The 115,343-nt window shown below is 33.0% G+C and carries 97 protein-coding genes, 1 tRNA gene and 1 pseudogene (2 of these 99 running past the window's edge); 60 read left to right on the forward strand and 39 right to left on the reverse strand.

Going from position 1 to position 115,343, the window contains the following annotated elements; genetic code table 11:
* From Q4Q40_RS03035 to Q4Q40_RS03090, 12 genes are all read left to right on the forward strand, one after another.
* A protein-coding gene (locus tag Q4Q40_RS03035) for a TonB-dependent receptor (protein WP_303300214.1) crosses the window boundary here: on the forward strand, positions 1 to 1,126 show its end. The gene continues 2,096 nt to the left of window position 1, outside the view; 1,126 of the gene's 3,222 nt are visible here — the last part of the coding sequence; the start codon falls outside the window, past its left edge; the stop codon is at positions 1,124 to 1,126.
* A gap of 129 nt (positions 1,127 to 1,255) precedes the next feature.
* Positions 1,256 to 2,194, forward strand: a complete 939-nt coding sequence (locus Q4Q40_RS03040; RefSeq protein WP_303300215.1) for a class II fructose-bisphosphate aldolase — start codon at positions 1,256 to 1,258, stop codon at positions 2,192 to 2,194.
* Between the two features lie 16 nt (positions 2,195 to 2,210).
* Positions 2,211 to 3,095 (forward strand): myo-inosose-2 dehydratase, encoded by an 885-nt coding sequence (gene iolE, locus Q4Q40_RS03045; RefSeq protein WP_303300216.1) that lies wholly within the window; start codon positions 2,211 to 2,213, stop codon positions 3,093 to 3,095.
* 3 nt (positions 3,096 to 3,098) lie between these two features.
* Complete coding sequence (locus Q4Q40_RS03050; protein WP_303300217.1) at positions 3,099 to 3,950, forward strand: 5-deoxy-glucuronate isomerase; 852 nt, start codon at positions 3,099 to 3,101, stop codon at positions 3,948 to 3,950.
* A 9-nt stretch (positions 3,951 to 3,959) separates the two neighbouring features.
* Complete coding sequence (locus tag Q4Q40_RS03055; RefSeq protein ID WP_303276574.1) at positions 3,960 to 4,997, forward strand: Gfo/Idh/MocA family oxidoreductase; 1,038 nt, start codon at positions 3,960 to 3,962, stop codon at positions 4,995 to 4,997.
* 35 nt (positions 4,998 to 5,032) lie between these two features.
* Positions 5,033 to 5,854 (forward strand): phytanoyl-CoA dioxygenase family protein, encoded by an 822-nt coding sequence (locus Q4Q40_RS03060; RefSeq protein WP_303300218.1) that lies wholly within the window; start codon positions 5,033 to 5,035, stop codon positions 5,852 to 5,854.
* 11 nt (positions 5,855 to 5,865) lie between these two features.
* Entirely contained in the window at positions 5,866 to 6,870 is a 1,005-nt protein-coding gene (gene iolC, locus Q4Q40_RS03065; protein WP_303300219.1) for a 5-dehydro-2-deoxygluconokinase, read from the forward strand.
* Positions 6,871 to 7,887 (forward strand): Gfo/Idh/MocA family oxidoreductase, encoded by a 1,017-nt coding sequence (locus Q4Q40_RS03070; protein WP_303300220.1) that lies wholly within the window; start codon positions 6,871 to 6,873, stop codon positions 7,885 to 7,887.
* An 11-nt stretch (positions 7,888 to 7,898) separates the two neighbouring features.
* On the forward strand, positions 7,899 to 9,776 hold the full coding sequence (gene iolD, locus Q4Q40_RS03075) for a 3D-(3,5/4)-trihydroxycyclohexane-1,2-dione acylhydrolase (decyclizing) (RefSeq protein ID WP_303276570.1): 1,878 nt from the start codon (positions 7,899 to 7,901) through the stop codon (positions 9,774 to 9,776).
* Positions 9,777 to 9,788: 12 nt separating this feature from the next.
* Positions 9,789 to 11,267 (forward strand): CoA-acylating methylmalonate-semialdehyde dehydrogenase, encoded by a 1,479-nt coding sequence (locus tag Q4Q40_RS03080; protein ID WP_303300221.1) that lies wholly within the window; start codon positions 9,789 to 9,791, stop codon positions 11,265 to 11,267.
* A gap of 39 nt (positions 11,268 to 11,306) precedes the next feature.
* Positions 11,307 to 12,290, forward strand: a complete 984-nt coding sequence (gene iolG / locus Q4Q40_RS03085) for an inositol 2-dehydrogenase (RefSeq protein ID WP_303300222.1) — start codon at positions 11,307 to 11,309, stop codon at positions 12,288 to 12,290.
* A 37-nt stretch (positions 12,291 to 12,327) separates the two neighbouring features.
* Positions 12,328 to 13,905, forward strand: coding sequence for a solute:sodium symporter family transporter (locus Q4Q40_RS03090; protein WP_303300223.1), 1,578 nt, complete (start codon positions 12,328 to 12,330; stop codon positions 13,903 to 13,905).
* Between the two features lie 78 nt (positions 13,906 to 13,983).
* Here the strand turns inward: Q4Q40_RS03090 and Q4Q40_RS03095 are convergent, their stop codons facing one another.
* Positions 13,984 to 14,874, reverse strand: a complete 891-nt coding sequence (locus tag Q4Q40_RS03095) for an RNA polymerase sigma factor (RefSeq protein WP_303300224.1) — start codon at positions 14,872 to 14,874, stop codon at positions 13,984 to 13,986.
* The gene (locus tag Q4Q40_RS03100) at positions 14,855 to 15,304 is read right to left on the reverse strand and encodes a winged helix-turn-helix transcriptional regulator (protein WP_303300226.1); all 450 of its coding nucleotides are present in this window, start codon (positions 15,302 to 15,304) and stop codon (positions 14,855 to 14,857) included. Before Q4Q40_RS03100 ends, Q4Q40_RS03095 begins: the two co-directional genes overlap by 20 nt.
* An 80-nt stretch (positions 15,305 to 15,384) precedes the next feature.
* Here Q4Q40_RS03100 and Q4Q40_RS03105 point away from each other — a divergent pair, with 80 nt between their 5' ends.
* Positions 15,385 to 15,729: a nuclear transport factor 2 family protein gene (locus Q4Q40_RS03105; protein ID WP_303300227.1), complete on the forward strand. Its 345-nt coding sequence runs from the start codon at positions 15,385 to 15,387 to the stop codon at positions 15,727 to 15,729.
* 20 nt (positions 15,730 to 15,749) lie between these two features.
* Here Q4Q40_RS03105 and Q4Q40_RS03110 read toward each other — a convergent pair whose 3' ends face one another.
* Positions 15,750 to 16,175 (reverse strand): winged helix-turn-helix transcriptional regulator, encoded by a 426-nt coding sequence (locus Q4Q40_RS03110; RefSeq protein WP_303300228.1) that lies wholly within the window; start codon positions 16,173 to 16,175, stop codon positions 15,750 to 15,752.
* Between the two features lie 104 nt (positions 16,176 to 16,279).
* Between Q4Q40_RS03110 and Q4Q40_RS03115 the strand changes: the two genes are divergently transcribed.
* From Q4Q40_RS03115 to fsa, 9 genes are all read left to right on the forward strand, one after another.
* Entirely contained in the window at positions 16,280 to 16,576 is a 297-nt protein-coding gene (locus Q4Q40_RS03115; protein WP_303300229.1) for a DUF1330 domain-containing protein, read from the forward strand.
* A 17-nt stretch (positions 16,577 to 16,593) separates the two neighbouring features.
* A complete protein-coding gene (locus tag Q4Q40_RS03120; RefSeq protein WP_303300230.1) occupies positions 16,594 to 17,376 on the forward strand; it encodes an SDR family NAD(P)-dependent oxidoreductase in 783 nt (260 codons plus the stop codon).
* Between the two features lie 77 nt (positions 17,377 to 17,453).
* Entirely contained in the window at positions 17,454 to 17,891 is a 438-nt protein-coding gene (locus Q4Q40_RS03125; protein WP_303300231.1) for an SRPBCC family protein, read from the forward strand.
* Positions 17,892 to 18,124: 233 nt separating this feature from the next.
* Complete coding sequence (locus tag Q4Q40_RS03130) at positions 18,125 to 18,619, forward strand: hypothetical protein (RefSeq protein ID WP_303300232.1); 495 nt, start codon at positions 18,125 to 18,127, stop codon at positions 18,617 to 18,619.
* A 92-nt stretch (positions 18,620 to 18,711) separates the two neighbouring features.
* Positions 18,712 to 21,084 (forward strand): efflux RND transporter permease subunit, encoded by a 2,373-nt coding sequence (locus Q4Q40_RS03135; protein WP_303300233.1) that lies wholly within the window; start codon positions 18,712 to 18,714, stop codon positions 21,082 to 21,084.
* A 23-nt stretch (positions 21,085 to 21,107) separates the two neighbouring features.
* A complete protein-coding gene (locus tag Q4Q40_RS03140; protein ID WP_303300234.1) occupies positions 21,108 to 21,911 on the forward strand; it encodes an outer membrane lipoprotein-sorting protein in 804 nt (267 codons plus the stop codon).
* A 9-nt stretch (positions 21,912 to 21,920) separates the two neighbouring features.
* Positions 21,921 to 23,267, forward strand: coding sequence for a DUF1302 family protein (locus Q4Q40_RS03145; protein ID WP_303300235.1), 1,347 nt, complete (start codon positions 21,921 to 21,923; stop codon positions 23,265 to 23,267).
* A gap of 546 nt (positions 23,268 to 23,813) precedes the next feature.
* The gene (locus tag Q4Q40_RS03150; RefSeq protein ID WP_303300236.1) at positions 23,814 to 25,865 is read left to right on the forward strand and encodes a transketolase family protein; all 2,052 of its coding nucleotides are present in this window, start codon (positions 23,814 to 23,816) and stop codon (positions 25,863 to 25,865) included.
* A 101-nt stretch (positions 25,866 to 25,966) separates the two neighbouring features.
* The gene (gene fsa, locus Q4Q40_RS03155) at positions 25,967 to 26,623 is read left to right on the forward strand and encodes a fructose-6-phosphate aldolase (protein WP_303300237.1); all 657 of its coding nucleotides are present in this window, start codon (positions 25,967 to 25,969) and stop codon (positions 26,621 to 26,623) included.
* 75 nt (positions 26,624 to 26,698) lie between these two features.
* Here the strand turns inward: fsa and Q4Q40_RS03160 are convergent, their stop codons facing one another.
* On the reverse strand, positions 26,699 to 27,121 hold the full coding sequence (locus Q4Q40_RS03160) for a hypothetical protein (protein ID WP_303300238.1): 423 nt from the start codon (positions 27,119 to 27,121) through the stop codon (positions 26,699 to 26,701).
* 374 nt (positions 27,122 to 27,495) lie between these two features.
* On the opposite strand from Q4Q40_RS03160, the gene Q4Q40_RS03165 reads away from it, so the two are divergent.
* The gene (locus tag Q4Q40_RS03165) at positions 27,496 to 29,868 is read left to right on the forward strand and encodes a GAF domain-containing protein (protein WP_303300239.1); all 2,373 of its coding nucleotides are present in this window, start codon (positions 27,496 to 27,498) and stop codon (positions 29,866 to 29,868) included.
* Positions 29,869 to 29,874: 6 nt separating this feature from the next.
* On the opposite strand, the gene Q4Q40_RS03170 is transcribed toward Q4Q40_RS03165, so the two are convergent.
* From Q4Q40_RS03170 to Q4Q40_RS03185, 4 genes are all read right to left on the reverse strand, one after another.
* Positions 29,875 to 30,996 carry a PepSY-associated TM helix domain-containing protein gene (locus tag Q4Q40_RS03170; RefSeq protein ID WP_303300240.1) on the reverse strand — a complete coding sequence of 374 codons (1,122 nt, stop codon included), beginning with the start codon at positions 30,994 to 30,996 and terminating at the stop codon, positions 29,875 to 29,877.
* A 71-nt stretch (positions 30,997 to 31,067) separates the two neighbouring features.
* Entirely contained in the window at positions 31,068 to 33,491 is a 2,424-nt protein-coding gene (locus Q4Q40_RS03175) for a TonB-dependent receptor (protein ID WP_303300241.1), read from the reverse strand.
* A 443-nt stretch (positions 33,492 to 33,934) separates the two neighbouring features.
* Positions 33,935 to 34,498 carry a pentapeptide repeat-containing protein gene (locus tag Q4Q40_RS03180; RefSeq protein WP_303300242.1) on the reverse strand — a complete coding sequence of 188 codons (564 nt, stop codon included), beginning with the start codon at positions 34,496 to 34,498 and terminating at the stop codon, positions 33,935 to 33,937.
* A gap of 29 nt (positions 34,499 to 34,527) precedes the next feature.
* Positions 34,528 to 35,730 (reverse strand): Pycsar system effector family protein, encoded by a 1,203-nt coding sequence (locus Q4Q40_RS03185; RefSeq protein WP_303300243.1) that lies wholly within the window; start codon positions 35,728 to 35,730, stop codon positions 34,528 to 34,530.
* 192 nt (positions 35,731 to 35,922) lie between these two features.
* On the opposite strand from Q4Q40_RS03185, the gene msrB reads away from it, so the two are divergent.
* From msrB to Q4Q40_RS03210, 5 genes are all read left to right on the forward strand, one after another.
* Complete coding sequence (gene msrB / locus Q4Q40_RS03190) at positions 35,923 to 36,369, forward strand: peptide-methionine (R)-S-oxide reductase MsrB (RefSeq protein ID WP_303300244.1); 447 nt, start codon at positions 35,923 to 35,925, stop codon at positions 36,367 to 36,369.
* Positions 36,370 to 36,448: 79 nt separating this feature from the next.
* A complete protein-coding gene (msrA, locus tag Q4Q40_RS03195; protein WP_303300245.1) occupies positions 36,449 to 36,988 on the forward strand; it encodes a peptide-methionine (S)-S-oxide reductase MsrA in 540 nt (179 codons plus the stop codon).
* Positions 36,989 to 37,036: 48 nt separating this feature from the next.
* A complete protein-coding gene (locus Q4Q40_RS03200; RefSeq protein WP_303300246.1) occupies positions 37,037 to 37,546 on the forward strand; it encodes a peptide-methionine (S)-S-oxide reductase in 510 nt (169 codons plus the stop codon).
* Between the two features lie 27 nt (positions 37,547 to 37,573).
* Positions 37,574 to 38,797, forward strand: a complete 1,224-nt coding sequence (locus Q4Q40_RS03205) for a bifunctional alpha/beta hydrolase/OsmC family protein (protein ID WP_303300247.1) — start codon at positions 37,574 to 37,576, stop codon at positions 38,795 to 38,797.
* A gap of 33 nt (positions 38,798 to 38,830) precedes the next feature.
* On the forward strand, positions 38,831 to 42,538 hold the full coding sequence (locus tag Q4Q40_RS03210; protein ID WP_303300248.1) for a metallophosphoesterase: 3,708 nt from the start codon (positions 38,831 to 38,833) through the stop codon (positions 42,536 to 42,538).
* Between the two features lie 144 nt (positions 42,539 to 42,682).
* On the opposite strand, the gene Q4Q40_RS03215 is transcribed toward Q4Q40_RS03210, so the two are convergent.
* Positions 42,683 to 43,525 carry a hypothetical protein gene (locus tag Q4Q40_RS03215; protein WP_303300250.1) on the reverse strand — a complete coding sequence of 281 codons (843 nt, stop codon included), beginning with the start codon at positions 43,523 to 43,525 and terminating at the stop codon, positions 42,683 to 42,685.
* A gap of 48 nt (positions 43,526 to 43,573) precedes the next feature.
* Here Q4Q40_RS03215 and Q4Q40_RS03220 point away from each other — a divergent pair, with 48 nt between their 5' ends.
* From Q4Q40_RS03220 to Q4Q40_RS03265, 10 genes are all read left to right on the forward strand, one after another.
* Positions 43,574 to 44,785 carry a BaiN/RdsA family NAD(P)/FAD-dependent oxidoreductase gene (locus Q4Q40_RS03220; protein ID WP_303300251.1) on the forward strand — a complete coding sequence of 404 codons (1,212 nt, stop codon included), beginning with the start codon at positions 43,574 to 43,576 and terminating at the stop codon, positions 44,783 to 44,785.
* A 204-nt stretch (positions 44,786 to 44,989) separates the two neighbouring features.
* Positions 44,990 to 45,160, forward strand: a complete 171-nt coding sequence (locus tag Q4Q40_RS03225; RefSeq protein ID WP_303300252.1) for a hypothetical protein — start codon at positions 44,990 to 44,992, stop codon at positions 45,158 to 45,160.
* A gap of 190 nt (positions 45,161 to 45,350) precedes the next feature.
* Positions 45,351 to 45,893 carry a DUF1697 domain-containing protein gene (locus Q4Q40_RS03230; RefSeq protein ID WP_303300253.1) on the forward strand — a complete coding sequence of 181 codons (543 nt, stop codon included), beginning with the start codon at positions 45,351 to 45,353 and terminating at the stop codon, positions 45,891 to 45,893.
* Positions 45,894 to 45,917: 24 nt separating this feature from the next.
* A complete protein-coding gene (locus Q4Q40_RS03235) occupies positions 45,918 to 47,027 on the forward strand; it encodes a diphosphomevalonate decarboxylase (RefSeq protein WP_303300254.1) in 1,110 nt (369 codons plus the stop codon).
* Positions 47,028 to 47,056: 29 nt separating this feature from the next.
* Positions 47,057 to 47,986, forward strand: a complete 930-nt coding sequence (locus Q4Q40_RS03240; RefSeq protein WP_303300255.1) for a mevalonate kinase family protein — start codon at positions 47,057 to 47,059, stop codon at positions 47,984 to 47,986.
* 79 nt (positions 47,987 to 48,065) lie between these two features.
* Positions 48,066 to 48,968 (forward strand): geranylgeranylglycerol-phosphate geranylgeranyltransferase, encoded by a 903-nt coding sequence (locus Q4Q40_RS03245; protein ID WP_303300256.1) that lies wholly within the window; start codon positions 48,066 to 48,068, stop codon positions 48,966 to 48,968.
* A complete protein-coding gene (locus Q4Q40_RS03250; protein ID WP_303300257.1) occupies positions 48,968 to 49,918 on the forward strand; it encodes a carbon-nitrogen hydrolase family protein in 951 nt (316 codons plus the stop codon). Before Q4Q40_RS03245 ends, Q4Q40_RS03250 begins: the two co-directional genes overlap by 1 nt.
* Before the next feature lie 65 nt (positions 49,919 to 49,983).
* Positions 49,984 to 50,829, forward strand: coding sequence for a pseudouridine synthase (locus Q4Q40_RS03255; RefSeq protein WP_303300258.1), 846 nt, complete (start codon positions 49,984 to 49,986; stop codon positions 50,827 to 50,829).
* 617 nt (positions 50,830 to 51,446) lie between these two features.
* Positions 51,447 to 51,725, forward strand: coding sequence for a hypothetical protein (locus Q4Q40_RS03260; protein ID WP_303300259.1), 279 nt, complete (start codon positions 51,447 to 51,449; stop codon positions 51,723 to 51,725).
* 33 nt (positions 51,726 to 51,758) lie between these two features.
* Entirely contained in the window at positions 51,759 to 51,983 is a 225-nt protein-coding gene (locus Q4Q40_RS03265) for a hypothetical protein (protein ID WP_303300260.1), read from the forward strand.
* On the opposite strand, the gene Q4Q40_RS03270 is transcribed toward Q4Q40_RS03265, so the two are convergent.
* Positions 51,969 to 53,387, reverse strand: coding sequence for an MptA/MptB family glycosyltransferase (locus Q4Q40_RS03270; protein ID WP_303300261.1), 1,419 nt, complete (start codon positions 53,385 to 53,387; stop codon positions 51,969 to 51,971). The genes Q4Q40_RS03265 and Q4Q40_RS03270 overlap by 15 nt on opposite strands.
* Positions 53,388 to 53,633: 246 nt before the next feature.
* On the opposite strand from Q4Q40_RS03270, the gene Q4Q40_RS03275 reads away from it, so the two are divergent.
* On the forward strand, positions 53,634 to 54,158 hold the full coding sequence (locus tag Q4Q40_RS03275; protein WP_303300262.1) for a hypothetical protein: 525 nt from the start codon (positions 53,634 to 53,636) through the stop codon (positions 54,156 to 54,158).
* Positions 54,159 to 54,314: 156 nt separating this feature from the next.
* A complete protein-coding gene (locus Q4Q40_RS03280; RefSeq protein ID WP_303300263.1) occupies positions 54,315 to 55,022 on the forward strand; it encodes a PmeII family type II restriction endonuclease in 708 nt (235 codons plus the stop codon).
* Position 55,023: 1 nt separating this feature from the next.
* Here the strand turns inward: Q4Q40_RS03280 and dcm are convergent, their stop codons facing one another.
* From dcm to Q4Q40_RS03315, 7 genes are all read right to left on the reverse strand, one after another.
* Positions 55,024 to 56,262 carry a DNA (cytosine-5-)-methyltransferase gene (gene dcm / locus Q4Q40_RS03285; protein ID WP_303300264.1) on the reverse strand — a complete coding sequence of 413 codons (1,239 nt, stop codon included), beginning with the start codon at positions 56,260 to 56,262 and terminating at the stop codon, positions 55,024 to 55,026.
* A gap of 243 nt (positions 56,263 to 56,505) precedes the next feature.
* Positions 56,506 to 57,996 (reverse strand): cellulose synthase family protein, encoded by a 1,491-nt coding sequence (locus Q4Q40_RS03290; protein ID WP_303300265.1) that lies wholly within the window; start codon positions 57,994 to 57,996, stop codon positions 56,506 to 56,508.
* Complete coding sequence (locus Q4Q40_RS03295; RefSeq protein ID WP_303300267.1) at positions 57,993 to 58,685, reverse strand: glycosyltransferase family 2 protein; 693 nt, start codon at positions 58,683 to 58,685, stop codon at positions 57,993 to 57,995. Before Q4Q40_RS03295 ends, Q4Q40_RS03290 begins: the two co-directional genes overlap by 4 nt.
* Entirely contained in the window at positions 58,682 to 59,239 is a 558-nt protein-coding gene (locus Q4Q40_RS03300; protein WP_303300268.1) for a toxin-antitoxin system YwqK family antitoxin, read from the reverse strand. Before Q4Q40_RS03300 ends, Q4Q40_RS03295 begins: the two co-directional genes overlap by 4 nt.
* Positions 59,240 to 59,339: 100 nt before the next feature.
* Positions 59,340 to 59,471, reverse strand: a complete 132-nt coding sequence (locus Q4Q40_RS03305) for a hypothetical protein (protein WP_303300269.1) — start codon at positions 59,469 to 59,471, stop codon at positions 59,340 to 59,342.
* Between the two features lie 155 nt (positions 59,472 to 59,626).
* Positions 59,627 to 61,210, reverse strand: coding sequence for a 4Fe-4S binding protein (locus Q4Q40_RS03310; protein ID WP_303300271.1), 1,584 nt, complete (start codon positions 61,208 to 61,210; stop codon positions 59,627 to 59,629).
* Positions 61,211 to 61,261: 51 nt separating this feature from the next.
* Positions 61,262 to 62,560: an NAD(P)/FAD-dependent oxidoreductase gene (locus Q4Q40_RS03315; RefSeq protein ID WP_303300272.1), complete on the reverse strand. Its 1,299-nt coding sequence runs from the start codon at positions 62,558 to 62,560 to the stop codon at positions 61,262 to 61,264.
* A 206-nt stretch (positions 62,561 to 62,766) separates the two neighbouring features.
* Here Q4Q40_RS03315 and Q4Q40_RS03320 point away from each other — a divergent pair, with 206 nt between their 5' ends.
* The 6 genes from Q4Q40_RS03320 to Q4Q40_RS03345 are packed head-to-tail and all read left to right on the forward strand — an operon-like array spanning position 62,767 to position 68,769.
* Positions 62,767 to 63,477, forward strand: a complete 711-nt coding sequence (locus Q4Q40_RS03320; protein WP_303300274.1) for a DUF547 domain-containing protein — start codon at positions 62,767 to 62,769, stop codon at positions 63,475 to 63,477.
* Between the two features lie 29 nt (positions 63,478 to 63,506).
* Positions 63,507 to 64,424, forward strand: a complete 918-nt coding sequence (locus Q4Q40_RS03325) for a hypothetical protein (RefSeq protein WP_303300275.1) — start codon at positions 63,507 to 63,509, stop codon at positions 64,422 to 64,424.
* 39 nt (positions 64,425 to 64,463) lie between these two features.
* Positions 64,464 to 65,468 (forward strand): glycoside hydrolase family 113, encoded by a 1,005-nt coding sequence (locus tag Q4Q40_RS03330; protein WP_303300276.1) that lies wholly within the window; start codon positions 64,464 to 64,466, stop codon positions 65,466 to 65,468.
* Positions 65,465 to 66,196 (forward strand): hypothetical protein, encoded by a 732-nt coding sequence (locus Q4Q40_RS03335; RefSeq protein ID WP_303300277.1) that lies wholly within the window; start codon positions 65,465 to 65,467, stop codon positions 66,194 to 66,196. The genes Q4Q40_RS03330 and Q4Q40_RS03335 overlap by 4 nt, the downstream gene beginning before the upstream one ends.
* The gene (locus Q4Q40_RS03340; protein WP_303300278.1) at positions 66,193 to 67,470 is read left to right on the forward strand and encodes a POTRA domain-containing protein; all 1,278 of its coding nucleotides are present in this window, start codon (positions 66,193 to 66,195) and stop codon (positions 67,468 to 67,470) included. Before Q4Q40_RS03335 ends, Q4Q40_RS03340 begins: the two co-directional genes overlap by 4 nt.
* Positions 67,471 to 67,512: 42 nt before the next feature.
* On the forward strand, positions 67,513 to 68,769 hold the full coding sequence (locus tag Q4Q40_RS03345; RefSeq protein WP_303300280.1) for a POTRA domain-containing protein: 1,257 nt from the start codon (positions 67,513 to 67,515) through the stop codon (positions 68,767 to 68,769).
* Positions 68,770 to 69,338: 569 nt separating this feature from the next.
* On the opposite strand, the gene Q4Q40_RS03350 is transcribed toward Q4Q40_RS03345, so the two are convergent.
* Complete coding sequence (locus Q4Q40_RS03350; protein ID WP_303300282.1) at positions 69,339 to 72,791, reverse strand: pyruvate carboxylase; 3,453 nt, start codon at positions 72,789 to 72,791, stop codon at positions 69,339 to 69,341.
* Between the two features lie 360 nt (positions 72,792 to 73,151).
* On the opposite strand from Q4Q40_RS03350, the gene Q4Q40_RS03355 reads away from it, so the two are divergent.
* Entirely contained in the window at positions 73,152 to 73,883 is a 732-nt protein-coding gene (locus Q4Q40_RS03355) for a metallophosphoesterase family protein (RefSeq protein WP_303300283.1), read from the forward strand.
* Positions 73,884 to 74,053: 170 nt separating this feature from the next.
* Here Q4Q40_RS03355 and Q4Q40_RS03360 read toward each other — a convergent pair whose 3' ends face one another.
* The 16 genes and pseudogenes from Q4Q40_RS03360 to Q4Q40_RS03435 all read right to left on the reverse strand — a co-directional run bounded on the left by Q4Q40_RS03360 (position 74,054) and on the right by Q4Q40_RS03435 (position 93,264).
* On the reverse strand, positions 74,054 to 74,746 hold the full coding sequence (locus tag Q4Q40_RS03360) for a TIGR04283 family arsenosugar biosynthesis glycosyltransferase (protein WP_303300284.1): 693 nt from the start codon (positions 74,744 to 74,746) through the stop codon (positions 74,054 to 74,056).
* On the reverse strand, positions 74,739 to 75,578 hold the full coding sequence (locus Q4Q40_RS03365; RefSeq protein ID WP_303300285.1) for a DUF547 domain-containing protein: 840 nt from the start codon (positions 75,576 to 75,578) through the stop codon (positions 74,739 to 74,741). The genes Q4Q40_RS03360 and Q4Q40_RS03365 overlap by 8 nt, the downstream gene beginning before the upstream one ends.
* Before the next feature lie 472 nt (positions 75,579 to 76,050).
* On the reverse strand, positions 76,051 to 78,012 hold the full coding sequence (locus Q4Q40_RS03370; protein ID WP_303300286.1) for a M12 family metallopeptidase: 1,962 nt from the start codon (positions 78,010 to 78,012) through the stop codon (positions 76,051 to 76,053).
* A gap of 594 nt (positions 78,013 to 78,606) precedes the next feature.
* Positions 78,607 to 79,223: pseudogene (locus Q4Q40_RS03375) on the reverse strand (methyltransferase domain-containing protein); the annotation flags it as partial.
* A gap of 837 nt (positions 79,224 to 80,060) precedes the next feature.
* A complete protein-coding gene (gene arsM, locus Q4Q40_RS03380) occupies positions 80,061 to 81,032 on the reverse strand; it encodes an arsenosugar biosynthesis arsenite methyltransferase ArsM (RefSeq protein ID WP_303300288.1) in 972 nt (323 codons plus the stop codon).
* A 67-nt stretch (positions 81,033 to 81,099) separates the two neighbouring features.
* On the reverse strand, positions 81,100 to 81,912 hold the full coding sequence (locus Q4Q40_RS03385) for a purine-nucleoside phosphorylase (RefSeq protein ID WP_303300289.1): 813 nt from the start codon (positions 81,910 to 81,912) through the stop codon (positions 81,100 to 81,102).
* 76 nt (positions 81,913 to 81,988) lie between these two features.
* Positions 81,989 to 82,699, reverse strand: a complete 711-nt coding sequence (locus tag Q4Q40_RS03390) for a T9SS type A sorting domain-containing protein (RefSeq protein ID WP_303300290.1) — start codon at positions 82,697 to 82,699, stop codon at positions 81,989 to 81,991.
* Between the two features lie 108 nt (positions 82,700 to 82,807).
* Positions 82,808 to 83,440, reverse strand: a complete 633-nt coding sequence (locus Q4Q40_RS03395) for a TIGR04282 family arsenosugar biosynthesis glycosyltransferase (protein WP_303300291.1) — start codon at positions 83,438 to 83,440, stop codon at positions 82,808 to 82,810.
* Positions 83,433 to 83,927 (reverse strand): rhodanese-like domain-containing protein, encoded by a 495-nt coding sequence (locus Q4Q40_RS03400; RefSeq protein WP_303300292.1) that lies wholly within the window; start codon positions 83,925 to 83,927, stop codon positions 83,433 to 83,435. Before Q4Q40_RS03400 ends, Q4Q40_RS03395 begins: the two co-directional genes overlap by 8 nt.
* A 29-nt stretch (positions 83,928 to 83,956) precedes the next feature.
* Complete coding sequence (locus Q4Q40_RS03405) at positions 83,957 to 84,784, reverse strand: metallophosphoesterase family protein (RefSeq protein ID WP_303300294.1); 828 nt, start codon at positions 84,782 to 84,784, stop codon at positions 83,957 to 83,959.
* Positions 84,769 to 86,103 carry a sodium:solute symporter family transporter gene (locus Q4Q40_RS03410; RefSeq protein ID WP_303300295.1) on the reverse strand — a complete coding sequence of 445 codons (1,335 nt, stop codon included), beginning with the start codon at positions 86,101 to 86,103 and terminating at the stop codon, positions 84,769 to 84,771. The genes Q4Q40_RS03405 and Q4Q40_RS03410 overlap by 16 nt, the downstream gene beginning before the upstream one ends.
* Before the next feature lie 138 nt (positions 86,104 to 86,241).
* Positions 86,242 to 87,681, reverse strand: a complete 1,440-nt coding sequence (locus tag Q4Q40_RS03415; protein ID WP_425555891.1) for a SusD/RagB family nutrient-binding outer membrane lipoprotein — start codon at positions 87,679 to 87,681, stop codon at positions 86,242 to 86,244.
* A 46-nt stretch (positions 87,682 to 87,727) separates the two neighbouring features.
* Entirely contained in the window at positions 87,728 to 90,919 is a 3,192-nt protein-coding gene (locus Q4Q40_RS03420) for a SusC/RagA family TonB-linked outer membrane protein (RefSeq protein WP_303300297.1), read from the reverse strand.
* A 105-nt stretch (positions 90,920 to 91,024) separates the two neighbouring features.
* The gene (locus tag Q4Q40_RS03425) at positions 91,025 to 91,711 is read right to left on the reverse strand and encodes a TIGR04282 family arsenosugar biosynthesis glycosyltransferase (RefSeq protein WP_303300299.1); all 687 of its coding nucleotides are present in this window, start codon (positions 91,709 to 91,711) and stop codon (positions 91,025 to 91,027) included.
* A 76-nt stretch (positions 91,712 to 91,787) separates the two neighbouring features.
* Positions 91,788 to 92,852 (reverse strand): arsenosugar biosynthesis radical SAM (seleno)protein ArsS, encoded by a 1,065-nt coding sequence (arsS, locus tag Q4Q40_RS03430; protein ID WP_303300300.1) that lies wholly within the window; start codon positions 92,850 to 92,852, stop codon positions 91,788 to 91,790.
* A 76-nt stretch (positions 92,853 to 92,928) separates the two neighbouring features.
* Positions 92,929 to 93,264 (reverse strand): arsenosugar biosynthesis-associated peroxidase-like protein, encoded by a 336-nt coding sequence (locus Q4Q40_RS03435; protein WP_303300301.1) that lies wholly within the window; start codon positions 93,262 to 93,264, stop codon positions 92,929 to 92,931.
* Between the two features lie 288 nt (positions 93,265 to 93,552).
* Here Q4Q40_RS03435 and Q4Q40_RS03440 point away from each other — a divergent pair, with 288 nt between their 5' ends.
* The 3 genes from Q4Q40_RS03440 to Q4Q40_RS03450 all read left to right on the forward strand — a co-directional run bounded on the left by Q4Q40_RS03440 (position 93,553) and on the right by Q4Q40_RS03450 (position 99,998).
* Positions 93,553 to 96,597, forward strand: a complete 3,045-nt coding sequence (locus tag Q4Q40_RS03440) for a WGR domain-containing protein (RefSeq protein WP_303300303.1) — start codon at positions 93,553 to 93,555, stop codon at positions 96,595 to 96,597.
* Positions 96,598 to 96,606: 9 nt separating this feature from the next.
* Positions 96,607 to 98,235 carry an SWIM zinc finger family protein gene (locus tag Q4Q40_RS03445; protein WP_303300304.1) on the forward strand — a complete coding sequence of 543 codons (1,629 nt, stop codon included), beginning with the start codon at positions 96,607 to 96,609 and terminating at the stop codon, positions 98,233 to 98,235.
* Positions 98,236 to 98,495: 260 nt separating this feature from the next.
* Positions 98,496 to 99,998 (forward strand): reverse transcriptase family protein, encoded by a 1,503-nt coding sequence (locus tag Q4Q40_RS03450; protein ID WP_303300305.1) that lies wholly within the window; start codon positions 98,496 to 98,498, stop codon positions 99,996 to 99,998.
* A 300-nt stretch (positions 99,999 to 100,298) separates the two neighbouring features.
* Here Q4Q40_RS03450 and Q4Q40_RS03455 read toward each other — a convergent pair whose 3' ends face one another.
* Positions 100,299 to 101,441, reverse strand: coding sequence for an acyl-CoA dehydrogenase (locus Q4Q40_RS03455; protein WP_303300306.1), 1,143 nt, complete (start codon positions 101,439 to 101,441; stop codon positions 100,299 to 100,301).
* 94 nt (positions 101,442 to 101,535) lie between these two features.
* On the opposite strand from Q4Q40_RS03455, the gene Q4Q40_RS03460 reads away from it, so the two are divergent.
* From Q4Q40_RS03460 to Q4Q40_RS03495, 8 genes are all read left to right on the forward strand, one after another.
* Positions 101,536 to 102,600, forward strand: a complete 1,065-nt coding sequence (locus tag Q4Q40_RS03460) for an anhydro-N-acetylmuramic acid kinase (protein ID WP_303300307.1) — start codon at positions 101,536 to 101,538, stop codon at positions 102,598 to 102,600.
* Positions 102,601 to 102,755: 155 nt separating this feature from the next.
* Positions 102,756 to 103,982 (forward strand): Glu/Leu/Phe/Val dehydrogenase dimerization domain-containing protein, encoded by a 1,227-nt coding sequence (locus Q4Q40_RS03465; protein ID WP_303300308.1) that lies wholly within the window; start codon positions 102,756 to 102,758, stop codon positions 103,980 to 103,982.
* A 10-nt stretch (positions 103,983 to 103,992) separates the two neighbouring features.
* Positions 103,993 to 105,384, forward strand: coding sequence for a sodium:proton antiporter NhaD (gene nhaD / locus Q4Q40_RS03470; protein ID WP_303300309.1), 1,392 nt, complete (start codon positions 103,993 to 103,995; stop codon positions 105,382 to 105,384).
* Positions 105,385 to 105,435: 51 nt separating this feature from the next.
* Positions 105,436 to 106,137: a MotA/TolQ/ExbB proton channel family protein gene (locus Q4Q40_RS03475; protein ID WP_303300310.1), complete on the forward strand. Its 702-nt coding sequence runs from the start codon at positions 105,436 to 105,438 to the stop codon at positions 106,135 to 106,137.
* Position 106,138: 1 nt separating this feature from the next.
* On the forward strand, positions 106,139 to 106,531 hold the full coding sequence (locus Q4Q40_RS03480; protein WP_303300311.1) for an ExbD/TolR family protein: 393 nt from the start codon (positions 106,139 to 106,141) through the stop codon (positions 106,529 to 106,531).
* Positions 106,532 to 106,537: 6 nt separating this feature from the next.
* Positions 106,538 to 107,389, forward strand: a complete 852-nt coding sequence (locus Q4Q40_RS03485; protein WP_303300312.1) for an energy transducer TonB — start codon at positions 106,538 to 106,540, stop codon at positions 107,387 to 107,389.
* A gap of 3 nt (positions 107,390 to 107,392) precedes the next feature.
* Complete coding sequence (locus Q4Q40_RS03490) at positions 107,393 to 108,610, forward strand: bifunctional folylpolyglutamate synthase/dihydrofolate synthase (protein ID WP_303300313.1); 1,218 nt, start codon at positions 107,393 to 107,395, stop codon at positions 108,608 to 108,610.
* A gap of 62 nt (positions 108,611 to 108,672) precedes the next feature.
* Positions 108,673 to 108,747, forward strand: a tRNA-Val gene (locus Q4Q40_RS03495).
* A 168-nt stretch (positions 108,748 to 108,915) separates the two neighbouring features.
* Here the strand turns inward: Q4Q40_RS03495 and Q4Q40_RS03500 are convergent.
* The 3 genes from Q4Q40_RS03500 to Q4Q40_RS03510 are packed head-to-tail and all read right to left on the reverse strand — an operon-like array spanning position 108,916 to position 111,522.
* Positions 108,916 to 109,968, reverse strand: coding sequence for a bile acid:sodium symporter family protein (locus Q4Q40_RS03500; protein WP_303300314.1), 1,053 nt, complete (start codon positions 109,966 to 109,968; stop codon positions 108,916 to 108,918).
* A 49-nt stretch (positions 109,969 to 110,017) separates the two neighbouring features.
* Complete coding sequence (locus Q4Q40_RS03505; RefSeq protein ID WP_303300315.1) at positions 110,018 to 110,785, reverse strand: ABC transporter ATP-binding protein; 768 nt, start codon at positions 110,783 to 110,785, stop codon at positions 110,018 to 110,020.
* Positions 110,782 to 111,522 (reverse strand): MlaE family ABC transporter permease, encoded by a 741-nt coding sequence (locus tag Q4Q40_RS03510; protein WP_303300316.1) that lies wholly within the window; start codon positions 111,520 to 111,522, stop codon positions 110,782 to 110,784. Before Q4Q40_RS03510 ends, Q4Q40_RS03505 begins: the two co-directional genes overlap by 4 nt.
* Positions 111,523 to 111,631: 109 nt before the next feature.
* Between Q4Q40_RS03510 and pafA the strand changes: the two genes are divergently transcribed.
* Together pafA and Q4Q40_RS03520 are read left to right on the forward strand one after the other, a co-directional pair.
* The gene (gene pafA, locus Q4Q40_RS03515; RefSeq protein ID WP_303300317.1) at positions 111,632 to 113,278 is read left to right on the forward strand and encodes an alkaline phosphatase PafA; all 1,647 of its coding nucleotides are present in this window, start codon (positions 111,632 to 111,634) and stop codon (positions 113,276 to 113,278) included.
* A gap of 4 nt (positions 113,279 to 113,282) precedes the next feature.
* Positions 113,283 to 114,092: a DNA/RNA non-specific endonuclease gene (locus Q4Q40_RS03520; RefSeq protein ID WP_303300318.1), complete on the forward strand. Its 810-nt coding sequence runs from the start codon at positions 113,283 to 113,285 to the stop codon at positions 114,090 to 114,092.
* A gap of 175 nt (positions 114,093 to 114,267) precedes the next feature.
* Here Q4Q40_RS03520 and Q4Q40_RS03525 read toward each other — a convergent pair whose 3' ends face one another.
* Positions 114,268 to 115,343, reverse strand: partial view of a leucine-rich repeat domain-containing protein gene (locus Q4Q40_RS03525; RefSeq protein WP_303300319.1) — the 3' portion only. 682 nt of this gene lie beyond the right edge of the window; 1,076 of the gene's 1,758 nt are visible here — the last part of the coding sequence; its start codon lies off the right edge, out of view; the stop codon is at positions 114,268 to 114,270.

Below are 115,343 nucleotides of genomic sequence, written 5' to 3' on the forward strand. Positions count from 1 at the left end.
TGTTAACAACGGAGGTTTTAGCGATTTAGATAGCCAGATAACGGCTGAGGAATATGCAGCAGCAACAGGAGTAGACTTTGATGATATTGCCCCCGACGTGGTGATATTAGATCCAGATTTTGACATGCCAGTAACATTTAAGGCTAATCTAAGTTACCATCGTTTTTTTAATAATTGGTTTCGCTTAGGAGGTAGTTTGTACTATAACAATACTAAAAACGTACCTTATTACAACAACATAAACCTTCAAGAAAATGGTACTAACCCTTTAGATGGCAGGGTTGCATATACAAATGGGGCGTCTCCTAATTTCGGAAATATACATGTATTTCAGAATTCAGATTGGAAAGCTACATTTTTTGCAGCTTCACTCGAAGCCTATGCAAGGTTACCAAAAGGTGGTAATGTAAGTGTATCATATACAAAATCAGCATCAAAAGGATTCTCTTATTATAATGCTGGCGGCGGCATAGAAGATGGTAAACCAATAAGTTATGCTTATAATAGTTACCCTACAGAAGCTCAAAATTGGCACGATGGAAACTCTATTCCAAATAAATTAGTCTTTAGCTTTGTAACTCCAGAAATACATGGGTTTACATTAAGTGGCTCATTGGTGGCAGGTCAATTTGGTAGGTTTACCGCAACAACAACCCCTAACGCTAATGGAAATGTTATAGGTGGTTTAAATCTAGCATATATTCCTACTGAGGCAGAGGTTGAAAACACGGAATTAATTGACCCTAATACAAACACATCGTATAATCCTTACGAAGGGTTTAATTTATTATTAGCGTCTACAAGTCCAGAGTTTAGAGAATACATAAACAAAAACAGAGGTGAATTTGCAGACTTTAACGGAGGCATTCAACCATGGGCATATACTACAAATATGAGTTTGATTAAAAGCTTCACTTTTGCCGAAAAGCATAAAATAAGCCTGAGAATGGACATTTTCAATGTACTAAACTTATTCGACTATAAAGATGGATCATTTGACGTTGTTAGTAATACCAACTTATTTAATGAATCTGATGGTGTCTATTCGGTAAACCCGATTGCAGGTAAATATAATACTGGCGGTGATCAATTTAGAATGCAATTTGGGTTGAAATATGAATTCTAATAAAGAAGCGACACTAGCAGGCACATTGATGGCATGTATTGGTTCTTTTTCTTCGGAAAAATATTTAAAATCTATAATATCGTGTTCGAACACGTAAATTAATTAAGTATTTAAACGCACATATTGCAAATGAAAGTTAATGCAAACAAATTATTTGAAAAGGCTTACGGCAGCTTTTGTATTCCTGCAATAAACATCTCAAACCCAGAGCAAGTACATGGTTTATTTGCGACGGCACAGAAAATGGAAGCGCCTATTATCGTGCAAACCACGCCAGCAGCACGAGAATATGCGCATCCTCTTATGTTATTAAGTTATATCAATGCCGCAGCACAACTCTATCCTGATGTTGTTTATGCAGTACATGTAGATCATGGTTATGAAGCGCATATTTACGACGCCATAAATAGCAATGAATATACCTCGGTAATGATTGATGCTTCACACGATACATTAGAGAAAAACATTGAACGTACAAAAGCAATTGTCTCATTAGCACATTCAAAAGATATTTCTGTTGAAGCAGAATTAGGGGTGCTAAGCGGGAAAGAGGATGATATTGATATTAATGATGAAAATGCATTATATACAGATCCAGCAGAGGTAGAATATTTTGTTAAACAAACCCATTGCGATTGCTTAGCAGTGGCCGTAGGAACAAGTCACGGAGTCTATAAGTTTTCAGGCGGTAGAGGTTTGCGTTTTGATTTACTGGAAGACATTCAGCGAAGAGTTCCAAACTTTCCAATTGTATTGCATGGAGCATCCACCATTGATCAGAACGAAGTTTCCCGGATTAATGCAGCAGGAGGTGGGCTTCAAGACAATGCAAAAGGTATAACAGAAGCAGAAATAAAAAAAGCAATCACGCATGGTGTCTGTAAACTCAACATTGCTACAGATTTACGATTGCTATGGACCCGAATTTTTCGGGAATACTTTCGCGATCATAACGGTGAATGGGATCATTTAATCCCTGGAAAACAATATATGGAGGAGCTAGAAGTGCTTCTCGCTAAAAAATTCGAATTGCTAGGTAATGCCGGAAAGGCACATTTATATAAATAAACATAATAAAATTAAAATGATAAAACTTGGAATAGCTCCTATAGGGTGGACCAATGATGACATGCCCGAACTAGGTGGTGAAATCACTTTCGAACAATGCATAAGCGAAATGGCTTTAGCAGGTTACGCGGGTTGTGAAGTTGGCACAAAATATCCCGTGCACGACAAACAATTGTTAAAACACATGTTAGATATTCGTGGGATTACAATTTGCAATCAATGGTTTAGCTATGAGTTCTCAACAAAACCATTTCAAGAAGTAAAAGAAAATTTTATCAATCATATCGATTTTCTTAATTACTTCAATGCAAAAGTAGTTGGAGGTGCAGAATGTGGAAATACATTACACGGACAATATCACACGCCACTTTCTTATAGAAAAGAAGCCAGTAAAGAAGACTGGAAAAAACTAACATCAGGCTTGAATGAATTAGGGCGTATTTCATTAGAAGAATATGGAATAAAATTAGCGTACCATCATCATATGGCAACAATGGTTGAAACCCAAAGTGAAGCAGATAGATTGCTTAATGAAACGGACGATAAATACGTGACACTAAATTATGATTGTGGCCATTTTTATTTTGCTGGTGAAGATCCAGTAGCAATGCTACAAAAATATATTTCCAGGACGTCTCATATTCACTTTAAAGATGTTAGGCATAGTGTAAGAGAGCGCGTTCGTAAAGATGACCTCAGCTTTTTAAAAGCTGTTAAATTAGGTATATATACAGTACCAGGTGATGGAGATTTAGATATGCATGCCTTGGCAGATATAGTACATAAAAGCAATTACGAAGGTTGGCTTGTAGTAGAAGCCGAACAAGACCCTTCTGTTGCTAATCCATATGAATATTCTAAAAAAGGATACGAGTTTTTAACGAATCAATTAAAATTTTAAAGTATGATAAATCATCATATAGAACCATATGATAATAAAAATAAACCTATAGTAGATGTAGATAACACATCTGTTCCCTTAGTTTATTTTAATCATGTGAAGCTAAATAAAGGAGAATCACATAGCTATCAATTAGAAAATCATGAAAGTGTGATGTCTGTTGTACAAGGCACCATTGATGTCACTGTAGATAGCGAAGCATTTAATAGCGTAGGGAAAAGAAAATCGCTATGGGAAGGCAAACCAGAAGGTGTTTATGCTGGTAAAGGAGCAGAAGTAAAATTTACTGCAGTTTCTGAAAATGGAGCTGAAATCTATGTAGCAGGAGGAAAAATAGAAACAAAATATCCTCCATTTTATGTAGATCAAGATGAAGTGGATAAAGTACAGTACGGAAGTGATGACACCAAAACACATCGTAAAATCTTTCATATTCTAGGTCAGAATGCCAATGGTAGAGCAGGTCGCTTATTGGTAAGCGAACTTTTTACGGTAGGTGCTGGTGGCTGGTCTGGTTTTCCGCCACATAAACACGATGAAGACCGTCACCCTGTCGAAACAAGATTTGAAGAAGTATATCAGTTTCGATTTAATCCGCCACATGGTTTTGGCGCACAATTTATGTACCCAGAAGACGATAGTTACGGACCTGTTTATCATGTAAAAGATCAAAGTAATATCATGATAGATAAAGGGTATCACCCATCAGTAGCTGCACCTGGTTACGAAATGTATTATTTCACAATTATTGTTGGAGAAACCCATCGTTCATTAATACAATATTTCCATCCCGATCACGCCTATCAATTAGAAACAATTCCGGGAATAAAAGATATGATAAGCCATTTTAAATAGATATAACAAATGATAAAATTAAATATAGGCATAGTAGGCCTAGGAAGACTTGGTAAAGAATATGCTAATAACATAGCATACTTAGTACATAACGCAAACCTTATTGCAGCTTGTAGTTTAGTTCAGGAAGAATTAGATTTTGCAAGAGATACTTGTGGCGTTAAGAATTTGTATAGTTCTTACGAGGACATGTTAACCAATAAAGAAATAGATGCTGTAGCGATTATTACTTCTACAGATCAACATGCAGATCAAATAATTATGGCTGTTGAGGCAGGTTTTCATGTGTTTTGTGAAAAACCTTTGGCCATTAATATTGAAGACTGTTATAAGGTTGAGAAAGTGGTAGAAAAATACCCAGACCAAATTACAATGTTAGGTTTTGTGCGTAGGTATGATCCGAGTTATGCAGATGCAAAAACAAAATTAGATGAAGGTTTGGTGGGCAGTCCATTCTTTGTACGCTCACAAACTGTAGATAAAGATGTTTTTGCGCCTTTTCAAATAGAATATTGTACAGCTAGTGGCGGTATGTTTCATGATTTTAGTGTTCATGATATAGACCTTGCACATTGGTTTTTAGGTAGCGATATTAAAAAAGTATGGTCGTTGGGTGGTGCCTATCGATTTAAGGAATTTGGTGAAGCAGGAGATGCCGACAACGTTTTTGCTATGTGTGAATTAGAAAATGGAACAACAGCTGTAATCGCAGCCTCTAGAGTGTCTCCTTTTGGTCACAATACGTTTACAGAGATAATGGCAACCGAAGGTAATTTAAAAGTGGGGGATCCACCGCGAAAAAATATGCTGGAAATAGCAGATGTACATGGTGTTCGTTATGAGTGCTTAGAGACTTTTTTCGAACGTTTTAAAGGCGCCTTTTTAGTGCAAATTCAAGATTTTGTAGACTGCGTTTTAGAAGGAAAACAACCCGCATTAACCATGCAAAACGCTACCAAAGCAACTTTAGTAGCAAACGCGTTAACCTTATCTTTTAAAGAAAAACGATTAATTAATGTTGATGATTTGGTTTTGCAAGCGAAATAAATCAAAAAGGATCATAATAATAGCTTGATAATTATATGAGTATTATACGAACTTATTCCGACGAACTCCTCTATGGCAAAGGCTATATAGTGTTGCCTGGAATTTTTTCAAAAGCAGAAATAAAAGAGGCAAATAATCGTATTCAAGACTGTATCGCTCAAGAAAAACAAAAAGTAACCCATTTTCAAGGTGCTAATAAAGATACTATGCACTTGCAAAAAAGAGTATGGAATCTTTTAAATAAAGGAGATATTTTTATAAAAATGGTACAACACCCTAAGATCATGGAGATTGTAGGCGATTTTCTTGGGAGTGAATTCTGTTTAGGTTCTATAGCAGCAAATTGTATTCTCCCCGGTGGACCTGGGCAAGAACCCCATGTAGACTATCCTTATTGGGATATGTACAAGAAAAAAACATTTCCTCAGAATATCAATGCTTCATTTCCTTTAAACTGTCAGGTAACCATATTATTAGATGATTTTACAAAAGAGAATGGTGCTACAGGAGTACTTCCTTATTCACAGAAATTATGCAGATATCCAAATGAAAAAGATGCCAAACTTTACTATAAGGAGTCAGAACGAATGACTGGTAATGCAGGAGATATTGCTATTTTTTATGGGCTTACATGGCATAGTTCAATGCCAAATAAAACGAAAGATCAAATGCGTAGCGCCATTTTGATACAGTATTTGCCAAAGTTTGTAAAACCTTTAGAAGATCAAAAACAAGGAGTTAAAAAAAATATTATTGAAAATGCTTCACCAATGCTAAAACAATTATTGGGCTTTGATTATCCCTATCCAAAAATATTAGATAGCGTAGAAGCTTCAAATGCAGAAGGAAGAAACTAAATAGAAAAAAAATGAATTTTGACGTATTAACATTTGGTAGAGTATCTATCGATTTATATTCTAAAAATATTGGAGCAGAGTTCAACGATATAAAAGAATTAACGACCTCAATTGGCGGTTCACCTACCAATATCGCCGTTGGGTCACAACGATTAGGCTTAAAAACAGGATTGTTTTCTGCCGTAGGTCCAGACCCAACAGGTGGATTTATAATCAATACTTTAAAGAATGAAGGTGTAGATATAACACATGTGCAAACTATAAATAATACAACGAGTACAGCGGTAATTTGTGGTATCATACCACCAGACCGTTTTCCTTTAATTTTTTATAGAGATAATGCTCCTGATGAAAAAATCACCATAGATCATACCGAAAAAATAAATTTTTCAAGATACAGATCTTTTCTTATGAGTGGTACGGCACTTGCCGTAGAACCTGCAAGAAGCGCCGCTTTATATGCTACAGAAAAAGCAAAAGAAGCTGCTATTCCTGTGATTTTAGATATCGATTTTAGAGCTATTTCTTGGAAAGATATTCGAACACATGGCATTGTATTGCGACAATATCTAACACAATGTAATATAGTTATAGGTACAGAAGAAGAATTATTATCTGTTTTTTTAGAAGACTCTAACCAAGTCTCAATAAAAGAAAGCGCCATTACAGACCCCACTATTAGCGGTAATGTAAATGAAGCTATTGCCAAAGTGATGAAATTTGGTGTAGACTTACTCTTAGTAAAAACAGGAGCCGAAGGTGTGGTTGCCTATCATAAAGACGGTACTGTAGAAAAAGTACCAGGTTTTAAGGTAGATCCCGTTAATATTCTTGGGGCTGGTGATTCGTTTGCTGCAGGCTTTTTATATGGATACCTCAACGGATGGGATACCTATAAATCATGTCGTTTGGCAAATGCATGCGGTGCTTGGATGGTAACCAAACAGGGGTGCTGCAATTTTGCACCTTACTATGAAGAAATTATACAATTTATAGAAAATAAAGGAGGGTTTTAAATGGATAAAATTAAAATTGGAGCCGTAGGGATTGGACGCTTAGGCGCCACCCATGCTAGAAATATAGCCTATCAGATTCCACAAGCCAATTTGTTTGCTGTCTGTTCACGTACCCTTTCTTCTGCTCAAGCCTTACAACAAGAACTAGAAGTGCCTTATGCGTATGATAGTTTTGATGAAATGCTGGAGAATAAAGAATTGGATGCCATTTGCATTACAACATATACGCGGTTTCATCCAGAACAAATACTAAAAGCCTTAGAAGCAGGACTGGCAGTATTTTGTGATAAACCGATCGCAGAGAACTATGAAGCATCTAAAAAAGTTGTTGAGCAAATAGAGAAGTATCATGCAGATAAAATTTGCATGATTGGATATATGAAACGTTACGACCCATCCTATGCCTTTGTAAAAAAAGAAATAGAAGCAGGTAAATTAGGTAAGCCTATATTGTTTAGGGGCTATGCCGTTGATAGCAAAAAAATATCAAAACAAACCATCGATTTTTTAAGTGAAAGCGAAGGGATATTTTATGACTTCTTTGTGCATGATTTTGATTTGTCCCGTTGGTTAGTAGGCAGCGATTGGATTGATGATAGCGTTTCTGCTATGGGATCTAACTACCTATTCAAAGAATTTGAAAAATATAATGACCTTGACAATGCAACCTGTCATGCACAGTTCAAAAACGGCGCTATGGGGTTATATTACTGTGGAAGAACAGCCCCTCATGGGTATCTTATGGAAACAGAAATTATTGGCACCAAGGCCATTTATCGTATCGGATCTTCACCATCAAAAAACTTAGTAGAAGTTATAGATGGCACAGGAAAAGTGGTGGAAGAGCATTTAATGTTTCTAGACCGTTTCAAAGATGCCTACGTTGAAGAAATGAAAGCGTTTGTTGACTGTGTAGTCAATAATCGGCAACCAGATATTACAATAAAAGATGCTTTGGAATCGAACCGAATGGCATATTTAGCCACAACATCCTTCAAAAAAAGAATAAGTATTTAAAAAATTAAGTTATGACAAGACGATTGACAGTAGCGCAGGCAACAGTTGAATTCTTAAAAAAGCAATACGTAAAAAGAGACGGAGTAGAAACGCCATTTTTTGCAGGTTGCTTTGGAATTTTTGGACATGGAAATGTAGTAGGAATGGGAGAAGCTTTAAAACAACATCCCGATTTTAGATATTATCAAACACGGAACGAACAAGCCATGGTGCATACCGCAGCAGCATACGCCAAGATGAAAAACCGTTTACAAACCTTTGTTTGTACAACGTCTATAGGCCCTGGTGCAACAAATATGATTACGGCTGCTGCAACAGCTACAATTAATAGAATTCCAGTGTTACTTTTACCAGGAGACTTTTTTTCAACAAGAACTGCCTTACCTCTTTTACAGCAGCCAGAATATAGTTTTACACAAGATATGTCTGCGAACGATTGCTTTAAACCTATTTCTAAATATTGGGATAGAATCAATCGTCCAGAGCAATTAACATCTTCTTTATTAGATGCTATGCGGGTATTAACCTCACCAGCAGATACAGGAGCAGTGACCATAGCCTTGCCACATGATGTACAGGCAGAAGCCTATGATTTTCCTGAGGAATTATTTGAAAAACGAATCTGGTATATTCCAAGAGCAACTCCAGATGTGTATTTAATAGAGCAAGCCATAGAGACTATAAAGAAAGCCAAAAAACCAATGATTATTGCTGGTGGTGGCGTGCTGTATTCTGAAGCCGAAGACGTATTAAAAACCTTTATCGAAAAAACAGGAATACCAGTTGCCGAAACCTATGCAGGGAAAGGGTCATTACACTTTCAACATCCATTAAATTTAGGAGCAGCTGGTGCCACAGGTACCAAAGGTGCTAACGAAATTGCTGCAGAAGCAGATGTGGTTATTGGTATAGGAACACGTTATGGCGATTTTATGTCGGCTTCCAAATCTGCATGGCAAAACCCAGATGTTACTTTTATTAACATCAATGTTGCCGAAATAGATGCTTTTAAACATAGCGCCATACCGTTACAAGGAGATGCTAGAGAAACCTTGAAGAAATTAGAAGAAGGACTCAGAGATTACCACACAGGCGAAGCATATGTTCGAAGAGCCAAAACATATAATCAAGAATGGGACACCATAGTCGATAAGGCTTATGCGCCAGTAGATGAAGCACATCCTGTACAATCTGAATATTTGGGAGCCTTGAATAATTTTATGAAAGATAACGATGTCGTATTATGTGCTGCTGGTAGCGCTCCTGGTGATTTACACAAATTGTGGCGTACCAAAAACTCAAAAGGATTTCACTTAGAATACGGTAATTCCTGTATGGGGTATGAAATACCCGGTGGCTTAGGGGTAAAAATGGCAGACCCTTCTCGAGAAGTATATGTAATCTGTGGGGATGCTACCTATTTAATGCTACCATCCGATTTAATTACAACCATACAAGAAGGGTATAAAATTACGATGATACTCATTAACAATAACGGTTATGCTAGTATTGGCGGACTTTCTAATGAAGTAGGAGGCAATGGTTTTGGTACACATTTTAAATACAGAGACGAAGAAACAGGGCAATTAGATGGCGATTACCTCCCTGTTGATTTAGCTAAAAATGCGGAGAGTCTAGGAGCTATTGTTTATAAACCAAAAGGCATGCAAGAATATAAAGAGGCCTTAGCAAAAGCAAAGAAAAATACAAGAACTACAGTTATTTATGTAGAAACCATTCGTGATAGAAAATTAGCAGGATATGGGCATTCTTGGTGGGAAGTTCCTATTCCTGAGGTATCCGAATTTGAAGATGTTCGTAAGGCAAGAAAAAAATATGAAGAAGAAAGGAAAATCCAAAAACAATATATAAAACCTAATAAATACTAAAAACACCTTTTTATGAAAGTATTACCTAATTATATAAATGGTGCATGGGTTTCTAGTAAAAGCAAAGAATCTTTAGATGTGCACAATCCAGCAACACAAGAAGTTATTGCTAAAGTGCCTTTTGGTTCTGGAGCAGCTATAGATGTGAACAATGCCATAGAACTTGCACACGAAGCTTATTTAGAATGGAAAGATGTGCCGACGATGCAACGTATCCAACCGCTGTTTAAGTTGAAGACTCTTTTAGAAAATCATAAAGAAGGGATAGCAACGCTCATAACTAATGAGTGTGGTAAGACGTTTGGCGAATCTATGGGAGAAATACAAAGAGCTATTGAAAATGTTGAAGTGGCATGCGGTACTCATGTTCTGAGTCAATCGGAATTTTCGGAGAATGTCGCAACTGGTATTGATGAATTTATGATTCGACAACCCTTAGGAGTTTCTGCCTGTATTACGCCTTTTAATTTCCCAGGAATGATTCCTTTTTGGTTTTTACCCTATGCCATTGCTACAGGTAATGCCTTTATATTAAAAACGTCGGAAAAAGTACCGATGACCATGCAATACGTCTTCGAACTTATCGATAAACATATCGATCTTCCAAAAGGTTTATTAAATATGGTACATGGTGGTAAAGAATCCGTAGATGCCCTATTGCAACACCCCAAGGTAAAAACCATAAGTTTTGTTGGTTCTACAGCAGTCGCGCGATATATTTATTCAGAAGGCACAAAATATGGCAAACGCGTACAAGCGCAAGGAGGGGCTAAAAACCCAGTTGTTATTATGCCCGATGCAGATATAGAGATGACCACTAAAATTATTACCGATTCTGTTTACGGTTGTGCAGGACAACGTTGTTTAGCAGCTTCAATTATTATACCTGTTGGTGATGATAAAGGTATATTCCAAGAAGCCTTGGTAGAAGCCGCAAAAACAAGAACCGTTGGCTATGGGATGGATAAAAGTACCGAGATGGGGCCAGTAATTAATTCAGACAGTAAAGTTCGCGTTGAAAGACTCATAGAAAAAGGTATTCAAGAAGGAGGAAATCTTTTGGTAGATGGAAGAAACCCGAAAGTTTCAGGTTTTGAAAAAGGTAATTTCATTGCGCCAAGTATTATAGAAGGACTTCCGTTAGATGGTGAACTTATTAGCACCGAGATTTTTGGTCCAGTAATGAGTTTAGCCAACTTTAAACAGTTAGACGATACCATTGATTTTATTAATAAAGGACTTTATGGCAATATGGCCTGTATTTTTACTCGTGATGGTTTAGCTGCTAGAAAGTTTAGAAGTGAAGTAATGGCAGGTAATATAGGTATCAATATAGGCGTTGCAGCTCCTGTGGCGCAATTTCCTTTTTCAGGATGGAAAGAATCCTTTTTCGGTGATTTACACGGTCAAGGTAGACATGCTATAGAGTTTTTTACACAAACCAAAGTGGTTATCGAAAGGTGGCCAAAAAATTGGTCAAGAAAATTTTAGGAAAACTCTTGATTAATAGTATTCAAAAACAAAAAGTATATGAAAATAGGAATTATAGGATTGGGAAGAATTGGGAAAACCCATCTTAAAGCAATACAGAAAATAGATGGTTTGAAAGTGATAGCTGTTTCTGATATTGATGAAAAACAATGCAATCAAATAGCCGAAGAAAATAAGATCCCTTATTCCTATATTGATTATAACAAGCTTATAGCTAATAAAGAAGTAGAGGCTATATGGATCTGTTCTCCTTCTAAATTGCATTATGAACAAGTTTCAGCAGCGCTTGAACATAAAAAGTTTGTGTTTTGTGAAAAACCATTAGAAATTGAAATTGATAAAATAACCGCTCTTCTCAATAGTTTTTCAGATATTGATAAACGATTAATGATTGGTTTTAATAAAAGGTTTGATTCAGAATTTATCGAGGCTAAGAAAAATATAGCTAAAATAGGGGTTCCTACAATTGTAAAGATTACCAGTAGAGACCCTGCGCCACCAACTTTAGCATATCTAAAAACCTCTGGAGGCCTATTTAAAGATATGACCATTCATGATTTTGATATGTCACGTTTTATTGTAGAAGATGATGTAGTTGAAGTATATGCAACAGGAAGTATTAATTATATAGAAGGGATTGATGGCCTTGATATAGATACTGCCATGGTCACTTTAAAATTCAAAAACGGAATAATATGTACAATAGATAATAGCAGACAGAGTCCATATGGGTATGACCAACGTTTAGAAATACTCGGCACTTTAGGAATGCTACAAGTAAATAATAAAAAGGTGAACCACAACAGTTTTTACACGACCCAAGGGAAGCAATCAAGTGTCTATCAGAATTTTTTTCTTGAAAGATATGCAGATGCTTATGAGCAGGAAGCTCGCGCTTTTCTAGATTGTGTAGTTGCTAAACGCGAATTTCCAGCTACTGCATACGATGCTTTAAAGGCTTTGGAATTGGCTGAAGCTTGTAAAAAATCTTTACTTGAAAATAGAGCGGTTAGAATATCCTAAAATTAAATTATAAAGACAAAATTTAAAATAACAAATTATGCAAACTTTCCTTACTTTTATTGGCTTTACGGCTTTCGTTGCTATTTATTCATGGCTAAAACTTAGAAAAGAAAAACTAAGTTCTGAAGAAGGCTATTTCCTTGGAGGTAGAAGTTTAACAGGTGTGGTGATAGCCGGATCTATGTTATTGACCAATATTTCAACTGAACATCTTATTGGTATGAATGGGTCTTCATACAAAAACGGATTCATCATTATATCATGGGAAGTCACTTCGGCATTAGCGCTTGTGGCTGCGGCTATTTATTTTGTGCCCAGGTATTTAAAAATGGGATTGACTACTATTCCAGAGTTTTTGGAAAAGCGCTTTGATAAAACGACCAGAACCATAGTCGCTTTCTTTTTAATTATTTCATTTGTGGTAACACTTTTACCTGTTGTATTATATACAGGAGCAATCAATCTGGAAAGTATTTTTAATATTTCGGAAGTCTTAGATGTTACTAAAGAAAAAGGGCTTTGGATAACCGTTGTTGCTATAGGTGCTTTAGGGTCGTTATATGCTATTTTGGGAGGTTTAAAAGCTGTTGCTATTTCAGATACCATTAACGGTTATGGTCTATTGATTGGAGGTTTAGCAGTTCCTTTAATTGCCTTAATAAGTATTGGGGATGGAAATTTTTTAACAGGTATAGCTAAGGTTTATGAGAACAGTCCCGAAAAATTTAATGTCATGGGCGCCAAAGATTCTGTGTTGCCATTTGAGGTTCTCTTTACAGGGCTTATTATTAACCAACTTTATTTTTGGGCCATGAACCAGACTATTATACAGAGGGCATTGGGAGCAAAAAATTTAATAGAAGCTCAAAAGGGATTATTATTTACTGGAGTTCTTAAAATTTTAATTCCTATCGTAATTATTCTACCAGGGGTTATTGGGTACTATTATTATGGTGATTCACTTTATGACAATCAAGATATGATTTACCCAGAACTTATTAAAAAAGTACTGCCTTTAAGCTTGGTTGGTATTTTCGCAGCTGTAGTTATGGGTGCCGTATTAAGTACTTTCAATAGTGTATTAAACAGTGCAGCGACTATTTTTAGTATTGATATCTATAAGCAGCATTTTGGAAAAAATACTAGTGACCTAAAACTGGTAAGGATTGGTAAAACGGTCTCTACAATTTTAGCAGTCTTTGCAATTATGGCAGCACCTATGGTAGCCAATGCGCCAGATGGTCTCTTCCAGTTATTACAACAATTAAATGGCATCTTTTTTATTCCTATAGGGTCTATTATGATTGCTGGTTTTTTCTTAAAAAGAATATCTGCCATGGGCGCAAAGGTGTCATTATTTGTGGGGCTTGCCTTCTATATCTTATCTACGTTTATTTTAAAATTGGATATTCACTTCGTTCATATTTGGGGTATAGAATTTTTATTGAATGTAGCAACCATGTTCGCGGTATCTTATTTTTACCCAGCAGACAAGTCTTTTACTTTACAAGATTTACATGTCGTGGATATGCATGAATGGAAATATACCAAGCATCTGTCTATATTCTTATGCGTGGCAACCTTATTGATTTATATATTACTTGGAAGGAACTAAAAAAACGGGCTAGGTTTTAAGTTTAAGATTTTAGGATCTCAATTGTCTGGTTGAGGTTCAGGAAATTCTTTATTGCCCTTATGATTCTCGAATTTTGCAATCTGAAACAATGGCATCAGTATTTTTCCCTAATACATGTTTCTTTTTACCTTCCTCAACCCAGTTTTCATTATTTTCAAGCATATAAGTATTCAATATAGAGTTCTTTGCATGTAAGGGGTTTATTCCTTGTACTAATTCTAATCTTAAATCAAATAAATAGTCAGAATTTTGACGATCTTTTTCCTTTATTAATTTTAATTCTTGCGCTTTAACATGGGCATCTTGTTTCGGGTTTAAAACTCCTTTTAAAGTAGTACATTGATGACAGATTCCTTTTTTGTTAACGAAAGCACATCGGTTATCAAAAATACGAATCATATTTTTTCGGGCATCAGCCAATGAATGTTTTACAATACCTTCTGTAAAGCCAGTAATTTCGATAATTTCAGAAACCTTAAAGTGATAGACCTCTTTTAATAATATGCATACTTGTTGTTTTAAAAGTAAGGTCTTGTTAATACAATTAAAACAATATGAAATGTGTTCTTTTATTTCATAATCCCGTTCAGGTGTCGTTTCAAAAATCATTCGCATTTTATCTATTAATTCAGGAGATTTCGAATGTAAAGCTGCTCCGTAATCTTGAGAATTTTCAACCCAGCGTTTTTTACCTTTCAATTGATTTTTAGCTGAATTTAAAGCAATACTAAAAACCCATGTTTTAAGCGAGGATTTTCCTTGAAATTTTTTAATATTATCTAGACCTTTAATATAGGTGTCGTGTACAATATCTTCTGTGTCCTGACGATTAGTAAGCAGTCTGAAAATAAAGGAAGATAATTCATCTTTAAATCCTATAAATTCTGATTCATATTGTTGTTTCATCATTGATTTAACCGAATTATATTTAGCAATAATTTTTAGCATCAAAGCTTTTTACAGAAGCAACTATTTCCCGAAGAAATTCGTCTTTGTCTGTTTTAACTCTTTTAATTATTTCATTCATCATCTCGGCTTTTTGATTTGGAATAATTAAAGAATCATCAAAATTAAATCCCCAAATGAGCATCTCTAATAAAATAGGAATCAGTCCAATCCCGTTTTCGGTAAGAGTATAAACTTTTCTGGTTTTTTGCAGTTCATATTTTTTACTCACTAAAAAACCATTAGACTCTAATATTTTTAACCTGTCTGATAAAATATTAGTTGCAATACCTTCTCCGCCTTCTAGAAATTCATTGTAAAAACGAAATCCCCGAAACACAATATCCCTTACTATTAGCAATGTCCATTTATCTCCTAGTATGTCTAAAGCCCTACTTATAGGGCATTCGGATCTTTTTACATTTTTTTTCACTAATCACTTGTTTTTTGCAAGTTAATATTTATATTTGCATAGCTTGTTTTTTGCAAGTAACAAATATAACTAAAAGAATTATGAGAAATTCATTAGAAGTAGTGGAAGGTTTTTTTAAAGCGATAAATGCTGGAGATTTCAATCAAGCAAAAAAGTTTATGGCAGATAATCATGAGTATCACGGGCCAATGTTTTCAACAAATACACCAGATGCTTATTTTGAAGAATTAAAAGCTTTTGAAATGGAGTTTGCGGTAGAAACTCAAGACATGATAGTTGCTAAAGATGCCGTAACACATGTGGCAATTTTAAAAATTTTAAAGCCACAAGTGTCAATCCCTACCTGTGAGGTTTTTAAAATTAAAAAAGGAAAAATTGCAAGGCAGTCATTCTATTTTGATACGGCATTGTTCCCCAAGGTCTAGTAAACTATAAAAATAACATGTTACTTTTTAGAAATTTTTTTGAACTCTTTTAGAAGTGTAGAGCTTATTTTTTCTTGTAAAGGTTTCCCACCGTCAACTAATTCTTTGACATGCATTTTATCTTTATCGTTTACTTGCCTATGCTTAACACTCCAATGGGCAATTTCAATCATTATTGGCATTAAATCAATACCCATTTTTGTAAGAGTGTACACGTTTTTCTGTTTGTGATGAAGATCTTTGCTCTTAATAATAACTTTCAATTCTTCTAATTTATTCAACCGATCGGTTAAGATATTACTAGCAATCTTCTCATCCGATTCACGCATTTCATTGAAATAACGCTTACCCTCAAACATAATATCCCTTATAATTAATAAGGTCCATTTATCTCCAAAAACTTCCAGGGCTTGATTTACAGGGCATTCTGATTTAGATTCTTTCATTTTTATAGTTTTATTTTAAAACTAGTTGTATTTTAAAATTGGTTTTATATATTTGTATAGTTGTTTTTTACAACTGGTCAAAGATACTAATAAAACATTGTTTAATGAGAAAAGGATACATTATTGAAAGTTATGAGATTATAAATAAGGAAGACTATATACCTCCAGTAAAAGTGATAAATAAAATATTGGAGAAGTTTTATGGGAAGTTTATCGTAGCCACTCCAAAATCGGAAACATTAAAAGGAACTCCTTTAGAAGTCATTATAGTCATGGAATTCGATTCTGAAGACCATGCAAAAGCATTTTATAATTCCCCAGACTATAGCGATTACAAAAAACTTCATGAAAGAACAACTGAGGGTTGGATCCTATTTTCTCCAGAATATCAAAAGAAATAACAATTAATAAAGCTAAAATGAAAAATCAGTTATTAGAAAATAAAAATGCTCTTGTTTTTGGAGCTAAAGGAGCCACAGGAATGAAAGTTGCCGAAGCATTAAAAGAGAATGGTGCTAAAATATTCTTGTCAGATATTAATGTAGAGGGGATAGAACAGTGCGATTTTGGAGAAATACGAAAGCTGGATACTTTAAATGAAGACGAGGTAAAACAATATTTTAGTTGGTTTGAGAAAGAAAATGTACCTGTTGATATTGTTATTAATTTGAGTACTTCAAACCCAGAGGATTTTAATCATGGCAAACCTGTAACAGATGTTTCTTTAGAACAATTCATGATTCCTTTAAAAACGACTACTGCTTCACAGTTTGTAACAGCCAAGGCTGCCTATCCAATAATGTCTAAACAAAAAAACGGTGTCATTATTTTTATAACATCTACACTGGCAAAAGTGGGTTCGCCATGGAGTTCTGCATTAACAGCGTCGCATGCTGCTACAGAAGGATTGCTAAAAAGTTTAGCTAATGAATGGGGAGCAGAAGGTATTAGAGTTGTAGGTATACGATCTGAAGCCATGCCAGAATCCCCTACAATAGATTATACGTTTACCACCATGGGAGCAAATATGGGTATGAGTAGAGACGAAATGCAAGCTTTTATTGAGCAAAATAAAACAGCATTAAAAAGACTCCCATCTATTAAAGAAACAGCAAATGTTGTTGTTTTAGCAGCATCAGATTTTGCGAGTTATATGACTGGAACAATACTGAATCACTCTGGTGGTCATATACTTGAGTAAATGTCATGTACATGGCTGGTTATGTCTATCCAATTCGTAATAAGTAAGAATCAATTAAATGATAAAGTCATAGAACAATGAAAAATCAAAAAGAAGAAAGAAATTATACTACAGAAATTACAATGAGAGCAAGCGCAGTAGATGTTTTTTCTGCTTTGTCTGAAAAAATAAATTTATGGTGGGGAGAAACCGATACCCCTGTATCTAAAGTAGGAGATGTTTTTACCATAGTTTTTGGAGAAGCTTGTTGGACTTTTAAAATAATGACGTACACCCCACATTCAAAACTTACATGGGTATGTATTGGAGGTGTACCAGATTTTAATGCCGAATGGATTGGAAACCAGTTGCATTGGAGTATTGAAGAGCAGGGAGACACGACTAAAGTGCGTTTTTTACAAATTGGACTTACACCCAATATGAACTGTTACGATGTATGTGCGTCCACCTGGGATAAGTTTATCATGATAAGTTTAAAAAGTTTTGTTGAGACTGGTAAAGCTGAATCTTTTTAATCGAAAAGAATTCCTCGAGGCTCTGCCTCGGGCCTGCCTGCCGGCAAAGGCAGGGTTTCCGTTGAAATTGTCATTCCCGTGAAAACGGGAATCTAAATACAGAATTTTGGTTTTTGACCTTTTTAGGTCAAAATGAAACTAGCGAAATACCTCTATGGCTCTGCCGAGGATAGTTGGTTTCAAGAAATTCTTTATTAAAGAATTGTACCTCTTATAAAATTAAAACATTCAATATGGAAAATCATAAATCAATAGATAGGTTAATAGAACAGTACGAACTTCATAACATGTTGTTTAAAAATGCCATTGATGGTATAAAAGATGAAGATGCCAAAGTTAGAATATATGGAAAAACCAACCACATACTCTGGTTGGCAGGTAATTTAGCCTCAACGCGATATGATTTAGCTAAAAATTTAGGGGTCGCTATTGAGAATACATATGCTGAGTTTTATGAAAACCATAAAAGTTTTCAAGAAGATCTGGAATATCCCAACTTAGAAAAATTATTAAAAAATTGGAACACCATTTCTCCTGTATTGAAAGAAAAATTAGAAGCCCTATCTGAAGATACACTTTTTAAGAAACCAAGTTTTAAAACCCCTCCAATGTTTAACCAGACGCTATTATATTATATACTTTTTTTAATAGATAGAGAGTCTTATGTCATTGGTCAGATAGCTTTTATAAGGAAATCCTTGAGCTATGAGGCGATGAAATATAACTAATCTAAAAAAAACACCAATTTTTCGTTCGAAATGGAGGGCAGAATTGTCTAAAATATATCAGCTAGTAAAAAATTAACAAATCACTACAAAACATGGAAACAAAAAAAATGAGTCAGTCTGAAATCTTTTTTAATAAAGCCTTAAAATACCCTTGGTTTGTTATTTTAGGAACCCTACTAATCATAATTGGTTTAGGAAGTCAATTACCAAAAATGGTGATAGATACCACGATCGAAGCTTTTATTCCACCAAATCACCATTCATTAAAAAACAGAGAAGAAGTTCGAGAATTATTTGGACTGTCTGATCCCATTGTTATTGCAGTTGTAAATGAGAGTAAAGAAGGCGTATATACTCCAGAAATGTTGAATTTTATCAAAAAACTTAGTGATGAAGTACAATTAATTGAGGGCGTAGACCCAGATAAAATCACAAGCCTGTCTACCGAAAATAATATCTATGGAACAACAGAAGGAATGGTTGTAGATCCTTTTATTGAAGAAACTATAAATACTAATGAAGAAGCAAACGCCATTCGCAGTGGCGTATTGGAGTATCCACTTTACTCAGGTAATTTGGCTAGTAAAGATGGTACAGCCTCGCTAATAGTTATAGAACTTTTAGATAAAATTAAATATGGAAAACAAGCTTATAACGACATTAAAAAACTCGCAGAAGAATTATTAGCTAAAGAAGTCACGAGTGTAACAGCAGCGGTGCATGTTGCAGGAGAAGGGGGTGTTGTATCACATCAGGCAGAGTATATAGATGGCGATGCTAAAAAAATGACCCCTCTGGCATTTTTAGTAATCCTATTGGTATTGATAATTGCTTATAGAACATTTAGAGGATTATACCTTACAGTTTTTGTAATTCTGGGTGTCGTAATTTCCACAATGGGTATTATGGCTGGACTTGGAGTACCCATGTACCTAACTTCAAATATTATTCCTGTTATATTAATTGCTATAAGTGTTGCAGATGCTATTCATATTCTTGGTGCCTATTATGAATTTCTTGCAAAACATCCCGAAAAAACATCCCGAGAGATTACGCTAATGGCCATGAAGGATATGTGGCGCCCAGTTACTTTTACTAGTTTAACCAATGTTGCTGGGTTTATGGCTTTGAGTATAACCACTACGATTCCCCCATTAAAAATGGTAGGCATATTTTCATCTATTGGAGTATTGATGGCATTACTGTTGTCACTTTTATTAGTGCCTGCTATTTTGATTTTACTAAAACCAAAATTGAGTAAAGCCTATCAAAAAAGTGTAAATAACGAGGGAATTAAAACCGATTTCTTCGGAAAAATAGTCTCTAAAATGGGTGTCGTTATAGTTTCCAATCCTAAAAAAATATTATACACTACATTAATCGTATTGCTGATTGGTGTTTTTGGAGCTTCCAAAGTTTATGTAGACGAAGCCAGTATAGATAACTTCAGCGAAACTACAGATATCTATAAGGCAGATAGATTAATAAATACTAAGATGGATGGCGCCAATACATTTGATGTTATGGTTTCTGCAAACGAAACAGAAGGATTATTTGATTCGAAAAAACTTAAAAAGATTGAAGCATTACAAAAATTTATTGAAAGTTTACCTTATGTAGGCAGTACAACTTCTATTGTTGATATTATTAAACAAATGAATAAATCGCTTAACGAAAACAAACAAGATCAATATATAATCCCCGAAAATAATGATATTATTCCTCAGTTATTTCTTTTGTATAGCGCAAGTGGCAACCCAGCCGACCTTGAAAAATTTATAGATTACGATTACCGACATGCCAATATTAGCGTGTCATTAAAAGATGGTAAATATAGTAGTGTCAAACAAATTATAGAACCGCTTAAAACTCACATCGCATCAGAATTTAAAACGGATGATGTTAAAGTTAAAATAGCGGGTTGGATGAATATATTTTACTACTGGTTAGATGGTATTGCATTTAGCAACTATCTTGGTTTATTCGTTGCACTTATAGCAGTTTGGTTGTTAACCTCTATAAGCTTTAAGTCTATTATTGCTGGGTTTTATGCTGTTACACCCGTATTTACAGCCATCTTAATATTCTATGCCGTAATGGGCTTTGCAGGAATTACTCTAAATACAGCAACTTCTATATTCGGAGCAATTGCGATAGGAGTTTCTGTCGATTTTGCGATTCATATTATTCAACATATTAAATATGCAGTAAACCAAAGGGATTTATCTATTAATGAGGCGCTTTTAGATATGTATCCATCTACAGGAAGAGCTCTTCTTTTTAACGTTTTTGCAGTGTGTTTAGGCTTCGGAATTAACATGACTAGTAGTTTGCCGCCATTTGTAATATTTGGAGCTTTAATAACGACTTGCGTAGCGACTAGTTTTTTAGCCAGTCTTGCTATTATACCAGCATTAATAAAAACATTTAAGCCTAAATTTTTAAAGGAAGAAATTTCTAAATAATAACAGATTTAAAAATAATCATCATGAAAAAATCACAATATATAACCATTTTTATCACATTATTTATTACGAGTATTGCCATCGGGCAATCGCTTCCTAGCGGAGAAGATATTTTGAAAAATGTAAACGAACGCAATGAAGGCGAACATCTAATACAGGATCTTAAAATGACTTTGATTAATAAAAAAGGAAAAAAACAAATAAGAGACGTTAAGAGTTACCGCAAAGATTACGACAATCAAAGAAAAACCATTTTAGTATTTACGAAACCATCAAACGTGAAAAATACAGCATTCATGTCTTATGATTATACCGATAAAACTAAGGATGATGACCAATGGCTGTATTTGCCTGCTCTTAGAAAAACAAGAAGAATATCTGCAGCAAATCGAGGTGATTACTTTTTAGGAACAGATTTTACCTATGAAGACATAAAACTTGGTACTAAAATGAGTGAGTCTGATTATCATTATAAAACGATAAAGGAAGAAATCATTAATGGACACCCTTGCATTTTATTAGAGGCTATACCAAGAACTGATAAAATAGCAAGAGAACTTGGATACAGTAAAGTACATCAATGGGTAGATAAAGGAATTTGGATGGTAAGACAAACCAAATATTGGGACATTGCAGGAAATGATTTAAAAACAACTTATGTAAAGGACATTAAAAAAATACAAGAGGTGTGGACATTTCAGGCATTAGAAGCTATAAACCATAAAAACAATCATAAAACGGCTATGGTTTTCGGAAATAGTGATTATAATACTGTTATTGATGATGTCCTGTTTTCTGAAGAATCCTTAGTAAGAGGTGCTAATTAATTAAAATATATGAAGGCCTCGTATTATATTACCGTCTTATTTTTTTTAATACTTAATCTCATTGTAAATGCTCAAAACGATTCAATAATTTCTAAAAAGAAATACATATCAAATACCCAGTTTACTATGTTGGTAGATGCCAGAACGTCTATTGAGTTTAAATCTGCCAATGTTCAAAAAGCTGAGTTTTTTATACGCCCAGAATTAGATATGCCTTTGTCAAAAAATTTTAGACTTAAAATGATAGGTCGTGTATATACAGAAATATTTGATAATCTTGAACCTGGTAAGCCTGAGCAAGATGCAGTATCAGAATTTTCAAAAAGAGCACTAATTGGAGACCGATTAGAAGCAGAACTACGTGAGTTCTATTTCGATTGGAAAATAGGAAAGCATTATTTAACCTTTGGGAAACAGCAAATTGTTTGGGGGAAATCTGATGGATTAAAAATATTGGATATAGTAAACCCCACAAATTTTAGAGCGTTTTTATTAGATGATTTTGACAATTCGCGGATTCCATTATGGGCCATAAAAGCCGATTTGAAATTATCAAAAATAAATGCTCAATTAATTTGGATTCCAGATATGACCTATCATGATTTTCCTCCTCAAACTGGCATATTTTTCCCAACAGCGTTGTTTTCTGATGTACCACAAGGAGTCTCAGTTATAAATAACCCACTAGCAAAGCCTGATAAAAAACTTATTAAAAATGCCGATTATGGCATTCGAGTATCAGCTTTTTTAAATGGTTGGGATGTTACTGTAAATTATTTATACCAATATGATAATTTCCCTGTTACCAAAACGATGACTAATGATGTAAACGATGACATAACGATTAGCCCTATGTTTAAACGGTATCATTTATTTGGAGGAACATTTAGTAATGCATTTGGGAATTATACATTGCGTGGAGAAATAGGATATTCTAAGGATAAATATTTTTCATCTAATAATAGTAATGTTTCAGAAGGCATTTTTAAAAGCGACCAAATAATGGGTGTTGTTGGTATTGATTATTCAGGAATCAGCAATTCTACATTGAGTTTTCAGATTTTTGAAGATTATATCTATAATAACCAAAATACTATCGGAAGAGAGACTTCAGAAACCAATGCATCATTTTTAATTGACAGACGGTTTGCAAATGAAACCTTGACAGCTTCTGTAATTTGTGTTCAAAACCTAAATGAAGGCGATGGATTTGTAAGACCCAAGGTGACATATTTAGTTTCAAATAATCTAACAGCTTCTTTAGGCGCCGATTTATTTTATGGAAATGAAAGCAGACCGTTTGGGCAATTTAAATCTTTAAATAGGGTGAGCCTGGGATTGCAATTGGGAATTTGAAAGAATTGATCTCTATCCTAATATCAACCATGAGAGAAATATATAAAGTTAAAGGCCTCTAAGGTTCAGATCTCTAACTTCTACCAGGAGAAAGAACCTTTTATAAAAGAACAATTTTATTAGAGATGAGGAACAAAACATATTTTATATAAACCTATCAATATTTTGATGAGTTAGTATATGATAGATAGTTATATGATAGGTGATATAAGGCTTAACGCTAGAGAATGTTACAAAAGCTAAATCGAATCCTTCTATTAAATTTAGAAATCTTTCCTGTTTTTAAAATAAAATAAATAGTATCTACTTGATATTTAGCAAAAAGTAATTATTTAACAAAGAAGTTAATAGTTGTTATTAAATTATTCAATTTTAATAATACCTAACAGGTTAAAGGTTATATATTTGCAAAATATATTTTTCTGCAGTGTTGAAAAAGAAATTTTTAGATGAAAAATCTATGTTTTTCTTAATTAATTCTAAGAGATATATTAAATAAAATTAAGCATTGATAGTAGTCTATTAAATATAAACCATACATTAAAAATGAATAAAAAAATCGATCAACAAGCAGCAGATAATATTAGAGCATTAGCTGTGGCAATGGTAGAAAAAGCAAATTCAGGACACCCAGGAGGCCCTATGGGAGGTGCAGACTTTATGCATATCTTATATTCTGAGTTCTTCAATTACGATCCATCAGATATGACATGGCCTTTTAGAGATCGATTTTTTATGGATGCTGGTCATTTATCTACCTTGATGTATGCACAGTATTATCTTTTAGGAAATTATGAGAAAAAAGATGTTGAAAGTTTCAGACAATGGGGTTCTATTACACCAGGTCACCCTGAAGTTGATGTAGCAAGAGGTATAGAAAATACATCTGGACCATTAGGACAAGGTCATACTATGGGTGTTGGTGCAGCCATTGCAGCTAAATTTTTAGAAGCTAGATTTGGAGATTGGATGAATCATAAAATTTATGGTTTTATTTCTGATGGTGGAATTCAAGAAGAGATTTCACAAGGAGCTGGTAGAATTGCAGGACATTTAGGACTGAGCAATTTTATTATGTTTTTCGATTCTAACGATATCCAGTTATCAACAGCAACAGATGAGGTAACTACCGAGGATACCGCTATGAAATATGAAGCATGGGGATGGAATGTTGTTACTATCGACGGGCATAACCATGAAGCTATTAGAAAAGCATTAACAGATGCTAATAATGAAACAGAAAGACCAACCTTAATTATTGGTAAAACCATTATGGGTAAAGGTTGTCTTGCTGCAGATGGAAGTATGTTTGAAGGTCACTGTGAATTACACGGACAGCCTATTGGTAATTCAGGAGCAGATTACACAAAAACCTTATTAAACCTAGGCGCTAATCCAGAAAGCCCTTTTGATAAGTATGACGATGTAAGTGCATTTTACGAAACATTATTAAAAGAGAAAACAGCTAAAGCAGCAGAAAAGAAAGCAGCCATTGAAACTTGGAGACAAGGCAATGAAGCGCTTGCAAATAAATTAGATTACTTTTTGTCTGGAGCACTTCCAGATTTAGATTTTGAATCTATCGAACATAAAGCAGGTTTAGCTACAAGAGCAGCATCTTCTAACGTACTTGGGTATTTAGCAGAACATGTTGAAAACATGATTGTATCATCTGCAGATTTATCTAATAGTGATAAAACAGATGGTTTCTTAAAGAAAACATCAGCACTTAAAAAAGGCGATTTTAGTGGTTCGTTCTTACAAGCAGGTGTTGCAGAATTAACCATGGCATGTATTGCAAATGGTATCGCACTACATGGTGGAATTATTCCAGTGGTAGCAACATTCTTTGTGTTTTCAGATTATATGAAACCAGCCATTCGTTTAAGTGGTATTCAGGAATTAGGTGTAAAATACGTATGGACGCATGATGCATTCCGTGTTGGAGAAGACGGACCTACACACCAACCAGTTGAGCAAGAAGCTCAAATAAGATTGTTAGAGAAACTTAAAAACCATAGCGGTAAAAATAGTTTCTTAGCTTTACGCCCTGCAGATTCGGCAGAAACTGCTGTAGCATGGAAAATGGCTTTAGAAAACAATAATACACCTTCAGGTTTAATATTATCCAGACAAGGGATAAAAGATCTTCCTGCAAATGGAGCATCTAGATATCAAGAAGCTTTAGCAGCAGAAAAAGGAGGGTATTTAGTGAAAGAAGTAGAGAATCCAGACGCTGTATTAATTGCAAACGGATCTGAAGTAGCAACATTAATTGAGGCAGCAAAATTACTTGAAGAAAGAGAAAATATTAAAGTGAATATTGCTTCTGTAATTTCTGAAGGCTTATTTAGACTTCAATCTAAAGAATATCAGGAAAGTGTTATTCCTAAAAACAAACCATTATATGGCTTAACAGCTGGCTTACCGGTAAATTTAGAAGGTCTAGTAGGAGAAAACGGTAGAGTTTTTGGACTTAATCATTTTGGTTATTCAGCACCTGCAGGCGTTTTGGATGATAAGTTTGGTTTTACAGGAGAAAAAGTATGCCAAAATGTAATCGAATATTTAAATGAAACATCAATGGCTAAAATTTAATCATATAATGATTAAGCCGATGACCTTTGCAGAGCACTTTGGCTGTGCTAAAGGTAAATTAAAGTTAAAGTAAGGCAGATTAAACAATAAATTATAAGCAAATGAAATTTTTTATAGACACAGCTAACTTAGGTGATATTGCAGAAGCACAAGCTTTAGGCGTTTTAGATGGCGTTACAACCAATCCATCATTGATGGCAAAAGAAGGTATTACTGGTGCTGAAAATATTTTAGCACATTACCAAAAAATTTGTGATCTAGTTGATGGCGATGTAAGTGCAGAAGTTATATCTACCAATTTTGAAGGTATGGTAGAAGAAGGCGAAAAATTAGCTGCTTTACACCCACAAATAGTAGTGAAATTACCACTAATTGCTGATGGGATTAAAGCATGTAAATACTTTTCAGATAAAGGAATAAGAACCAATGTGACTTTAGTTTTTTCTGCAGGACAAGCATTATTAGCTGCTAAAGCAGGAGCTACTTATGTGTCTCCGTTTATTGGTAGACTAGACGATATTTCTACAGATGGTTTAAACCTAATTGCTGAAATAAGACAGATTTATGATAACTATGGCTTCGAGACTCAAATTTTAGCAGCTTCTGTACGTCATACAATGCACGTTATAGACTGTGCTAAGTTAGGATCTGATGTTATGACTGGACCTTTATCATCAATTAAAGGACTGCTTAAACATCCATTAACAGATATTGGTTTAGCTAAATTTTTAGAAGACTATAAAAAAGGAAATCAGTAGGTTTCTTTTAAATTTATAAGAAAAAGCTTCTCAAATTTTTTTTGAGAAGCTTTTATTATTTGAATTAATATATAATTATCCTTCAGCAGTAAACTTTCTATAAACTAAACTAGCTATAATACCCATTATAACATAATGCACAACATAAATAATGGCGTTTATAATAGTTCCAGGCAGATCCATGATGTTTGAAGTAGAGTAACCAATTAGTCCACCGCCTAAACCTATTAAAATACCAACCCATATACCAAATTGAACACCATGAGAAATACCGTGCGTACCTCGTGCCCATTTTGAATATATAGTTGAAAATGCGAAACCTATAACTAAACAACCAATGGCTAGTAAAGCCATATCTGGCATTTCTTTCATAAGACCAGCAGTAGTAGCATGGTCTGCTAGCATTGGATCCCCTATAATACCCCAAAGTAGCCACCCGCCAAGGAAGCCCCAAATGGAGGTAATGATCGTTGAAATTAAATTTGTTTTAGAAAACATAATTTTAGTTTTAAATGGTTAATATGTAGTTAAATATATGTAAAATTATTAAATTCATATATTTTTAGTTAATAAATTGCGAACATTTCAGTTTTAAAAACATTCGAAGCTTGTTCGAAGGTTTTTATTTAAATTATTATTCCTGTAAAAACGAGGATTTAAATAGCGTTCGTAGCCCTAAACGCATCAAATATTATATCGTGTTTTCTATTGGTTAAATATTTTTAAATAGGTATGAATGCAACCAAATTTAAATAGTTAAAAACACAGTAAATTTTAACATTTAAATTTGTAACATTTTTGGTGTTAACAAGTCTAATTTATAACGACTAAACCAATAATTTGTAACTTTGTATTTTAAGAAAACTGATAATATGGATATTAACGATAATATCGAATCGCCTTTAAACTTAAAAGTGAGTTTTAATATGCTGTTAAAGCATTACAAGACATTAGCTGAAAGTGATGATGAACTTGTTTCAGCTAAAGCAAAGCATATTATAAAGGTTGCAGCAGATTATCCAGAATTAGAAGAAGGTTTTAGTGACTTTTCGATACTAGAAGAAAGAGAAAAAGAAATAGCGATAATTCTCGAAGATTCATTTAGTACGATCTTAACTAAAAACGAAATAAAAACAGCATCAGTTCCTTTCCATAATTTAATTTTTAATTCTTCAGAGCGGTTTAAAAGTATTATTAAAACAGCAGGTGACGATTTTGAGCTTGAAATGAAAAATATGCCTGATAATGATACATATATTATCGCATGTACCATCATTTTAAATTTTTGTTATGGCTACAATTTAAATTTTAAAAGACCATTTTATTACGAAATACCAGATGTTAACGGAATACTTCATTATTATAAAATATTATATAATGCAGATTTCTGTGAAATTATTCCAACTGAGACCGCTAAAAAGATCACTCGCGAGGATTATGACGAATTACTAGATAATTTTGAGAATATAGAGCTTTGGAAAGAGAAGTTTCCGCCAAATAGTTACATTTTCAAGGGGTTCGTTATATCAAATATTTTTGATGTTACCGACGATCAATCTATATCCAATATAAAAACGACCTTAATAGGAGAAGATAAGCGGAATAATGAAAGCTTTATGGACGGTTTTCATGAAATTTTCAGATCTCTTTTAGGAATAAATGATATAAAAGTTGGTTTTTCAATTTACAATGAGGAAGAGCAGACCTTTGAACATGTTTATGGTGTTGGTGTGAACAGTTTTCTGCTGAATAATATAGAAAGTGCCTCTTGTTCTGGAGCCTTATGTGGCTGGTCCTACGATAGGCTGATGAATGAAAAGAAGTACTTTACGGTTTCGGATGTAGATAAAATGTTTGGATTATCTGAAGGGAAAGCGCCTCATATTAAGGCATTACATGAGCAGGGTATAAAAAGTGCCATTTTTGCTCCTATTGCTAATGATAAAGGTTTAATGGGGATATTAGAAATTGTGTCTAATAAACCCTATGTTCTTAACAGTATAAACGCTAATAAATTAATAGATGTTATGCCGTTTATTGTATCGGCGGTTGAGCGGTCAAAAAACGAAGAAGAGAATTTAATTGAGGCGATCATCCAAAAAGAATGTACCTCCATTCACCCCAGTGTGCATTGGAGATTTGAAAAAGAAGCGAAGAATTTTATTAAAGCTGATATGAATGGAGAACAAGCTATTTTTAAAAAAATAGCTTTTGAAAATATTTACCCTCTTTATGGACAGATTGATATAAAAGGATCATCAGAAGCTCGTAATAAGGCAACAAAACAAGATTTAACACTTCAATTAAAAGCCATTAAAAGTATTTTTGAAAGCGCTTTAGAAGTGGAGACATTGCCAATCTATGAGCAATTTATATATCAAACCAATAATTATTTAAAAAATTTAGAAGTCAATTTTCAAGTAGATAGTGAACAACAAATCTCCGAGTTTTTCAAACAAGATATAGAGCCCGTTCTTAAGTATCTTTACACAACAGATACATTAAAAGAGCAGATTGATGCCTATTTTGATAGTATTGATAATAAAGTAAATGTGCTTTACAAACATAGAAAAGAGTACGATGATACTATTGCAGTTATTAATAAAGAAATGGCGGCTCTTCTAGATGCAAAACAAGTAGAAGCACAACAAATGTATCCGCATTATTTTGAACGTTTTAAAACAGATGGTGTTGAGCATAATATGTATGTAGGTGAATCCATTACTAAAGAAGAAAGTTTTAATCTTATCTATTTGTATAATTTACGTTTGTGGCAGTTACAAGTAATGTGTGAAATGGAAAACTCCTATTATCAAATGCAACCAGATTTTCCAGTGGAGCTAGATGTTGCGTCCATGGTATTAGTATTTAATCAACCATTGTCCATTAGTTTTAGAATGGACGAAAAACAATTTGATGTAGATGGCACTTATAATGCACGTTACGAAATTGTAAAAAAACGAGTTGATAAAGCGCATATAAAAGGAACCACAGAACGTGTGACTCAAAAAGGAAAAATAAGTATTGTATACTCTCAAAAGCAAGATGAGAGAGAATATTTAAGATATATCAAGTTTTTGCAGTCTAAACATTATTTAGACACAGATATTGAAATAGTTGAACTTCAAGACTTACAAGCTGTTACAGGACTTAAAGCCATTCGAGTAAGTGTGCTATATCATAAAGACGAAAACGATAAGTCCTTTTATACTTATGACGATTTAATGAAGGAGATTAAGGCTTAATCTCTTTTAGTTCGATTGCTTTTTATAGTTACGCCCATACCATAAAAGTACTCCGGTAACAGGTAAACTTGCCGTTAATAAACTAATTAAAAAAGCTATTATTTTTCCAACAATGCCACCGATGGCTCCAATATGAATGTCGTAATTCATTCGGAGTAATTTATCTGCAAACTTTGCATTTTTATACGTGCCATAAACACTAGGTGTTTCAATTTCTTCTAGGGTGTTTTGGTCGAAAAAACGAAAATCCGAATCATAAAATAAATCGTTACTATTAGAGACTTCAATATAAATACTAGAAGCATCAGATTCGGGGTAATGCAATTCAAAACTTTCTGCATTTGGCGATTCTTTTTGAAGTTTTACAATTAACTTATCAATAGGAAGTATCTCGTTATCAATTTGAGGTTCACTTTTGTTTTCAGGAATAATAAATTGAACAACGTTATCTCCTCCAGTAGATTTATAAACCACATACATGAGCCAATTATAAGACATTATAGAACCTGTAAAAGCAAGAATTAATGCTAAAGAACAAATGTAAAATCCAATAACAGTGTGTAAATCGAAGTTTTTACGTTTCCAACGTGTTGTAGATTTCCAATCGAATTTTAATCGCTGCTTTAAGTTTTTACGCTTTTTAGGAATCCATAGTATAAATCCCGAAATGATGATTAAAATAAAGATTAAAATAGAAGCGCCTACCAATTGCTCTCCAAATGCCTTAGGTAACCACAACCTTACATGCCCTTTTAAAACAAAAGCAAAAAAACCAGAAAGATGGTTATCTATTTGAATGACTTCACCAGAATATGGGTTTAAAAATACGCTCTGATAAAACTCAGGTTCTTCATCATAAAAAATAACTTCAATAGCATCATCGTTTTTTTTAAATAAACTCCCATGAATAGTATTATTTGGGAATATATTTTCTACAATATTTTTGGCTTCTGTGGGCGTTAAAATAGCCTTGTTTTGAGGTTTAACTTTTTTGTAATCGCTATAAAGACTTTCGATTTCAGTTTTAAAAGTCCAACAACAACCTGTTAGAGAAACAATAAGAACGACTAAGCCTGTGGCTAGCCCTAAAACTTTATGCAGTGTAAGTATCGATTTTTTAAATGTCATTTTTGCAAAAATAAAAAAAGGCAACCCTTTATTTAAATAAAGAGCTGCCTTTTTTTTAATGTTTTTTTTATTTAGAACGAATAGGTGATATTAGCTAAAAAGGCTCTGGTTTGTTGAGGTGTTACAGTACTCCAACCAGAGTAATAAGTTTCATCTGTAAGATTGTTTCCTTTGAGGCTTATTCTGATTTTTTTAGTCTCGTAATAAACAGAAGCATTGAAAATAGTATAAGCAGGTAGAATAAAACCTTCAGTAATAGTGTAATCACTCATGGTGTCATAATCGCTTGCGCCATTAAAGCCTGCTCCAAAACCAAAGTTTTTTGCAAAACCTTCTTTAAATTGATAGTCTCCCCAGAAATTATATAATATATCTGAACCAGATTCGGAAGTACGTACCCCAATTAAATCAGGTCTTGATATAGATGCAGTGACTTCTGCGTTGTTATAGCTAAACCCACCTCTTAGGTTTAAACCACTAATTGGGTTCGTATTTACTTCAAGTTCTATACCTTGACTTTTTACAGTAGCATCTTGTTGTTTATCAGCACCAAAACCCATTATTTTATCTTTAACTTCTATGTTGTAAAAGCTAAGCGTTGCTTCTAATTTGTTATTAAAAAGATTGGTTTTCATACCAAATTCCAATTGATTAGCATGTTCTAAATCGTAAGATTGTACTGTAACTCCAGCATCTGGGTCATTCATATCTACAGGAACAATTTCTGGACTTACATATGAAAAACTATTTTGGTAATTTGCAAATACAGATAACTCATTCAAAATAGGTTGGAATACAATACCAAATTTAGGAGAGAAAGCTGATTCTTCGTAAACTTGTTCATCATCAGAAGGATCGTTTTTATCTCCATCATAATTGAATCTATCGTAACGAATGCTTGCCATTGCCGATAAATTAGGTAGAATTTTAATCACATTAGATATATAGGCACCTAAGACATTTTGATTGATATCGATATCTGAATTTTCAGATCCTAATAAAGCAGTATCTATATTATTTGCATTAATAATAGGCTCCCCAAAAGGAAGATCTCCTTGAGCGGTAACAGTATGCAAATAAGCAAAGCCCGAACTTTCATCAATAATTTTCGATTTTAAATAATCGATACCAACCAATAATTTATTTTGAAAACTACCTAATTTAAAATCACCTGTAAAGTTTTGTTGTAAATTAAGTGTTTTTGTTCTTGCATCAGAATTTTGAGCATTTAATGAAAAATAAGGAGTCGCCAGTGGATTGGAAACATCTGTCCAATCTGCATAATTCCATAAATAAGTATAGTATCCATTAGATTTTGCTATGCCTCCAGCTACTATAGATTGAGAAGACCAATTGTCTGAAATTTTATATGCAATTTCACCTCTATAATTTTGAGTGATGTTATTAATAGTAACATCGTTGCTTGTTAGAGATAAATTAGTATCGTAATTTAATGCTTCTATGGTGTTAAATACTAAAGGAACAGATCTATTTAAGAAAAGAAAAGTCTGATTGGTTTGCTCATTATCGGAAGCTTCATAAGCAAAGTTTAATGTTAATTTGTTGCTTATTTTATAAGAAACTGAAGGTGCTATAAATACAGATTTTTTAAACCCATAATCTTGAAAACTATTTTCTTCTTGGTAACCAGCATTTAAACGTAACGATAAATTTTCGTTTTCGGTTATGTTTATATCAGCGTTTAATTTTCTATAGTCAAACGATCCGCCAGCTATAGAAATACTTCCTCCATTTCCATTGTATGGCTTTTTGGTAACAATATTAATTAGACCACCGTAAGATGTAACAGTGCTTCCAAATAAGGTTGCAGAAGGCCCTTTTATAACTTCTACGCGTTCTACGTTTGATGGATTGATAAACCCATTTGTGATTCCTGCAACACCATTAACTAGTTGAGGCTGTACAGAGAAACCACGAATAGAATAATACCCTGCACCATCACCACTTCTACCTGTGGAAGACCATAATTTGTCTACACCTACTGCATTTTTTAAAGCATCTTCAAAGTTGTTTACAGATTGCGATACAAGCAATTGGTTTGTAATTGTAGTATAAACCTGGGAATTCTCCATGTTTTTAAGTGGCATTTTTGCAACATAAGCACTTTGTTTTCTAGAGAATTTATTTTTTCTTTCAGTGTCCAGAATAACTTCTTGTAAAAGCTCATTGCCTTCGTAAAGCTTTATTGAACCCAAGTCTAAGACTTGATCGTTGTTTAATGAGAAGGCTACCTCTTTGGTCTTATAACCCAAATATGAAATAGATAAAATATAATCACCATTTTCAATATTAGTGATTTCAAACTGACCATCTTCATTAGTTTGTGCCCCTTTTGTTGTGTTTTTAATAATGACGTTTACACCAAAAAAAGTGTCATCAGAGGCATCGATTATTGTACCTTTTATTGTGCCTGATTGTGCAAAAGTAAAAATGCTTAGCAATAAAAAAGATACAAATGTAAGTTGTTTCTTCATTTGTTTTTATTTAGACTTAATATAAATAATGCGTATTTGCGGCAAAAGTAATTGCTGGAATAACGTTATCCAAATTATTTATAATTATTCTAAATAATAAATTTTAACAAGTTGATATTGTGGTAAATACTAGTAACCTGAGTTCGACGTAAGAAAAATGAAGCTGTTTTTGTAAAATGCTATTTATCAAATATTTATCTTAAGCAAGTAAGTTTTAGATATCTGAAACATATTCAAATCTATTAGTTTCAAGCTAAAAGTCAATAAATATACGATCCTTACCTCGAACTCAGGTTAATAAGTTTTTTTATTAAAAGAAGAAGGTTGTAATCTAATATAGTTGTGTTTCTAGTTTAAATGCACATCTTTCAAGATGCATATTATAAATACGAAAACGATAAGTCTTTTTATGCTTATGATGATTTAATGAAGGAGGTTAAAGCTTAATTTTCGATTTTAATTTGGTATTTGCCAAGTAATCCTGCTAAATTATCTTTTGAGAACTTAGCGTTTTTCATTTTGTTATTTTCTGGATCTAAGGATATATTGTAAGACGATTTAAAGTCAACGCGTTCTATGTTAGTGTTTTGAAAAAGAACATTTTTTAAATTACAGTTTTGAAAAGTGGAACCTGTTAAGTTGGCTTCGGAAAAATCTGCACCTGTAAAATTGCAATCTTTAAATAGATTCTTTTTTAACATTAAGTTATAAAATACAGAAAGTTCCAGATTACAATTATCAAAAGAAATAGTTAATAAAAAATCGTTACAGTTATTAAAATGAATGCCTAATAATTTGCAATTAGAAAAATGAACACCATTAAGTACTGTCTCTTTCATAGAGGTTAAACTAAAATGGCAATCTGTGAACTGACAGTCTGTAAAAAAAATGTTTGATAGATCGGCATTTGCAAAATTACAGTTTATAAACCTACAATCTTCATATTCACCTTTCTCTAAGGGGTGTTCTGAATAGTTTTGGTTTTCAAGGTCTTTATTTTCAATCAATGTACTTTATTTATTATAAGGTTAAGGTACTAGTTTGCTCCAGAATAAAACTGAAAAGCAATAGCAAAACTAATAACACTTACTATAATACCCAGCATGAACACACTATAAGTTAAGCGAAGTATTTTATATTTTTTGTCTAAAACCAATCCAAGAAAATATAAATCTTTTTTCATGGAAGAATAAAGGTAATCTCTATCCTGCATCATTTCACCCATAGCCCATTCAAAATCGCTAAGACTCATTTTATGGAAATTACCAAAAAATAATAGATTTACCTTTTTATTAGCAACATCTTCTTTGGAAAACTTACCGCTTGTAACGTTAGGACGTGTGGCTAAAATGGATAGTATAATAGATATAACAGTAAACAACACGAAAATAGAAGTAGGAACAATTAAATAATGATTAGATGCATTATCTAATTTAGATACTAAATTAGAGAGCACTAAAGATACTATTATAGCATTAACCGATAATAAAATATTAGCCTTTGTATCTGCAATATTACTTAAAGTAATGTGATTTTTAAGAGTTACTCTAAACATGGTCTCAATACCCCGTTCTGGTAATGCTACTTTATTCTTTTTTAATGTTAATTCTTCTTTCTTATAGTTTAGTTTGGTTGTGTCTTGCTTTAATTTATTCAAGTTTTTTAGTAATTGCGAGAGGTTTTTGCTCTTTACTTTATCCCATTTTGCTGAAGCTTCATTAGTATAAAATCTATGATTATTAGATAAAAAATCAATATTCATACTTAACCATTCCTCTTCACTTAATTGCTTATCACATGCAAGTTCCCATTCTTTTCTAAGTAGCTCGGTAACGTTATCAAATTTTTTACTTCCAATATGGGCGCAATCAGCATCTCTAATTATTTTTTCTAGCTGGTTTTTTGGTTCATAGCCCATTTTAGTAGCTAAGATCAAATCAGATATATTTTTTATATCGTTTTCAGATACATTATGATTCTTAAAAAAATCATTAGCAATTTTTACACTTTCAGCTTCATGATCTTTTATGCTTTTAGTATAACCAGTATCATGAAACCAGGCACTTAGTAGTAATATTGTTTTGTCTGCCTTTTTTAAGTTACTAAGCTCCGCTAGTTCATTGGTCTTTTTAACCACATCCTGTGTATGCGATAAATTATGATAAACAAACTTGTTATCAAGATTCTCGTTTAAATATTGAATAACATATTCTTCTGCTTCTACAATAAGATTTTTCATAAAAAGAAATGATTTTTAGTAAAAATACTAAACTTTAATTAATGCAAAGTTAACGTTATAATTTGTCGTATATTTCAATATTACTTGCATTGATGTCTAGCTTTTAGAAATTGTAAGGAATGAGACTTAATTTAGACTAGTATTGACATGAAAGGCATACTAATATTAATTTAAAAGAAAGGAAACATAGCTATGCTAACTTGGAAAGAAGTAATTAATTTTTCTGTAAAAGGAAACCCTACTCCAGACAAACGTATTGAAAAGACAGATAATGAATGGCGTGCTCAATTAACTCCAGAGCAATTTAGAATTACCAGACAAAAAGGAACAGAACGACCACATAGTGGCGCCCTTTGTAGTGCACACGATGCGGGTAAATATAACTGTATATGTTGTGATACACCTTTGTTCGATTCTACCATTAAATTTAGTTCAGGAACTGGATGGCCGAGTTTTACGCAGCCTATAAAGGAAAATGCTATTAAGTACGAAAGAGACACGACCTTTGGAATGGTACGTGTAGAAGTTATGTGCAATACTTGTGATGCACACTTAGGGCATGTATTCCCAGATGGTCCAGAACCTAGCGGACTACGTTACTGCATAAATTCTGAGTCTATGCAATTAGAAAAAGAATAAGAAAATTTTAAAGTTTATACTTTTTAAAGCAATCTCTAAATTTTAATTTGAAGAGAATTGAAAAACAGAAAGAGAAAAAATGAACAATAAAAATATACAACTAGCCACATTTGGTGGGGGCTGTTTTTGGTGTACAGAAGCCGTGTTTCAGGAAGTTAAAGGCGTTGAGGAAGTGGTATCTGGATATTCAGGTGGGGATGTTCCTGGACACCCAACCTATCGTGAGATCTGTTCTGGTTTAACTGGGCATGCAGAAGTAATACAAGTAACGTTTGATGCTAACATTATTACTTATAAAGCTATTTTGGTTATTTTCATGACAACACACGATCCTACAACATTGAATAGGCAAGGAGGTGATAAAGGAACGCAATACCGTTCGGTGATTTATTATCATGATGACAAGCAAAAAGAAATTGCTGAGGTCGTTTTAAAAGAAGTCGGGGCATATTACGAAAATCCTGTGGTTACAGAAATTAGTGCTTTAGATGTGTTTTATAAAGCAGAGGATGATCATCAAGACTACTACAGGAATAATCAAGAACAAGGCTATTGTAGTTTTGTGATTACGCCTAAATTGGCAAAATTACGTAAGCTTCATGCAGATAAATTAAAATAATTAAAAAGAAAGGATTATTCTAATGTCAAATCATTTTTACAAATTTATATGAACAGTAAATTGAATAAGATAGCGTTAGGAGGTGGTTGCCATTGGTGTACAGAAGCCGTGTTTCAAGCGCTAATTGGTGTTATGAAAGTCGAACAAGGCTATGTGGCTTCGGTTAATGAAAATAGTAGTTTTTCAGAAGCTATTATTGTACATTTTAATACAGAAGGCGTGTCATTAAAAACACTTATAGAAATTCATTTACATACACATAAAAGCACCAGTAATCATGCGATGCGAAGTAAATACAGATCTGCCGTTTATACATTTTCAGAAGAACAAAGAAAGGAATCAGAAGGTATCATAAATAATTTACAAGAAGATTTCGAGTATAAAATAATCACAAAAGTTTACCCGTTTCAATCTTTTAAAGCTTCAAGAGAAGCCATTCAAAATTACTACCAAAAAAATCCGAATAAGCCCTTTTGCAAAACATTTATTAATCCTAAATTAGAAATCCTACTGCAAAAATTTTCTTATCAGGTAAAAAAAGTAAAGTATCACATATAGATACGACTATAGGATAAAGGTTTTAAAATGAGAAGTTCAAAATTAGATATTCAAAATAGAAAAGGTTTAAAGCTTCGGGCATTTTTAGAATTGCCAGCAAATCAAAAACCAAATTACTATGCCGTTTTTGCACATTGTTTTACATGTACAAGTTCATTAAGTGCCGTAAAAAATATTAGTCGAGCTTTAACGAATCATGGTTTTGGAGTCGTTAGATTCGATTTTACAGGTTTAGGTAGAAGTGAAGGTGAATTTGCCAAGAGTCATTTTTCTGCTAACGTTGATGATTTAATAGCTGTAAGTGATTATATGGGGAAAAATTACGAAGCACCATCATTATTGGTTGGTCATTCGTTAGGCGGAGCAGCGGTATTATCGGCTGCTGCGCGATTAGATAATATTAAAGCAGTGGCTACTATTGGCGCACCAGCTACAGTGAGTCATGTAACACATTTGTTTTCTCATGGTATTGATGAGGTTAAAGAAAAGGGAGAAGTCGAAGTTAATATTGGAGGACGCCCTTTTAAGATCAATAAAGATTTTGTTGAAGATTTTGATAAGACAGATCTACCTGCCATTGTTAAGACACTGCGTAAACCATTATTGATTTTACATGCTCCTACAGATGCTGTTGTTGGCATTAAAAATGCAGAACAATTATACCATCATGCCCACCACCCAAAAAGTTTTGTTACGCTAGACGATGCAGATCATTTACTATCCAACCCAGTTGATAGTCAATATGTTGGAAACGTGATTGGAACCTGGGTACAACGTTATTTTGAGCCTAAAGAAAATAAAATGCTGGAAACTAAAGGCGAACAATTAGTAGGTCATTTAAATTTGCTTGAAGATAATTTTACAACCTCAATCCAAACTAAAAATCATACCATGATTGCAGATGAGCCCAGTGCTATAGGAGGTGATGATTTTGGGCCTTCACCTTACGAATATCTCAATGCTGGTTTGGTGGCTTGTACTGCCATGACCTTAAAAATGTACGCACAACGTAAACAATGGGATTTACAAGAGGTATTTGTATATGTTACACATTCCAGAAAACATAGTGACGATTTAGGCTTAGAAATAGAAAAACCAACCTATCTAGATTATATTAGTAAAAAACTGAAGCTTATTGGTAATTTGAATGAAGCACAAAAACAACGCTTAAAGGAAATTGCATCAAAATGTCCCGTACATAAAACCATTGCTAGTAAAGTTGTTTTTGATACTGCTATAATCAAAGATTAAATTATTATCTTTAATCATCCATAAAACCCTTATATGAATACGAATTATAAAGTTGTTATAAGCTTGGCTATCATGTTTATAATCAGTGCTTGTGCTACATATAAACCGCAATATAAAGACTCAAATACAGACCGTTCTTTTCCAGATAAAGAGATCATTCATTCTTTTTATTTGATTGGAGATGCAGGAAACTCAGCTTTAGGATCTGAAACTGAGGCATTACAAGATTTTAAATCTGAATTAAATAAAGCATCAAAACACAGTACAGCGTTGTTTTTAGGAGATAATATTTATCCAAAAGGCATGCCTAAAAAAAAGGATGAAGGTAGAGCGTTTGCAGAACATCAAATGAACGTGCAAACAAATGTTGTTAAAGATTTTAAAGGAGATGCTATTTTTATTCCAGGAAATCACGATTGGTATAGCGATGGGTTAAAAGGCTTAAAGAGACAAGAGACGTATGTTGAGAAAGCTTTAGGCAAGAATACCTTTTTGCCTGAAAATGGTTGTCCTATTGAAAAAGTAGATGTTAATGATGATATCGTAATGATTATTATTGATTCTGAATGGTATTTAACTAATTGGGATAAACATCCAACTATAAATGACGATTGCGAGATTAAAACAAGAGCCAAATTTTTTGAAGAGTTAGAGAGTTTATTAAAAAAAGCACGAGGAAAAACAACCATTATTGCTATACATCATCCTATGTTTAGTAATGGGCCGCATGGAGGACAATATGATTTTATGTCGCACATGAAACCTATTCCTGTTTTAGGAACCTTGAAAAACATTATTAGAAAAACCAGTGGAGTTTCTCCAGCAGATCTTCAAAATAAAAAATACAACACCTTTAAAAAACGTGTTGTAACCTTAGCTCAAGAAAATGAAAAGTCAATTTTTGTTTCGGGGCATGAACATAGTTTACAATATTTGGTAAAAGATAATTTACCACAAATAATTAGTGGCGCAGGATCCAAATCTACTGCAACCCGAAATGTTTCAGATGCGTTTTCATCTAGTGAAGCAGGTTTTGCAAGATTAGATGTTTTTAAAGATGGATCATCATATGTACGGTTTTATTCGGCAAAGGATAATAAAATAATCTTTCAAACAGAAGTGCTTTCTGCCGATAAAAAAGAAATCCATGCTAATTATGAGACCTCATTCCCAAAAGAAAAAATAGCATCCGTTTATACGGAGGAAGAAATAACTAAAAGCAAATTTTATAGATCTTTTTGGGGCGAGCGTTACCGTAAATATTATGGAACAAAGTTACTTGTACCAACGGTGAAGTTGGATACTTTATTTGGAGGATTATCACCGCTTAGAAAAGGGGGTGGCCATCAATCTAAATCCCTTCAATTAATAAATAAAGAAGGAAAAAGGTATGTTATGCGCGCTATACGAAAAAGTGCAACAGTGTATTTACAAGCCATGGCCTTTAAAGACCAATATATTGAAGGTCAGTTTGAAGGTACAGCTACCGAAAGTTTATTACAAGATTTTTATACAGGTTCTCACCCATACGCACCATTCGTAACAGGAAAATTGTCTGATGCTGTGAATTTGCTTCATACCAATCCAGTATTGTATTATGTGCCAAAACAAAATGTTTTAGCCGATTTTAATGAAGATTTTGGAGATGAATTATATATGATTGAAGAACATGTTTCAAGTGGACATGGAAATGTTGAAAGTTTTGGAAAAGCAAATGTCATTGAGAGTACCGATGATTTAATGAAAAAACTTCGTAAAGATGAAAAATATGTAATTGACGATACCATGTATTTGCGAGCACGCTTGTTTGATATGGCTATTGGTGATTGGGATAGGCATGTAGACCAGTGGCGTTGGGCAAAATTTAAAGATAAAAGCTCTGGTAAAGTAATCTATAAACCCATTCCAAGAGATAGAGACCAAGCATTTTCCATTATGGGAGATGGTGCTTTAATGAAATTAGCAACTAGAATTATACCACCATTAAAATTGATGGAAGGTTTTATGGAGGATGTTAGAAATGTAAAAGGCTTTAATTTTAGTCCTTTTTCGTTAGACATGATGTTACTTAATAAAACCAATAGAGATCAATGGAATGAGCAAGTAGCATTTATTCAAAACAATTTAACAGAAGAAGTTATTGATGAGGCTTTTAAAGCATTTCCTAAAGAGGTACAAAGCGAAACAATTACTAAAATAAAAACGGTATTGCTTGCTAGAATTAAAAACCTATCAACAATAGCAGATGATTATTATGATGTGTTAAACAAATTTGCAATAATAAAAGGGACAGATAAAGATGATTTTTTTGTGATAGAAAGAATGGCCGATGGTAATACAAAACTAACAGCCTATCGTATCAAAAATGGTGATAAAGGAATTGTGCTTTTTGAAAAAACATACAATAGAAAGAGTACTAAAGAAATTTGGATTTATGGTTTAGATGATGAAGATGTATTTAAGGTCATAGGAACAGGTGATAATTTAATAAAACTTCGACTTATTGGAGGACAAAATAATGATACATATACTATTGAAAATGGTAAAAAAGTAGTTGTTTATGATTTTAAGTCTAAGGAAAATAACTTTACAACAAATAAGGGTAATAAAAATCTAACAGATAATTATGAGACCAATGTGTATGATTACACAAAACCAAAAAACAACACCAACCAATTTGTACCTACAATAGGTGCTAATCCAGATGATGGGTTTAAAATAGGTTTTGTAAATACATTAACTAATTATGGATTTGAACGAAACCCTTTTAGTGCACAACATATCTTTTCTGGTGCCTACTATTTTGCAACCAGTGGATTTGATTTTGAGTATAATGGTGAGTTTGCTAATATAGTTGGTTCCTGGAACCTCGCTTTAAATGCAAAATATACCAGTCCTAATTATGCCATTAATTTCTTTGGATATGGAAATAGTACCCCCAATTTAAATGCAGATGATGAAGATAATTTTGATATGGATTTTAACCGTGTAAAATTAAGTACCCTAAAATTAGCGCCTTCATTAAATTGGAGAAGTGCTTTAGGTGCACATTTTAAGTTAGGGTTAAGTTATGAGTCCATCGAAGTTGAAGAAACTAGCGATCGGTTTATAAATAGCTTTTATGTAGCTAATGGAGAAGAGAATCAGAAAGATTTTGTTGGAGCAGAAGCTACTTATACTTTTAAAAACAAAGATAATGAGGCTTTTCCAACTTTAGGAATGCAAACGAGCTTTCAATTTGGTTACAAATCAAATATTGATGATTCGGTTGGGTTTGCTTATTTTATTCCAGAGCTCGGTTTCGATTATAAATTGGTTTCTAGTGGGCAGCTTGTTTTAGCTACTAAAGCAAAAGCGCATTTTATCTTTGGTGATGATTTTGAATTTTATCAGGCTGCAAGTATTGGTGGCGACGATGGACTTCGTGGATATAGGAATCAAAGGTTTTCTGGTGAAAGTTCATTTTATCAAAGTACGGATTTGCGTTTAAATCTTCGTAGGGTTAAAACAGGACTATTACCCTTAAATATAGGGATTTACGGTGGTTTTGATTATGGACGTATTTGGGTTGAAAATAACCTGATATTAAATAATAATTCAGACTTTAATTCAAACGCTTGGAATACCTCAATTGGAGGTGGTATTTTTGCAAATGCGGCAGATGTTTTAACGCTTAACTTATCAGCGTTTAATAGCGATGATGGTTTGCGGTTAGCTTTTAAACTTGGATTTGGATTTTAAATTGTTGTCCTGAACTGCTGCACTGAGCTTGTTGAAGTGTGTTTTCAGCATGTCATTAATATAATGTCATCCGAACGCTATCGAAAACAAAATATATTTTGTTTGAAGGCATGGGTTTACGTCGCGTTCACGTAAATATAGTTATTATTTTATTTTAAACTCATACAAATTTCCACCTTCGCCATGCGCTTTTTCATCAGTAATATAAACGGTGTTTTCATTCTTAAAACAAATACTTTCCTTTTGTGATTCACTCTTAAAGTCATATTGTTTAAAAGTGCCATTAAAAAAATTATCAGAAGTGAAATTGCTAAAAACTAAAAGCGATTTTTGAGTTAATAATACTATCTGCTTGCCATTATCACTTATATCGGCCGAGGTTACCCAACAATGTAAATCGTTACAAGAACTAAACGTACCAACTAATTCTGCTACATGATTGCCCTTTTTAGCAGGGATCTTATATAAATGTGTTTTGCCAAAATCATTTTTTACTCGGCTTTTAGTAAATAAATATAAACTATCGTTATAATGGAAGAAAGCTTCGCAATCAAAATATAATTTTTTCTTTTTTGGAGGAAACTTTTTCTGGTCTGAATATTTAAAAGAAATGCGTTCAATATTAATTTTACCTTTATTGTTAAACGAATTCGAGGCTATTTTTAGAATAGCTAGATTCTTTCGTTTATTGTCATTGTTTCCAAAATCACCAATATAAAGATTGCCTTTTTTGTCTGATGTTAAATCTTCCCAGTCGTGGTTTTTTGCGTCAATTTTTAACTCTTTTTTAATGTATCCTTTTTTATTTAAACCATAAACTTTTGAAGCATTCCCACCATCATTTAACATCCAAATTAAATCTGAATTTGGTGCGATTTCAGTTCCAGAAACTTCGTGTAACGTTTTAGGGAGATTCGCAATCACATGCATACTATCTTGATTGCATGAAACTGTTAACAATATTACTAATAAAAGAAAATTATTCATTTAGGCAGTCATCATTTATAGTGTTAAATTTACATCGTAATTTTTGATATGAAGGCATACGACGTTATTATTATTGGTGGTGGAGCTGCAGGTTTCTTTGCAGCTATTAATATAGCTGAACAAAATACGAATTTAAAAATAATTATTTTAGAACGCGGTAAGGAAGGGCTTCAGAAAGTAAAAATATCTGGAGGTGGACGTTGTAATGTAACCCATGCAGAATTTATACCTTCAGAATTAGTACAAAATTATCCAAGAGGAGAAAAAGAATTATTAGGTTCTTTTCATCAGTTTATGACAGGTGATACTATGGAATGGTTTGAAAAACGAGGTGTCGCATTAAAAATTGAGGAAGATGGTCGTATGTTTCCCGTATCAAACTCATCACAAACTATTATTGATTGCTTTCTAAGCGAGGCAGAAAAGCATGGTGTTGACGTGTTGTATAACCATTCGGTAAAATCTATTCAAAAGAAGCATGATTTATGGTTGTTAGAAACTAATCAAGGTGACTTTACTTCAAAAAAAATATTAATAGCAACAGGTAGTAATTCGAAAATTTGGGATTTATTGAAACATTTAGGACATACCGTTTCGCAACCAGTTCCTTCTCTTTTTACTTTCGATATTAAGGATACCCGAATCAAAGACATTCCTGGTGTTGTGGCTCAAAACGTAGCAATTAAAGTTGTTGATAGTTATTTAGAATCAGAAGGACCATTACTCATCACACATGTTGGTATGAGTGCGCCAGCAATTTTAAAACTTTCGGCTTTTGGCGCTTTAGAATTTGAAAAACGGGATTATAAATTTCAAATTAAAATCAATTTTATAAGACAATCTTTTGAAGACTGTTTACATGGTTTAAAAGCATTTAAACAAGATCTTGCTAAAAAAACGGTGTTTAAATTTACTCAATATGACTTGCCTAAAAGGTTATGGCAACAATTGGTATTGGCATCAAATATTTCAATATCTACTACTTGGGCAGATTTAAACAAACAACAATTGGAAGCTTTAGCATTACAATTAACGGATGCTGAATTTAAAGTTACTGGAAAAAGTACATTTAAAGAAGAATTTGTAACAGCAGGTGGTATCGATTTAAAAGAGGTTAATTTTAAAACTTTTGAAAGTAAGCTTCATAAAGACTTGTATTTTGCTGGTGAAATTTTAAATATAGATGCTATTACAGGTGGGTTTAATTTTCAGAATGCATGGACTGGTGCTTTTATTGCTGCAAGATCTATTGTTGATTAGAGACTAAAGACCTAAAAAATCTCAAGAACTATATCGGTCTATTTCATTAATTAAAGAATTTAGTTATTTGTATATATAATGTGTATATTTAATATTTATATCATTTGTTATGGGGAAAACAAAAAAGCTTATTGAGTTAGATGATAAAGCGAGATGAAGCAGGGGATTTAAAAACAACATCTGTTGCTGAGGTTTTAGCGAAATATGGAAGAAAATTATAGGTTTTCGGATGAAGCCAAGCAAGAACTTCATAGAGCATTATGCTATTTTAAGTTGATGTACAAAGATGATGTGTTTATGGATGACCTAATTAGTCAATTAAGACTCATTTTTTCTATGCCTACTGCATTTCAAATTAGGTATAAAAAGCGTTAGAATTCTTGGATTTAATAAATTCAATTACTCAATTCATTACAGAATTAAAGAGGATGGTGACATTGTAATCTATCACATACTTAACCATAAACAAGGCTTTTAAAACAAAAACATATATAGTATTTCACTTTTTATCTCTAATTAAATAGTGGGTTAAGGAGTTGTGCTTTTTAAATTTTTTAATAGATATATGAAAACATACATCGCACTTTTAAGAGGTATTAATGTTAGCGGACAAAAAAAAGTTCCAATGGCAGAATTACGAGAGTTACTCACTAACTCGGGATTAGAAAATGTACAAACCTATATTCAAAGTGGAAATGTGATTTTTAAGTCACCAGAAAAAGATGTTCAAAAATTAGAATTGAAAATACATGAAGCTATCAACACTCATTTTGGTTTTGAAGTGCCAATTCTTGTAAAAACACCAGAAGATTTACAGCAAATTTTTGATAATTGTCCATTTCCAGAAGAGGAAAAAATGAGCAGCTATTTTACGTTATTATATGCTATTCCTGATACTAACTTAATAAAGGAAGCTTCAAAGATATCTTACCCAAATGAAGTGTTTGTTATCACCGATGCGTGTATTTATTTTTATAGCTTTACAGGATATGGAAAGGCTAAATACAACAACAATTTTTTTGAGCGAAAATTAAAAACAACAGCAACTGCTAGAAATTATAAAACTATGGTAAAGTTGTTATCTTTGTCGGCTGATTCTAACGCATAGAAAAAAGCAACGAAATTTTAGTAGATGAAAGACGTACAATTTATTCCTAAACCCTATATAAATTATGTTGAAAGTGGAAGTTTTAGATGGTCATCGCCAAGTAACATTGCTTTGGTTAAATATTGGGGTAAAAAAGAACATCAGATTCCAGAGAATCCATCCGTTAGTTTTACACTAGATAACTGTAAAACAACCACGACATTGCATTTTTCTAAAAAAGAAAATAATGAAAAACTATCATTCGATGTTTTTTTAGATGGAGAAAAGAAAGACGATTTTAAACCAAAAATTGAAACTTTTTTCAAACGAATAGAAATCTATTTGCCATTTTTAAGAGATTACCATTTTAAAATTGAAACGTCTAATACCTTTCCACATAGTTCTGGTATTGCGTCTTCTGCGAGTGGTATGAGTGCTTTGGCTATGTGTTTAATGAGTATCGAAAAATTATTAATCGAATCTGATATCACCTTGAGCGAAGTCGAAAGGTCTTTAAACAATGATTTTTTCATTCAAAAAGCATCCTTTTTAGCGCGATTAGGTTCTGGAAGTGCTTGTAGAAGTCTTGAAGGTGATCTAGTAGTTTGGGGAAAACACGATGAGATTGATGGAAGTTCAGATTTATTTGGTGTCAAATATCCATTTGAAGTACATAACAATTTTAAAAATTACCAGGACACTATTTTATTAGTAGACAAAGGAGAAAAGCAGGTAAGCAGCACTGTTGGTCATAATTTAATGCATGGCCATCCATTTGCACAAGAACGTTTTAAACAAGCACATAAAAACCTATCTAGTTTAATAACCGTATTTAAAGAAGGTGATCTAGATGCATTTATAGAAATTGTTGAAAGTGAGGCGCTAACACTACATGCGATGATGATGACTAGTATGCCGTATTTTATTTTAATGAAACCAAATACCTTAGAAATAATAAATAAAATTTGGGCATTTAGACAAACAACAAACTCAAAAGTCTGTTTTACTTTAGATGCAGGTGCTAATGTGCATGTTTTATATCCAGAATGTGAATGTGAGAAAGTTTGCGAATTCATTAAGAATGAATTAGTTGCATTTTGCCAAAAAGGTGAGTATATTGACGATAAAATTGGATTTGGAGCGAAACAATTGTAATTTTGACAAACCAAATCAAAAGTAACTTTATGAAAGGACCTTTATTTTACTCAAAAATATTACTCTTCGGAGAATATGGAATCATTAAAGATTCCAAAGGATTATCCATACCTTATAACTTTTATAATGGTGCTTTAAAAACGGATAAAAACCCTTCAGAAACTGCTATTGAATCAAACGAAAGCTTAAAGCATTTTGTTGGCTATTTAGAAGATATTGATTCTAAATTAGTAACGTTTGATATTGCATTATTAAAACAACACGTCAATGCTGGTATGTATTTCGATTCTTCTATCCCACAAGGTTATGGTGTTGGAAGTAGTGGCGCTTTAGTTGCTGCTATTTACGATAAATATGCTCAGGATAAAATCACAGTTTTAGAAAATTTAACTCGTGAGAAGCTGTTAAAATTAAAAGCTATTTTTTCAGCAATGGAATCTTTTTTTCATGGTAAATCTTCCGGTTTAGATCCTTTAAATAGTTATTTAAGCATTCCAATTCTTATCAATTCCAAAGATAATATCGAAGCTACAGGAATTCCTTCACAAAAGAATGAAGGTAAAAATGCTGTGTTTTTATTAGATAGTGGCATTATTGGAGAAACAGCTCCTATGGTGCGTATCTTTATGGAAAATATGAAGCAAGAAGGTTTTCGTAGGATGATTAAAAATCAATTTGTTAAACATACCGATGCTTGTGTCGATGATTTTTTGAAAGGAGACATCAAATCGTTATTTAAGAATACAAAGAGTTTGTCGAAAGTTGTTTTAAACCATTTTAAACCTATGATTCCTCAACAGTTTCATGAGCTTTGGAAAAAAGGTATTGAAACAAACGAATATTATCTAAAGCTTTGCGGCTCTGGAGGTGGTGGTTATATTCTCGGATTTACAGAAGATATCGATAAAGCAAAGCAATCACTTAGCAGCTATAAATTAGAAGTCGTTTATAACTTCTAAACTTCACTTATCACTCTGAACTCTTTCTTGCACTAAGTCTAGTCGGGATGTGTTTCAGGATTTCAATAATAAGTTTTTTATGTTAAACAGAAGGCAGAAACATATTTTACTCAAGTTTTTTAGCTTATTTTCTGTTGTAAGAGGTTATAATGTTTTAATTATTGTTATAGCGCAATATCTAACGTCTGTCTATATTTTGGCAAATAATAAACCGTTGAAACAGGTCGTTTTCGATCTTAATTTATTTATGATTGTTTTAGCTTCAGCGTTAACTATAGCAGGAGGTTATATTATAAATAATTTTTACGATTCGGAGAAAGATTTAATCAATAGACCCATTAAATCCAGATTAGACAGGTTAGTCAGTCAGAACACAAAACTCTCTTTTTACTTTGTTTTAAATTTCTTAGCAGCAGTTATGGCCAGCTATGTTTCTTTTAAAGCAGTTGTGTTCTTTTCTATTTATATTTTTGGTATTTGGTTTTATTCTCATAAATTAAAAAAGCAACCATTTATAGGGAACCTAACATCAGCGATATTAACCATTACGCCATTTTTTGCCATATTTATGTACTATAAAAATTTCGAAACGGTCATTTTTGTACATGCTATGTTTTTATTTTTAATTATTTCTATGCGAGAACTCACTAAAGATCTGGAAAATATAAAAGGCGATCTGGCGCAAAATTATAAAACCATTCCAATTACTTATGGTGAAAAAGCTTCTAAGTTGATGTTAACCATTTTATCTGTTTTAACCTTAATTCCAACGTATTTGTTGTTGTTTAAGTTTGAAGTAGGACATATGTATCTATATTTTTACCTAAGTACATTGTTGCTGCTTGGGTTTTTGGTGTTGCTTTGGAGGTCTAAAACGAAAACACACTATCTTATTCTCCATAATGTGTTAAAGTTTATTATTGTGCTTGGCGTTTTTAGTATTTTGTTGATTGATATTACAATCGTTTTAAATAGAATTTAATGGATCATATACTTAAAGTCGCACTTGCTCAGATCTCACCCGTATGGTTGAATAAAACAGACACCTTAAAAAAAGTTGAACAGTCCATTATAGATGCTTCTCAAGAAGCTGTCGAATTAATTGTTTTTGGAGAAGGTTTAGTGCCAGGTTACCCGTTTTGGTTAGCGTTAACAGACGGCGCAGAATGGAATAAAACAGTCAATAAAGAATTGCATGCGCATTATGTATCTCATGCTATTTGTATTGAAAAAGGAGATTTAGCATCCATTTGCGAACTATCAAAGAAATACAAAATGGCTGTTTATTTAGGTATTATAGAACGTCCACTGGATAGAGGCGGGCATAGTGTATATGCTTCTTTAGTATATATAGACCAAAAGGGAAATATTAGATCGGTACATAGAAAGTTACAACCAACATATGATGAGCGTTTAACGTGGTCTTCTGGAGATGGTAACGGTTTGCAGGTGCATCCGTTAAAACAATTTACCGTAGGCGGATTAAATTGTTGGGAAAATTGGATGCCATTGCCAAGGGCGGCCTTATATGGTTTGGGTGAAGATTTACATATTGCTGTATGGCCAGGGAGCGACCATAATACAAAAGACATTACGCGTTTTATAGCACGAGAATCGCGTTCGTTTGTTATATCTGTATCTAGTTTAATGACTAAAGAAGATTTCCCTAAAGAGACGCCACATTTAGAACGGATATTAGAAAAAGCTCCAGATATCTTAGCAAATGGAGGTAGCTGTATAGCTGGTCCAGATGGCGAGTGGATTGTTGAACCCGTTTTGAATAAAGAAGGTTTGATTATACAAACGATTGATTTTAATAGAGTATTAGAAGAACGTCAAAATTTTGATTCCGTTGGACATTATTCAAGACCCGATGTTACTAAGCTTAGTGTTAATAGAGAGCGCCAATCTACAGTTGAGTTTAAAGACTGAAACAAATTGGCATTCTTAAATCGTCAATCATAAATTTAACTATATCTTTGCAAAAAATTAGAGTAATGAGTAAGCAACAAGGAGGACAGAGAAAAGGAAAGACTTCATTTGGAGGTTCTAAAAAAGACTTCAAGAAAAGTTTTACGAAAGGAAATGCTCCTTTTAAAAAGAGCGAGCCTCAGCAAAATAAAAAACCATCTAATCCTAATGAGATTAGATTAAACAAATATGTCGCTAATTCGGGAATTTGCTCTCGAAGAGAGGCCGATGTTCATATTGCTACTGGATTGGTTTCTGTAAATGGAAAAGTGATCGTAGAAATGGGGTACAAAGTTAAAATAGGAGATGAGGTTCGTTATGATGGTGCGCGTATTAATCCAGAAAAGAAAGCTTATGTCTTGCTTAATAAGCCAAAAGGATTTGCTACCACAACCAGTGAAGGTAAAGGAAGAACAGTTATGGATTTAGTTGCCAATGCAACAACTTCCAGAATAAAACCTATTGGACGTTTAGGTAGAAATTCTAAAGGATTATTATTATTCACTAATGATGATGCTGTAGTAGATAAATTTATAAACTCCAAAAATGGGGTGTCTCGTTTATTTCATATAGAACTAAATAAAAATTTAAAGCTGGAAGACTTAAAAAAAATACAAGCGGGCTTTAAAGTAGAAGGAAAGTTAATAGCTGTTGAAGAAATTAGTTATATTGATGGCGCTTCAAAAAAAGAAATAGGTCTTAAAATTAAAAATACAGGAAACTCCATCATTCGTACTATCTTCGATTATTTAAAATATGAAATCGAGAATTTAGATTGTGTTGGCATTGGTCATCTTACCAAAAAGGATATTCCTCGCGGATCATGGAAACATCTTACAGAGCAGGAATTAAACACCCTTAAAATGCTTTAATAAGTTTTAAGAAACTGCTTAAATTTTATCCATTAGTTTATTGGTTTCAACTGTAGTTAAAACTATGTGCTTTAGTGCTTTTAGCTTCTAAAAATTTTAGACACGAATTTCACGAATTCACACGAATTCAGTTTTACCATATTTCACGAAGCAGACTTTCAGTCTGTCAAAAGGAACCTATGGACTTCCAGTCCATCATGGTTTAGTTTCCCTTTGTTGGGGACTTAATACACCCAAACTAATTCCAAAAATAAAACTTAAACAGTTTCTAAAAAAAGTAAAAAAATAATTTTAAAAAAACATTAAATTAAATTTTTTATATTTCATTTGTATTAGCAATTAGCTGATCATTATGATATGTTTTTATATGTTCGGGCTTTTGAGAAACAGGAAGTCAAATTCAAAAGCAGCTTATATATTAAGTAACCGAATTTTAGAGCTAACTTCCATATATTCCAAAATATCTACTCAGTATAGGTATAGATTTATGCAACCCATAGGTAAGCAAATACTTTCAAATAAAATTTATTTATTTAATATTTGTATAAATAAAATTCAGAAATTTATTTGTATCTTAACACTGCCAAGTGTATTAAAACTTAACCAATTTTAAGAAAATGAAACGAATTATTGTAGATTATGAAAAGCTTGACAAAGATATTTTAAATCTTTTAGTCGAAAAATTTCCAGATGGATATGATGATAAAGACATCATTTCGTTTAGAAATGCACACAACGATTTAATTGAAGCTGTTGAAGTAAAAACTGAAGATACGATCTATTTAGTGAAAGTAGGAACGTATTTAGCAAAAGCTATGGCGGATTTTGGAGATGAAGAAGATTCTGGTAGTACAAATGCTACAGTACCAGATGCTAATTTTGAAGAAGAAGAGTAAGATGATGGTTCAAATTAAAAAATCTTACTAGTTATGAGTACAGCAATTTTTAAACAATACCAAGACGGTTATTATACGTTTCTGTTTGATGATGGTGTGCAGTTGGACTTCGAAGAAATTCACCCTAAAGCACTTTATCATTACGATTTAAAAAATGATAGTTCCTATATCGGAAAGTCCTTTGAGTTATTGTTTATAGAAGCGTTTGACGATAGAGATCAAGCCATTTATAGAATACAACGTTTAAAGCTTGTTTGAGGACGTTGTCTTTTTTATGAAAACTTCCCATATAAATACGCCATAAACAATAGCGTACTCTAAACCAATAATCCAAAGGTTTTCAGACTTGTCTGCCTTATTAAGGTTTATATATGCTAAATAACTTAGTATAATAACAAAACTCCAAACCAGCGGAAATTTATACTTTGTAAATACAGATAGTATTAAAAGGGTTGCCACGTACCATGGATGTACAGTGGTGGCTGTGAAGTAATAAAAAGATAATGCCAATAGCATAGCGGTAAAAAGTTCAACAGTTGTTTTGTTTTTTCTGAAAAACGTGATGATTAAAATAAAAAGAACAACAATAATAGGCGTTATTTTACCAATAATGGCAATTTCGTTATAGCCTCTAAATAAGTATCCAATTTCTCTAGCGACGTAATAAATACTAGCATTAAACTCAAAATTCTGAAACCACAAGGCGACTGTTTGGGCATAATTATTTATAAATTCGGAAGCATAAAAAGGAGCGAATAATAATAGGGTTGTTACCAGAATAATGGCGTAAAATGATATCAATTTTGTCATTTTGTGCCATAGCGAAACATCTTTTTTGTTATCCTGAATTCCAGTATTGAGCGAAGTCGAAGTAAACCACTGAAAAAACAAGGGTAAAAATATCAATGGAATTAACTTAACAGAAATGGATAATGCTAAAACAACCGCAGCCCATTGCCATTTACCAACGTATAATAAATACAAACTCCAAATAAGAAAAAATATCATAACCCCTTCAAAGTGTAGGTTTCCTGTGAGTTCAATAATTATAAACGGATTTAAGATATACCAAAAGATATTATGAGCAGGAATATTGAGTTTTTCAAGCAACTTTTTACCAAAATAAAGGGTGCCAAAATCGGCAGCAATAATAAGTAAACGTAATCCAATAACAGAGCTAAGTATGCTTTGTCCAGGAAAAAGATTAGCTAGTACAAAACAGAATTGATTTATAGGTGGATAGTTGGTAAAGTGACTAGCGTTGAGAGGTCCCATACCTTCATATAATTCCATTTGATTTGGAAAACCTGATAGAATCCCTAAACCCATTTGAAAATCTGGAGTAGTTAGGTAAGGATTAAGCCCTATTAGTGTTATTTGCCCATCCCAAATAAAACGATAAAAATCTTGTGATAAGTTAGGTATGGCGAATATAAAGACCGCTCGAAACCCAAAAGCGATCCATGTTAAAAGCGATACATTATGTTTTAGAATTTGAACCAGTTTATAAAATAGAAAAAACAAAATAGCATATAGCATAATAAGCTTTGTGTAGTCTGTTCTAACTAAATTGTATGCAAAGGCTGTGTAAAATATAAAACAGGATACAGTTAGTAATAATGGTATTCTGTTTAGTTTAAAGAAGGCTGAGTTTAAAAGCATGTATCAAATATAATATTATTTGTTGGTCGGTTTAGAAATGTATTTGCTTACATGCGACATATAAACCTGAGTTCGATGTAAGGAAAATGAGGTTGTTTATGCTGGTAAAGTGAATTTTAGATATCTGAAACATATTCAAATCTATTAGTTTCAAGCTAAAAACCAATAAGCATACCATTAAATGCTCCCATAGAGGGGAATGGAGCAGGAGATAGTCATGTTATTTCTGTAGATGTAGAAAACGGTATGTTATATGAGTTATACAACACGTCCCAGGTCGGTGCTGGTTTTGAAGCATCTTCGGCAGCTGTATATAATTTGAATACCATAGCGTTTAGACCAGATGGCTGGACTTCGGCAGATGCAGCAGGTTTGCCTATATTTCCATTATTAGTAAGATATCCAGAGGTAGAAAAAGGAGTGATAGACTACCCAATACGTTTTACGGTAAGCAGAAGTAAAATATATGAAGGTTATGTGCATCCCGCAAGACATCTTGTTTCTGGAAATACAGAAGATGAATTAATGCCTTTTGGTGGTAGATTAAGACTTAAAGCTGATTTCGATATCAGTAGTTTTTCTGAAACCAATCAAATTATTTTTACTGCTATGAAAACATATGGATTGATGCTCGCCGATGTGGGATCTGATATGTTTATAACAGGTGCACCTCATGAAAAATGGGATAATGATGATCTTAAAAAATTAAAAGAAGTCACCTTAGATAATTTTGAGGTTATTGAATTGGGAGAGATTACTTTGAATGATTGATTTTTTAATATTTTATTAAGTTTACTGATACTTTTATGTCTTTTTCTACATAGACTGTTTAATAATAACTGTGGCTTTAGATACAGCGTTAGTGATAATTGACTAACTCGTTAAATATGGCAAGTTTTATTACCTTAGCAACAAGAAATATAGCTAATGGATAATAAACAGAGGAAACAAATAATAGAAAACGCAAAAGCTTTTTTTCGCGAAGAGATTGTTCAAAATCATATTGACGGAGCTTGTAAAAGAGCCAGTACACTTTCCGAATATAATATAAATCCATTCTTATTTAAATATCTAGCTAATTTTTTAACAGGGAATGACAAACCAGAAAGTATTGCTAGAGCTCTTGTGCTTCCAAGGGTTTTAGGATCTTCAATCAATACATCATTTGGAATGAAGATTCAAAATTTAATTAGTTCATTATTCAAAGGTTTAGGCTCTACGACGCAAGGAATTGATATTGAATTTGTAGATGTGACTGATGGTAGAAAAAAATATTGTCAGCTAAAAGCTGGGCCTAATACAATAAATTACGATGATGTTACTACAATAATAAATCATTTTAATGGTGTTAGAAATCTGGCAAGAACTAACAATTTAAATGTAGGAATAAATGATATGATTGTTGGTGTTGTATATGGAGAAGAATCGGAACTTAGCTCCCACTATAAAAAAATTAGAAATTCATACCCAGTAATAATTGGGCAAGATTTCTGGTACAGACTTACTGGTAAAGATGATTTTTATTTTGAATTGATAGATGCAATAGGTGAAGTTGCATTAGAAGTTGATGCTAGTAAAGTTGTTGAAAATACGATAACTACATTGGCTAAAGAAATCGAATTAAAATACAAATAAACTAATCTTGATTGACAGAATACTTATTCAAAAAATTAATAATTGAATATCCAATTTCTTGACCTAAGTTAACAGGAACAGCGTTTCCTATTTGTTTGTATTGTTGAGCCGTTGATCCTGAGAACTTCCATTCATCTGGAAAAGTTTGAATCCTAGCATATTCTCTTACTGTAAACGGTCGTGTTTCATCAGGGTGACATCTCTCGGTTTGTTTTTGAGCAGGACTACAAGTAAGTGTTAAGCAAGGTTCATCCCAACCAATTCTACGAGCCATCCCTGTTTTTCCGCCTCCTAAATAAAAACTTCCGCCCATATATTCTTTTTGCAAATCTAAAGGTAAATCTCTCCAATATCCTTTTTGTGGAATTAAATCAAGTATCTCTTTTTTATATTGTGGATACTTTGCTCCTTCAGATTTTGGGACATTTTTCTTAAATAATTCTCCTTTTTTCAGAGCATCTTTTAAGTTATAAACTTTATTATGTGGTTTGGGGTACTCATACTTAATGCTAATATCTTTTCTTACACCAACCAAAATCAATCTTTCTCTTTTTTGTGGGACTTTATAGTTTATTGCTTTAAGTACTTTTACTGGAACAATATTATACCCGATTTCATCTAATATTGATATCATTCCTTCAAGAGTTTTTCCTTTCTCATGACTTAATAGTCCTCGAACATTCTCTCCTATACAAATTGGTGGGTTGACCTCTTTGACAACTCTTGCAAATTCATAAAATAAAGTTCCTCTAGCATCATTTAACCCTAACTTTTTACCAGCATAACTAAATGCTTGACAAGGGAATCCACCTGTTACAACATCTACAGAATCTCGATATTTAGAAAAATTAAATTCTTTTATATCACCTTCTAAAACATTCCAATGTGGTCGATTGATTCTTAAAGTTTGGCAAGCCCATTTGTCTATTTCATTTAAAGCGACGCATTTTAAACCTGATTTTTCCATTCCTACAGCTAGTCCTCCTGCTCCAGCAAATAATTCAAGTACAGAATAGTCTCGGAGCGGTTCAATAAAATTAGAAACCGTATCTTCAATTTCTTTATTGAATAAATTACCTAATAAAACCTGAACGTCATTTTTCCGATAGACACGGTAATTTGACACAGGTTCTCTAACAGCATTTAATATACCTTCATTATCCCAGCGTCTAAGCGTTTCTTTACTTTTTCCAATAATCTCTGCTGCTTCAGCTAGTGATAAAAAATCTTTCATAACCAAGTTGTTAAACCTTATACAAGGGTTACAAATTTAAGAGGAAAATTGGAACTGACAAATTAAATATTAAAAAAGAATGAACCTTTAACAATGACCATTGTTACTACAAATTTTGAACTTGAATTTTGAACAATCCTTTAATCAAGAGATTATTATCTTTTTATTTCGTATTAACTCTACAAAATGTCTTTTCTGTAGTAATGATAAGAACCCCTTTTCGGCTTCATTTAGAATAAATACACACTTTTAAACCTTAGAAGTTAGCGATTTAATAAACACATAACCAAAGCCTAAAAACAGCATAAGGTGAAAAGGGAAAAGCCCGAAATCACCACCTTGATCACCTACAATAAAAGCACTATACATTCCAAAAGCAAAGTAAGCCATAAGGAGTCCTTCGAAAATAACATGTGCCGATACTGTCTTTTTTACATACTTGTTCGTTTTCCAACTGTCTTTTAAGGTGCTGATATTAAATTTTGGTGTGCGTATAAACTCACTCTTTTTACCTAAGTGACCTTCTAAAACTGCAATAGAATTGTGCAATGAAAAGCCCATGGCTATTGAGAAAAAAACAAAGAACATGCCTATGTATCCTATAAAGTTTTTTATACCGCCACCATAAATGTTCTTATACATGATCCAATAACAAACAAAAAATATCACGGTGCTTAACACAAAAAAGCTCATCACATAAAAGTAGGCTTTTAAATGAGCGTATTCATTTTTTATATATAACATAGGAATACTAAGAACAGCTACTATTAAGATGTTTAAAAACATGGTGCTATTAAGTAAATGCAATAGTCCGTGTACTTTTGTTTTAGCTGAGATATTTTGATTTTTTAAAACCTTCCACATCATTTTTCTAAAGTTTTCTGCTCCTCCTTTGTTCCATCTAAATTGTTGCGAACGTGCTGCACTTATAACCACAGGAAGTTCGGCAGGTGTTTCTACATCTTCTAGGTATTTGAATTTCCAGTTTTTAAGTTGGGCGCGGTAGCTTAAATCAAGGTCTTCGGTTAGCGTATCGCCTTCCCAATTGCCTGCGTCAATAATACATTCTTTACGCCATACCCCAGCAGTTCCATTAAAATTGATGAAATGTCCTTTACTGTTTCTTCCTACCTGCTCTAATGTGAAATGTGCATCTAAAGCAAAGGCTTGAATTTTTGTAAGGATAGAATAGTTTCGGTTAATATGTCCCCAACGGGTTTGTACAACACCTATGTTCTCATCTTTAAAATAAAGAATAGTGCGCTTTAACCAGTCTTTTTTAGGAAGGAAATCGGAATCGAAAATGGCAATAAATTCGCCTTTGGCAACTTCTAAACCTTCTTTAAGTGCACCAGCTTTAAAACCACTACGATCGGTTCTGGTGATATGTTTAATATCTAATCCAGTCGTTTTTAAGCGTTCTATTTGTTGGTATGTGGTTTCGACAGTTTCGTCGGTGGAATCATCTAAAACCTGTATCTCTAATTTGTTTTTAGGATAATCCATTTCTGCAATGTTATCCAGTAACCGTTCCATAACATACATTTCGTTATAAACAGGTAGTTGTATCGTTACATATGGAATTTCATCTGGATTTGTAAAATCAAATTTTGAACAGTTATCACCCTTTTTTTGAGCACTTATGTAATTAAAAAGTAGATTTAATTGTGCTAATGCATATAAGAATATAAGCAAAAGTGCAATGGTGTATATTACTATAATAATAGTTTGAGGAATCATTTTTTAATACTGTATTTAAAAATCCAACCTAAAATTTTTATACCTGCAAATATAGCACCTTTTATGGTACCTGAAACTTTTGAAACACCTATTCTGTTTCTATAGTTAACGGGGATTTCGGTGTATGTAAATTTTTGTTTTAATGCTTTTAATTGCATTTCTACAGTCCAGCCATAGGTTTTGTCTTCCATATTAAGGGCTAATAATTTATCATATTTAATGGCTCTAAAAGGACCTAAGTCTGTAAATTTTGCACGAAAAAACAATGTCATTAAGGTGGTTGCCAACCAGTTTCCAAAAATTTGAGGTACCGTCATGGCACCTTGTTCTCTAAGTCGCTTTACACGAGTGCCAATTACAAAATCTACATGATCATTTATAATGGGATGGACTATTTTGGTTAGTTCTTCTGGGTAATCGCTATAATCGCCATCTAGAAACACAATAATGTCTGGTTTGTTTTCTTGACTTGCAATATAATCCATTCCTTTTAAACAAGCATAACCATATCCTTTATTCGTTTCTGTTAAAACGGTAGCACCTGCTTTTTTTGCATTTATTTCAGTAGCATCAGTTGAGTTGTTACTTACTACGATAACTTCATCAACATGAGCGGGAATATCATTAATAACGTGGGTAATTGATTCTGCTTCGTTATAAGCAGGTATAATAACTTTTATATGAGTCATTTAAGATCAGATAGTTTATTTTCTTTCCAAAAGGACTTGTAATCTGTCCATTCTTTAATTTTTTTGCCAGCTTTATATTTTCTTGCTGAAACCAATTTTTCGTTTTTATACATTAAACAATAGCCGTTTTTCAGATTGTCTTTTAACTGACATTTATGATTAATTTTTTCCTTATCGTCATAAAACAACCACCAATTATTTTTTTTACCTCTAATAAAATGACCTTCTGATTCTTTCTGACCATTTTCGATGTAAAAATACCAATATTTTATAGGTTTGTCTTCGTGAAAATGACCTTCTTTCTCAATACGACCGTTTGGATGATAGAATGTCCAGTATTTTACTTTTTGATTGTTATTTATCCAGCCTTCAGATTTTATGTTGCCATTGTTGTAATATGTTTTTTTATATGATTTTTGGGCAGAAACTGATAAAGTGAAAAAGATAATCACAAACAAAGCAAAAAAAGGACAATTTTTTGAAAAGCCATTTAAAAAAAATGCTTCGACAAGCTCTGGATGACGATATTGTTTTAATTTTTCTTTTCGCTTCAATTTTATTAATTTAAAAATAACTATTCTTTATTTATTTAAGTAAATAATGTAATGTCTGTTCGAGGCTATCTATATGGCATATAATTTTTAGGCAGCTCAATTAAATCTTTACCATTTTATTAATTAATACTTTTTGTTTTTGCTGAGACCATCCTTTAATTCTAATTATTTCTGTTAAATTTAGTAAGCCAGAAATGCCACTTAAGTTCAATTGGTCGTCTTGAGTATGCATAACTATCTTTTCTATAGCTAGATTTATGTCGATTAATTTTTCTTTCTAAATTATTTGTTATTCTGTGTAATAGAGTCTACTTAAGCGCAGCAGGGTATATACGTAATAAAACTTCAAATAGCTCATGCTTCACTTAGTACAGACTCGGTAGATGACTATTTCTTATTAACCAGATCCATTAGATTGACATCGTTACCAAGTAAAATTTCGGTTGGGTTAATACGACCTTCCATAGAACCGTTCTCTAATTTTAAAACACCTCTTGGGCAAACCGCAGAACAAACACCACAGCCCACACAACTTGATCGTACAATATTTTCACCCTTTTGGGCGTATGCTCTCACATCGATCCCCATTTCGCAATGTGTAGAACAGTTTCCGCAGGAAATACATTGTCCGCCATTGGTTGTGATTCTAAATTTAGAGAACATACGTTGTTGAAATCCTAATATAGCGGCCATTGGACATCCAAATCGACACCAAGATCTGTTTCCTAAAATAGGATAAAATCCAGTCCCAATAACTCCTGAGAATATAGAGCCAATATAAAAACCATAGGCAGATCTAAGAGAACCAGCCTTTATAAGGAAAACTTCATCAGTACTTCCTGTAAAGTGCATGGCTAATAAAGCTGCGATAACCACAAAATAACCAATGGCACCATATTTTGCATCTTTACCTAATTCATTGCGTTTAAAATACATGATTATAACAAAGACAAGTGTTAAAAAGGCGATTACTAAACCAATAAACAAACCTTTAGTTAACCAGAAATTGTTGCTATCGTAACCTAAATAAGTGTATACCATAGCCGTTGTCATAATCACAGAAAACACTAAAACAGTATGTATCAACCAACGTTCTAGTTTCCATGCCGACATTTTTTTAGATGATAATTGTCTAAATGAATCTCCTGCAGTTTCTGCTAATCCGCCACAACCACAAACCCAAGAACAGTACCAACGTTTTCCATATTTATACGTTAAAATAGGAGTAATGACGAATATGGAGATAATTCCAAAAACGATCAATGCTAAACCAATATTTCCATTAGAGAGGAACCCTTTTACAGACCATTCATCAAAAATATAATAATTTAATGGCCACACGCTTTTTAGATCGTAGTAAGGCAATCCTGAATTCATTCTATACATAAATTCTGGAATTAAGAACGCAAAGGCTAATTGAAAAAACATAACAGAACCAGTACGAATTTGTTCGTAACGGTTATGGCGATATTTCTTTATGAATTTATAACCAAAGGCTAAAATAGCTATGGTATATAGGGTACCATATACAAACCATTGGCTAGCATTTCTACCGCTTAGCAATTGACTTAATGGATCGAAAACAGAAATCAATCCTGTATTAGCGGCTCCATCTTTTCCCAAACCTAGAAATTGAGGGTAGAAATAAAGCACAATATAAAAGGACGTTAAGATAACACCTGTGATCCAACCTAAAACACCACGCGATGAGATTGATCCAAACCAAATACCATCGTTTTTAATACCTTTACTTTTTCCTGAGTACAAGGCATGTGTATACAGCACAATACCTACAGAAATTAATCCTAAAGCTACGGTTAATGTAATGGCTTTATTGGGTAATTGGATATTTAAAAATGCCAAGACCAATATAAAAAGTCCTAAAACCCCCAAGCCAGTGGCAACCTTTTGCTTTGTTGAGATCCCATTAGGATCTGCTAAAGACATACTTTGATTTAATTTATTACTCATGGTTAATTTTTTTATTTAAACTGTCTATTTTTTAAGATAAGACAGGTCTTTTTATACTGTTTCTAGTTGTTTATTATATGCAAAAAGGATGTCTTTTTCGAAATGTTTAAAGAATTCTGGATCGAAATTAGCTTCAGGTAGATGATTCATCACATGATCCACATCGCGTCCTTCAGTTAACCAACGATCAAAGACTTCATGTCTCATGCGTATTCCGAAGGTGTTAATCCCTAAGAATTTATTGTTTGTTGTATCATAACATACCGTTATACATTTAGTGTCATCTTCATGCTTCCAATGGAAGTGCCCCTCATTGTCTCTAGGTTTAGCAAATACCCAACCATAGGTTTGATATTCAATATCCATAAATTTGGCTGAGTTAAACCAGTGCCCTGGTTTATATTGAATGCGGTTGCCACAGATGGTTTGCGCTACGGTTTCTCCCATCATACGTCCTGTATACCAAACGGCTTCAATAGGTCTGCGCTGATCAATACCTTCATGTTGTTCGGCACAATCACCAATCGCATATACGTTTGGAACATTGGTTTCTAAAAAAGGATTCACTTTTACACCACGACCAATCTCTATTCCAGACTCTTTTATAAAATCAACATTGGGCGATACACCCGCAGTAAGCCCAACAACATTGCATTCGATTTCTTCTCCAGTTTCGGGAATAACAACCGATTTTACTTTCCCATTTGCATCCGCTTTTATTTCTTTTAAATTAACGCCTAATCGTAAGTCTATACCATGCCTTAAGATCTCCCTATTAATCATGGCAGATTCTCCTTCGGGTAAAACACCATTCCAGAAACTAGTTTCACGAACTAAAAACGTAACAGGAATATGACGAGAATGTAACATTTCGGCAAGCTCAATACCAATTAATCCACCACCAACTATGACAGCTCTTTTACAAACCTTATTATTAGGAGCATATTTTTCAAGATTTTCTAAATCTTGTTTGTGATACATGCCCATAACACCATCTAAATCTTGACCTGGCCATCCAAATTTATTGGGCTTACTTCCTGTTGCAATAATGAGTTTGTCATATTGTAAAGAATCACCTTCTGCAAAGTGCAGTGTTTTGCTTTTAGTTTCAATATGTTTAACATACCCTTTTTTAAGGTCAATCCTATTCTTTTCCCAAAACCATTTTTCGTAAGGTTGGGTATGCTCAAATGTCATATGTCCCATATATACATACATAAGTGCTGTACGCGAAAAGAAATAATCTGTTTCTGCCGATACAATAGTAATTTGGTTGTCTGATAATTTACGGATATGTCTCGCGGCAGTAACGCCCGAAATTCCATTTCCTATAATAACAATGTGTTTCATGTTTTGCTAGTTATGATGTATTAGGTCGTAGCTAAAGATAATAACTTATCTTAGACTTGTTAATTTAGAATTGTTTTAAATTGAATTCTGAATGTAAGGATCAGAATTTTTACAAGACGCAAAAAAAAACTTTTTTAAGAGTGTAAGTTAGCTAACATTTTGTTCGACTTAGGTGTAGTTACTTTGCAATCAATAAAACAAAAACAATGAAGAAATATATAATAGTTATAATAACCTTGTTCGCTTTTAAAAGCTTTTCTCAAGATGTGAATTTGTTTTTTAATAAGGCGGATGCCTTTTTTAAAGCGAATGTTGCAGGTGGAAAAGTGGCGTATTCAAAAATTAATTCTAATAAAGGAGCTCTTAATGATGTTTTAAAATTAGCAGAAACCATTTCAGTTTCAAAAGATGATGCTAAGAATTATCAAGCATTTTGGATTAATGCTTATAACCTGTCAGTAATAAAAGGTATTATAGATCACTATCCGACAAAATCTCCTTTAGATCATGCTGGTTTTTTTGATAAAACAACGCATAGTTTAGGAGGCAAAAAAATCACGTTAAATGCTATTGAGCATGAACTATTAAGAGCCCAATTTAATGATGCCCGTTTTCATTTCGTATTGGTATGTGGTGCTTTGGGATGTCCGCCTTTAATCAATAAAGCTTACTTACCAAGCACATTAAATTCTCAGATGGATACGCAAACAAAAAAAGCATTAAATGGTAGCTTTTTAAAGGTGAATACTAAAAAGAAGCGTGTACAAGCATCACAAATAATGACGTGGTATAAAGAAGATTTTATTATGAAAGGTAAAACGGAAATAGACTTTATTAATAAATATAGGACAGAAAAAATACCTGATAATTTCAAACTAAGTTACTTTCCTTATGACTGGAATTTAAATAAGCAATAAAACTACTAATAAATCAAAGATAAAATAAAATGAAAAAAATAATAACACTATTCGTTATAACTGTGATATCGTTTTCTGGTTTTTCACAAGAAGAAGATGAAAATCAAGGAAAAAGTAATATTCAAACGTATACCCCTTCAAAGTTATTGAAGAAAGGGCAATGGGATATTAAATGGTTTAATAATTTATATACGGAAACAAAAGCTGCTAACGGTAGTGGTGATGTAACTAAAAATCTAGATAGACAAACTTTCTTTACTTCTACTTTAGATATTTTTACAGGAGTATCAGAAAACAGTAAATTTAATATTGGGCTTTTGTTAGAGTTTCGTTCTAATGTAATTGGAGATAGAGCCGCTCTAGATGTATTTTCTTTTGATGGAGAAAGAGGTACAGCACGTTCGGGATTAACATCATTTGCTCCTGCAATAAAATTTAATCCATTTAAGAATGTATCAAATTTTACTATTCAAACAGCAATTCATATACCTTTAGTTAATAACGAAACAGAAGACGGTGTATTTTTTGACCAAAAAAGTTATATTTTTCAAAACCGTTTTTTCTACGACTATACATTCCCAAGTGGAGATTGGCAACTCTTCACAGAGTTAAACTCGGAGTTTAGTTTTGGTAAAGAAGATAGTTACACCCCAGATTTTTTAACATCTGTAGAAGGTGGTTTTGCAAATAACAGTTTACGTTTAACGCCAGGAGTGTTTTTAAGTTATTTTCCAAGTCAGAAGTTCACTATTCTAGGATTAGTGCAACATTCTCAATTGATAGATTTGGGTAATGATTTTTCACAAGATTTTACTGCTGTTGGAGGCGGTGCCAAATATCAATTAAGCAAAGTATTAAATATAGAGACTCTATATACCAATTTTGTAAGAGGTACAGATACAGGGCTTGGGCAAACATTTAACATTGGTTTAAGAGCTCTGTTTTAATGATTAAAGTAAATTAGGAGTTTAATTATTATTTTGCTTATGAAAAGATTCAAACTCCTAATTATATTATTTGGCCTTTCTATTCAATCTTGTAATACGCAGGCTGAAAAAGTTAATGGTGTTAGTTTTGTAGCTTCTCGTGAAGCAATTAACGACAATCATGTTAGTCCAGTTGTTAGTGTAAATGCAAATTATGCAGCAATTATGCCTTTTGGGTTTATTAGAGATTTAACACAACCAGAAGTTGCATTCAATACAAGAAAGCAATGGCATGGTGAGACTAGAGCAGGCGCAAAACAGTATATTCAAGAACTTCGTAAAAAGAAGATTAAAATCATGCTAAAACCTCAAATTTGGGTTTGGCGTGGTAAATTTACGGGGTATATAGAGATGAAAAGCGAAGCCGATTGGAAGACCTTAGAGGTATCGTATTCAAAATTTATTTTAGAATATGCAGAACTGGCTAGAGATGTAAATGCTGATATTTTTTGTATTGGAACCGAATTAGAAAAGTTTATTGATAACAGACCTGATTATTGGTTTAAACTAATAGATGAGATAAAACAGATTTATAAGGGGAAATTAACTTATGCTGCCAATTGGGATGAATTTAAACGAACCCCTTTTTGGAGTTTATTAGATTTTATTGGAGTGGATGCTTATTTTCCTGTGAGTCCTAGTAAAACACCAACAGTTGAAGAATGTTTAACAGGTTGGACGGAACATAAAAAAGTGATTAATGCGATATCTGAAAAACATAAAAAACCTATTCTGTTTACAGAGTTTGGATATAGAAGTGTTGACTATTCAGGAAAGGAACCTTGGAAAAGTGATAGGAGTATGGTACAAGTTAATCTAGAAGCACAAACGAATACTACAAAAGCACTATTTGAGACGTTTTGGAAAGAAGATTGGTTTGCTGGTGGATTTGTTTGGAAATGGTTTCACAACCATAATAAATCTGGAGGTGAAAATAATTCACAATTTACACCACAAAATAAACCTGTAGAAGATTTAATAAGAGCACAGTATAACTTGAAATGAATAAAATAAAATACATATCTATTCTTTTAGTATTATTAATTTCTTGTTCAGAAGATAACGATGATGTATTGCAAACGCTACAAACCTATACGCAAGGAGAAAAAATTGAAATGGGAGCTGTTATTGCTTGTACGGCAAGTGATAAAGATTCTGGAGCTATATTAACTTTTTATTATCCTGAAGAAGGCGCTTCAGATGTTAGATATTATGAAACAGATAATGTAGAAGTTAAAAATGATGATTTTTCTAATTATACCAGAGTTTTACTAAATAGTGAACCTGTTTTTAATGGTTATTTAGGGCGGTTTACTCAAAACGCTTCCAATGAGAAATGGATTATTGTTACGTTTAAATTAGATGGTGAGATAAAAATTTCTAACCCCATTCGGTCTAAACAAATTACAAAACCAACAGTTTGGAATGATGAGGTTATAATAGATCAATCGCAATCTGGAATGCCAATTTTTACATGGCAAAATAATGCTTTTGGAGATAATGCTATTTATTTCCAGGTGGTTTCAGATGAGCAAGGCAATCTGCTTTCAGGAACGTATACTTACGAAAATCAATTTCAATATTATAATACATCAAATGTCGTTTTAAATATAACTACAGAAACAGCACCAGTACTTTCTATTGGGGAACCCTATAATTTTACATTAATGGATGTTAGTGAAGATAATTGGGTGAATTTAGTTATTCTCAACAAAAATTTTATAGCACAGTGAAAAAGCTACTATTAATAGCTTCGATGTGTTTTTTGGAGTTTTCGTATGCGCAAAGCCATATAATATCTCAAATTAATATAGAAGGTAATAAAAGAACTAAAACGTCATTCTTAAAAAGATTAGCTTTTGTTAAAGAAGGAACTGTTATAGATTCTACTAAGATAGCTTCAGATATAAGGCGCTTAAAATTGTTACCATCAGTTGCAAATGCCAACTATAAGATTGAATTTATAGATAAAGGAACAAGTCGCTTAACTTATATTATTGAAGAGAATTTTGCTATTATACCTGGTTTAAATATAGCAACAGATAATAACGGGGAGTTTGCTTTTAGAACGTCAATATTCGATTTTAATTTTTTAGGCAGAAATCAAATTATTGGCGGTTTCTATAGTAGGGATGTGTTTGATTCGTATGGTGCTTTTTGGGAGGCTCCAAACTTATTTACACGTAAATTAGGAATAGGTGTAAATTATCAAAACTTAATATCTCAAGAACCTGTTTTTTTTGAAAACGGAGATGATATAGATTATAGATTTGCTAATAAAGCATTTGAAATTAAACTTCAGTATGAACCAAATTTTCATAATCGTTTGGAATTAGGTTTAAGTATAGGTTCGGAAGATTATGAGTTTTTACAAAGCAATACCAATTTACCAACAGGAGTTCCTGCGAAACTTAAGGCAACTAAAATAGCTGTTATTGGTGAATATGAATATAACAATATTGATATACACTACCAATATCAAAATGGGTTTAGAAGTATTCTAACATATAGATTAGTAACAGGTTCTAGCGGAGAAAACGATCTTTTAAAAAACTTTTTTATCGGTCGAAATGATTTTGAATATTTTAAAAGAATAGGAGATAAAGGAAATTGGGCAAATAGATTGCGCTTAGCTTATGCGTCTAATGATGATAGTCCTTTTGCGCCTTTTGCGGTAGATAATCAATTAAACATTAGAGGTGTTGGTAATACAATCGATAGAGGAACTGCATCCATTGTTATCAATACGGAGTATAGACATACATTATATGAAAGAGGCTGGTTTGTATTGCAAAGTAATGCTTTTATTGATGCAGGATCTTGGCGAAACCCTGGGGGGTATTTAGGCGAATTATTTGATGGAAGTACTGTTAAATTTTATCCAGGTCTGGGTATTAGATTTATTCATAAAAGAATTTTTAATGCAGTATTTAGGTTAGATTATGGTTATGACGTAGGAAATAATGCAACCAATGGGATTGTTTTTGGTATAGGACAATACTTTTAATTAAAAAAAATTACTTTTGATACATAGTTAATTAAGCACTTAATGTTAAGAAAAACGATTATTTTTTTATTGCTTTCTACTACTTTGTATAGTTATACACAGGAAAAAATTGTCCATGATTTAAAAGTTCAAGGGAATAAAAAATTAAAAGCCTCATTTATAAAAAAAATAGCGACTATAAGAGCGGGGAGTGTTTTGGATTCAGTGGTAATTGAACAAGATATTTTACGCTTAAAACGCTTGCCTTCGGTATCGCATGCCTATTATCAAGTATTTCCTTCTGAAGATAATCAATATAACGTATTTTATAATATTGAAGAAAATTTTACACTCATTCCATCCTTAAGTATTTATACCACAAATGATGACGAATTTGCATATAGAGCAGGATTTCATGAATTCAATTTACTGGGAAGGAACATGATTTTTGGAGGCTTTTACCAGCATGATATTTATAGTTCTTACGCTATAAATTTTAGAGCTCCCTATTTATTTTCAAATAAGCTTGGATTGGCTGTAAACCATCAAGACTTAACAACCCAAGAGCCCGTTTTTTTTGAAGGCGAAACGGCTAATTATAAATATAGAAATAAGTCGTTTGAGGTTTTAGGCTTGTACGAACTTAATTTTAAAAATCGATTAGAACTAGGGTTGAACTATTTTGTAGAAGACTATAAATTTAAAGGAGAAAACGTTAATAATAGACCAGAATTGAATGTACATAAATGGCTGGTAAAAGGGATTTATGAATATAATAACTTAGACTATTTCTATCAATATATATCTGGATTTAGAAGTCAGTTTAATTTTCAATATGTGACATCTACTGATGGTATGTTACCCGATTTTTTTATTGGTTGGAACGATTTCTTTTATTTTAAGCGCCTAGGGGAAAAAGGCAATTGGGCTTCCAGATTAAGAATGGGTTTATCGACTAATGATAAGACACCCTTTGCGCCTTTTTCTGTAGATAATAATTTAAATGTAAGAGGTGTTGGTAACACGATTGATAGAGGTACAGGTGTTGTTGTACTTAATACTGAATACCGCCATACTTTATATGAAAAAGACTGGTTTGTTTTGCAAGGAAACGCTTTTGTAGATAGTGGTACATGGCGAAACCCAGGCGGTGATTTTGACGATTTTGGTAAAATAAAAAATGTTAAGATATATCCAGGTTTAGGACTTCGCTTTATTCATAAAAAAATATATAATGCCACATTCAGAATTGATTATGGTCATGGTATTACTAAAAATGCTACCAAAGGTTTTGTATTTGGTATTGGACAATATTTTTAATCTAAAAGAATTCCCCCTAGACTCTGCCTCGGGCCTGGCTGACAAAGCTACGGTATACCCACAAATTATTGAAGCCTAAATGATATTTGTAAAGTTTTAAAGGCTCAAAAATAATCGTTAAGAGCAGATCATAGGGCAAGCCCAGACCCTTCGTAAGAATAAAGCACAAAACTTCGAAACCCAGGAGCATAGCCTTGGATGCTGTGATGGGGCGACGCGAAGATTTGGGCTTGGTTCTTCTTAAGCGCAGCGCGAGAAGAAATTCCTTCGAAGGGGCGTCTTTTCTTTTGTTACTTTTCTTTGGACGAGCAAAGAAAAGTAAATAAAAAATAGAAACCTTCTTTAAAAGATCTGGGATCCATTAGTTTGCAAATATTATTATAGAAGAACAATTCTCCAATACTAGCGTTATATTTTAATCAATAAAACTTCATGGTATTCTGAATGGATCCAACAAATAATTTTGAATGACATTTATTTTAATAAAAGTAAAGTAACGATTTAAAATTTCTAATATTCAGGTGGATTCTTGTCTACTTACGCAAGATGACGGTTGCCTGACATTTACATTACTCTAATTGTAACACCAAGTCTTCAGAATTTACCATAGTACCAGCTTTCAAAACAATTTGTTTTACAGTAGCATCTTCAATGGCTGTTATAGTCGTTTCCATTTTCATAGCTTCAATAATAAACAGCGGTTGATTTTTTACGACTTTTTCACCCTTTTTTACCAAAATGGTAGAGAGCATACCTTGTAAAGGAGCACCTATTTGTTTCTCATTTGCTTTATCTGCTTTTATATGTTCAACCTTATCTACCTTAATAGATGTGTTTTTAATTTCTACACTACGCCCTTGTCCATTTACCTTAAAATACACGGTAACGATACCATCAAGATTGGGTTCTCCCACAGATTCCAGGGTGATGAGTACTGTTTTTCCTTTATCTAATGACACCATGATTTCTTCACCCACGTCCATACCATAAAAGAAATTCTTAGTAGGCAAATGCATCAGGTTGCCATATTTTAAATGTTTGTTATAGGCATCTGTAAATACTTTTGGATAAAGATTATAAGATAAAAAATCAGTAATATCAGCAGGTCTCCCTAAACCTTTTTCAAATGTTTTGATAAAAGATTTGTAGTCTTCTTCAAGATCTAAAGGAGGTAGATGCGCATTTGGTCTATCTGTATATGGTTTTTGATCTTTTAAAATTAATTTTTGAAGTTTTTTTGGAAAGCCTCCAACGGGTTGTCCTAAATCTCCTTTAAAGAAACTTACAACAGATTGTGGAAACGAAATAGTATCACCACGTTCTAGTACATCTTCAATGGTTAAATTATTACTAACCAGATATTGTGCCATATCTCCAACAACTTTTGAGCTGGGTGTCACTTTTATAATGTCTCCAAAAAGCTGATTTACTTGTCCATACATTTTTGTTATTTCATGAAAACGATCTTCTAAACCTAAAGCCTGTGCTTGTGGTTTTAAATTAGAATATTGCCCTCCAGGAATTTCATGCTTAAATACTTGTCCAGATCCAGCCTTTAAACCAGATTCAAAAGGGTAGTAATACTCCCTAACAGATCCCCAATAGTTTGAATAATCATTTAAAGAGTCTATATTTATAGAAGGTTCTCTTTCATGAAACTTTAGCATTTCTACAATCGAATTGAAGTTTGGTTGCGATGTTAACCCAGATAAACCACCTAAGGCTACATCTACAACATCTACACCCGCTTCTATCGCTTTTAAATAAGTAGCAGATTGAATGGATGAGGTGTCATGTGTATGTAAATGGATAGGAATGTCTATTTCTTGTTTTAGTGCCGAAATAAGTTCGAAAGCTGCATGGGGTTTTAATAAACCAGCCATATCTTTAATACCTAAAATATGCGCACCAGCATTTTCGATATCTTTGGCAAGGTTCGTATAATATTTTAAGTTGTACTTTGTGCTTTTTGTATTTAAAATATCGCCAGTATAGCAGATAGAGCCTTCAGCTAGACCAGCCGTTTTGTTTCTAACATGTTCTATACAAGGTGCTATGGACTGCATCCAGTTAAGCGAATCAAAAATTCTAAAAACATCCACACCATGTTCCCAAGATTGTTCTACAAATTTTTCTATTAAATTATCTGGGTAAGCCTTATAACCAACGCCGTTAGAACCTCTAATAAGCATTTGTAATAAAAGATTAGGCATGGCTTTACGAAGCATTTGTAAACGCTCCCATGGGTTTTCTTGTAAAAAACGCATACAAACATCAAAGGTAGCACCACCCCAAACTTCCATGCTGAATATTTCTGGATGGTTTTTTGCAAAACCTTCGGCAACTTTCATCATGTCGTAAGTACGCATTCGAGTGGCTAATAAACTTTGATGTGCATCACGCATCGTAGTATCTGTAAAATGAACCTTTTTTTCATTTTTCAACCATTCAGAAAATTTTTCTGGACCTAGTTTTGTTAATAGGTCTTTCGTGCCTTCGGTATAATGGGGTGTTATATCAAATTTTGGAACTTTAGGCTTTACAAAGGTTTTTAAGGGGTCTAATTTTTTTACATCATCATTTCCATTTACGATGGTATCTCCAAGATAAGTGATTAGCTTTGTCGCCCTATTTCTAGACACCTTAAAATTAAATAAATTGGGGTTAGACTTAATAAAGTTTACCGTTACTTTTCCTTTTTTAAAAGTGTCATGTTTTAGAATATTACTTAAAAAAGGGATGTTGGTTTTTACCCCACGAATTCTAAATTCGGCCAAAGCGCGGCTTACTTTTCTACTAGCGCCATCTAAAGTTCTACTATTTGCAGTAACTTTTACTAACATAGAATCGAAAAAAGGAGAAATGCTAACCCCCTGGTATATACTTCCAGCATCCAAACGAATACCAAATCCAGAAGCACTTCTGTATGCCGAAATAGTGCCGTAATCTGGCTTGAAATTGTTTTGAGGGTCTTCGGTAGTTATTCTACATTGCAAGGCATAGCCCGTTATTTTTATAGCATCTTGGTTTGCTATTTTTATTTGTTGATCAGATAACTTATAGTCGCCAGCTATAAATAATTGAGTTTTAACTAAATCGATATTTGTAATGACCTCGGTTACGGTATGTTCAACCTGAATTCTTGGATTAACTTCAATAAAATAAATAGAATCATCCTCATCTACCAAAAACTCTACAGTACCAATGTTATTATAATCTACGGCTTTACAAATTTTAATAGCATACTCATATAAAGCTGTTTTTGTTTCTTCTTTTAAACCATAAGAAGGCGCAAACTCTATTACTTTTTGATAGCGACGTTGTACAGAACAATCCCTTTCATATAAATGTACTGTGTTACCATAATTGTCTGCAACAATTTGAATTTCAATATGTTTTGGGTTTTCGACAAATTTTTCTAAAAAAACGGTATCATCTCCAAAAGCATTAAGTGCTTCTCGTTTGCTTTCATTGAAAGCACTTTTTAATTCTTCTTCTTTTCTTATAACGCGCATACCTCTACCACCACCACCAGAAGCTGCTTTTAGCATGACAGGGTACCCGATTTTTTTAGCTTCACTTAATGCAATTTTTATGTTACTTAAGGAATTAGTATTGCTTTTTATAATAGGAATATTGTTATCGACGGCGACTTTTTTAGCTGTAATTTTATCGCCCAAAGATTTTAAAACAGAGATTTTTGGTCCAATGAAAATAATGTTATTAGCTTTACATGCTTGTGCGAAGTCTGCATTTTCAGAAAGAAAACCATAACCAGGGTGAATGGCGTCTGCACCACTTTCTAATGCGATTTTTATAATAGCATTTATGTTTAAATATGGTTTTAATGGTTCATTATCTTCTCCTATTTGATAGGCTTCATCAGATTTTTGCTTGTGAAGAGAATATCTATCTTCGAATGTATAAATACCAACAGTTTTTACGTTAATTTCTGCACATGCTCTAAAGATTCTTATAGCAATTTCACCACGATTGGCAACCAATACTTTTTCTATTTTCATTTATTAAAGAATTACAGTTATAAGAGGTCATAAAACTAATAAATTATTGTGAGTAAATGATTATGTTTTTGTGATGTTGTTAATTGAAATGTGTTTTTGTTGTTAATTGTGTAATTTTTTTGTTTTGAACTTAAAAAATCCAAAACAAAAAAATGATTAGAGCTTAGAAACTGTTTAAATTTTATCCTTTAGCCTATTTTGCCTTGACTGAGAACGTAATTCACCCAAACTAATTCCAAAAACAAAACTTAAACAATTTCTTAGATGTTGTTTGGACAATGTGAAATATGGATAAGAATTTTTAAGTGATATATTTTATATGCTTTTAAAAAAAATTACTTTTGCCTAAAAAATTACTTAATGAGACTATTTGCAATAGGAGACATCCACGGCGGTTTAAAAGCATTAATTCAAGTATTAAATAAAATTGAAATTAAAGATGAAGATAGTCTTGTTTTTATGGGAGATTATGTGGATGGTTGGAGTGAATCGGCTCAAGTAATTCAGTTTTTAATAGAGTTATCTCAAAAAATAAATTGTGTTTTTATAAAAGGAAACCATGATGTTTGGTGTGAAGGTTGGTTAAAATCTGACGACGTGAATCCTGTTTGGTACATGCATGGAGGTAAAGAGACTATTGAAAGTTATGCTTCTTTTTCAAAAGATGAAAAAAAGACTCATTTAGAGTTTTTTGAAAATATGCCATTGTACCATATTGATAATGAAAATCGCTTATTTATTCATGCAGGTTTTACATCTATGCATGGAGTTAAAAAAGAAGTTTTTAAAGAAACGTTTTATTTTGACAGAACACTTTGGGAGATGGCTTTAACAAAGGATCGTAATATAAACGAAGACTCTGTTTTATATCCTAACCGTTTAAAACATTATAAAGAAATTTATATTGGACATACGCCAACAACTAACTTTAATTCAGATATTCCCATGCATGCTGCTAACGTTTGGAATATTGATACGGGAGCTGCTTTTAAAGGAAAGTTGTCTGCTATGGATTTAGACTCAAAAGAAGTTTTTCAAAGTGATAATTTACCTGCTTTATATCCTAATGAAAAGGGAAGAAATAAAGATTAATCTTATTTAACGTGATTTAGCTTTCAACTTCTAAAAATTTTTGACACGAATTCCGTTTTATAATGTTAATTATTTTATGCTTTGGTATTTTACGAAGCAGACTTTTTAGTCTGTGAAAGTGAACCTATGGACTTAGAATCTATAGGAGTGGTTTACCCGTCTTTCGTTATTTAATAAATATATTTTTTATAATAACGATTTAACTCGTTGGCATCGGCACCCATCCATTTTTTTAGGTGAATTCTCCAATAATAATATTGTAATTTCCATACGCCATTGGTATAGTAGCATCTCGCTGAGGTTGTTAGCCATTTTTGAATCACAACAAATTGTTTGCGATCATATAATCTTGCAATTAAATCGTTGTCTTCATAAATAGTGAAATCTTCATTAAAACGACCAATGTTATTAAAAAGGGAGGTTGTTATAAACTGACTTTGATCACCACCTCGACAGGCTTGCCAAGATAAACGAGTTAGTTGCCCAGCTAGTTTTAGCCATAAATGATTACTATTAAATTTCATTCTAAAACATCCAGCTTCATGGCCTTTTTTGACCTCGGTTATAATAAGGGTGTCAAAATTTTTAGGAGGAAATGAATCGGCATGTAAAAAATAAAGAATATTTCCAGTGGCGTATTTTGCGCCTAGATTCATTTGTTTGGCTCGTCCTTTTGGTGAACTGAAAAAACTTATAGATTTGTATTTTGAAACGATATCTAGCGATCCATCTGTACTACCACCATCTACAATAATTATTTCTGCGATGTTTTCTTTTGAAGAGTTTTCTAAAAGGTGTGTAAGCAGATTATCAATATGATCCGCTTCATTTAACATGGGTATAATGATTGAGATTCTATTCATTTAAATTCCAGTTATAGTCTTTAAAATTCTTTTTTGCTTTATCGGAAATGGTGATTTCTGAGTACTGATTTAGAAAATTAATTAATGTTCCTGCTTGTTTAAAATCTTTAGCAAACCATTGGAATATTTTTGACAGCTTAATATGGTCTTTAGAAATATCATTTCTTTCAGAATCACTTAAAAAATCTTTAGTTGCATTGGTTAGTTGTTCATCTATGTTTGACGGAATAAAAGCTTCGTTTTGTAATTTAGGACAAGAAAAGGACGCACATACAATAGCAAAATGGATGCGAGGTTCGTTCATTTTACGTAAAATTTGATGTTCAATCTCATTTAAATTATACCATTTTTCGCCAAGCTTCCAGAAACGTTGCTCCCAGGGTTTATTAATATCCTTAATGCTATTAATAGGGTAATAACGTAGAATTAAATCGATAGTCATCGCATTGTAAGCATTAATCCAATAAGCAAGCTTTTCTTCCTTTGTCCAGGAATTTTGAGGCATATGTTCTCCCAAGTAATTAATGTAATGTGTTAATGCCTTCCTATTGGATTTAAATGCTTTATAATTAACGTTGCCTTTATTCGATACATACTTTTGTAGTAATGTATCCCACGAAGTATGGTTAAAAGTATTTGCAGGCTTTGTTTCTCTTGTTTTTATAATGGCATCGTTGTTTATAGAAATTACAGTGTCCACTTTATGATGGGTAGTTTTATCGATTTTTGCTTCAACCTGATCCTTTTTGTTTAAGGGACTTGCTGTAGTGCTTTTTGCACCGGAGCAAGACAATAAAGTAATTATGGTTAATATCGTTATGGTATATTTCATATGAAGCCTTTTAAATGCTTAACAAGTAGATTTTTAGGACTGTATTACAATACAGATTTGGGTTGAAATTAATGTAGCTTGTTAAAAGTTGGTAATACTTTTGACGGAATTTAATAAATATTCTTACTTCAAACAATAAATTTAAGCGTAAAAGGCTTATGCTTTACAGCATTTTTAAATACGAAAAATGTTTAATAAATCTGTTAGTCGCAGATAATTAGAAAAATAAAATCAGGAGATAGTAAGCCTGTTAAAAATATTATAAAAAAAGCCAAAGCTCATTCTTACTTATGATGAGAGTCTCGAAATTTGAGATATTGCTTTGGCTTTTAAGGAGAGTGGGTTCGGTAGTGTAATCTACTGAGTTGTCTTATTATTATAGCAGAAAAGATGGCAATAAAACTTGTGTAAAGCATAAAAGCTATAAAACCACCGTTATTATTACAATTATAACGGTGGTTTTTAAATAATTTTAATTTGCTAAATCAATAGAAAAGTTGTCGATTCTAACATCTGAACCGTTTTCTACTGAATTAACAGCGTATAAAGCAACTTGATCTGTTGTTGGTGCAAATTCCAGTTCTACAATTTGACCTCCGCCGTGTGAAGAGTCTATTGAATTTGTATGGATGGTTTGCTGTCCTATAAATTGTGCTATTGTATTTAAGTTTGTAACTGTTGAAGGGTTTGTTGCATTGGGGTGTAAAACTCTAAAATCTAACTCACCAATTGTTCCGCTATTAGTTATTGAGTAATAAAACCTTAATCTATATGTAGCCCCTGGAGTTACGGCGTCTAATAGTTGGTATGCTGTTCTTTGCTCTCCGGGAACATTAGTTAGTTTTATAGAACCTCCTCCTTGATTTCCGGGGTCGTCATTAGAATCTGTTGAAGAACCTGCTTGTTTAGGGAAGTTAGGGTTGTACCATTCTACACACGAGCATGTGTAACTGGCACCATTGTAAGGGGCTTCTTTTATTGAAAAAGTTGGGTTTTTAATTTCTGGAATATTAATAGGGCTACTTACTATTTCTATAGAAAAGTTGTCGATTCTAACATCTGAACCGTTTTCTACTGAATTAACAGCGTATAAAGCAACTTGGTCTGTTGTTGGTGTAAATTCCAGTTCTACAATTTGACCTCCGCCGTGTGAAGAGTCTATTGAATTTGTATGCATGGTTTGCTGTCCTATAAATTGTGCTATTGTATTTAAGTTTGTAACTGTTGAAGGGTTTGTTGCATTGGGGTGTAAAACTCTGAAATCTAACTCACCAATTGTTCCGCTATTAGTTATTGAGTAATAAAACCTTAATCTATATGTAGCCCCTGGAGTTACGGCGTCTAATAGTTGGTATGCTGTTCTTTGCTCTCCGGGAACATTAGTTAGTTTTATAGAACCTCCTCCTTGATTTCCGGGGTCGTCATTAGAATCTGTTGAAGAACCTGCTTGTTTAGGGAAGTTAGGGTTGTACCATTCTACACACGAGCATGTGTAACTGGCACCATTGTAAGGGGCTTCTTTTATTGAAAAAGTTGGGTTTTTAATAGTTGGTAAAATAACACCTGTAATTGGGGGATACATTTTAGAAATTCCAATAATGTCATTATTAGATAAACCATCTCTTTGGTAAGGGTAATTAGCACTCCCGTCTTTAGTAGTGATAGTGGGTTCTCCGTTTTTACTAAATGCATAAGGTGGGTACATCATAATACTACCAAAGTCAAATACTTCTGTGTATTCTTTTCCATCTGTACCTCTTTCTATATATGTTCTAAAATTATGCTCATAACCTGAAGTAATGTTGTCGTAATGCACAGTTATGTATTCATCTTGATCCGATCTACTTTGTTCGTGCCATAAACCAAGAGCATGGCCTATTTCATGAATTGTGGTACCTGTTGAGCATCCATAGGCTAAATTAATATATTGTCTACCTCCAACTCTTCCAACAGAAGAAGAGCAACCTGTTCCAATTCTAAAGGTAATATAATCTTGTGTTGTATCAGTTTTTGGGTAAAAACGAATTGATGTGTTTTGTTCCCAGTGATCAATAGCATCATGAACTCTATACTGATTAGGTAAATCACTTTCTATTTCATAATATACAGTATTGTTTCCCCACCGGGCTGTTGTTCTTCCAACGCTTTTTATAGCATTGGTTTTATTAGCATAGTATTCATTGTCTGGAATAATAATCATGTCTCCTCCAAGAATATATTGATTGCCTACTTTTTCAACTTCAATAAGTTGATCAAAGTATTTAACAGTTGTAACTTCTCCTTTAACTCCATAATTTTCAACGAAGTTCTCTTTTAAGTCATTGTTTTCTAAATTTTTTGCAGTTTCATTGTTTGGATTAAAATCTTTTTCACATGCTGTAAAAAGATTAAATAGAATCATTAATGTAAGTGTTTTAATTAGTAAGTGTTTCATTTTTCTAATATTTTTGGATTAATTTTCATACAATTAAATTAAGTGTTTACTCTACATAAATACATGCCTATTTTAACCGTTTTATATTCTAATTTAACCCTTGTGTTTTTGATAAAATAACTAATTGAAACACAGGTGTTTATGTGTGATTCTGAATGTTACTATTTGGTTAAATTTCTGTGTTTTTTCTTGTCTTAAAAGCTAATGTTAAAATAAGTGTGTTGAAAATGAGGTGTTTATAGAAGTTTATCGTCTTTTAGGTTGGTGTGTGATTATAGGGTTTTATCCTTATTTAAAAGTCAGAGCTCACTCGTGTTTATGAAAAAAGTCCCTTAATATTTTAAACTTAACAATATTATCGTGCTAAAGATGGGGGCAAAAGTCAGAAACAAAAGTTATCTGAGAGGGATTAATTAACATATATTAATTTCTTACATACCCCTGATTTGAATGAGTTGAAGACGCATTTTAATGTTAAGTTTTTTATAGTGTGTTATGTAGTTAAGAGATAGCTTTAAAAGAGGAAATGAATTAGGAAAGCTATGGTATAAAGCTAAAATTCAAAAATAGCTATTTATACCTTTTCAGACATTATACTCTTCTTTTTCTGATAAAAACACAAGAGCCGTCAGCAGGCATAGGGTCTTTTATAGCAGCAACTTCAATTGATTCTATATAAATTAACTCATCGGTCTGATAATGTTTTGGGTCTAGAATTCTGTAAGGTTTACGAGCCCGAATTTATATAGTTCCAAAATCAGCATTAGTTGCATTTTTACATAATTGGTAATAGGTATGCTACCACTTAAGCATAAAGCACGAAGCCTGCCATCATTGCGTAGTTCGTCATTCATAGGTTGCTCACAAGTTGAATCGCTCATTACTAAGCGACCATGAGGTTTTAAAACCCAGTACATTTCTGCAATAGCTTGCTTTAAATCATCTGCTTTAATAATATTGAATAAGCAATTTTGTGCTGCAACATCAATACTATTATCTTCCACAAGAAGATTCATAGCATCTCCTTTTTTAAGTTCTACAAAGTCACTTTTAAACCAAGGGTTTTGTTTTTCAGCTTCTTTAAAATTCTCTTGAGATGCTTTTAGCATTTCATCAACCACATCAATACCAATAACATCGCCTTTTTGTCTATTGAAATAAGCGAACTGTAATAATTCCATACCGCCTCCAACACCAACATATAACACTTTGCTACATTTTTAAGTTTCTTTTTATGCTGAGCTGAAGAAGAAAAGGGAAAGGAAAGACAGAGCTCACTCGTTTTTTGAAAAAATCTCAAAATTAAAGGTATTGCTCTGATCTTTTGGGGGTCTTCTATAGTGAAATCCTTCTTATATTAAGGATTCATGTAATTTCTATTTGTTTAATCAGGTAAACTTGATCTCCTTGTTAACATTTCTATGTCTAAAAAAGGTTCTCAGTCATTACTTTTTATATTGTTTTTTTAATAATTTTCAACAAAAATCGAAAATAAAAGTTGTATTAAAAGGATAATAAATTGTCTGAGAGGGATTATCTTGAAGGGTTTGTAATCTGATTCTTTCGCTGTGTTTACAGGGGGTTCGAAAGGTTTTTCTTATAGTGTTTGTTGCAACTAATTGTAAATAAGTCGATAAATAATTGGTGTTCTATTTTAAAGGGAGTTATTCTTACAAAAAAGGGTTTTAATGCTATTTTAAAACAACCCATATAATTTAAATTATATAAAGTTGTTTTTGATATATGATGAAGTATTATGTTTTACAATATTAAATGAACAAATAAGAACTTATTTGTTTTTGATAAAGCATTGTAAAAACATATGATGTATCATTTTAAACATGAGTTCGATATAGGAACAAAATTATTAAGCTGAATTTCAAAAAGTTAAAGCTTAATGTCAGGTTGGGTTGAGCGCAGTGAATAATTCGTAAAATATGGTGAAACTGAATTCCTGTGAATTCGCGAAATTTGTGTCTAAAATTTTTAACACAGATCTCAGAATGACACTTTTTAGGCAGTCTCTTTCTATTTGTTATTAGAAATAATTAACAGCATCCACCTCCATCATAATGGTATGTGGATTCTGATAAATAAATATCGTCTCTATGTAATGCTTTTAATGCGCCTGCTGTTTTATCGCAAATGGCTAAAGGCTGATTTTTAAGTAAAACATGCCCAGCTTTATCATCAAAATAATCTTCATCGCCATAATAAATTGCAGCTTTACCAGTAAATATACAAGGACCATCTTCTGGCATTGGATCTTTAATAGCAGCCACTTCTATAGATTCTATATAGATTAACTCGTCTGTTGGGTAATTTTTTTGGTCGAGTATTCTGTATGGTTTTCTTGCTCTAATCTCGATAGTTCCAAACCCAGCATCGGTTAGCGCTTTTACGTATTCTGCAATAGGTAAGCTACCACTTAAGCATAAAGCACGTAGTCTTTCGTCATTTCGTAACGTGTCATTCATGGGTTGTTCGCATGTTGGATCGCTCATTACTAATTTACCATGAGGTTTTAAAACGCGATACATTTCTGCTATGGCTTTTTTTAAATCTTCAGCTTTAAAAATATTAAACAAACAGTTTTGGGCAGCTACATCAATACTATTATCTTCTACAGGAAGATTCATAGCATCCCCTTTTTTAAGGTCTACAAAGTCACTTTTAAACCAATCGTTTTGAGCCTCAGCTTCAATAAAATTTTTGCGTGACGCATCTAACATTTCATCAACAACATCAATACCTACTACACCGCCTTTCTGACGATTAAAATAAGCAAATTGCAAAAGCTCCATACCGCCACCAACACCAACATATAACATTTTAGGATTGTTGGTTAAATCGCGAGCATGAACAGTGCTTCCACAGCCATAGTTCATTTCTTGCATGATTTTAGGGATTTTTAATCCAGGTAATTCCCAAATAGGATTTGTGGTACAGCATAGCCCAACATCTGGTGTTAAAGCGGCTTCTTTATACACATCGTGAGTGGTTTCTAGATAATTACTCATAGTTTCAGTATTCAGTATTCAGTATTCAGTATTCAGCATTCGGATTAGTCTATGATTGCAAACAGTTTTAAAGCGTTTTTATTAATTCTTTAAATAATGTTATCATATCTGGTTCTGCTTTAGCTGCATTTTCAATGATATCTGCAATATTAACAGGTTCTAAGTTATCTGGGTCGCATTCATCTGTTAAAACAGATACGGCTGCTGCTTTTAATTTTAAATGGTTAGCCACAATAATTTCAGGTACTGTACTCATACCAACAGCGTCCGATCCAATAATTTTTAACATACGATATTCTGCTTTGGTTTCTAATTGTGGTCCCACAACACTAGCGTAAACACCTTTATGTAATTTAATATTATTTGCTTTAGCTATATTTTCAAGTTTTGAATTGATTTCCGCATCATATGGAGCACTCATATCTGTAAAGCGTTCTCCTAATTTTTCAACCCCTTTAAAAGCCAAAGGCGAGCTCCCTTGTAAATTAATGTGATCTTCAATAACCATTAATTCTCCTTTTTTAAAGTTTAAATTAATGGCTCCGGCAGCATTGGAAACTAGTAATGTTTTAATGCCTAACTTTTCCATAATACGAACAGGATATGTAACATCTTGTAATGTATAGCCTTCATATATATGAAAACGCCCCTGCATAACCACCACTTTTTTGCCAGCAAGTTCTCCATAAATTAATTTTCCTTTATGAAACTCTACAGTTGCTGTTGGGAAATTAGGAATATGATTATAACTAACTTCTTTTATAATGTCTATTTCGTTGATGAGTTGCCCTAGTCCTGTGCCTAGAATAATACCAATTTCGGGATTTTCAAAACCTTTGTTTTGTAAATATTCCGTTGTTTCGTTTATATACTTAATCATTTTCTGTTTTTGGAATTAATAATCGAGGATTCAAAGTTTTGTACTTTCAAAAATATATGATTTTATACAAAACACCTTATTTAATTACCAGCTTTTTAGAAATGTTTTTTCTATCAGAAGTGGCAGATAAAATATAAATTCCAGATTTAAGATTTGATACGTCCATATCTTGATTTAATTGTGTTTCTTTTTGATAAACAATGCTTCCTAAAGTATTAAAGATACGTATTTGAGCTAGTTCATTCGTTGGACTTGAAATTCGGATCAAATTATTTGCAGGGTTTGGAGAAATAGATATGTTGCTAAAGGAATTGTCTTCTAAACTTAAGGTGCAATTTTCTGATGTAAATGGTGTATAGGAACCAAAATCCCATAAAACATCATTCGCAAAACAATTAAAATAAACTTTATCAAATTCGAGGATGTTCACAGATACTGGAATACTAACAGTAAAAGAGCTAACACCATTAAATTTTGTTATTAGACCAAATTCTATAATATCATTTGCGGGATAATCTGATACAGATGAATTTCTTATTGTATTATCTGATGCTCCTTTAGAGTCAATTAAATAAGCTCTTACATCTGGGCCAGTGGCTGTACTGAAATTAGATTCTAAATCTAATGTTACTGTATCGTTTGTATTTAAGGTTACTGTAACATCCCCAGATATATTATAAGATGAATTCATTGTATTATTTCCAAAACTATTTGCGGCTCTCTCGCATTGAGAAATACTTGTTTGGTAGGTTATTAAAAGGGTAAGGAAGAGTAAAGATTTTTTCATGGTAAATTATTTTAATAATGAATGTAATTCATTACTAAGTCGCTATCCTTTTAAAATAATTTCACTTTATCTGTTTTTTATTAATTAGTGTCTGTTTCCGACCAGGTACTAATTAAGACTTAGTTGCTTTATTTTTTCTTGTAAAGCTAAATTAGACTTATAAAATTCTGAAGCCAATAAATCTTCAAAGGTGTCAATGTCGTTTAGTGCTTCTAATAAAGTATAAACTATATTTTCTTGATCTAATTCTTTAAGAGTAACCTCCAATAAATGAGATTCACTCCAGGGTTTATCGTCAAATATAGCATGATACATTTTGGTCATCCCTACAAGATAATACCCACCATCTATAGCAGGTCCAAAAACAACCTCGTTGTTTTCTAGAGCTTTTAATCCTTTTTCGATATGTTCTGAACTAATGTCTGGTAAATCAGAGCCTATAAGAACGATACGTTCGTAACCATCTTCAAAACCTTTTAAGAAAGCATTCTTCATACGCTCGCCTAAATTTTCCCCTTCTTGAACCGTTTTGTATTGGTCTTGCCATTTCGTGTCTACAACGGCATCAGAAAAGTAAATGCGTTTATCGGCTTGAAGGTTTTGTGTAGCATCCTCTGTAACTTGTACCAACTCCGAATATACATCAAAAGCCCCCTGATTGCCTATTGTTTTAGCAAGACGTGTTTTTACTTTTCCTAATTTTATGTTTTTTACAAAAACAATAACAAGTTCTTTATTCATATACTTTTATACCTTTTTTTAACCATTGACTCCATTTGAGAGAAAATGTGTGAATACTATCGGTTTCCTTTTCTACAGAATTATAAACGGGTAAATCATTGTTTTTCCACTCAAAGATTCCCCCATATAAATTTTTAACGTTTTTATATCCTGCTTTTTTTAAACTATCACCAATAGATTCCGATCGAATACCAACTGAGCAGTACACTATAATTTCTGAGTTTTTATTCGGGATTTTTTTCTGAATACTATCTATTTTAAATTCGTCATATCCCACATGAATGGCATGCTTTAAGTGACTGGTATGGTACTCTTTAGGTTCTCTGGAGTCTAATAAAAAGACATCCTTATTAAGTGCTTTTAATTCTTGAGGCGTAATATAAGGCACACTTTTATCATTATATTTATTTAATAATTTTTTAATTGATTTTTGAGCCTGAATGTGCGTGCTGCCAAAAAAAAGTAAAAATAGAATAAAGTATTTCATAGCGATTTAGTCTTTCAAATTTAATAAAATTACAACTGAATACCGAATCCTTGCAAGCCACTTTCTACTGCTGGTAGAATTTCAGTATTATCCCAAATTCCAGTGATAATGGTTCTTGCATATTCCTTAGGTAGCAATTCGTTTTGCATTAGTTTACTAGTTAATTTATAATTGTAATTTAAAGTGTGATGTTTGTACTTTAAAACCCCATCATGACCCTCTAAAATAGCATACCATACACTCGAATTACCATCGTTAGCTGGCATACCGATAACACCAGGGTTTATCCAAAGTTTGCCTTCTTTTTTATGACTAAAAGGTAATCCGCAATGTCCAGCAATAATAACATCTTGGTTTTCTACGGAAAAATTAGCTGATTTGATTTCCCATGGCGTAGATTTAAAAATAAACTCGGAAGTATTAAAATATGATCCATGTACCACCATTACTTTTTTACCAGCATAATTAAATGTGATATGATCTGGTAGCGTATTTATAAACTTCAGAGCATTTTTTGAGAGTCTGCTCTGTGCATAAGCATACCATAATTGGGAAAACCCATCACATCTGGAGCCTTTTCTAAAATCACAGCCACAATCTTCAGAACCTTCACGGAGTTGAATTTCTACATTACCCGCAATACTTTTAGCTTTCCAAATTTTAAATAATTGAACTGTTTCTTCGGGTTGTGAGCAATAGCCAACAATATCCCCAGTACAAATACAATTTTCTGGAGTAATGTCTTCATGTTCTGCTACCTGTTTTAAAGCTTCTAAAGCTTGAAGGTTACTATAAACACCGCCGAAAAGCAATACTTTGCCAGATATGTTACCTAAATGCTCTATTTTTTTATCCATTTTGGAAGTATATATAAGGTTATACAAGATAGAATGCCCCAAACATTTACCCAAAGTAAATCGGCATATTTCCCTTCGGTAAGAATTAATGTTTTTGGAAAAATATCAAACACTAAAACAAATCCGAAAATCAAACCGCAAATCACACTCAAATAAAAACTAATTTTGGGGACTTTTACGTTCCAGAACATAAAGACAGGAGTTAAGCCAATAACCATGGTTCCAGAAATGGTTGTCGCCGATAAAATTTCAGCATCTAAAAAAACGGGTAAAGTACCCAAAATAGCAATCGCTGCCATAGAAGCGCGGCCAAAGGATAGGTTTTTACCCATATTCAAATCGATGGCTAATAGTTTTGAAAATGATGAAAATGTGGAGTCTAAAGTTGAAGCTGCTGATGTAATCATAATAAAATTGATGACTAATAAAATGACCACTCCAAAGGCTTTTCCAACTTCAACTGCTGCTTGCCCCTTCATGCCTTGCGTTTGAGCATATATACCAATAATACTGAACAGCATAATACATAAAGGGCCTAAAACACTGGCTAACAAAAAACTTCTTCTGGTAATTTTTGGAGATGCAATAAACGCACGATCTGTTAAAACAGGATCGTGGAATGGATAACTAAAGGATTGAATGATTGCAGCAAAAAATAAATTAAGTCCGAATTCAAAACTCCAGGTTCCTGAGGATATAACATCTTTAGGAGAAAAATCATCAACTGAAAACACATGCCATAAAATCACAACAAGTAATATCGAAAACAATACCATCTGAATGACATCTGTAAATATCGAACTGCTTAATCCGCCTTTAATAGCATAAGCCAAAGTGAGAACTGTAAATACAATAATAGACAGATAATAGGGTTTGGTGCCTGTGTTTCCAAAATAACTGCCAATTACCATGGTATTACTCCAGACCTCGTTGAATAAACGAATGGCAATTAAAATGGAGAAAATAGCCATCGCTCCTTTTCCAAATTTGGAGGTTAAAAATTGGTGGATACTTTTAAATTGACCTTTGGTACGCATTTGATAAATCAGGACACCAGCTACAGCGAATGATAAATAATACCCTGCATAAGCGACACCGCCAACAATTCCAAAATCGAGTCCGAGGTTTGCAGCATTCGTAATGCTTTTGGCAAAAATCCATGAGATAATTAAACTCCCAGTTAATACCAAAGTATTAGGTGTTTTACGATTGGTTACAGCTTTAAAAAACTGATCTGTGGTTTTGGCTAATGGTGACAAGAAAAACAGTATCAAACTTGATACGATAATTAATGTCCATTGCCAGTAAATTGTTTCCATATATTTCCCTTCCTAGCCTTCCCAAAGGGAAGGAACTCTTACTCGGTTGTAAAATTATTTTTTATTATCTCTTATTTTTTTATTCATCTTGATTCCATAACAGTTCCCTTTCCTTCGGAAAGGGTTAGGGATAGGAATCTATTCATCCCACCAAACAGGAACGTTAATACTATTATTGTCTGTTGCTGCTGCTGCTTCGGCATAGTTTTCAGCATTTAAAGCGTCTTCTTCCGCAGGATATGGCATGCGAACAGGTAGCAAATCATTGTTTAAACTTGCCGAAATAGTTTTTAATTCAGGAAATCCAGTGCGCCTGTATTCCACCCAACCTTCGTAACCATTAATAACATTTGCAATCCATTTTTGGGTTATGATTTGTTGTAAAGGTGTAGATTCCGCAGCATTAAAATCAGCATTTCCAGTTAGGTAATCTGCAGGTAAATTGGTGTTCCAATATTCAAAAGCCAGAGCAACCCCTGTTTCATATAAATTTTGAGCATCAGCAGTAATTAAATTTTTTGTAGCCGCTTCGGCTAAAGCGAAATGTACTTCCCAAGCGGTTATAAAATTAGCATCTAGTGTAGACGTATCTTCTCGAAAAGCTGTTCCTGCTAAAGAATAATCAGCTAATGTCACAGATGTTGAGGTCGCATCAATACCATTTAACAAGCCATTGAATGCTCCTGAATTTGAGTTCGAAAATGGTCTGAAAAGGGTATTGATTCTAGGGTCGTTTAAATCTACAAGAATAGTTTCCATAGTTTCAGATAAAACAAAATTGTTAAAGTCCCCAATTCGTAATTGTGCCAATCTAAAACTATTGGGCTCCGAATTTGTAAAATTGAAAATAGCATTTTGAGCATTGGTTTTGATGTAATTGTCGGCATCAAATAACGTTTGTAATTGTGATGACACATCGACTTTCCCTGAAACCCTTAACAAGTGTTTAATTTTTAGAGCATTTGCAAAACGAATCCATGCTTGCAAATCACCATTAAATAGAATGTCACCTTGTAAGGCTATGGCATCGTTATAATTCTCAATAGCAGCAATACCTTTATCCAAATTGTCCAGAATACCGCCATCATTCATATAAATATCTTCTTGAAGATTGTAAGTAGGAGTAACGGTGCCGTTAACACCATTAAAAGCTTCAAAATATGGAACATCACCAAATAAATCGGTTAAACCAGCACCCATGTAAGCTTTTAAAATCAGGGCAGGACCTTCATAAACTTTAAAGGCGTCAACGGTTTTCGACTGGTTTAAAATAATCTCGTTATCTCTTAAATTTGTGTAGAAAACAGGCCAGGGATTTCCGCCTAGTTGAGGTGATTTCAAAGCATGCCTATCAAATAAGTTAAAGTCTAATGCTGTACGGTGTTGTGCTAATAAATCGCCAGCTACAAAACCTTCATAACTCATTTCTTCACCAAAATTGTAAATAACTTGTCGTAATAATAAGCTTGGTTGTACAGTAACAGGCGCGTTAGGATTGGTATTAATAGCTTCAAAATCTTTAGTACAGCTCACCGTTATAAGACTTAAAATCGCGATTATATATAAACTATTTTTTATTTTCATATTATTTTACTTTTATCATGAGATTCTTCCCTCCGTGGGGCTAGAAGTTAAATCCTGCTTTAAATCCGAAACTTCTGGTTGTTGCATAACTCAAATCTTCCACACCACTTACAAAACCATTGCCTTGAACGGCAAGTTGTTCGGGGTCGAAATGTGGATTTTCAGTAATAGCAAATAAGTTGTTTCCTGTAATTGAAAAATTGACATCAGCACCATTCTTCAAGCCTAAAAAACCTTCTTTTAGTTTAAAGCTGTAACCAATAGCAAACTGACGTAGTTTTAAAAAAGATGCATCATACACGTTGTTTTCTTCGTGGTTTCTGTCGTAAAATTGGCGGTAGTAACTTTCTGCTGAAACTGCAACCGTATTAGCTTGTCCAGACTGTGTAACGCCTTGGGCAATAATACCAGCTTCGGGTCGAAATGCGGTTTCAGCCAATTGACCACCAACATTTCCTAAAGCTCGGGTTCTGGATACTATTTCACCACCTTGTCTCCAGTCAAACAGAAAACTTAAATTCCAGTTTTTATAGTTGAAATTATTATGCCATCCTAAAGTAAAGTCTGGATTGTAATTGCCTAATTTTTGCAAATCGTTATCGGCAATAAAACGCCCACTAGCATCGATAATAAAATCACCAGTGTCATTTTTTAAGTATCCTGTGCCGTAAAAATCACCAATGCGTCCACCTTCTTCTACCTGAAACCAAACTGTTTGGTTAGCACTGTCATAAATTCTACTAAAGGCTAAAGTTAAGCGACCTGCTTCTTGTGGTAAATCTTTAATGGTAGATCGATTACTTGCGAAATTGAATGTTGTATCCCATTTAAAGGATTCATTTTTAATTGGCGTAATGCCTAGAATAATTTCGACCCCTTGCGTATTAACTTTTCCGCCATTTACAACTTGCTGATTGTATCCAGAAGAAATAGCAATGGGTAAGGAAATTATTTGATCTTTTGTGGTTGCATTGTAATAAGTGATATCGAAATTCAAACGGTCTTTAAAAAAACGTAAATCTGCTCCAACTTCAAAACTTGTGGTTTGCTCAGGTTTTAAATTGGCATTTGGAATAAAGTTTTGATCGCTAAATGTTGGTTGTCCATTAAAAGTTGTTTGCGACACAAAAGCCCCAGAGGTTTGGTAAGGACTGGTATCGTTACCCACTTGAGCAATACTAGTCCTAAGCTTAGCAAATGAAAATACACGTGGTAATTCAGTAACATTTGATAGAATAAAACCAGTAGATACTGAAGGATAGAAGAAAGAGGTACCATCTACCGAAAAAGGTGTCGCCAAAGCACTGGACCAATCATTTCTTCCTGTAATATCTAAAAACAGAAAATCTTTGTACCCTAATTTTGCGATTCCGTAAAGTGAATTGATGCGTTTTTCACTTTCAAATTGAAAGACTTCAATAGGAGACGCTGCATTGTTAAGATTAAAAATACCAGGTTGTGCTAAATTTACCGTTTGCGATTGTTTTGTTGATGCGGTTTGATTTAAACGATTTCCACCCGCAGAAATATCAAAAGAAAAATCACCAAATACATTCTTATAGTTGATTAAAAAATCGGTATTGACTTCTCTAAATTTAACATCATGTTCTGCGTAACCACCATTTGTAAATCGGTTACTGCTAAAGCTTCGTCTTAGCTGTCGGGTTTCGCTACTATAATCCATTCCTGTTCTTAGCGATACACTTAAATGATCTGTAAATTGTTGTTTCAATGCGATATTTCCAAAAATACGATCGCGCTCAAATGCGTTTCTGTTTTCTAAAAGAATAAAATACGGGTTATCAAAAAATGTATAGTTAAACGAATACTGTTGTGTGCCTTCTAATCCTGGTTGCCAATAGTTTTTTAAACTGTTAATATTTAAGGAGCGAGGGCCCCATGCCACCAAAGAATAATTGGCATTTTCACTGCCATAACCATTAGAAGGTCTATTATCGCTACTAGAATTTACGTAGCTAATAGATGTGTTTATCTCTGTTTTTTCAGAAGGTTTAAAATTGAGTTTTGCACCAACAGTTTGTCTGTCTAAATTCACTCCAGGAATAATAGATTCACTTCTTAAATCGGTAAATGATAAACGATAATTGCCAGAGTCGAATCCATTTGAAATAGCTATGTTATTAATGGTTGTAACACCTGTTTTATAAAAATCTTTTAAATTATCGGGATTAGAATTGAATGCTGTTGGTGTAATGGGTATTCCGTTGTATAATGCGGTGTCTCCACCACGTACAAAACGTCCATCGGCTAATTGAACTGGACTGTCAAACTGCGGAATTAAAATTCCTGCATCTAGTCTTGGACCCCAGGAATAGGTGATATTATCGCTTGTTCCACCTCCAAGACCATCAACAAATTCAAATTGTCCAGACTGACCTTGTCCGTATTCGTTTTGAAATTCTGGAAGCTTAAAAGCCGAATCTATAGAAATGGAAGTATTCAGACTTACACGAAATCCTTTTTTACTACTGCCATCTTTCGTTTTAATAACAATAACACCGTTCGATGCTCTGGTTCCATAAAGTGCAGCTGCATTGGCGCCTTTTAAAACGGTTACCGATTCAATATCATCTGGATTAACTTCCATAGCGCCGTTTCCAAAATCTATTTCTTGGAATCCTGCTGCAGCCTCATTGGTGAAATTAAAAACAGTTTCGTTATTTATTGGAATACCGTCCACTACAAATAGTGGATTGTTATTTGAAAATGATGCTTCACCACGAATTGTAATTTTAGAGGATGAGCCAACGCCTGTTGCTCCTTGGCTTACCGTAACTCCTGCTAATTTTCCTTGAAGATTGTCTAAGAAGTTCACGGTTCTTACTTCGGTTAAACTTTCAGATTTTATAGCTTGTACAGCGTAACCTAGTTCTTTGGTGTCACGTTTTAATCCTAAAGCCGTAATAATAACTTCATCAAGTGCAGATGTGTCTTCTATTAATGAGATATTGATAGTTCTTAATTTACCAATAGTTATAATTTGTGCTTTATACCCTATAAACGAAAATTTAAGTTGATCGGATTCGGAGGCAACTTCAATAGTGTAATTACCATGGTCGTTAGTAACGGTGCCTTGATCTGTATTGGTTGTAATGTTTACAAAAGAGAGCGGGTTGCTATCTGAAGCATCAGTAACAGTACCAGAAATCCTAATTTGAGCATGACTTATACTAGCTATAACTAGTAACATGCAAAACAATATGTACTTCATTTGAAATTTTAATAATTGTCAGTTCGAGCGCAGTTGAGAGTTCTATCTTGTTGATAGAAAAAGTGACCTTCGACTGCGCGCTCGAGGTGACACTATAAATTTAATTTACAAATGAAGTGGGGCTGGTGAGCCTTTATTGAATTGTTGTTGTAATATGAAGTTTTTAATAGAAAATAGTTGGTGAAAAACGATCTTTTTTTCTATTGAAATAAAGGCATTGAGAAGTTGTTTTATGTGAGTTGAAAGTCTTCTGAAACCATCAATAATTATTTTTGCATCAGATATATTGTCAAGGTCTGTTAAGACTTCCAGATACGTAATGTTTTCTTTTTTTGAAGCATTTAACTTAGCAATACTACTCCTCAAATTTGAGGTTTTCCAAGGGAGTTTTAGGAACTTTTCGGCGTTAAAATGAGTTTTTTTAAGTCCCATTAAATAAACGCCACCGTCTGTTGACGGTCCTAAAACGGTGTCATGTTTTCGAAGTTTTTCAACTGTTTTTCGAAGATGGTTTGTTGTTAAATGAGGAGTATCATTTCCAATGGTGATAACCGTATCAAATCCTTGATCGTAAACAGATTGAATCGCATGGGTGAAACGTTCTCCAAAAGTATGACCTACTTGTTGTTTTTCTGAATATAAAAAATAAGGTAATCCAGCTTTTTTTACAATATCTAAAGTGTGAGTATTCAGTGTCTCAAATACTTCTTTTGAAGAAAGAAAGGGTTTTAATAACGCCTCCTTTTCAGCAGAATTTGCAAATATTAATATGGCCGTTTTACTATTTTTCAATTATCTTTTTTTGTGATAAATACGCAGATTTTTTCTTTAATTCACTCTTGTAAAAGATTCCTGCCTTTGCAGGGATTTATGCAACAACACCTTGACAACTACTTCCTGCACCTGCTGTGCAACCATAACAGTGTTGAGAAATAACGATGTTTCGCCCTACTAATAATGCTTCATTAAATTCAGAAACATGCTTTGCTTTACTATTTACGGGCAATTCTAACATTTGATTAAAATCGCAATCAAATAAATAACCATCCCAACTTATGGATAAGGTATTTGTACACATCACGTTTGCAACGGCAGCAGGGTTGTATGCCTCAACTAATGCATACATATAATCTTCATAATTTTCTGAAGCAACCAAATAATCGAGAAACCGCGCAATCGGTAAATTGGTAATGGCAAAAAGATTGTGGAATTGGATATCAAAATCTTCTTTTAATGCCTTTTTGAAATCTTTTTCCATAGATGTTTGATCGCCAGGTAAAAATGCTCCTGAAGGGTTATAGACTAAATCCAGCCGTAAATTACTATCAGGCATACCATAACCAACAGCATTGAGCTCTTGTAATGCTTTTATAGATTTGTCGAAAACACCATCTCCACGTTGTTTATCTGTTTTTCCACGAGTCCAGTGAGGCATTGAGCTTACTACATGTATATTATGTTTTTTAAAGAACTCGGGTAAATCGTAATACTTTTTATTGGCACGGATAATTGTCAGATTTGAACGCACAATAAAATCTTTGATACCAACTTTAGCGGCTTCCTCTACAAACCATCTAAAATCAGGATTCATTTCTGGGGCACCACCTGTTAAATCAAGTGTGTGTGCTCCAGAGTTTTTAATAACTTCCAAACATTGTCGCATGGTTTCCCGAGTCATGATTTCCTTTCGGTCTGGACCTGCATCTACATGGCAGTGTTCACAAACCTGGTTGCACATATATCCTACATTTATTTGTAAAATCTCTAGCTTTTTTGCTTTTAAAGGAAATTGACTCGTTTCGGATATCTTATCTTTAAAAGTAGGTAATTCGCCATTTTTAAAAATTCCGTTAGACAGAATTTCTAATTGCCGATTACTTTGTGCCAAATCACTTCCCTTTTTTTGTAGGGATTGAGTCTTTAATTTCGTCATATTTAATTTTCTCCTAATAGTAATAGTAGAACCTTTTTATTTTTCCTTTTGGAAAAAGTCCAGAGGACAAAGGGGATTAACCGTCTAATTTATTTACTTTATTCATCATTTGTACACCATGAACTAATGTGGCACCACTTTTTATAGCGGCTCCAACATGAAGTGCTTCCATCATTTCTTCTTTAGTAATACCTCGTTGTAAGCCATCTTTTGTATAGGCATCTATGCAGTAAGGACATTGTTCTGTGTGAGAAACAGCTAAAGCTATTAACGATTTTTCTCTTGCTGTAAGGGCACCTTCTTCAAAGACTTTGCCGTAATATTCAAAGAATTTGTTTCCTAATTCCTCACTCCATTCGGTGATTTTTCCAAATTTTCTTAAATCGGCTGGATCGTAATATGTTTTTGACATTGAAAATATTTTTTCTAAAGATAAAACTCTTAATATACTAAGTCGATAATATTAACAGGACTTAACATAAATTTTTAAATTTTTAATTATAGTTTATAAAGTACTAATGTAATGAATGATTATCTTTTAAGTAAATGAAAAGAGATTGGTTTTATATAACTTGCTTGTGTTGAATTTGTATAAGGTATTGACTATTAGTTAAAAAGATATTTCGTTGTTAAAATGTTGATAAAACTGGAGTTTTTAACAGCTTAGTTGTTTATATTTACCTATAAAGAATTCTTAAAATTGAAGATACAACAGCAAAAGAAATTATATTTTACTGAGGGAAAATCTGATAAGGTTTATGAAATAGATTTATGTGAATCTGGGGCGGGTTTATTTGTCGTAAATTTTAGATATGGACGGAGAGGAGCCAATTTGAGAGAAGGTACTAAAACCATTTTTCCTGTTGACTATGAAGAAGCATTAAAGGTTTATAACAAGCTTATTGCAGATAAAGAGAAAAAAGGATATAGTGAGAGTGGCGTTGTGTCTCAACCAGTTTCTGTAAATGCTGGACGAGAAAAAACAATATTAAAATACTTAAAGGAGGCCGTTGCAGGGACATATTCTAGAGATTGGAAAGTGTCCAGAATTATTTGGCGTGCTGCACAATTAAATATTAAAGAGGCTAGTAACTATATTGGCCATTTTTTTAAATCTAATGATGAGTTTGAACAGTACGCAGCTGTTTATGCACTATGTGTTTTAGAAGATGCTAATTATATTGATAGTATTTATGATGTTTTTAATACACATAAGTTTAAAAATAAGCAAGGGAGAGTCGCTGTTTCTTATCTTTTTAAGTTAGCTAATAATGATATAAAAGATAAGGTTGTTAGCGAAGTTGTAAACCATTTACCAATAGAAATTAAAAATCACATTAGTAATGATGCATTGTTTTTTATAGCTTTAAATGACTGTTATTTAAAAGATAAAGATATTGATGCGTCGTTGTTATATTACATTTATTTGCTAACGTATAATAAAAGTATTAATAGAAATCAGTTTTATGATTTTCTCCAAAAAATTCCATTAAAAGTAAATACATTTAAATCCTTAAGATATATTTATCGTGCTTCTCATCTTTTAAATGATTATACCTTTTTTGGTTTAATTTCTAAAAAAATAGGAGTTAGTAAGCCTGGTTATGTATCAAATTACATTTATGTAAATAATAAATGGGAATATGCAGATGATGAAAAGGTAAAAGAGAACCCTTCTATTGCATTTTCTAAGAAAACTAAAAGTTATTTTAATAAAACGACTTATGCTTTAGTATACCATTTGAGTAAAACCAATATTACAGGATATATTGATTATGCTGTAGCATTGCTTATAGCTTTAGATGATAATATTGATAGAAAAACCGAAGATGTACAATATAATTATATTTATGATGCTGTAGAAAGGCGCTATATTACAGAGAAGCGTATTTTTCCAAAATATCATGATTTTCAAGGATTGATGTATGTGCTTTATGGGAATTCTTCAAGGTTAAATAGAGAAAACTCAAAATGGTTTTATACAGAAGAAACCAATTATGAAGATTTACCAAGAGAAGAGACTTTACCAAAAGTTTGGAATACGAAACCTGAAAAAGTATTACAGATTTTAAGGTATGCTAAAAGTGAAGAGGCTGTTTATTTTGCATTGCGAATTATTAAAGAAAATAATTCCTTTTTGGAGGCGCTTACTCTTGAGGTTTTGAGGGATTTAATAACTCATTATCATCCAAAAGTTTTAGAGGTTATTTTAGAGACTGTCGAAAATAAATATATAAACAAACAGCCAGAAGATGCTATTTTATTGGCTTTATTGTCTTCTAAGAACGAAAGAGCCAAAGGTTTGGCTTTTGGTTGGCTAAACAGTTTTGAATCTGATTATTTTTCCAGACCAGAGTTTGTTGCGAGCTTGCTGTTAACAGGAGAAGAAGATGTAATAAGTTATTTAAAATCATTATACGAGCATACCGTTAAGTATAACGTTACATTGTTATTGTCTCAATTAGAAGCGCTTTTTATTACGCCTTCTAAATTTTCATTAGAATATTTCATTGCCGTTAATGGTTTAATAGGAGATACAAAATTTGGAGTATTATTAAGTGATGTATCGGCTGATAAAATAAGAGACTTAGCGTCTTCAAATTCGATAAACAATAAATTGTTTGCTGCTAATCTAGCAAAACATAATAAGATAGATACGTACCTGTTATTTAAAGATACTATTGATGATTATATAAATTCTGAAGAGGCCTCGTTAAGGCAAGTTGGGATCGAATTATTATCTCATTTTCCTGATGAGTTTTTACTTGAAAATAATAAAAAAATAAGTGCCTTTTGTTTTTCAGAATACGCAGAAGTTAGAAAAGCTATAGAGCCAACAATAGAAAAACTTCTAAGATTAGACGAAAGCTTTAAAAATAACTTTTTTAAAGAGTTGCTTACTGTGATTACAATTCCAGAAAGGTATGAAGGATTACATGAAAATTGTTATGTGCTTTTAACAGAAAATTATAGTCAGCATTTAAACGCTATTTCTCAAGAAAGTATTTTCAATTTATTACTTTCTAATTATGATTATGCTCAGAAATTAGGAGCTCCATTATTTAAAGAACAGGTAGATTTGCATAACTTACCCGTTAAAGATAGCGTCGTTCTTGGTAATTGTGATGTTTATGACATTAGAAAACTACTTCAAAATTATTTTGAAGCTCATACAGATCGAATTAACTATGAATTAGAACATGCTTTATTGATTTTTAATTCTTCTTGGCAAGATGTTATAGATTGGGCTTGTAACTATTTTGAAAAATATATTATTGAAAGCAATTGGACAGTAGATATGTTATTGTACGCTTGCGATCATACTAAAAAAGAAGTGCAAGCTTTTGGACGTAAGATGATTACATTACATTTTAGTGAAGACAAAGGATTGCCATTGCTATTAAAATTACAAGAGCATCCAGCAAAAGACATGCAGTTTTTTGTTACGAACTATTTAAATACATATGCTAAAGATAACCTAGAGGTCATATTAAAATTAGAAACTTATTTTAGGTCTAGTTTATTTAATATAAATACCAATAGAGCTACAAAAACGAGGGTTTATACTTTTTTAGAACAAGAATCTGTTAAGTATAAAGAAGTAGCAGAAATGACAGTACGCTTAATGGATGCTGTTTTAGGAACTAAAACGATACAAGATAGAAGTAATAATATTGATTTGTTACTCACTATTTCTGAGGCATTCCCAGATATAGATATTCCGTTATTAATAAAATCTAATTAGTAGACACAGATGCAGTTTAATTATAAATATGGCGGTTCAAGTATTGTAAAAAATGGGGTGTCTGCTACCGATGTGAATTTTGCTCCCGATGTTTTACGCGAACCTACTTTTTTTGTTGGGACTTTAGATAAAAAAATTCCGTTTAGAGAAGCTATTTCTGCGTTACATCATGTGGTGGTTGCCGATTTTAATTTTCAGCCTAAAGATAATTCGGCTTATTTAGCTTGGTTAAAAGGGCAGGAAGAAATTTGGTTGGCAGAAGCAAGTTCAGACCTTTCTAAGTTGCAAACCGAAATACATAACGTACGGACTAAATTAGAAGGTCTAAGAAAAGAACGAGACGTTATAACAAAACCTTATTATAAAGCGCAGCGAGACTATTTTCAATATTTATATAAAAGAGATTATGCTGCTTGGTTTGTATTGGATCCAGTAATTACAGTTCATCCAGATCAAGTGTTTTTTGAATGCTTTAGTAAAGATGAATCGGTTTACGGAAAATTATCTTGTGGCTATGACGTGTTTAATAATATTAATGAATTTAAATGCGGTACTACTAATATTGATTATTCCAAAAAATTATACGAAGAGTTCCAAAAAATAAGAACATATAAGGAAACAGATTTTAAAATAGATCCAAAAGGATTTGATGTTAAAACGACAGGTGAAGATAATTACAGAGAAGTTAAAATAGATTTACCCGATAGTTGGGTTCGCGGATTTCTTCAGGTGAGCACAGCTATGACATCTAAAAAAGTCTCTTTTGAATTAGAAGCTATAGATATTGCAAACTTTATTTCGGTATTAAAAAGAAATAAAGAACGTAAAGGACCGCGCTCAATAAAATATATATTAAAATCAGGGGAACCTATAGTCGCAGTCTTTGAACCTTGGAATATAGAAATAGTTTGTAATCAGTCTATTTATAAAGGGGAAACCTCAGAAGAAATTAGAGTTTGGGGGCGTAGACGTATATTGCTATTAGAACGCTTGTTGCCAATTACTAATAAGTTTACGGTGCATCTTTTAGGTAGTGGCATGCCGTCCTTTTATACCGCTCATTTAACATCCGAGATGTATTTTACCTTAGGGCTTTCTGGTTGGACTGCTAACGATTGGACACAGTCTAGTCAATTAGAATTATTAGCTCCAAGAGGTCTTGTGCCAGCTACCACAATGCAAACGGTTTATTTAGAATTAAGAAAAGATTGGTTTGCAACAGAATCAGACATAGCTGAGGTATTAAATTTAGATGTAGGTACAGTCAATAAATCCCTAGAAACTTTTGCACAAGCAGGAAAAGTTATTTATGATTTAAAAAACAAAGTATATCGAGTTCGTGAATTAAAAAGAGATGGAATCGATATAGAATCACTTCGATTTTCTAGTGAAACAGATAAAGAAGCTTTTAAACTTATGGAACAAGGGGCTGTTTCAGATTTAAAAGTAAATGAAAACAACAACAAAATTACAATTACAGGCTTAGTTAGTAATAGCTATAATACTCTAGTTGTTATAGATAAAGATTTAAAAATAACAGATGCAAGTTGTACTTGTAACTATTATTATAAAAATAAAATGACAAAGGGGCCTTGCCAACATATATTGGCTACAAGAATCACTTTTGATAAAAAATAATATTATATTTAAACCCATGGTAGTGATAAGATAAAAACCTTGCATTTTGATTGGTGGATCGCCAATCTTGCATACAGATACCGAACGCGTCACTGACTCGAACTTAACTTGTGAAATAGGTACTAGTGTACCATTTCCGGTTAGACTTCTGCGAAGTGAAATAGTACACTAGTACCTATTTCACTGGAGTTGTTCAATTCAGTCTTGAGAATCGTACGAAGGGAATACAAAATACATCTTATCGCTACCTTTTTTATTATATGAGAAACTCTACAGAAAGAAGACAAGAGATTTATGACAAAATAAAAGAGTCTTCTAAACAAGAATACATTCTTTCTGAAATGAAGCGTTTGGGTTTTTGGAATCAAGAGGACTTAGATTTTGAAGCCGTTAATTTGTTTTTTAAAAAAGAAGGTGAACTATCTACAGAATTACAAAAGCTTCTCAAAGAAAAAAAGGTTATTGAAGACCCTGAAGCTTTTCTGGCTAAGAAGCATCAAGAACGAAAAATAGCATCAAAGGAGTCGCAAAAAGAAACTAAAGAACGGCGTGAAAAAGAACGTTTAGAAAAAGCTGAAAAATGGCAAGCATCTAAGGCTAAGGATATTGTTTATTTAGGTGAGAACTATTCACACCAGCTTAATGATAAAGCATCTGATGTTAATCGATTAAAAGCTCAAGACTTACCTGTTTTGCATCATGCAGAAGACTTAGCCTCTGCAATGAAAATTTCAATAGGAGAGCTTAGATTCCTTTCTTATTCTAGAAAAAACTCTAAAATAAGTCATTATAAAAGATTTCAAGTCCCTAAAAAATCTGGCGGGTACCGCTTAATTTCGGCGCCCATGCCTAAATTAAAAAAGGCACAACATTGGATTTTAGAAACCATACTAAACAAAGTCCCTGTACATGAAAATGCTCATGGTTGTGTTATTGGCAAATCAATAAAAACGAATGCCCTTCCTCATGTAAAGAAAGATGTGGTCATTAATCAGGATTTTAAAAACTTTTTTCCATCGGTTACTTATAATCGTATTAAAGGTGTATTTGTGTCTTTAGGTTATTCTAACCAAGTAGCTACTATTTTATCTTTACTTTGTTCTGAGCCAAAAATTTTAGATGTTTCTTTATTAGGGGAGGACTATTATGCGCAGCGCGGGGAACGGTTTTTACCTCAAGGATCGCCATGTAGCCCAGCAATAACCAATATTCTTTGTAAGAAGTTAGATTATAGGTTGTCGGGGTTGGCTAAAAAATATGGTTTCGAATATACCAGATATGTAGATGATACTACATTTTCTTCAAGTCATGATAATTTTAAAAAGATAACACCTCTTCTTAAATATTCACGTTACATAGTAAATGATGAGAATTTTAAGTTGCATCCAGAGAAATTACGTGTTATGAAGCGTAATGCGAAGCAAGAGGTAACTGGTGTTGTTGTAAATGAAAAGGCTAATATCTCTAAGCAATCTTTAAAGCGATTTAGAGCGCTTCTATTTCAGATAGAGAAAGATGGTATTGAAGGTAAGTTTTGGAATAAAGGAGGTAGTGTTCTAGCTCAAATCGATGGGTATTCAAATTTTATTTATCAGATAGATCCTGATAAAGGAGCTATTTATAAAAAACGCGTAAATACTATTCTTGAAACTTATAATTATAAAGAAAGCCACAGAAGTAAATATGTTTTGAATACAGGTAAAGGGGGTGTTCCCTTCTTTGGCAGGTTTATAAAGAAAGTTATTTCGTTTTTTAAAAAATGAAGTGTCTATTGAGCAATGCTTTAGGGATCGGTATATGTATACTATAGCAAAAGTTCGAAAAGATAGCCTGAAAAAATAATATCTAATACTTTATTATGGAAGACGTATGTTTTTCCTTTCTTAAAATCAAAAACCTCAGAAAAGTAAAAACCCTAATGTTTTAAAGTTAAGCATTAGGGTTAAAATATTGAATTTTTTAAAATTGACTTACTTCTTAAAGTGTCTGGTTTGGTGTTATTCTAAAAGTTATTCGTACTTATTAAAAATGAACACAACTATACAAGAAGATTAAGTGAATATTTAATCTCTTAAAAGGCCTCTTGAGATTACAATTTTTTGAATTTCTGAGGTGCCCTCATAAATCTGTGTAATTTTTGCATCCCGCATAAGGCGTTCTACATGATATTCTTTTACAAAACCATTACCACCATGTATCTGTACAGCTTCAACAGTATGCTCCATAGCTACTTTAGATGCATAAAGTTTTGCCATTGCACTTGATCTATCGTAGTTATTACCTTGATCTTTGTCCCAGGCAGCCTTCATGACCAGGTGACGAGCAGCCTCAATATCGGTATACATATCAGCTAGTTTAAAGGCGATCGCTTGATGGTTGCAAATTTCGGTACCAAACGCTTTTCGTTCTTTAGAGTATTTTAAAGCCAATTCATAAGCTCCAGATGCAATTCCTAAAGCTTGTGAGGCAATACCAATACGACCACCAGATAACGTTTTCATAGCGAATCTAAAACCAGAACCGTTAGCACCTATTCTGTTTTTTTTAGGAACTTTTACATCGTTAAATTGTAATGTATGCGTATCGCTTCCACGAATACCTAATTTATCTTCTTTTGGTCCCACATGAAAACCATCAACTCCTTTTTCAATAATGAATGCATTAATACCATGAGACCCTTTATCCTTATCGGTTTGAGCTATTACTAAGTATATGTCTGCGCTTCCGCCATTTGTAATCCAGTTTTTTGTACCATTAATTAAGTAATGGTCTCCTTTATCTATAGCTGTAGTTCTTTGTGAAGTAGCATCACTACCAGCTTCAGGTTCGCTTAAACAAAAAGCGCCCAGAAATTCACCAGTAGCCAATTTTGTTAAGTATTTTTGTTTTTGCTCTTCAGATCCATAAGACTCTAATCCATAACAAACCAATGAGTTATTTACAGAGACCATCACCGAAGCCGAAGCATCAATCTTAGATAATTCTTCCATAATAAGCACATAAGAAATAGCATCCATACCGCTACCGCCATACTTAGGGTCTACCATAATGCCCATAAATCCTAATTCTCCCATTTTTTTTACTAATTCCTTAGGGAATTTTTGTTTATTGTCACGTTCAATAACACCAGGGAGTAATTCGGTTTGTGCAAAATCGCGAGCAGCATCGCGTATCATGATATGTTCTTCTGAAAGACTAAAATCCATAATTCTTCTATTTGTTGTTGATTTGATAAAAAATATGTGCAAATATAACTTTTTGATATCATATTTTCAATAAGTATTATTATTTTTACAGAATATGGCAAAAAACAAGTATAGTGTTATTGGGGTTATGTCTGGAACATCGTTAGATGGAATAGATGTTGTTCATACGCATTTTGAATTAGATGATGTATGGTTTTTTAAAATTAGTCATTCTGAAACTATGGCGTATGATCAAAAATGGATTAGAACGTTAAAAGATTTAGTTTCGAATTCTTTAGAGGAATTACAGCAAATAGATACAGATTATACAAACTATTTATCGGGTATTATTAAAGACTTTATTGATAAAAATAATATAAAAGATATTGATGCTATTTGTTCGCATGGGCATACTGCCTTACACCAACCAGATAAAGGAATAACATATCAAATAGGAAACAAACCCACGCTTGCTAAATTGTTAAGTGAAAAAGTAGTTTGCGATTTTAGAGTTCAAGATGTGGCGTTTGGTGGACAGGGAGCGCCTTTAGTTCCAATAGGAGATGCATTGTTGTTTTCTGAATATGATTTTTGTTTGAATTTGGGCGGCTTTGCCAATATCTCTACAGATCTGAATGATAACCGAATTGCTTATGATATTTGTCCAGTAAACATTGTTTTAAATCATTATACTAAATTAATTGGATTTGATTATGATGATGGCGGTAAAATAGCTGCAACAGGAGATGTGAATAAGGACTTACTAGATCGCTTAAATAACTTGGCTTTTTATAAAGAAGATTATCCTAAATCTTTAGGTTTAGAATGGGTTCATAAAAATGTATTTCCTTTGATTGATTCATTTCAATTAGAAACCAAGGATATTTTAAAAACGTTTGTCAATCATAGTGCTATTCAAATAGCTAAAGAGATAAACAAAAAGAAACATGCAGCTGTCCTAATTACAGGAGGAGGTGTCTATAATAAGTATTTAATAGATACTCTTAAACAGTATTCTCAACATAAAATTATAATACCTTCAAATACAGTTATAGAATTTAAAGAAGCATTAATTTTTGGTTTTTTAGGAGTCCTTAAATTAAGAAACGAAATTAATTGTTTGAAAAGCACTACAGGAGCTTCAAAAAACCATAGTTCTGGTAAAATATATCTGCCTTAAAAATAACAAAAAATCAATTCTAAAGGATTTTAGTTTTTTATATTTGTTATATAATAATTTAAATCATTTTCGATATGAATCAACTTTAGCTACGCTCAATAAAACCTCCGGAAAAATTAGATGTAAGCTATACATGAATCAACTTAAAAATAGAAATGAAAGAATTATTAAAAAAGTACGAAAATAAAGAACCTGAAATTGTTTTTAATTGGAAAGATCCAGAAACAGATGCCGAAGGGTGGACTGTTATAAATTCATTACGTGGAGGTGCCGCTGGTGGTGGTACCCGAATGCGAAAAGGGCTAGATATGAATGAAGTGTTATCTTTAGCCAAAACCATGGAGATTAAATTTACAGTTTCTGGACCTGCCATTGGAGGTGCGAAATCAGGAATAAATTTTGATCCTAATGACCCTCGAAAAAAAGGCGTATTAGAGCGCTGGTATGCTGCAGTATCGCCCTTGTTAAAAAGTTATTATGGAACAGGTGGTGATTTAAATGTAGATGAAATTCACGAAGTAATCCCAATTACAGAAGCGAGTGGTGTTTGGCATCCACAAGAAGGTGTTTTTAATGGCCATTTTAGACCAACTGAAGCTGATAAGATAAATAGAATTGGACAGTTAAGACAAGGTGTTATTAAAGTAATAGAAAATCCTCGTTATTCCCCTAATGTATCTAGAAAGTATACCGTAGCAGATATGATTACTGGTTTTGGTGTTGCAGAAGCTGTTAAACAATACTACGATATATATGGTGGTTCTGTTGAAGGAAAACGAGCTGTGATTCAGGGTTTTGGAAATGTAGGGGCAGCTGCCGCTTTTTATTTGTCGCAAATGGGTGCTAAGGTTGTTGGCATAATCGATATAGCAGGAGGTTTAATTAATGAAGAAGGATTTACTTTTGAAGAGATCACAAATCTATTTCTTGCGAAAAATGGGAACACCTTAGTAAGTGATAATTTAATCTCTTTTGAGGAAGCCCGCGAAAAGATCTGGTCTATTAAAACAGAGATTTTTGCACCTTGTGCAGCTTCGCGTTTAATTACAATTGATCAGATAGACCGAATGATCGATAGCGGTTTAGAAGTTATTTCTTGTGGAGCCAATGTCCCTTTTGCTGATAAGGAAATTTTCTTTGGCCCTATTATGGAGCATACAGACCGCAGAGTAAGCTTAATTCCAGATTTTATTTCTAATTGTGGGATGGCTCGTGTGTTTGCCTATTTTATGGAACGTAAAGTGCAGATGACAGACGAAGCTATATTTAATGATACATCAAATATAATTAAAGAAGCACTAGAGAAAGTGCATAATAAAAGTGAATTAAAAACAGAAATTAGTGCTACAGCATTTGAAATAGCACTGCAACAATTAATATAATATTTTATTTATGGAAGCAGCAATTATCTTAGTATTCGTAATGGGCTATTTGGCTATTACGTTAGAACACAGTATTAAAATTGATAAACTTATTCCGGCATTAGTCATGATGGCTATTTGCTGGGCGTTAATAGCATTAGGTTTAGAAAGCTTCCCCCAATGGTTTGATTCTTCAAAGCACTCTTTATTAGAAGGTTTTGGAGCATTTACTTCCGATGAAAAGATGCATCTAATGGAAGAAACCTTATTGCATCATTTAGGCAAAACATCAGAAATATTAGTATTTCTTTTAGGCGCTATGACTATTGTTGAAATCATTGATTATTTTGATGGTTTTTCTACGATTAAAGATTTTGTAAAAACAAAAAAGAAGACTAAAATTTTATGGATTTTTTCTATTCTAGCGTTTATTCTTTCAGCTATAATAGATAACCTTACCGCTACAATAGTACTTATTTCAATACTTCAAAAAATTGTAAAAGATAGAAGTGTACGTATTTGGTTTGCAGGTTTAATTATTATTGCCGCTAATGCAGGAGGGGCATGGTCGCCTATTGGAGATGTAACAACTACGATGTTATGGATTGGTAAGAAAGTAACCACTGGTCATTTAATAGGTTATTTGTTTATTCCTTCACTCTTGTGTATGGCAGTACCATCATTAATCGCTTCATTTTTACCAGCCTTTAAAGGAGATTTAGACGTTGAAGAGGTTGTAGAAAAAAAGAAATCAAAGTTTAGTAGTACGATGCTTTATCTTGGTTTGGGAGCTATTGTATTTGTTCCAATATTCAAGATGGTAACGCATTTACCTCCATATGTAGGGATGATGCTTTCGTTAGGCGTAGTGGCCATTTTTGCTGAAATTTATAGTAGTTCTAAATTTAGTATGACGGAGTTCGACTCGGAAGAAAGTGATGCTCATGCACACCATAGCCCAGTGCATTATTCATTATCAAAAATAGAGTTGCCTAGTATCTTATTCTTTTTAGGTATATTGATGGCTGTAGCAGCTTTAGAATCTTTAGGGATTTTGTTTGGATTTGCATCATCATTGCAAGATTCTATGCCGCAATTAGGAACCGAAATACATTCTGGAGGTGTATCAGATTTAGTTGTATTATTATTAGGAGTAGGATCGGCAGTTATAGATAATGTACCACTAGTGGCTGCTAGTTTGGGCATGTTCTCAGAACCATTAGATCATGAGTTATGGCATTTTATAGCATTTTCAGCAGGAACTGGAGGTAGTATGTTAATAATAGGTTCTGCAGCTGGTGTTGTTGCTATGGGAATGGAAAAAATAGATTTTTTCTGGTATTTAAAAAAGATCTCTTGGTTAGCTTTAATCGGTTTCCTAGTAGGTTCTGCGGCATTTATGGTTACCAGAACTTTGTTTTAATATACTTTAATATAAAAAGAAACGTTATACATTTGCAATAAATTTAAATATATGCTAAGCACATTATTACAAACCACACAAGAGGGAGCAGAATTGCTTACCGACGAAGAATCAACTGAAAAAACGCTTTCAATTATAGAGTTAATAAGTAGCGGTGGTGCCGCAGGACAAGTTATTATAGCTGTCCTTTTTATACTGCTTGTTGGAGCCATTTATATTTATTTTGAACGTATTTTTGCTATAAAAGCAGCTTCGCAAGTAGATTCAAATTTTATGAATCAAATTAAAGACCATGTGAGTCATGGGAAAATTGATTCGGCTCAAATGCTATGTGCGCAAGTAAACTCTCCAGTTTCCAGATTAATTGGTAAAGGTATTTCCAGAATAGGAAAACCGCTTGCAGATATTAATACGGCTATAGAAAATGCTGGACGTTTAGAAATATATGGTTTAGAGAAGAATGTGAGTATTTTGGCAACAATCTCAGGAGCTGGACCTATGATTGGGTTTCTTGGAACGGTTATTGGTATGATATTAGCCATATTTGAACTTGCTAATGCTGGCGGAACGATACAAATGGATGTTTTAGCAAGTGGTCTTTATACAGCTATGACAACAACTGTTGCAGGATTAATTGTGGGGATTGTCGCTTATATCGCATATAATCATTTGGTAGTAAAGACAGATAAAGTTGTATATCAAATGGAAGCGAACTCTTTAGAATTCTTAGATCATTTAAACGAACCTTCGTAATATGAATTTTAGAGGAAGAAATAAAGTAACACCAGAATTCAATATGTCTTCAATGACAGATATTGTATTCTTGCTACTAATATTTTTTATGATTGCTTCAACACTCGTTACTACCAATGCAATTGATATTGTGTTGCCAAAAGCAAGTGGAAAAACAGAGAATAAAAAATCGGTAGCAGTGAGTATCAAGAAGGATTTGACCTATTATATAGATCAAAAACGTGTTGGAGAAAGTGTTTTAGAAAACGAAATACTAGCAGCTTTGTCTTCACAAGAAAAACCAACCATTGTTTTAAGAGCAGAGAAATCTGTTCCTGTGGAGAATGTGGTCAAGGTTATGGATATTGCTAACAGGAATAAGTTTAAAGTCATTTTAGCGGTAAAACCTAAATAAAAATAAATGAAGATATACTTCGAAACCAAACATGAGAAAAATTCAGCAAAACTAACAGCTTTAATTGCTGTTATTTTGCTGCTATTATTGTTTGTAGTTGGAGCACCTTATATGGATCCTCCAGAGGAGTATGGCATCGCTGTGAATTTTGGAAATACAGATTTTGGTAAAGGAAAAGTTCAGCCATTAAAGCCAGTTAAATCAGAACCTCGAAAAATTGAGGAACTGCCTCAACCAGATGTTTCAAAAACAGAGCCTACAAAAGCTTCAGAGACTAAGGAGGAAGTGATGACGCAAGATAATGCTGAATCGATTGCTATAAAAAAACAAAAACAAGCCGAGGCGAAAGCGAAGGCTATTGCAGATGCTAAAGCAAAGGCTGAAGCCGATAGAATTGCTAAAGAAAAACGAGAACAAGAAGAGAAAAAGAAAAAGCTGGATGCCTTAATTGGTGGTGTTAGTAAATCTGAAGGAAGTGAGACTGGTAGTGAAGGTAATGATAATAAAGCAGGCGATAAGGGGCAATTAGATGGTAACCCTTATGCACCAAGTTACTTTGGAGGAAAAGGCACAGGAAGTGGAGGCGTAGGTTATGGGCTTAATGGACGAGGGAAAGCTTCGTTTAAAAGACTGAAGCAAGATTGCAACGAATCTGGTTTGGTTATTGTAAAAATTATAGTAAACCGAAATGGTAATGTTATTGAAGCCGTTCCAGGCGTAAAAGGGACTACTAATACAGCACAATGTTTGTTGGAGCCTGCAAAGAAAATAGCAATATCTCACAAATGGCCAGCAAACTCTAAAGCACCAGCAAAACAAATCGGCTTTGTGAAAGTAAACTTCAAACTAGGGCAATAGTAAATGACGTATCAAGATACACTAGATTGGATGTTTTCTCAACTACCAATGTATCAACGACAAGGTAAGACGGCATTCAAAAAAGATTTATCTAATACTTTAATATTAGCAAATCACCTAAATAATCCTGAGCAACATTTTAAATCTATACATGTAGCTGGAACCAATGGGAAAGGCTCTACCAGCCATATGTTGGCATCTGTTTTGCAAGAAGCGGGTTATAAGGTTGGGTTGTATACGTCTCCACATTTAAAAGATTTTAGAGAACGTATTAGAATAAATGGTAAGGTTGTAAGCAAGCAATTTGTAACAAGTTTTATAAAGCAAAATAAGGTGTTTTTTGAATCGAATGCCTTATCGTTTTTTGAAATGACTGTTGGGATGGCTTTCGAATACTTTTCAAGTGAAAAAGTTGATATTGCTGTTATAGAAGTGGGACTAGGCGGTCGTTTAGACTCTACTAACATTATTACTCCAGAAGTTTCAGTAATTACTAATATAGGGCTTGATCATACCCAGTTTTTAGGAAACACACTAGAAGCCATTGCGTTTGAAAAAGGAGGTATTATAAAACAAAATATACCTGTTGTAGTTGGTGAAAGCCAAAAAGAAACAGATTCTGTTTTTAAAGACTTGGCGAGTAAGACTAATTCTAAGATCGTATTTGCAGACAAAGAGGTTACTAAAACGTACGCATCCGATTTATTAGGGACTTATCAATCTAAAAATATTAAAACGGTTGTTCAAGCCATTAAAGAATTAAAAATAAAAGGATTTAAGGTGCCCGAACAGCACTTAAGAGAAGGCTTACTTAAAACAATTAAGAACACAGGTTTGTTAGGGCGGTGGCAGATTATAAGTGAAAAACCTAAAGTGGTTTGTGATACAGGACACAATAGGGAAGGTTTAAGTCTTGTTATGAACCAGATTTCTAATGAAGCTTTTGATGCATTGCATATCGTTTTTGGTGTTGTAAATGATAAAGATTTAAGTACTATTTTAGATTTATTACCAAAAAGAGCTACCTATTATTTTTGTAAACCCGATATATCACGGGGTTTAAATGCAAATGAGCTAAAAAACAGGTTTAATGCTTGTGGCTTACTGGGTGAGGCATATAGTTCTGTTAATGAGGCGTATAAACAGGCTATAAAAAGCGCTAATCATAAGGATTTTGTCTTTATAGGCGGCAGTACATTTGTAGTTGCAGAAATAATTTAATTTTTTATTGAAAAAGTTTTTGCAATACTAAAAACTCTGTTATATTTGCAGTCCAATTTAGAGGGCGCATAGCTCAGTTGGTTCAGAGCACTTGGTTTACACCCAAGGGGTCGGGGGTTCGAATCCCTCTGCGCCCACAGAAAAAAAGAGACTGTTTGAAAAGACAGTCTTTTTTTTGCATTTTTTTTTCAGAAAATATTTAACTTTAAGAATGTAGAATTCTTTTTATTCAGATTAACTAAAATTTTTGCCTAAACAGAACTTTTGGGATTGATCCTTAATATAGCCTCAGAATGTGTGCTAAACTATTTTTTATAAGGAGTTCTATCTCGCCACCATGAGGCAAGTGCAGACCCAGAGATATTCATCCATGGTCCGAAAATAGCAGGAGCCAGCCCAATAGTTGAAACTTTACCTAGCTCTAGTGCAATACCAGATGCTAAGCCGCCATTTTGCATGCCTACCTCTAAGGCTATGGTTCTGCAATCGGCTTCTTTTAATTTTAAAAACCGACTGCCCCAGTATCCTAAAAAGTAGCCAGCTGTATTATGTATGATTGCAGCAATTACTAACAAAAGCCCGATGTCTAATAAATTATCTCTTCCGGCAGCCACTATAATAATAATAATAAATGCAATAGATCCCATAGATATTCCTGGCAAAATAATATCTAACCAAGGTATTTTACTATGAAAGAATTTATTAAATATTAATCCAGCTGCTATAGGTAGGATAACTATTTTAAGAATACTTAGCATCATTTGAAATACATCTATAGGAATAAATTCGCCAGCTAATAATTGCATTAATAAAGGTGTTATAAAAGGTGCTAATAATGTGGAAATAGCGGTTAAGGTTATTGACAATGCTAAATTGGCTTTTGCTAAAAACACCATAACATTAGATGCTAACCCACTTGGAGAACAACCTATTAAAACTATACCAGCTGCAATTTCGTTACTAAAACCAAATAGATGAGCAATGGAAAACCCCAGAACGGGCATTATTGTAAATTGACATGTTAAACCTACAAGAACTCCTTTAGGCATGGTAATAACACTTTTAAAATCTTTAAGACTCATAGATGAGCCCATGCCAAACATTATAATTTGGAGTAAAGGAATAATAAGTGATTTTAAATTGAATCCTCCTATTTTTGTAAAATATATAGGATAAAACATAGCTAAGGCTACGGCAGAAAATATTAAAATGGTAAAAGAAAGACTCTTATAAGTATTGTTGTATCTTATGGCTATACTTAGAAAAGCAAATAGTAATATAATGGGAATGCCTATGAGTTGTTTATAACCAATTAAGAAAAAAAAGACTGTTATAATTAAGCATGAAATTGCGGCCATAAGTAAAATTTTAGACACTTTTTTCATACGCTTATTAAAATAATAATAGTTATTTGTTTTCCTCTAGATACATCTTCCGAACCTTTTTAAAAAGATTAGACGAATATACAAAATCAGTAACAACTTCGTTATCAGTCTTAAAAATAGTTTCTTTAGAACCTTCCCAAGCTTTTAATCCGTCTTTTAAAAACACTATTTTTTCGCCAATCTCCATAACAGAATTCATGTCATGCGAATTAATTACAGTTGTAATTTGGTATTCATCTGTAATCTCTTGAATAAGGTTATCTATAACAATAGCCGTTTTAGGGTCAAGCCCAGAATTTGGCTCATCACAAAATAAGTATTTAGGGTTGTTTACTATAGCTCTGGCAATAGCAACACGTTTTTGCATGCCTCCAGAGGCTTCGCTAGGCATTTTATTATGTGCCTCATCTAAATTCACACGTTTTAAAACAAAGTCAACACGATCTTCCATTTCGCTTTTACCTTGATTGGTGAACATTTGTAGTGGAAACATAACATTCTCAGCAATGGTCATAGAATCAAATAAAGCACTTCCTTGAAAAACCATACCAATTTTTGCACGTAAATTTCGTTTGTCATCTTCAGTTAATTGCGAAAATACTTTCCCATCATATGCAATGGAGCCTTCTTCATAATCAAACAATCCTAATAAACATTTAAGAAATACCGTTTTTCCAGAGCCACTTTGTCCAATAATAAGGTTCGTTTTTCCTTTTTCAAAAGAAGTATTAATACCTTTTAAAATTTCAATATCACTAAACGATTTATGTAAATTTTTTACTTCTATCATGAACCTAACATCATATCAGTTAATATATAATTTAATAGAATAATCACAACAGATGTCCAAACAAAAGATGTGGTGCTTGCTTTACCAACTTCAAGAGCGCCACCTTTCATATAATAGCCATGAAAAGAAGGAATTGTAGCAAGAAGAAATGCAAATACAAAAGTCTTTATAAAAGAATAAATTATATGAAAAGCTTGAAAATCGGTTTGGATTCCTAAAATATAATCTTCTAATGATGTGTAGCCACCAAAAACACAGGCTGCCATACCGCCAAGGATCCCTAAAAACATCCCTATAGCAATAGCGAAAGGATATAAAAGTAATGCTATTGTTTTAGGGAAAACGAGATAATTTAAAGCGTTTATTCCCATAACTTCTAAAGCATCTATTTGCTCAGTTACACGCATGGTTCCTATACTAGAGGTTATAAAAGATCCCACTTTTCCAGCCATTATTATAGAAGTAAAGGTTGGAGCAAATTCGAGTATAATAGATTGTTTGGTAGCAAATCCAATTAAATATTTAGGAATAAGAGGATTGTTTATATTTAAGGCGGTTTGAATCGTTATAACACCACCTACAAAGAACGATATAAATGCTATAATACCAAGTGAACCTATTACTAAATCGTTAATATCTTTAAATATTAATTTCTTCATCACACACCATTTAGTAGGTTTGCGAAACATCTCAACGATCATTAAAAAATAAGCACCAATATTATGAAGGTATGTCATATAAATATTTGTTAGTGCTAAAGTAAAAAAAAGTTCATGGTATTTAACCTTAAATTTAAATTTTGATGTTTTAAATTCTGTATTTTTGGATTGTAGAAATAAAATTGTTATGATAAAAAATATTCTCCCGTTTTTTTTAGCCCTCTTTTTTTGTATGTCTGGAAAGGCGCAAAGTCAAGTAATAAAGAAAGAAAGAACTAACCCAAAGTTGATTGTAGGTATTGTAGTTGATCAAATGCGATACGATTATTTAACTCGGTTTTATAATAAATTTGGTGAAGGCGGTTTTAAACGGATGATGGATGAAGGTTTTAACTGTAAGAACAATCATTTTAATTATATCCCAACATATACAGGACCTGGTCATGCATCAATATATACAGGTACAACACCAAAATATCATGGTATCATCGGAAATAATTGGTATAACAAAGAAACTAAAAACAGCGTGTATTGTGCTGGAGATAATTCTGTTAAATCTATTGATACTAAAAGTACAGCAGGGCAAATGTCTCCTCACAGAATGAAAACTTCAACATTTGCAGATGAGAATAGGTTGTTTACACAAATGAGAGGTAAAACGATAGGTCTTTCAATTAAAGACAGAGGTGCTATTTTACCTGCTGGGCATACGGCGAATGCTGCTTATTGGTTTCACGGCGCGGATGAGGGGCATTGGATTTCCAGCTCGTTTTATATGAATGATTTACCAAAATGGGTAAAAAAATTTAATAAATCTGATGTAGCTGAGTCTTATTTTAAAGTTTGGAATACCTTGTATAATATTGATTCGTATATAGAGAGTGGAAGTGATTTAAATACATTTGAGGGTGTGTTTAAAGGAAAAGAAACCGCAACATTTCCTTATGATTTGAACGCTTTAAAAGGAGATAATGGAGGTTTTGATATTTTAAAAGCAACAGCTTACGGGAATAGTTTAACTACCGATTTTGCTTTAGCAGCATTAGAAGGCGAAGCATTAGGGCAAGATGTGATTACAGATGTTTTAACAATTAGCTATTCCAGCACAGATTATGTAGGGCATAAGTTTGGAGTAAATTCAAAAGAAGTTGAAGATACCTATATTCGTTTGGATAAAGATTTAGAGAGATTATTTAAAGTCCTAGATGCTAAGGTAGGAAAAGGAATGTATACGGTGTTTTTAACAGCTGATCATGGCGCAGTAGATGTACCAGCATATTTACAATCTGTTAAAATTCCAGCGGGATATTTAAATAATGTTGAGCGTAAAGAAAAATTTCAAAAGTTTCTAATGGATACTTTTGGGACAACAGATATTTTGGAGAACATTAGTAACAATCAAATTTTCTTAAATAGGGAGAAAATTGAAGCATTAGGACTAGATTTAAGTGATGTTCAAGATGCGATTGTAAATGAACAAATTACTTATAAAAACATATCTAAAGCTTATACAGCAACTACTATGAGCTCGGTTGATTTTACTACTGGCATTGAAGTTTTATTACAAAATGGATTCAATCAAAAAAGATCAGGTGATATTTTATTAGTAAATGATCCTGCCTATATCTCTTACGGAAAAACAGGGTCTACACATGGTAGTGGTTTAAATTATGATACCCATGTGCCGCTTTTGCTTTTTGGAAAAGGTGTAAAACATGGTGAGACATTTCAAAAAACAAAAATAACCGATATTGCTCCGACCATGTCTGCGCTTTTAAATATTAGTTTTCCAAACGGAGCCACGGGACAGCCTTTAGAATTCGTTTTAGAGTAGTAGTATGAATAAAAAGACCATCTATACCCTTATTGCTATTCTTATCGTTTTCGGAATTTATGGTTATGAGTTTTTTTTAAAAGAAGAAGAAAAAGCAGAGGTTGTAGAAGCAGGTAAAGACGTTAAAAATAACACTAATGAATACTTTCTGCCTACAAGTACTACAAGCCAAATAACTCACCATGAAGGCTATTCATTGTCTTATAGCGAACCGCACGAACAAGCAGAATGGGTGGCGTATGAGCTTAAAAAATCACATCTGGCTAAAACAAATTTTAAACGTCCGTATTTTGAAATAGATAAGGCTATAAAAACAGGAGCTGCGCATTGGCGTAATTATAAAAAATCTGGTTATGATCGCGGACATTTATGCCCAGCTGGAGATAGGCGGTATAGTCAATTTGCTCATGACGAAACATTCTTAACAAGTAATATCAGTCCGCAAAGACATGATTTTAACTCTGGTATTTGGAATGCTTTAGAGCAAAAAGTACGATATTGGGCTGGTAAATATGATGGGGTTTTTGTGGTTACTGGCGGGGTTTTAAAGCATGGTTTAAAAACTATTGGAGAAGAAAATGTTGCAGTGCCAAATGAGTTTTATAAAGTGTTAATAGATACCAATACTGACAAAACAAAAATGATTGCTTTTTTACTTCCGCATAAAAAGTCTAATAAACCTTTATATGAATTTGTAGTATCTGTAGATACTATTGAAAAATTAACTGGAATCGATTTTTTCCACGAGTTAGATGATGCTTTAGAAAACAAACTAGAGGCTTCTAGTAGCTATAAAGCGTGGAGTTTTCAATAGATTTTTGTCTTTTTTGCGAAAGTGAAGATCTTATTAAGGTAGTAAATGTATCATTTTTGAAGGAGACATTTAAAATAAAAAGGGGGCTGTCTAAAAAGTGATGAACTTTGTCATCCAGATAGAATGACACTTTTTAAACAGCCTCTTTTCTTTCAATCTTAGCTTTTAAACCAATCTAGTTTAAAAACTTTTTAGCTGTACGACCTTTATTAGTAGTTACTTGTAAAATATAGACGCCATGGGCTAATGTAGAGGTTGATATTGTTGTTTCCTTACTTGTTAATATATGAACTCCCGACATATTAAAAACAACTAATTTTTCAATAAGAATATCATTAGCCGTATTAACACGAATACCATGTGCTGTATTAACAATAGTAAGTTTGTTTTTTAAGGACATACTATCTATACTCAAAGTAGAATTTTTAAAGCCTGTCCAATTTGCATTAGTATAATTTAGTTCTGTTCCAGTTGGGGTGGTTAAATCTATATTATTCCTATTATCAAAGGCATCTGCGGGTAAGGTTGCGGGATTCGTGCTTTTAGAAATCACACTTGTTAAGGAGGTATTCCCTGAAAAAGCCTTTTCTCCAATATGAGTCACACCACTACCAATAGTTATAGTTCCTAAATTATTATTTTCAGCGAAAGCAGAACTTCCAATATAAGTCACATTATCAGGGATAGTAACATTTGTTAAGGCACTACTGTGAAAAGCCATTTCTCCAATATGAGTCACACCACTACCAATAGTTATAGTTCCTAAATTATTATTTTCAGCGAAAGCAGAACTTCCAATATAAGTCACATTATCAGGTATAGTAACACTTGTTAAGGAGGTATTCTCTGCAAAAACCTTTTCTCCAATATAAGTAACACCACTACCAATAGTTATAGTTCCTAAATTATTTTCAGCGAAAGCAGAACTTCCAATATAAGTCACACTATCAGGAATAGTAACACTTGTTAAGTCACTATTGTGAAAAGCCCTTTCTCCAATATGAGTTACAGTATTAGGGATAGTAACACTTGTTAGGAAGTCATTATTAAAGAAAGCATATCCCTCAATAGACGTTACGCCATTAGGGATAGTAACACTCTCTAAGGGATTATAAGCGAAAGCCAGAATTTTAATAGAAGTCACAGTATTAGGAATAGTGACACTCGTTAAGTTGCTAGAAGCGAAAGCCGATAGACCAATAGAAGTCACGCTATAGTTATTTGTGCCATCATTTACAAGATTTGGTATGT

This window comes from Flavivirga jejuensis (assembly GCF_030540765.1).
Classification (GTDB): Bacteria; Bacteroidota; Bacteroidia; order Flavobacteriales; family Flavobacteriaceae; genus Flavivirga; species Flavivirga jejuensis.

Bases quoted from the DNA above. Each gene is read 5' to 3' on its own strand.
- Q4Q40_RS03040 (WP_303300215.1), top strand. From the start codon at position 1,256: ATGAAAGTTAATGCAAACAAATTATTTGAAAAGGCTTACGGCAGCTTT.
- iolE (WP_303300216.1), top strand. From the start codon at position 2,211: ATGATAAAACTTGGAATAGCTCCTATAGGGTGGACCAATGATGACATG.
- Q4Q40_RS03050 (WP_303300217.1), top strand. From the start codon at position 3,099: ATGATAAATCATCATATAGAACCATATGATAATAAAAATAAACCTATA.
- Q4Q40_RS03055 (WP_303276574.1), top strand. From the start codon at position 3,960: ATGATAAAATTAAATATAGGCATAGTAGGCCTAGGAAGACTTGGTAAA.
- Q4Q40_RS03060 (WP_303300218.1), top strand. From the start codon at position 5,033: ATGAGTATTATACGAACTTATTCCGACGAACTCCTCTATGGCAAAGGC.
- iolC (WP_303300219.1), top strand. From the start codon at position 5,866: ATGAATTTTGACGTATTAACATTTGGTAGAGTATCTATCGATTTATAT.
- Q4Q40_RS03070 (WP_303300220.1), top strand. From the start codon at position 6,871: ATGGATAAAATTAAAATTGGAGCCGTAGGGATTGGACGCTTAGGCGCC.
- iolD (WP_303276570.1), top strand. From the start codon at position 7,899: ATGACAAGACGATTGACAGTAGCGCAGGCAACAGTTGAATTCTTAAAA.
- Q4Q40_RS03080 (WP_303300221.1), top strand. From the start codon at position 9,789: ATGAAAGTATTACCTAATTATATAAATGGTGCATGGGTTTCTAGTAAA.
- iolG (WP_303300222.1), top strand. From the start codon at position 11,307: ATGAAAATAGGAATTATAGGATTGGGAAGAATTGGGAAAACCCATCTT.
- Q4Q40_RS03090 (WP_303300223.1), top strand. From the start codon at position 12,328: ATGCAAACTTTCCTTACTTTTATTGGCTTTACGGCTTTCGTTGCTATT.
- Q4Q40_RS03095 (WP_303300224.1), bottom strand. From the start codon at position 14,874: ATGCTAAAAATTATTGCTAAATATAATTCGGTTAAATCAATGATGAAA.
- Q4Q40_RS03105 (WP_303300227.1), top strand. From the start codon at position 15,385: ATGAGAAATTCATTAGAAGTAGTGGAAGGTTTTTTTAAAGCGATAAAT.
- Q4Q40_RS03110 (WP_303300228.1), bottom strand. From the start codon at position 16,175: ATGAAAGAATCTAAATCAGAATGCCCTGTAAATCAAGCCCTGGAAGTT.
- Q4Q40_RS03115 (WP_303300229.1), top strand. From the start codon at position 16,280: ATGAGAAAAGGATACATTATTGAAAGTTATGAGATTATAAATAAGGAA.
- Q4Q40_RS03120 (WP_303300230.1), top strand. From the start codon at position 16,594: ATGAAAAATCAGTTATTAGAAAATAAAAATGCTCTTGTTTTTGGAGCT.
- Q4Q40_RS03125 (WP_303300231.1), top strand. From the start codon at position 17,454: ATGAAAAATCAAAAAGAAGAAAGAAATTATACTACAGAAATTACAATG.
- Q4Q40_RS03130 (WP_303300232.1), top strand. From the start codon at position 18,125: ATGGAAAATCATAAATCAATAGATAGGTTAATAGAACAGTACGAACTT.
- Q4Q40_RS03135 (WP_303300233.1), top strand. From the start codon at position 18,712: ATGGAAACAAAAAAAATGAGTCAGTCTGAAATCTTTTTTAATAAAGCC.
- Q4Q40_RS03140 (WP_303300234.1), top strand. From the start codon at position 21,108: ATGAAAAAATCACAATATATAACCATTTTTATCACATTATTTATTACG.
- Q4Q40_RS03145 (WP_303300235.1), top strand. From the start codon at position 21,921: ATGAAGGCCTCGTATTATATTACCGTCTTATTTTTTTTAATACTTAAT.
- Q4Q40_RS03150 (WP_303300236.1), top strand. From the start codon at position 23,814: ATGAATAAAAAAATCGATCAACAAGCAGCAGATAATATTAGAGCATTA.
- fsa (WP_303300237.1), top strand. From the start codon at position 25,967: ATGAAATTTTTTATAGACACAGCTAACTTAGGTGATATTGCAGAAGCA.
- Q4Q40_RS03160 (WP_303300238.1), bottom strand. From the start codon at position 27,121: ATGTTTTCTAAAACAAATTTAATTTCAACGATCATTACCTCCATTTGG.
- Q4Q40_RS03165 (WP_303300239.1), top strand. From the start codon at position 27,496: ATGGATATTAACGATAATATCGAATCGCCTTTAAACTTAAAAGTGAGT.
- Q4Q40_RS03170 (WP_303300240.1), bottom strand. From the start codon at position 30,996: ATGACATTTAAAAAATCGATACTTACACTGCATAAAGTTTTAGGGCTA.
- Q4Q40_RS03175 (WP_303300241.1), bottom strand. From the start codon at position 33,491: ATGAAGAAACAACTTACATTTGTATCTTTTTTATTGCTAAGCATTTTT.
- Q4Q40_RS03185 (WP_303300243.1), bottom strand. From the start codon at position 35,730: ATGAAAAATCTTATTGTAGAAGCAGAAGAATATGTTATTCAATATTTA.
- msrB (WP_303300244.1), top strand. From the start codon at position 35,923: ATGCTAACTTGGAAAGAAGTAATTAATTTTTCTGTAAAAGGAAACCCT.
- msrA (WP_303300245.1), top strand. From the start codon at position 36,449: ATGAACAATAAAAATATACAACTAGCCACATTTGGTGGGGGCTGTTTT.
- Q4Q40_RS03200 (WP_303300246.1), top strand. From the start codon at position 37,037: ATGAACAGTAAATTGAATAAGATAGCGTTAGGAGGTGGTTGCCATTGG.
- Q4Q40_RS03205 (WP_303300247.1), top strand. From the start codon at position 37,574: ATGAGAAGTTCAAAATTAGATATTCAAAATAGAAAAGGTTTAAAGCTT.
- Q4Q40_RS03210 (WP_303300248.1), top strand. From the start codon at position 38,831: ATGAATACGAATTATAAAGTTGTTATAAGCTTGGCTATCATGTTTATA.
- Q4Q40_RS03215 (WP_303300250.1), bottom strand. From the start codon at position 43,525: ATGAATAATTTTCTTTTATTAGTAATATTGTTAACAGTTTCATGCAAT.
- Q4Q40_RS03220 (WP_303300251.1), top strand. From the start codon at position 43,574: ATGAAGGCATACGACGTTATTATTATTGGTGGTGGAGCTGCAGGTTTC.
- Q4Q40_RS03225 (WP_303300252.1), top strand. From the start codon at position 44,990: ATGGAAGAAAATTATAGGTTTTCGGATGAAGCCAAGCAAGAACTTCAT.
- Q4Q40_RS03230 (WP_303300253.1), top strand. From the start codon at position 45,351: ATGAAAACATACATCGCACTTTTAAGAGGTATTAATGTTAGCGGACAA.
- Q4Q40_RS03235 (WP_303300254.1), top strand. From the start codon at position 45,918: ATGAAAGACGTACAATTTATTCCTAAACCCTATATAAATTATGTTGAA.
- Q4Q40_RS03240 (WP_303300255.1), top strand. From the start codon at position 47,057: ATGAAAGGACCTTTATTTTACTCAAAAATATTACTCTTCGGAGAATAT.
- Q4Q40_RS03245 (WP_303300256.1), top strand. From the start codon at position 48,066: ATGTTAAACAGAAGGCAGAAACATATTTTACTCAAGTTTTTTAGCTTA.
- Q4Q40_RS03250 (WP_303300257.1), top strand. From the start codon at position 48,968: ATGGATCATATACTTAAAGTCGCACTTGCTCAGATCTCACCCGTATGG.
- Q4Q40_RS03255 (WP_303300258.1), top strand. From the start codon at position 49,984: ATGAGTAAGCAACAAGGAGGACAGAGAAAAGGAAAGACTTCATTTGGA.
- Q4Q40_RS03260 (WP_303300259.1), top strand. From the start codon at position 51,447: ATGAAACGAATTATTGTAGATTATGAAAAGCTTGACAAAGATATTTTA.
- Q4Q40_RS03265 (WP_303300260.1), top strand. From the start codon at position 51,759: ATGAGTACAGCAATTTTTAAACAATACCAAGACGGTTATTATACGTTT.
- Q4Q40_RS03270 (WP_303300261.1), bottom strand. From the start codon at position 53,387: ATGCTTTTAAACTCAGCCTTCTTTAAACTAAACAGAATACCATTATTA.
- Q4Q40_RS03275 (WP_303300262.1), top strand. From the start codon at position 53,634: ATGTTATATGAGTTATACAACACGTCCCAGGTCGGTGCTGGTTTTGAA.
- Q4Q40_RS03280 (WP_303300263.1), top strand. From the start codon at position 54,315: ATGGATAATAAACAGAGGAAACAAATAATAGAAAACGCAAAAGCTTTT.
- Q4Q40_RS03290 (WP_303300265.1), bottom strand. From the start codon at position 57,996: ATGATTCCTCAAACTATTATTATAGTAATATACACCATTGCACTTTTG.
- Q4Q40_RS03295 (WP_303300267.1), bottom strand. From the start codon at position 58,685: ATGACTCATATAAAAGTTATTATACCTGCTTATAACGAAGCAGAATCA.
- Q4Q40_RS03305 (WP_303300269.1), bottom strand. From the start codon at position 59,471: ATGCATACTCAAGACGACCAATTGAACTTAAGTGGCATTTCTGGCTTA.
- Q4Q40_RS03310 (WP_303300271.1), bottom strand. From the start codon at position 61,210: ATGAGTAATAAATTAAATCAAAGTATGTCTTTAGCAGATCCTAATGGG.
- Q4Q40_RS03315 (WP_303300272.1), bottom strand. From the start codon at position 62,560: ATGAAACACATTGTTATTATAGGAAATGGAATTTCGGGCGTTACTGCC.
- Q4Q40_RS03320 (WP_303300274.1), top strand. From the start codon at position 62,767: ATGAAGAAATATATAATAGTTATAATAACCTTGTTCGCTTTTAAAAGC.
- Q4Q40_RS03325 (WP_303300275.1), top strand. From the start codon at position 63,507: ATGAAAAAAATAATAACACTATTCGTTATAACTGTGATATCGTTTTCT.
- Q4Q40_RS03330 (WP_303300276.1), top strand. From the start codon at position 64,464: ATGAAAAGATTCAAACTCCTAATTATATTATTTGGCCTTTCTATTCAA.
- Q4Q40_RS03335 (WP_303300277.1), top strand. From the start codon at position 65,465: ATGAATAAAATAAAATACATATCTATTCTTTTAGTATTATTAATTTCT.
- Q4Q40_RS03345 (WP_303300280.1), top strand. From the start codon at position 67,513: ATGTTAAGAAAAACGATTATTTTTTTATTGCTTTCTACTACTTTGTAT.
- Q4Q40_RS03350 (WP_303300282.1), bottom strand. From the start codon at position 72,791: ATGAAAATAGAAAAAGTATTGGTTGCCAATCGTGGTGAAATTGCTATA.
- Q4Q40_RS03355 (WP_303300283.1), top strand. From the start codon at position 73,152: ATGAGACTATTTGCAATAGGAGACATCCACGGCGGTTTAAAAGCATTA.
- Q4Q40_RS03360 (WP_303300284.1), bottom strand. From the start codon at position 74,746: ATGAATAGAATCTCAATCATTATACCCATGTTAAATGAAGCGGATCAT.
- Q4Q40_RS03365 (WP_303300285.1), bottom strand. From the start codon at position 75,578: ATGAAATATACCATAACGATATTAACCATAATTACTTTATTGTCTTGC.
- Q4Q40_RS03370 (WP_303300286.1), bottom strand. From the start codon at position 78,012: ATGAAACACTTACTAATTAAAACACTTACATTAATGATTCTATTTAAT.
- arsM (WP_303300288.1), bottom strand. From the start codon at position 81,032: ATGAGTAATTATCTAGAAACCACTCACGATGTGTATAAAGAAGCCGCT.
- Q4Q40_RS03385 (WP_303300289.1), bottom strand. From the start codon at position 81,912: ATGATTAAGTATATAAACGAAACAACGGAATATTTACAAAACAAAGGT.
- Q4Q40_RS03390 (WP_303300290.1), bottom strand. From the start codon at position 82,699: ATGAAAAAATCTTTACTCTTCCTTACCCTTTTAATAACCTACCAAACA.
- Q4Q40_RS03395 (WP_303300291.1), bottom strand. From the start codon at position 83,440: ATGAATAAAGAACTTGTTATTGTTTTTGTAAAAAACATAAAATTAGGA.
- Q4Q40_RS03400 (WP_303300292.1), bottom strand. From the start codon at position 83,927: ATGAAATACTTTATTCTATTTTTACTTTTTTTTGGCAGCACGCACATT.
- Q4Q40_RS03405 (WP_303300294.1), bottom strand. From the start codon at position 84,784: ATGGATAAAAAAATAGAGCATTTAGGTAACATATCTGGCAAAGTATTG.
- Q4Q40_RS03410 (WP_303300295.1), bottom strand. From the start codon at position 86,103: ATGGAAACAATTTACTGGCAATGGACATTAATTATCGTATCAAGTTTG.
- Q4Q40_RS03420 (WP_303300297.1), bottom strand. From the start codon at position 90,919: ATGAAGTACATATTGTTTTGCATGTTACTAGTTATAGCTAGTATAAGT.
- arsS (WP_303300300.1), bottom strand. From the start codon at position 92,852: ATGACGAAATTAAAGACTCAATCCCTACAAAAAAAGGGAAGTGATTTG.
- Q4Q40_RS03435 (WP_303300301.1), bottom strand. From the start codon at position 93,264: ATGTCAAAAACATATTACGATCCAGCCGATTTAAGAAAATTTGGAAAA.
- Q4Q40_RS03445 (WP_303300304.1), top strand. From the start codon at position 96,607: ATGCAGTTTAATTATAAATATGGCGGTTCAAGTATTGTAAAAAATGGG.
- Q4Q40_RS03450 (WP_303300305.1), top strand. From the start codon at position 98,496: ATGAGAAACTCTACAGAAAGAAGACAAGAGATTTATGACAAAATAAAA.
- Q4Q40_RS03455 (WP_303300306.1), bottom strand. From the start codon at position 101,441: ATGGATTTTAGTCTTTCAGAAGAACATATCATGATACGCGATGCTGCT.
- Q4Q40_RS03460 (WP_303300307.1), top strand. From the start codon at position 101,536: ATGGCAAAAAACAAGTATAGTGTTATTGGGGTTATGTCTGGAACATCG.
- Q4Q40_RS03465 (WP_303300308.1), top strand. From the start codon at position 102,756: ATGAAAGAATTATTAAAAAAGTACGAAAATAAAGAACCTGAAATTGTT.
- nhaD (WP_303300309.1), top strand. From the start codon at position 103,993: ATGGAAGCAGCAATTATCTTAGTATTCGTAATGGGCTATTTGGCTATT.
- Q4Q40_RS03475 (WP_303300310.1), top strand. From the start codon at position 105,436: ATGCTAAGCACATTATTACAAACCACACAAGAGGGAGCAGAATTGCTT.
- Q4Q40_RS03480 (WP_303300311.1), top strand. From the start codon at position 106,139: ATGAATTTTAGAGGAAGAAATAAAGTAACACCAGAATTCAATATGTCT.
- Q4Q40_RS03485 (WP_303300312.1), top strand. From the start codon at position 106,538: ATGAAGATATACTTCGAAACCAAACATGAGAAAAATTCAGCAAAACTA.
- Q4Q40_RS03490 (WP_303300313.1), top strand. From the start codon at position 107,393: ATGACGTATCAAGATACACTAGATTGGATGTTTTCTCAACTACCAATG.
- Q4Q40_RS03500 (WP_303300314.1), bottom strand. From the start codon at position 109,968: ATGGCCGCAATTTCATGCTTAATTATAACAGTCTTTTTTTTCTTAATT.
- Q4Q40_RS03505 (WP_303300315.1), bottom strand. From the start codon at position 110,785: ATGATAGAAGTAAAAAATTTACATAAATCGTTTAGTGATATTGAAATT.
- Q4Q40_RS03510 (WP_303300316.1), bottom strand. From the start codon at position 111,522: ATGACATACCTTCATAATATTGGTGCTTATTTTTTAATGATCGTTGAG.
- pafA (WP_303300317.1), top strand. From the start codon at position 111,632: ATGATAAAAAATATTCTCCCGTTTTTTTTAGCCCTCTTTTTTTGTATG.
- Q4Q40_RS03520 (WP_303300318.1), top strand. From the start codon at position 113,283: ATGAATAAAAAGACCATCTATACCCTTATTGCTATTCTTATCGTTTTC.